This window comes from Phytomonospora endophytica (assembly GCF_014202425.1).
GTDB lineage: Bacteria > Actinomycetota > Actinomycetes > Mycobacteriales > Micromonosporaceae > Phytomonospora > Phytomonospora endophytica.
Genome location: NZ_JACHGT010000026.1, coordinates 1 through 89,349, shown reverse-complemented (window position 1 = coordinate 89,349; position 89,349 = coordinate 1). Strand labels below are relative to the sequence as shown.

Sequence of the window (89,349 nt, the reverse complement as noted above, 5' to 3'; positions counted from 1 at the left end):
AGGTCGCGCGCAGCGCGACACACCCCCCACCACTACTTACCTGTGTCTCCGTCGCTTCGGCCAGGGATTGGTGCAACACGAAGGTTCTGGGGCTGTCAAGGGCGCTCTTTCCCTTGACTGTCCCAGGTTCTTCGTGTCCCCTTGACCGGCCGAAAAAGACGGAGACAGGTTGTGCCAAACAACCTCAGCCCCGCGCCCCGGCCACCCGACCGGAGACCGCTAGGGCACCCCCAGTCTCCCGAGCGAGGCCGGGGGTCAAGGGGGCGAAGCCCCTTGCGGGGTCCGGGGCAGAGCCCCGGCAACGCACCCGATCTCAAGGACGCGGACACCTCGCCGCAGCGGGTGAACCCGCAACCCTGCCCGCGACGCACACCCGCCGGCTCGGACCTGTACCCGACCGGCACACGTGTTGCCTCATGAGGTCTACCGGTGGTACCGAAAGTTGTGAGGCCGGGCCAGACAGGCAGGCGCCGAGCGATCGAGGTACATGACCGGGAGCCCCACCCCCGCGCCCGCGAACCGTGGCCCGCGGCCGCACCCCCCACGAGGCCCAGGCGGCGGACGTAGCTGGCACGCGAGCAAGGCGGCCAGCCGCGCCGAGCCCCCACCCCCACACGAACGAACCCCGCCACGCATGGCGTGGTGGCCCGCAGAGCCCACCACCGCGCCCAGCGGCAAGCGGCAAGCGAGCCGAGGCCGCCCAGCGACTGAGCCACATCGCGAGCGACGCACACCCACGCCCCAGCGCCAACAAGCAAGGGAGCCGCGGCCAGTCGCCGCGGCTCCCCACGAGGACCTTCCGGCCCTCGCGTACCTACCTACTGTTTACCGCCCGGCGATGTCCCCGGTCAGCGCCTTGCCCGGCATGCCGCCGGTCAGGTCGCCCACCAGCGGCAGGCCGCCGAGCAGGTCGGTCGCGACCGGCATGCCGACCTTGCCCTCGGTGGGCACGCCGACCGGCGCGGCACCGGGGAGGCCCGGCAGGCCGCCCTTGGTCAGGCCGCCGACGACGGGGAGTCCACCGGTGGTGCCGGTGACCGTCGAGAGCGGGCCGCCCGCCAGGCCACCCGCGACCGGCAGTCCGCCGACGAGACCCGAGATCGGGTCCGCCTGGGGCTGCGGGAGCGGCATGGGCTGGTCGGCGGGCTTGACCTTCTTCTCGGTCGCCTTGGCGGGCTTCGCGGGCTTGGGGGCCTGCGGAGCCGCGGCGGGCTGACCGCCGGTCAGGCCGCCCACGAGGGGCAGGCCGTTGGTGATGCCCGCGGTCGGCAGTCCGCCGGTGAGGTCCTGTGACGGGATCGCGCCCGTCGCCCCACTGAGGACGTTGCCGGCCGTGGTGTCCAGGCCACCGACCGGAAGGGGGAGCCCTTCGGTCGGCTGCTGGTCGAGAACGGACTGGACCGACATGAGGTCGGCGACGACGCTCTGCGAGTCCAGGCTGTTCAGCCCGTCGGCCGAGGGGATCATGCCGAGCGGCATGTTCCCGACCGAGGGCAGGCCGCCGTTGACGGGCAGCCCCTTGCTGACGCCCTTCTGGACGCCGTGGGTCAGACCACCGGCCATCTTGCCGAACGCGTCGGCCGGACCGGCTTCCTTGACGCCCTTGCCGTGTCCCTTGTCGGCGCCGAGCAGGCCGCCGCCAGGCAGCGAGCCGAGGGCTCCGGTCGGGGACGGCAGCCCGAGCGGGCTGTCGCTGGCGAGGGCGCCGGTGGCCCCTCCGACGAGGTCGGTGGGGTTGAGCATCTGGCCGAGCCCAGCGACACCAGCGGTGGGCGCTCCGGCCTTACCGACGGTGGTTCCGTCGGCGGCCTGCGCGACCCCTGCCGCGAGCAGGACGACCCCGCCGGCGACTCCCATGGTGCCCACAGTGCGTGTAAGCCACTTGTTCATTGCATACCTTTCAACATTCGTCACTGCCGATGGGTCGCCTGCTCATCCCGCAGGCGACTGCTGCGGCCTGTCGCCGCCGTGGCGTCGTTCTCCGCGCGGTTGCGCGGGTCGCGGCGTCGCGGTGCCGTCCGGGCCGGATGCCCGGGCGGACGGTTGGGTGCTGAAAATTCGCGGATCCATGTGGCCGACTCCGGTTTCGCCAACCGGGGACACGCGAGGTCACGGGCGCGCACTGCGGGCCGGCAGTCGCCAGGCCGGCCTTGACACCGGTGCGCGCGCTTGCGTCTCGCGAGGCGCGCGGCGCTGGAAGCGCCGTGCGCGTGTCGGCCGTCGCCGTGGATCTGCGACCAGCGGTCCCAGGCGAACAAGGCCGTCAGACACTGGCTGTGCCTCAGTCGATACAACGAGCGACCTCCTGCTTAGGCACTGCCTGTGCTGGAGGAATTACCGGCGGGTCGATATCTCCGACGCGGACAAGATCGCGTTATGGCGTCGGCTGGTTAGCCTTCAGGGCATGCTGGCCCCCCTCGCCGCGCGGCGGCGCAAGTCTCATCTCGTGGTGTGCGGGGACGACGCCTTGGCTTTCCGGCTGGTCGAGGAACTGTGCGAGCGCGACGAGCAGGTCACGGTCCTGCTGCGGTCGAAGAAGCACGCGCACGGGCCGCAGATCGCGCGGATCTCGAAGGTGATCGTGATCGAGTCGGAGCGTCTCGACGAGGACGCTCTGCGCAGCGCGGGGATCGAGAACGCGAAGGCGATCGCGTTCATGCGCCAGGACGACGTAGACAATGTGCACGCGGCCTTGCGGGCCCGCGCGGCGAACGCGCGCATTCCGGTGGTGCTGCGACTGTTCAACACGTCGATCGGCGCGCGGGTGCGGGAACTGGTCGACAACTGCACGGTCATCTCCGACGCCGACATGGCGGCACCATCCTTTGTGTCCACCGCGCTGGGCGAGATCCCCGACGCGCACGTCGAGCTCGGCGGCGGACAGAACCTCTACCTGTCCCGCGCTTCGAACATTCCCGACGCCAGGACCGTCTGCGGCATCCGCAGCACCGACGACGGCAAGAAGCTCGTCCCGGCGACACATCCGGAGGCCGAGCTGGTCCTGGCGCTCGCGGACGAGCCGCCTTCGCCGGCGAAGTCCCTGGTCCGGCATCGCCTGCGCAGCGCGGCCACGAAGGTCTGGGACGTGCTGCGCGAGACCGTCGACCGCAAGCTGCGGATCGCGACGCTGGGTCTGTTGCTGTTCGTGGTCCTCGGCACCTTCCTGATCGCCGAGAACCACGCGCCGCCGATCAGCTGGCTCCAGTCGGCCTACATCATCATTTTGACGACGGCCGGCGGCATCGACCCGGACCTGAAGGCCGCCGGGATCGAGCAGGTCACGCACATGATGGTCGCCTTCGCCGGCGTGGCACTGGTTCCGGTGCTGACGGCGTCCATTGTGGAGACGGTGGTGGGCAGGAGGCTGGCGGCCGCGACGGGGCAGCTGCGGCGGCCGATCAGCGACCATGTCGTGGTGATCGGCCTGGGGAACATCGGGGTCCGGGTCATCACGCAGTTGTCGAATCTGGGTGTGCCGGTGGTGGCGATCGAGGAGAACGAGCTCTCACCGGGGATGGAGAGTGCGCGCAGGCTCGGGGTTCCGGTCATCCACGGCGACGCCAGCCGTGCCGAGACCCTGCAGGCGGCGCAGGTCCGGACCTGCCGTTCGCTGGTGGCGGTGACGAGCAGCGATGTCGCCAATCTTGAGGCCTCGTGGAACGCGCTGGAGATCCGTTCTTCGCTGCGGGTCGTCCTGCGTGTCGGTGACGGGGATCTGGCGAAGCGGATCGACGAGCGCACCGACGGGACGAAGACGCTGTCGGTGTCCACTGTGGCCGCCCCGGCCTTCGCGGCGGCGATGACCGATCAGGACGTGCTGGGGACCATCACCGTCGACCGGGCGGTGCTGGTGATCGCCGAGGTCGAGGTGGGGCGGGGGTCCGATCTGGACGGTGCTCCGGTCGCCGCGATCCGGGAGGGTGTGGTGCGGACCGGGGTGTGGGTGCTGGCGGTGCGCGACGAGCGCGGGTTGGCGTTCTCACCGCCGGCCGCGCGCGTGTTGAGGGCGGGCGAGGGCTTGCTGGTCGTCGCGGGTCGCGCGGATCTGCGACGGACGATGCGGCGGGTGGCGACGCCGTTGGAGCCGGCCGAGGGCTAGCGGAATGCGCCTGTTCTTAAGCTGCGCCTGTTCTTAAGCTGCGCCTGATCTTCAGCTGCGCCGAGTGAGTGTGCGGTGGTCGGCGCGGATGAGGGCTTGGACTTCGTGGAGGTCCCACATGCGGTGCCGGCCCCGGAGCCGCCGGAAGGCATGGGGGAACACAAGAGAGAGAACGGATCGGGGTGTCGCGGCGGTCCGGCGGGCGAGGGATGCGAGGAGCTGGGGGGTGGTGCAGTGATGGTGACGGGCCCAGCGCCCGAGGAGCGCCAGACCGGTGGTGAGGAAGAGAGTCGAGGACGCGCCGCCGAGTGCGGTGATGTGCGGGGGAAGTTCGGCTAGGTTGTGGAGCGACATTGAGGCTTGTCCTTTCTGTTGGAGAGCCACCCCGGGAGCTGCCAGGCTTTTGTCGGGGTGGCTCGTTTCGCTATGGGGCCTGGGTGTGTTCCGGGTTCAGGTGAGGCCGTATTCGGCGGCTTTGACGCGGAAGATGCAGGCGGCGACGGGGTTGCCGCAGGTGCAGACGCGGGGTGAGGCGGACGCGGGTTGGTGGTGGACGAGGATGAGGCGCCACCAGAGGCGCCACTCGCGGTTGAGGTCAGGTTTCGGGTGCAGGGTTTCAGGCGGCACGGATCCCCCAAAGGCGTGCGGAGTTTTTGGGCAAGGGGGACCGGACGGATGTTGTACACGCGTCGATGCGGTGCCGCCCGGTCCCGGCCCGCCGATAAGGCGGGTGACTGGGGATCACCGCTCATGAAAAGATGAGGGTGATCGGGAAGTGAATGTCGAAAGGCATCTCCCTTCTTCGGTTGTGGGGACCGGGGCGGGACAGGCGACCAACCTTTAGGCCCGCCCCGGTCTGTTTTGAGCGAATCTCGCGATGACGTGACCGCCCTCACTCGATTGCTCTCCGTAGTTGTACCATGATGTAGCTGGCTTTACAACGTTGGCATGATGGTTACTACAGATTTCGGGATGTGAATGATGGCGACGAAGCGCCGCCCGACACTGCGGGCGGTCAGGCTCGGCCAAGAGCTGCGGCGGCTGCGCGAAGAGGCGGACTTCAGCGTCCGCAGCATCGGCGCCGACCTCGGAATCGATCCCGGCAACGTGTCCAAGATGGAATCCGGCAAGCTCCCGGCGACGATCCGGGATGTGGACAACTACCTGCGAGTCTGCAACGTCCACGACCCCAAGCGGCGAGATGACCTCCACAAGATCTGCCGGGATGTTACCCAGAAGGGCTGGTGGGAGGGCTACATCGAAGACATCGCTGGCGTACTCATGGATCGAATCTGGCTGGAGTCCAAGACCGAGGCGATCGACGCGTTTGCTGCGATTCTCATTCCCGGACTTCTACAGGTCCCCGGATACGCCGAAGGCTTGATGCGCCTCGATCGCCCGGAGGCGACCGATGACGAGATCCAGCGATGGATCGAGGTCAGGACCACACGGCAGCACATTCTGACCACACACGATCCCGTGCAGTACAGCGTTGTGATCGACGAAGCCGTTCTCAAACGTCCAGCAGGTGGCGTTGAGGCGATGGACCGCCAGTTGGACTATCTGGTGCAGATGAGCGAGCGGCCGAACATCGAGATCCGCATACTTCCCTTCTCGGTGGGCATGCACGCAAGCTTGACCGGTGGCTTCGAGATCCTTCGCCTGGAGGATCCGTATCCGGAGGCATGTCTCCTTACGGTCCCAGGTGGAGATGTCTGCGTTGAAGGAGACATGGTCGACACTCTTGCCCAGACGTATGATCGCGTCCTGAAAGCAAGCCTCGGGCCTGAGGCTTCCCGTGAACTGATCATCGCCGAGAGGAACAGTCTGTGATCTCCTGGCGCAAGAGCAGCCGTAGCGGCAACGCCGGTGGCTCGAACTGCGTTGAGGTTGGCTGCCGCACGAATGCCGGCATCGCCGTCCGTGACACCAAGCACCGCACCGGCGCCGTCTTTACGCTCACCCCCGACTCCTGGTCGGGCTTCGTGCGCGACCTCAAGTCCGGCGGCTTCGACGTCGCCTGACCTCCGAACAAACACGGCCCGCCACCCTCACGGGTGGCGGGCCGCTTCATTCACTCCCCTACACCGGGATCACGCTGACCACGGCATCGTCAGAACTCCCGTGCACGTAGTACGGGTGGTCGGCAAGAAGCTGGTGCTTCAGATAAACAGAGAACACCGGAAGACATCCGCTCCCCGTCAGCACCGGCACCTTGGGGTTATGCAGGTACACCGGCTGATGGTGCACGTACTGCGGGATCCGCACATCACTCGACACGGTGCTCGTCTTACACACCGACCCGTCCTTCTTGAACTGCGTCGCCACCAGGGTGGTCCGTACGAGGGACCCCTTCTTGTCGTTGGCGGTCACAGGGCACGGAGCCTTGTCCTTGCCATAACAGGTCGTGAGCTGGGCATCCCCGAAAACGCTCAGGCTCGTGGCGCCACCGGGCGCCTGCCACAAGCCCGTCGTCTTGGGCACGGACGCGCTTCCCTTGACAGCGGGAGCCCACACGGGGGCCGACTTGGTCACAAGGGACCGTCCGGTCGTGGCGGCCTGTGTCGTGCCGGCGTACTTCCCGGCGACCTCAACGAATCCGCTCATGAGACCGACCCGGCCGGCATCGCCCAGCGAGCGCGTCCACAGCGACAGGTCGCAACGGAAGCTCGCGGCGGTCGCGGTGGGCAGCAGGAACCTCGTCGTGAGGGCCACTGTGGACAGGGCTCCATTCCCCGCCGCGTAGACGTTCTGGCTCCGCAGCAGCTTACGAACGGACGTCCCCTTGTTGTTGAAGCACTCCACCTGGTTGTCGACGAGAATCCGGGTGGTGGCGTTGCCGAACTTGAGACTGCTGTTGATGTAGGCGGCCTGCCCGGCCGCGACGTTGAAGGTCACCGAGGCGACCTTGACGTTCAGCATCGGCGCGTTGTACGCGGGCGAGCGGTAACTGGCGGGTTTGACGTCGGCCCGCGAGGACAGCGCCGTCGCCTCCTGGGTCAGCAGTAAACCGGCGGCCGCGACCGCTACGGCGAGGACGCCGTACAAGGTGCGGCGGAAGAGTCTTGCTCTGGTCACAGGGTTCCCCGTTCTTGCTGTATCGGCGATACACGAGCATGACGGGAACCGGCTTCAGAACAGCTTCACCCGGTCCCGTACCGCCGACATCCTCTCGCATCGCCACAAGTCGCCCCCGGCACGCCGAAACCGCGCCTCCCCCGCCAGAGGAGACGCGGTCGCGACACCCGTCCTATGTGGTCGACCCACTCGCGAAACGCACCGTCCCGGAGACTCCTGGCCTCCGGGACGGTGTCCGCTTCCCGATCCGCACGGCGCCACAGTCACCGACGCGGAAACCGGGTGCTGGGCACGCGGCCTAGAGGTTCCCCCGCTTGTCCTGCTCACGCTCGATGGCCTCGAACAGGGCCTTGAAGTTGCCCTTCCCGAACCCGAGCGAACCGTGGCGCTCGATCATCTCGAAGAACACCGTCGGACGGTCCTGAAGCGGCTTGGTGAAGATCTGCAGCAGGTAACCGTCCTCGTCGCGGTCGACGAGGATCTTGCGCTTCTTCAGCTCCTCGATCGGCGCACGCACATCACCGATGCGGGCGCGCAGCTCCGGGTCGTCGTAGTACGAGTCGGGCGTGTCGAGGAACTCGACACCGGCGGCGCGCATGGCGTCGACGGAGGCGAGGATGTCGTTGGTGGCTGCCGAGCTCGACATTGCCGACGACGTGGTCGATGGCCTGACCGTGCCCATTTAAAACCACGCGCTTCGGGCCGGTCGTGCGCTCCACGATCGGGTCCTTCGCACCGAAGCCGGGCAGAAACGGCCCGGTGTACTTCGAGCGGTCAACGGTCTCGGGGAGAAAATGCGGTGGTACGCACCGCTGCGCCAGTGGAGATACCCGCCGATCACACCAACTCGATCCCCAGGGCCAGCACCCCCAAAGCCTCCCGCTCCGGCGGATAGATCTGCCGCACGTTCGCGAGCTGCTGCTCCCTGCTCGCCAGCGGGTTCACCGATCCGAGATCCTCATGAGCGAACATCTCCTCGAAGTCCGCGTACCTCGCCACCCGCGTCACCCTCGTCAGTACCTCTTCCTCCCGGCAACGGAACCTGATCAGCGAGCCCACCTTGATCTTCTTGCGGCTCGAATCGTTGACCCGGATCTCGGTCGTCTTCCGGCCCGAGGCGATCAGATCGAAGTACCGCTTGTAGATCCCCATCTCGTGGGCACGAGGGCGCGCGTCGAGATCGTCCGGCCGCACGCTCATGAGTCGCCCGAGCTCCTTCACCGTGAACGAACGGAACAGGTGCTTCGGGTCGGCGAGTAGTTCGCCGACCAGCCAGACCAATGCGTCCACATAGTTATCGGTGCTGCCCTGCCAGGCGGTGGTGTCCAGCATCCACGGCTCGACATCAGCGGGGAGAAGGCTTGATCCGTGCTCTCTCAGCAGAGACTTCGACAGTTTCGCCCCGGTCGGAGCCAGTACCTGCGGGGTGAAGATCCTCATCGGCATCTGCGCGGCCGGGGTCCCGAGGGCACCCAGAGCGCCGTCGACCAGCTGGCACCCGAAGGCCCAGTCTCCTCCCTTCATCATGACGCGCAGGACACTCGTGTCGCGACCAAGCGCCCGTTCCTTCACCAGGTTCCGATAGAGGGTCGCGAGATCCAGGTACGGTCCACCATCCTCGGGATCCACCTGCGCCTCGTAACCCCCGTGATCGAGGCACACGGCCGTGAACACGGCTCCGTCCTCGTCGAGGTGAACGAGCTTTGTCCGGTCTGCGCGCTTCTCCGCCCATCCGCATTCCGGACAGGGCACTCGAACATGCACCACGCCGTGAGACGGCGCGATCCACCAGCGAATACCGTCCAGGTGTTCAAGTGTTCGCAAGAACTCCGCACGGAAGCCCGGCGACGCCTGTTGATCGGTGTAGGTCTCGATCACGTAATCGGTACCGGTCGCCTCGGCGAGCGATTCGAAGAAGTCCCGGTAGTACGTGTCGATCAGCTCGCCGATGCCCTCCTTGCCCAGTGCATGGAAGTAGGTCTGCTGGTAGGCGTGGTGGGTGTCCGGGTCGAGAGTGACCTCGAAGGGCGCGTTGTCGAGTGCTCCGAAATAGACGGTCGTGTCGATGCTGAACTCTCGCCGGGCGACCTTGGCCAGGAGGAACGCCGCCGTCTGGACGAGGTTCGTGCCCAGGTGGGGTGCGCCGTTGATCTGCGTTCCAACGACGAACTCGATGCGCTGCGGCCGCGCAGCCTGCACACGCGGACGGAGGATGTCGATCGTCCTGAGTAGAGCATTCGCCAAGACGCTGTTGGGTGAGAGCAGCAAGGCCTGGTTCTCCGGCACGACTCACGCACCACGGCTCGGTTTGGGCAGGCGGAGGTTGGCGCAGATGAAGTCCAGGCGCTCGACGGCGGAGTTGGGTGGTACGAACACCGGCTCGTATCCTGCGTCGTAGTACCCCTGGACGATCAGCTCGTGGACCCGTCGTATCTCCCGGTCCTGCGCCCACACGACGTCGTCGGCGTCTTCGAAGCGGTCGAGCGGGTCCAGCACGAAGACGACGTCGTACCGGTAGATGCGGTTCGCCTGCTCCAATTGAGGAGTGGGACCAAGACCGAAGAAGGCGTCCCACCCGTATCCGTCCGGGATCCCGCGGTTGAAGAACCGGATCCCGTGCTTGTGACGAGTGAACTCGGAGATGAAGGCGTCGAGAACCTCCAGCGAGTACTCGTGGCGGTCTTCCCTGCGCAGGTGCCGCCCGAGCCTCGCTCTGTGCTTGCGGTAGATCTCGCGCCCCGGTTCGGCTTCCATGCACGGGATCTGGGCGTCGAGGATCGCCTCGATCAAATCGTCCTTGCCCGAACTCGGACCTCCGGTGATGACATACCGGAGCGGGCCCGCGGCGGCCGCCGCTCCCAGAGCCTCCGCCAGTGCGGTGCCGGTCATCGTGACTCCTCATCGATCGCGGTGGAAAGGAACGGCCGGATCCACGCGTTCCCGAGTTCGACGTCGCCACGGACCGAGGCGAGGAATTCACGGCGCGAGTCCGCCGTCGACGCCGCTTCCCTCAGACGTGTCGCCAATGGCGCGGGCAACGGGGGTGTCCACCCCGCGAGTGAGAGCATCACGTCGGGAGTCTGACCGTCATTCCGGCCGTAGGCCTGGCCGTGTGCCACTGCGGCGGCACTCGCGCGTCCCCACATCCAGGCCGCCGTGACCGCGCGCGGCACGATCTGGGCTTCTTCTGATCCGAGGCTGACGAGCCGCTCGATCGCCACGAGCTCGGCACGAAGCCCGTAGATCGCGGCCCAGAGCCGGGACACCGCCTCTTCCTCCTCCGCGACTTCCCACGCGAAGGGATCGGCGGGGACTCGCGGTCGGGCGCCGGCCGGGGTGAGACGGGGGGCGATGGCCTTGGTGCGGGTGAAGCCGTCCGCGTCGGCGAGCAGATCGGCGGCCAGTTGCTCGATGAGCCGCGGCTCGACCCGCTTGCGAAAGTGGTGCACCTCGTGGCCGGCACTGACCGCCGCGGCGGATCTTCGCTGAGTGAGGTTCTGCCCCGGCAGGGCGGGCGGCAGTCCGAAGAGCGCGCGAACCGCTTCGGCGTACCTGGCGTCCTTGAACCGGGCGAGAAGACTCTGCAGGAGTCCGTTCAGAGCGCTCGTGCGACTCGGCGCGTCCGTCGGGTCCACCGCACGCGCGACGACGCCTCGAAGTTCGGTCAAGGAACCGGTCGCGCTCGTGACGGGAAGCCCTCGCCGCAAGACCTGCTGGAGGCCGTAAATCACGTCCTGGCTAGCTGGGCTTTTTTTGGGCATGCATTGAGTGAACCACGATGCCCAGAAAAAGCCCAGAGCCATGCCCAAAAGATGCCCACCAGCGCGCGAGAAGCCGCCCCGGAGACACGGACGATGGTCCCCGAGGCGGTATCCGCCTCCCCTACCGCCGCTGTCGCGAAAGCCAGGATGTGCGTAGGTACGCGGCTTACCACCGGGCCCCGCGCCTCCCCCGCCAGAGGAAACGCGGTCGCGACACCCGTCCCATGTGGTCGACCCACTCGCGAAACGCACCGTCCCGGAGACTCCTGGCCTCCGGGACGGTGTCCGCTTCCCGATCCGCACGGCGCCACAGTCACCGACGCGGAAACCGGGTGCTGGGCACGCGGTCTAGAGGTTCCCCCGCTTGTCCTGCTCACGCTCGATGGCCTCGAACAGGGCCTTGAAGTTGCCCTTCCCGAACCCGAGCGAACCGTGGCGCTCGATCATCTCGAAGAACACCGTCGGACGGTCCTGAAGCGGCTTGGTGAAGATCTGCAGCAGGTAACCGTCCTCGTCGCGGTCGACGAGGATCTTGCGCTTCTTCAGCTCCTCGATCGGCGCGCGCACATCACCGATGCGGGCGCGCAGCTCCGGGTCGTCGTAGTACGAGTCGGGCGTGTCGAGGAACTCGACACCGGCGGCGCGCATGGCGTCGACGGAGGCGAGGATGTCGTTGGTGGCCAGGGCAATGTGCTGTGGCCCGGGACCGTCGTAGAACTCCAGGTACTCGTCGATCTGCGACTTCTTCTTCGAGATCGCCGGCTCGTTCAGCGGGAACTTCACCTTGCGCGTCCCGGAGGCGACGACCTTGCTCATCAGCGCCGAGTACTCGGTGGCGATGTCGTCGCCGACGAACTCGGCCATGTTCGTGAAGCCCATGACGCGCTTATAGAACTCGACCCACTCGTCCATCTTGCCGAGCTCGACATTGCCGACGACGTGGTCGATGGCCTGGAAGAAACGCTTCGGGCCGGTCGTGCGCTCCACGATCGGGTCCTTCGCGACGAAGCCGGGCAGAAACGGCCCGGTGTACTTCGAGCGGTCGACGAGGGTGTGAACCGTCTCGCCGTAGGTCTCGATGGCGGCGATACGGACCTCGCCGTGCTCATCGGACAACGTCACCGGCTCGGTGTGGCCGATCGCGCCCTGCGCGAGGGCGTGAGCGTAGGAGGCGTCGACGTCGGGAACCTCAAGGGCGATGTCGACGACGCCGTCGCCGTGGCGGGCGTGGTGGCCGGCGCCGGGTGCCTTGGCGTGGACGGCACCACTCAGGACGAAGGTCGCCCCGCCGGAGACGAGGACGTACTCGGCGTAGTCGCGATAACCCTGCTCGGGGCCGCGGTAGGCCACGCGCTTCATGCCGAAGGCGGTCTCGTAGTAGTGGGCGGCCTGCTTGGCGTTGCCGACCATGAAACGGACGTGGTCCCAGCCCTTGATCGGGAACGGGTCCTTGGTGATGTCGTGGTCGATGGCGCCGACCAGCACCGACTCGTCGATCTCGGGTTCCACCTGGGTCATGGCCGCCTCCTCGCGTTCACCGTGGGTTACCGGCGAAGCATCCCGTGCCGGCCACGGGTTGGGCAAGAGTGCGAGCGATCCATGGTCATCTTGACCAGATGTGCAGGCGTACCGCCGAGTACGGTGGACAACATGACCAGTGTTTCGCCGATCGACTCACTCGACGCGCGGCTCATCCGGCTGCTCGCCGACGAGCCGCGCATCGGCATCCTGGAATGCGCCCGCCGCCTCCACGTCGCGCGCGGGACCGTCCAGGCACGGCTCGACAAACTGGCGGCCCGGGGAGTGATCCAGGGCTTCGGGCCCGACATCGACGCGGCCGCGCTCGGCTACCGCGTCACCGCGTTCGTGACCCTCGAAATCCGGCAGGCCGGCGGGCACGACCGGGTCGGGCGGCACCTCGCGGGGATCCCGGAGGTCCTGGAAGCACACACCGTGACCGGGGGCGGGGACATCGTGGCGCGGGTCGTCGCGCGCGACAACGCCGACCTGCAACGGGTGCTCGACCAGATCGTGGGATACGAGGGGGTGCTGCGGGCGTCGTCGGTGATCGCGCTGGCCGAGCAGGTGCGGTACCGGACGCTGCCCCTGGTGGAGGCGGCCGGTGGGGCGTGAGCCGCCCCTAGATCACCACCACCAGCTTGCCGAACACCCGGTTGTGCTCCATGTCGTCGTGCGCCCGTGGCACCTCGTCGAGCGCGTAAACCGTCGTCGGCCCGGCCGGAACCGTGCCCGCCGCGAGCTTGTCCAGGTACCCCTGCAACACCTCCGCCGGAAGGTCGGAGGCGTCACCGCCGTAGCCGGTCAGCCGCACCCCCGTCGGGATGTACCCGATCGGATAGAAGTCGCGCACGATCCACTCGTTCGACAACATCCCCGTGAAACACACCGTCCCGTGCACGCGCGTCGCGGCGAGCGTGTCCGGGAGCGTCGGCGTCCCGACGAGCTCGACGGCCGCGTCGACGCCGTCGGGGAAGACCTCGCGCACGGCGTCGGCGATCGTGCCCGAGTCGACGAGTGGGTGGTCGACGCCCTGCGCGGCGAGCGCGTCGAGGCGTCCGGGGCTGCGCGTGGTCGCGAGGACCGTCGCACCCATGTCCTTGGCCAGGGCGGTCAGGGCCATCCCGAGCGCGGAGGTGCCGCCGCGGATCAGCAGGCTCTGCCCGGCCCTGAGATCGAGGCCGGTGGTCAGGCTCCCGTAAGCGGTCTGCAACGTCTCGGGGACCGCGCCCAGGGTCTCCCACGGCAGCTTCGACGCGAACGGGATCAGCTGCGCGCGCGGCACGACCGTGTACTCGGCGTACCCGCCGTCGAAGGTGCGGCCCATCCCGCCCATCATCGCCGCGACCTGCTGTCCGGGCGCGAGGATCCCGTCGGGGTCGAGGTCGACGGTCCCCGCGCACTCGATCCCGGGCACGCGCGGGAAGGTCACGCCCTCGGCGAGCCCGAGTCGCGTGTGCAACTCGGAACGGTTGAGGCCGAACGCGCCGACCTTCACACGCACCCAGCCGGGCTCGGGAACGGGCACGGGCAGGTCGACGAGTTCGAGGTTCCCGGGCGGCCCCGGTTCACGCAGGCGAACGGCGCGCATGGTCGTCATACGCCGATCTTGACACCGCCGTGACGAGCGCGAGCGTCCCCCCTCGATCTCCCCTGACACAATTGCGCGGGTGAGCAGCATCGAGCCCGGCTGGTACCGGGACCCGGCCGAACCCGACACGCAGCGCTACTGGGACGGCGAGCAGTGGCTCGGCAAGCCCCTCGCCGCCGACGCCGAACCCCCCGACGGCCCCCCGGAACCCGAACCCGAGCCGCCCCTGTCGTTCCCCGCGCAGCCCGGCGCCCAAGGCCTCCCCGGCCGCGCCGACCCGACCTGGGCGCCCCCTCCCGCGGGCGTCACCCCCATCGACCGGCGTCCCCCGCAGGACATGCCCGGCAAGTCCGGCCCCGTACTCCCGCCGGGTTTCCCCGAACCGTCCGGCGACATGCAGAAACACACCCTCGCCAGCGCCGGCCAGCGCCTGTCGGCCCGCCTCATCGACACCGTCGCGGTCCTGCTGCTCAACGTCGTCGTCAACGGGTACTTCATCTACCAGTTCTTCCAGGAGGTCACGCCCGCCGTCGAGGCGGCGATGCGCCAGGGCACCCAGCTCAACCCGCTGACCCTGTCCGAGCGCGCCAACAACCTCCAGCTGACCATCATGTTCATCGGCCTCCTCCTCTGGTTCGTCTACGAGGTCCCCATGACCGCCTACACCGGGCAGACACTGGGGAAGAAGATGGTCGGGATCAAGGTCGTGCCCCTCTACGGTCAGCCCCTGCGGCTGGGCTGGATGGGGCTGCGGTGGTCGTTCATGGCCCTGCCCTTCCTGTTCCTGGCCTGCGGGATCTTCCTGCTCCTGGCGGACGCGCTGTGGTGCCTGCGCGACCGCCCGTATCGTCAGTGCCTGCACGACAAGTCCCCCGGCACCACGGTGGTGCTCGCCCCTGCCGCCGCCGACCCCGCACAGAAGGTGAAAGGAGACACCGATGTCTCGTCGACTGACGCGCGCTGACCTCGACGCCCTCCCCAGTTACGTCCCCGGCCGCAACCCCGCCGACCTCGCCCGCGAGCTCGGACTCGCCGAGGCGATCAAGCTCGCCAGCAACGAGGTCCCCTACGGCCCGCTGCCCGGTGTCCCCGAGGCCATCGCCGACGCCGCGACGAACGTCCACCGCTACCCCGACATGGGCGTCCTCGCGCTGCGCGAGGCGCTCGCCGCGCGGTTGTCGGTCGGGATCGAGCGGATCGCGACGGGCTGCGGGTCGGTCGCGCTGTGCGAGCACCTGCTGAAGGCGGCGACGGTTCCCGGCGACGAGGTCGTGTTCTCGTGGCGGAGCTTCGAGGCCTACCCGATCATCGCGGCGACGGCCGGTGTGAAGGCCGTGACGGTGCCCAACGACGCCGGGCACGGGCACGACCTGGAGGCGATGGCGGCGGCGGTGACCGACAAGACCCGCGTCGTGATCGTCTGCAACCCGAACAACCCGACGGGCACGAGCGTCCGCCGTGCCGAGCTGGAGCGTTTCCTCGACCGGGTCGGCACCGACGTGCTGGTCCTGCTCGACGAGGCCTACCGCGAGTTCGTCACCGACGCCGAGGTGCCCGACGGGCTCGTCGAGTTCGGTGACCGGCCCAACGTGGTGGTCGTGCGGACCTTCTCGAAGGCGTGGGGACTGGCCGGGCTGCGCGCGGGTTACCTGGTCGCGCACCCCGACGTGGCCGACGCCGTCCGCAAGGTCGTCACGCCCTTCTCGACGAACGCCGTCGTGCAGGCCGCCGCGCTTGCCGCGCTGAAGGCGCAGGACGAGATGGAGCGGCGGGCCGCGCAGGTCATCGCCGAGCGGACGCGGCTGACCGAGGAGGTGCGCAAGCTGTTCCCCGGCGTGCCCGACAGCCAGTCGAACTTCGTGTGGCTGCCGCTTGGCGAGAGGGCCCTGGCGTTCGGGAAGCACTGCGAGTCGCGCGGAGTGATCGTGCGCCCGTTCCCGGGCGACGGCGTGCGCGTGACCGTGGGGACGCCCGAGGAGAACGACACGTTCTTGAAGGTCGCCGCCGAGGCGGTGTAGGACCGTTCGGGTCAGGACGGTTTTCGGACGGCCCGCCGCCTTCGGGTGGCGGGCCGCTCTCGTGTGCGGGGGCGGCGCTCAGGGCAGCCGGAACCCGCCCGCGGTCTCGACGACGAAGCCGGTCGGCGCGGTCACGCCCGCTCCGGCACGCGACCGAGTGTTTCAGGACCCGGGGGCCCGCCCACCTGTTCCCGGCGCCGGCTCGCGGGTTCCCGGCGCTCAGGGCAGCCGGAACCCGCCCGCGCCTTCCACGACGAGCCCGTCGGCGACCAGCCCGGTCAGCGCGCGTTCCCGCCTGTCCGGCTCGTGCCACACGGTGTCCAGGGCGACGCGCGCGACGGGGTCGTCGGCTTCGCGGAGGACGGCCATGATCAGACCGCGGACGTGGCGGTCGGTGCCGGTGTACTTCTGCGGTTTGCGGCTGGGGCCTTCGGGCAGCGCCTCCCCCTTGGCGTGCCAGGCGCAGTCGTCGGCGAGCGGGCATCGCGCGCAGACCGGCGCGCGGGCGGTGCAGATCAGGGCGCCGAGTTCCATCAGCGCCGCCGAGGCGACGGCGGCGGCCTCGGCGTCGTCGGGCAGGAGGGTTTCGGTGGCGCGGAGGTCGGCGGCGGTCGTCGCCATGCCGGCGTCGGGGTTTCCCGCGACGGCGCGGGCGACGACACGCCGGACGTTGGTGTCGACGACGGGGTGGCGCTGCCGGTGGGCGAAGGCGGCGACCGCGCGGGCGGTGTAGGTGCCGATGCCGGGCAGAGCTTCGAGGGCGGCGATGGTGTCGGGGACGACGTTGTCGTGGTCGCCGGCGACCGCGACGGCGGCGGCGTGGAGGCGCAGCGCGCGGCGGGGGTAGCCGAGGCGGCCCCAGGCGCGGATGGCCTCGCCGGTGGGTTCGGCGGCGAGGTCGGCGGGCGTCGGCCAGCGTTCCATCCACTCGCGCCAGACCGGTTCGACACGGCGGACGGGGGTCTGCTGGGACATGACCTCGCTGACCAGGACACCCCAGGCGGTGGTGCCGGGTTCGCGCCAGGGGAGGTCGCGGGCGTTGGCGGCGAACCAGTCGGAGACCAGGCGCGCGATCGGTGCGGATTGGCTCATCGGGGTCGATGGTCGCACAGCGTGTCGTGATCTTTTTCGGGGCGGATGGGTCTACCGTCGCGCCGATGAGGACGATCGTGGGACGTGAATCTCCGCGGACGTACTGGCGGCGGCGGGCCATCGTGCTCGGTGCCGGGGTGGTGCTGCTCGCGGCGGGGTTGTGGGCTTGCGGCGGGTCGGGGGACGACCCGGCGGAGCCGGTGGCGGCCGAACCGTCGGCGCAGGCACCGGCGAGTGCGGAGCCGTCGAACACCTTTAAGCGGCCGTTCGTGGGGGACGCGCCTCCGTCGGCGTCGTCGGACGTGTCGGCCGCGCCCTCGGGTTCGGCCGCGCCGCCTGCGGGGACCGTGCAGGGCGGGCCGTGCGCGGACGTGGACCTGCGGCTGGAGCCGAAACCGGCGACGGCGGTGATGCCGAAGGGCGGGTACCTGACGATCGAGTTCCGGGCGACGAACGCGGCGGCGGTGTCGTGCGTTCGGGACGTCGGGTCGAAGGCGCAGGAGGTCCAGGTGAAGGCGGGCGGGGAGCGGTTGTGGTCGTCGGACGACTGCGCGGGCTCGGGCGAGTCGTCGAAGCGGACGTTGCAGCCGGGTGAGGTGGTGACGTCGCGGATGACCTGGGACGGGAAGACGTCGACGCCGGGGTGCAAGAAGAGCCCGAGGGTGGTGCCGTCGGGGAAGTACCAGGTGATGGCGCGGCTGGGGAGCGCGTGGAGCAAGCCCGTCGAGTTCACCATTGATTGAGATCTATTCGGGTTTCCCGTGGTAATTTTGGCTACGGAGAGTTAGTTAGAAGTTGCTCGATGTCTAACCGGCTCCCCGACCGGGGTCGTCTCGGCCCCGGCCACCACGGCCATTGGCCGCCATAGAAGGGCCGGCACGGGCCACCGACTCGTCCGCCGACGTGACCGTCGGCGTGGTGACGTGCCGCCGACGCACACCGCAACACGTTCGCCTCGTACCGCGCGAACGCCCCTAGGCGGTGTGGAGACCGACGCCGAGGGGACGCGACTTCCCACGGCGACCGGCGGGCGGGATGAGGCCGGGCGTCGGCGCGACAGCGCCGGACGCGAGCGTTTCGGGCGCGCAGCGCCGGAACGCGGCCGCAGGGGCGGGCGTCGCAGAGGTTGCACGCACGCCGCCGAAAGCGGGGGGTGGGAGGAGCGGACCGGGGGCGCGTACCCGGTCCGTTTCCGTGCTCCGGGCCGGTGTCCCCCGGTCAGCGCTCCTCGGGTTCGAAGACGGTCGCGGGACCGCCTTCGAGAGCGATCGCGGTGAGGCCGGTGTCGGTTCCGGTCGTGTGGACCTCGCCGGGCGCCCAGTACGCGGCCTGACCGGCGGTGACCGGGACGCGCGCGCCGTCGGTGCCCGCGACCCAACCGGAACCCGACACGATGAGCAGCACCTGGTGCGAGGCGGCCGGGTGCGTCCCGATGACGCCGCCGGGCGCCACGGCCAGGCAGGTCGCGCGGGTCGTGTCGGTGAACTGCGCGACGCGGGTCGCGTGCAGGCCGACGCTGTCGTGGCCCGTCACCTCCCGCTCGTCGCGGTCGAACGTGAAGACCCGCACGGATGGCTCCCTTCGCCGGTGGTTCGGGCTCGAACGAGGGTACGCGACCTCCGCACCCGGCACCGGCACACTTGACGCGGGGGTGACGCCGATGCCCGACAACTGGCTCCAGCGCTTCGCCGCGCGCGTCGTCGAGGTCAAGGCCGTGCGCGACGGCGGCAAACGCACCTCGGCGGGCTACCTCGCCGCCGACGGGCTGGTCCTCACCGCCGGTCACGGTTTACCGTTCGGCGACCGCTACTCCGTCCGCCCCGCCGGAGGCGGGTCCTGGTCGCCCGCCGAAGCGGCGTGGCGTGGCGGCGGCGACCTCGACGCCGCCCTCCTCCGCGTCGCCCCCGGCGTCCTCGAACCGCCCATGACGGGCGTGCGCTGGGGCCGCGTCGAAGGCCGCGACCCCGTCGCGGGACGCGCCCTCGGCTTCCCCCGCGCCTCCGCCGACGGCGCCGTCCACGACACCGAACAGGTCGCCGTCGCGATCCACCCCGACGCCTCGGCGCGCTCCGGGTGGATGAAACTCGACGTCCGCGGCCCCTCCCCCGCCCAGGCCGAAGGCTGGCAGGGCCTGTCGGGAGCCGCGATCCTCGACAACCACGACCGGCTCATCGGCCTGGTCGCCCGCGCACCCGCCGCCTGGGGCACCGACCGCCTGCACGCCGTATCGGTCGCCGCGCTGCTCACCGACCCCGAGTTCGCCACGCTCGTCGGCGTCTCCCCCGAGCACGTCGAGACCATCGGCGACGAGTGCGAACTCGTCACGCCGGTCCCGCGCGGCCCCATCGAACCCGACGAGGACGACCCGGTGTCGTGGCCGCTGAAGGCCGCGCACCAGCTCGTCGGCTTCGTCGAGGAAGGCCACGCCGAAGCCCTCACCGACCTGACCGACTGGTGCCTGAGCCCGCGGCCGCACGCCGTACGCCTGGTGACCGGACCCGCCGGGGCGGGGAAGACCAGGCTGGTGCTGGAGCTGTGCCGCCGGCTGCGCTTCGAACACGACGCCTGGTGGCACGCGGGGACCACGACCGACGACGAAACCGGGCCATGGGAACGCTTCGACCCGCGCAGGGACACGCTCCTGGTCTTCGACTACGCCGACGACCCGAAGTGGACGGAGGCGTTCCGCGCGCTGTTCACGCGGGTGCGCGCGCTGAGCCGGGGACGGCGGCTGGCCGCGCGCGTCCGCATCCTGCTGGTCGCCCGGCATCGCGGGGAATGGCTCGACCGCCTCGACCGCGACGTCGAAGGCGCCCTCGAAGCCGCGCTGGACAAGGAGGCCGAGCTCGCGCTCGACCGCATCACCTTCACCGGCGAGGTCCGGCGAGCGCACCTCGCGAAGGCCTTCGACGCCTTCGCGTCCCGGCCCGCCCTCACCGACGGCGCCGACCCCCTGCGGCCCGACGTCGACGACGACCAGTACGACCGGCCGCTGCTCGTCCACATCGCCGCACTGCTCGGCGCCAAGGGCATCGGCGTGCCCGCGCCGGGCAGCGCCCGCATCCGCGAACGGCTGCTGCGCCAGATCCTCGACCGCGAACGCAAACGCTGGTCGGCGCTGCCCGCCGCCCACGACGCCCACCGGCAGCAGGCCGTGTGCGTCACGACACTGACGGCGCCGACGGTCGTCGAGGCACGCGAGCTGCTGCGCTCGGTGCCGGTGTGGCGAGAGCGGGCCGAGGACGCGCGAGACGACGCCGCCAGGCGGCTGCACGAGCTGTATCCGGGCGTGGAACGGCGCCGGATCGCGCCGATCGAACCGGACCTCATCGCGGAATACCTGGTCGCGACGACCGACGAGCTGCCGGATATCCTCACGGGCCTGCAAAGCAGCGACGACCCCGTCCACCACGCACGGACGCTGCGGCTGATGACGCTGGCGGCGGACAACCATCCGGAGATCGGGGATCTCTACCGCGAGCGGCTGGCCACGGGCCTGGGGCGGCTGCTGGAGCTGGAGGGAGAGGCGCCGCGGGAGTTGCCCCAGCTGCTGGCGGAGTGTTTGCCGCAGCTCGTCAACGCGGCGGCCGAGCGCTCCGGCGCCGACGACCACACCGCGACCAACCAGCTCACGGCGGCCCTGAACAGCTGCCCGCCCAGCGACGAACTCGGCGAGACGGCCACGGCGCTGACCGAATGGAACATGGGCCAGTACCTGCCGTTCACGGCCCTCGACACCGCCCTCCACCGGCACAGCCTGAGCTGGCTGGAAGGCGACTCATCGAACCTCCCCCTGATGGCGTGGACGAGCAGCGGCCTCGCCACACTGCTCGGCGTCGCCGGGCGGGACGGCGAGGCGCTCGGCCACATCCAGCGTGCCGTCGAGATCCAGGAGAACCTGGGCCCCGGCGCCGAGCTCGCCCGCTACCTCGGGGAACTCGCCTACGCGCTCAACCGCCTGGGGCGCGACGACGAAGGCGTGCAGGCCTCCACCCGGTCGACGGAGATCCACCGCGGACTCGCGCGGGCCGAACCGGGCGATCACGACGTCAACCTCGCCATGTCGCTGAACGTTCTCGGCATCGGCCTGCACTCGCTCGGCCGGCGCGAAGAGGGCCTGACCGCGATGCGGGAGTCACTGGACATCCTCACCCGGCTGTCCGGTGCGGGGCCGGCGGGTTCCACGGCCGAACTCGCGGCCACACTGACCAACCTGGCGGTGCTGCTCGGCGGGCCGGAGGGCGTCGAGGCCCTCTACCAGGCCCTCGACATCTACGAAGAACTCCTCGAAGAGGCACCGGACGAGATCCTGTCGAAGATCGCCTCGACCGTGATCATCCTCGCCGACTGCCTCGCGGAGACCGACTCCGCGAAGACACTCTGGCTGAACGCGAAAGCCGTCAAGGTCTACGAGCATCTCAGCGAAGCCTCCCCCGAGGTCTTCGCACCCCACCTCGCCACCTCGCTGACCACGCTCGCGGAGCGGCTGCTGGTCGCCGAGCGTTTCGATGAAGGCCAGGCGTCCGCCCGGCGCGGCGCCGAGATCTACAAGCCGCTGTTCGAGGCCGAAGACGGCGAGCGGTTCGCCGGGCCCTACACCCGCGTCCTGACCACCCTCGCCAAGGCGCACTACTTCCTTGCGGAGTGGACCGAGACCGTCGACCCGGTGGTCACCGTGCTGCAAGTCGCCGACGGAGTGGCGTCGGACTTCACCGACGAGTGCTTCGGCGTCCTGTTCAACGCCCACACCGCCGACCCCGCCGCCGTCGAAGCCGAATACACGAACCTCCTCGGCCGGCCCTGGCCGGCCGAATACCCCTCCCCTGACGCATGAAAACGCCGCCGCCCCTCCCGGGACGGCGGCGCCTTGCGTCTGGCTCAGGCGAGGACTACTTCTCCTCGCCGCCGTTCGTCTTCGACTTCGTCGTCGGCTCGGCCGTCAGGTCGGCCGGAGGCGCGTCGGGCACCTCCACGAGGGCCGGCTTGTCGGCTCCGCGGAAGACCAGGCGGGCGTTCTCGACGTCCGTCGGCTCGCCCTCCACGTCCACGACGATGATCTGACCGGGACGGATCTCGTTGAACAGGATCTTCTCCGAGAGCGTGTCCTCGATCTCGCGCTGGATCGTGCGACGCAGCGGCCGCGCGCCCAGCACCGGGTCGTACCCCTTCGTGCCCAGGTACAGGCGGGCGCCGGGGGTCGTCTCCAGGGTCATGTCCTTGTTCTTGAGCTGGTCCTCGATGCGGTGCAGCATCAGGTCCACGATCGAGACGATCTCGCTCTCCGAGAGCTTCGGGAAGACGATGGTGTCGTCGATGCGGTTGAGGAACTCAGGCCGGAAGTGCTGCTTGAGCTCGTCGTTGACCTTCTGCTTCATCCGCTCGTAGCTCGCCTCGCCACCGTCGTCGTCGTTCTGGAAGCCCATCGAGACGGCCTTCGCGACGTCACGCGTACCGAGGTTCGTGGTCAGGATGATGACGGTGTTCTTGAAGTCCACGATGCGGCCCTGACCGTCGGTCAGGCGGCCGTCCTCCAGGATCTGGAGGAGCGTGTTGAACACGTCGGCGTGGGCCTTCTCGATCTCGTCGAACAAGACCACCGAGAACGGCTTGCGGCGGACCTTCTCGGTCAGCTGGCCGCCCTCGTCGTAACCGACGTACCCGGGAGGCGCACCGACGAGACGGGACACCGTGTAACGGTCGTGGAACTCCGACATGTCGAGCTGGATCAGCGCGTCCTCGGAACCGAACAGGAACTCGGCGAGCGCCTTGCTCAGCTCGGACTTACCGACACCGGACGGGCCGGCGAAGATGAACGAGCCCGACGGGCGCTTCGGGTCCTTCAGACCCGCACGCGTCCGGCGGATCGCCTGCGACACGGCCTTGACCGCGTCGACCTGGCCGATGATCCGCTTGTGCAGCTCGTCCTCCATGTGCAGCAGACGCGAGGTCTCTTCCTCGGTCAGCTTGTACACGGGGATGCCGGTCCAGTTCGCCAGTACTTCGGCGATCATCTCGTCGTCGACCTCACTGACGACGTCCAGGTCGCCCGCCTTCCACTCTTTCTCGCGGCGGTCGCGCTGGTCGATGAGCTGCTTCTCCTTGTCGCGCAGCTGCGCGGCCCGCTCGAAGTCCTGCGCGTCGATCGCGCTCTCCTTGTCGCGGCGCGCCTGGGCGATGCGGTCGTCGAAGTCGCGCAAGTCCGGCGGCGCGGTCATGCGGCGGATGCGCATGCGGGCGCCGGCCTCGTCGATCAGGTCGATCGCCTTGTCCGGGAGGTAGCGGTCGGAGATGTAGCGGTCGGCGAGGGTCGCGGCGGCGACGAGGGCGTCATCGGTGATGGACACGCGGTGGTGCGCCTCGTAGCGGTCGCGAAGGCCCTTGAGGATCTCGATGGTGTGAGCCAGGGTCGGTTCGTCGACCTGGATCGGCTGGAAACGGCGCTCAAGAGCGGCGTCCTTCTCCAGGTACTTGCGGTACTCGTCGAGAGTGGTCGCGCCGATCGTCTGGAGTTCGCCGCGGGCGAGCATCGGCTTGAGGATGCTGGCCGCGTCGATCGCGCCTTCGGCGGCACCCGCCCCGACGAGGGTGTGAATCTCGTCGATGAACAGGATGATGTCGCCGCGGGTGCGGATCTCCTTGAGGACCTTCTTGAGCCGCTCCTCGAAGTCACCGCGGTAGCGGGAACCGGCGACGAGCGCGCCCAGGTCGAGGGTGTAGAGGTGCTTGTCCTTGAGGGTTTCGGGCACCTCGCCCTTGACGATGGCCTGCGCCAAGCCCTCGACGGCGGCGGTCTTGCCGACGCCGGGCTCGCCGATGAGCACCGGGTTGTTCTTGGTGCGGCGCGACAGGACCTGCATGACGCGCTCGATCTCACGCTCGCGGCCGATGACCGGGTCGAGCTTGCCGTCCCGGGCGGCCTGCGTGAGGTTGCGGCCGAACTGGTCGAGGACCAAGGACGTCGACGGGGACTGCTCGCCCGTCGCCGTGCCGGTCGCCGCCTGCTCCTTGCCGCCCTGGTAGCCCGACAGCAGCTGAAGGACCTGCTGGCGGACACGGTTCAAGTCGGCGCCGAGTTTGATGAGCACCTGAGCGGCGACACCCTCGCCTTCGCGGATCAAGCCGAGAAGGATGTGCTCGGTGCCGATGTAGTTGTGGCCGAGCTGCAGCGCCTCGCGAAGCGACAGCTCAAGGACTTTCTTGGCGCGCGGGGTGAACGGGATGTGCCCGCTCGGAGCCTGCTGCCCCTGCCCAATGATCTCTTCCACCTGCTGGCGAACGCCCTCGAGCGAGATGCCGAGGCTCTCCAGAGCCTTGGCGGCGACGCCCTCACCCTCGTGGATGAGCCCGAGCAGGATGTGCTCGGTGCCGATGTAGTTGTGATTGAGCATCCGGGCCTCTTCTTGGGCCAGGACGACAACCCGCCGCGCTCGGTCGGTGAACCTCTCAAACATTCTCTCGTGCTCCTCACATACCTGCGACGGGGCTCCCGACGCCGGCCGGACCCTGCTTGCCGATGGCCCGGCGTCTTGCCGGTCCGGGTCAGTTAGTGCCAAGTGCCCGGGTCTTCACTCTATCGTCGGTCACGGACACTCCAAGTGCCCAACCTACGTGGCGACCGGTGTGTTCCGGGGGAGTGCGGTTGTACGCCGACAGCGAAACTGGGAAGGGGTGGGGGGTGGGGTGGGGGGGCTCGGGGTGGCCGACGGGTGAAGGTGTCGGTGGGGCGCGGTTCTGAGGTCGGGGTGCGGGGTGGGGGGGGCTCGCGGGGTGAGGATGGCTCGCTCGGGACGCGAGGTGGTGGTGACCTGCCGAGGGCACAGGGTGGCTGGGCTCGGATCGCCCGGTGGGGCGAGCGGGTGAGCGACACGGGGTGACGTGCGGCGGGTGGGGTGTGGGTGGGGCGCTCGGGACGCGGGGTGAAGCGGGGCTCGCCGGGTGGGGCGGGACTGCCGCACGGGCGGGCGGGTGACGGCTCGCGGGGTGAGGACTCGGGCGCACCGGCCGGGGTGAGCGCGTGGGAGCGGGCTCGCCGGTGGCTCGCTCGCTGCGTAGGGGTAGGGCGAGTTGGGCCCGCGCGAGCGGAGGGCAGCGTGAAGCGGCGGGGGCTCGAACGAATCGCGCACTCCCCCGCACGCCCCAAAGGGGCCCCAAAAATCACGATACGGGTGAGGTATGACAAAACTGACCCGCGTGAAACATGCGCATCTTTCAGCCGAGAGGGCGGGTGGACTCACGCAGAAGGCGGAGCAGCGGGGTGCCCGATCGCCCGGCTCACGGGTGACGGGTCACGGGTCACGGTCACAGTCACGGATGACGGATGACGGGTCACGGTCACGGCTCGGACAGGTGGGCGGCAGGCGAGCGGGCGGGCCGGAGTGTGCGCGTGCGGGCAGACCTGCGGGGTGAAGGCAGAGCCCGCGGTCGGGTGAAGCCTCACAGACGGCGGCCCGCTTGCCAGCGGGATGAACGGCGCGGGCGGGGTTCGGGGCCTCCGGCTCGCCGTGTGGGCCGGCCGGGGTGAGCCGGTGCGGGCAGGCCCGCCGGATGAAGGCCCGCAGTCGGGTGAAGCCTCACAAGCGGCATACCGCTTGCCAGCGAGGTGGAGGCGCAGGCGGGGTTCGGGCCTCCGGCTCGCCGTGGGAAACGGGCTCGCCAGGTGGGTAGGCCGGGGTGAGCGCGCGTGGGCAGACCTGCGGGGTGCGGGCAGACCTGCGGGATGCGGGCAGACCTGCGGGATGCGGGCAGGGCCCGCAAACGGGTAAAGGCTCTCGACCAGCGGCCCGCTTGCCGGCGGGTGACGGACGCGGGCGAGGTTCGGGACCTTGGGCTCACTGGGCGAAGTGGGCCGAGGTCAGCGCGTGAGGACAGACCCGCCGGATGAGGGTTCGCAGGCGGCCTGCGGCCCGCCAACGAAAGGACGGACACAGGCGGGATTCGAGGCTCAGGCTCGCCGGGCGAGTCGGGCGGGGGCGAGCGCGTGTAGACGAACCTGTCGAGCGGGCCGGGCGAAGTGGGGCTCGCGAAACAGTGCGCACCCGGACAGGGACGGCTCGCTGAGTGGGGCTCGCGGTGAGCCAGATGGGGTGATGGCTCGCTAGGAAGGGCGACCGTGCAAGCAGGGCCCTTGGGCAGAGCTCGCCGGGCGACCACTCGACGTGAGGCTCGCGGGAAGGACGGGCCGGGCGAGATGGCGCTCGTGGAGGTTTCGCCGGTGGTCCGACGTAGTGGGACTCACAGGCAGGATTCGCCGCGTGGGACGAGGGCTTGGGGCGGTGCGTGGCTCGCCCGGCCTGCGAAGTGCGGGATCGCCGGGCCGGGTGGTGAGGTGCGGGTGACGGCGGATGGACCGGAGCGACCTGGCGCCTTGCTCGTGTTCTCGGCGCTGACGAGCCGTGCGGACGGCCTCAGCCAGCGGCCCAGACCGGCAGACCGGCAGACCGGCGAACTGGCGGACGGAGGTCCAAGCCGCGGGGTACCGGGCAGCGTGGTCGTGGAAGGCGAGCGGGGTGGCTAATAGGGCGAGCGAAGGCGGGGACAGGTGGCGGAGAGCCGGGACGACGCGGGGCAAAGCGCGAGCGGGCGACGCAGGGCCAGCACGGAAAGCGAAGTGGCAGCGCCCCGGAACGAAAGCGAGTGGGGACAGAGCGGGCGGCGAGCAGGTACGGAGCCGACACCGGCCTGGTAGGCGGACCTCAACGCTCGACCATCAGCACGCACACCCCGCACGACGAGAAAAGGCGGCCTTTCAGCTTCGTCGCGAAACGCACCGCCCCCGCCTCAAACCCGCGTCCAAGCCCCTTTCGGGCCGAAGGCTCGTTTTGCGAGGTGCATTTCGCCCGCCGCGACCCCGTTTCTTTCGTTACCGCCGCCCGGGACTTGAGCCGCGTCACACATCCGCGTCACACATCCGCCCACATCTCCGCCACACATGCCGTGGGGTGTCGCGGGTGCGGCGGTGATCTCGGATGCGGATGTGTGGGGGTAAAGCACGACCCCACCGCGCCGTTCGGCGTGGTGGGGTCGTAATCGCTCCGCGGCCGTTCGGGCCGGTTCGATGTCGGCGAACGGCTGCTGCTTCAGTGCCCGGCCTGGGCGTGGTACTCGTCGATGATCTCCTGCGGAATGCGCCCGCGGTCGGAGACGGGCTTGCCTTTGCTCTTGGCCCAATCGCGAATGGCCTTGTTCTGCTCACGATCGGTAGTCGGGCGCACCGCGCGGCCTGGCACGCCGACCGGAGCCTTACCGCCAACCGAAGGGAACCGTCCAATGGGCCGACCGGCCGCGACGTAGTCGGCCAGCGCCTCCCGCAGGGTCTGCGCCTTGTCGGCCGCCAGGTCGATCTCATAGATCTTCCCGTCGAGACCGAACTTCACCGACTCGTCGGCCTTGCCGCCGTCGAGGTCATCGACGAGGATTACCTGAACTTTCTGCGCCACCTGGGTTCCCTTCGTGAATGCCCCGAAAGTTTATTCGTACGAGCATACGATAGCCCACGCTATACCCAAACAAAACCGCAAGCTCTCTATTAGCGCGTCGACCTGCGGTTCATGAGCCCCACTGACGATCATCGACTCGTCCGTTCGGCCCACTAGGCCGGCGAGAACGCCGCGACAACGCCGCTACTCCGGCCGCAGCATTGGGAACAGGATCGTTTCGCGGATTCCCAGACCGGTGAGCGTCATCAGCAGCCGGTCAATCCCCAAGCCGAACCCACCCAGCGGGGGCATCCCGTACTCCATTGCCCGCAGGAAATCCTCGTCGAGGCGCATCGCCTCGTCGTCGCCGCGCGCGGCCTGTCGTGCCTGCTGAACGAAGCGTTCCCGCTGCACGACGGGGTCGACGAGCTCCGAGTAACCGGTCCCCAGCTCGACGCCGAGGGCGTACAAGTCCCATTTCTCGGTCAGGCCGGGCTCGGTGCGGTGGTCGCGGACCAGAGGAGACGTCTCCACCGGGTAGTCGCGCACAAAGGTCGGCGCCCGAAGATTGTCGACGACGAGTTCCTCGAAAATCTCCTCGGCGAGCTGTCCGGCGCTCCACACGGGGTCGACGGCCAGTTCGATGCGGTCGGCGTACTTCTTGAGGGTTTCGTACGGCGTCCGTACCATGACCTCCTCACCCAGCGCTTCGGAAATGGCACCGAACAGCGTCACTTCGCGCCACTGTCCGCCCAGGTCGTACTCGGTTCCGTCGGCGTGGGTGACCACAGTGGATCCGTACACGTCGCGCGCCGAGCCCTGGACCAGATCACGAACGAGAGCCGCGACGGTGTCGTAGTTCCCGTACGCCTCATAGGCTTCGAGCATTGCGAACTCCGGCGCGTGACTAGAGTCACTGCCCTCGTTGCGAAAATTCCGATTGATCTCGAATACCTTGTCCAGTCCGCCGACCACGCAGCGTTTCAGGTACAACTCCGGTGCGATCCGCAAGAATAGATCCGTATCGAAAGCGTTACTGCGCGTCGCGAAGGGCCGGGCGCTGGCCCCGCCGTGAATCGGCTGGAGCATGGGGGTCTCGACCTCCATGAAACCCCGCTCATGGAACTGTTCGCGAAGAGATCGTACGACCGCCGAACGAGTTCGGACCGTGTTCTGCGCCGCCGGCCTCATGATGAGGTCGACATAGCGCTGACGGACGCGCATTTCCTCGCTCATGTCCTTGTGCGCGACGGGAAGAGGACGCAGTGCCTTCGACGTCATCTCCCACTCGTCGGCGAGCACCGAAAGCTCACCGCGGCGGCTGGAGATGACCTCGCCGGTGATGGCGACCTGATCACCGATGTCGACGAGGTGCTTCCACGCCGCGAGGCGTTCCTCGCCGACATTGGCCAGCGACAACATCGCCTGCAATTCGGTCCCTTCGCCTTCGCGAAGTGTCGCGAAACACAGTTTTCCGGTGTTTCGCATGAACATGACGCGGCCGGTGACGGAGACCTTGTCGCCGGAGGCGGTGTCGGTGGCCAGTTCGGCGTACTTCGCGCGGATCTCGGTGAGGGAGTGCGTGCGCTTGGCGCCCAGCGGGTACGGTTCGGCGCCCGAGGCGAGCAGTTCGGCGCGCTTGTCGCGCCTGATCCGCATCTGCTCGGGCAGATCCTCGATTCCGGGTACGGCTGGGCTGTCGCTCACGGCACGTCCTTTGGTGTGACTCGACCGTCGTCCGCTGCGCGCGGCGTGGTCGTGGGAAAGATGCGACCTCAGGATACGTGCCGCGCTTTCGTGGTCACGACGGCTTTTAGCCGGTGTGCCGCAGTCGGTACGCGACGGTGACGTACGGGAGGTCGAAGGTGTCGCGGCCGGCGAGGTCGGGGTGGGTGCGGACGAGGTGCCGGGCGCGTCGTTCCAGCTCCGCGCGGTGGGCGTCGTCGCCGGTCAGGTAGTAGGAGCGGGACTTCACGAGATCGACGAGGGCGTCTTCGGTGAAGGGGCGCGTGTAGTGGGTCTCGAAGCGTTCGGTGGGCTCGAAGTAGGGCGGGAAGTGGCTGTCGTCGAGTTGCCGGACGGTGGCCTCGGCCTTGGAGGTGCCGATGTACTCGGACATCTCGCGCACCCAGGGGACGGAACCGTCGCGGATGTTCCAGATGGGCACGAACACGCCGCCGGGGCGCAGGACGCGGGCGATCTCGGGGTGGGCGCGGTCGGGGTCGAACCAGTGGTAGGCCTGGCCGGCGGTGACGGCGTCGACGGAGGCGTCGGCCATGGGGATGTGCTCGGCGTCGCCGGTCTTGGCGTCGGCGACGCCGGGGCTTTTGGCGCGCAGGGCGGCGAGCATCTGCTCGTCGGGTTCGACGGCGATGACGTGGTGGCCCTCGTCGGCGAGGAGGCGGCTGAGGATGCCGGTGCCCGCGCCTAGGTCGACGACGGTGCGGGGTTTCCCGACCAGGGCCCAGGTGACGGCTTCGCGGGGATAGGTGGGGCGGATGGCGTCGTAGGCGTCGGCGGCCTGGCCGAAGGAGAGGGCGTACTGCTCGTCGGCGGTCATGGGTTCGATCTTGCCACCGGCGTGCGCATACCGCTCCGCACACGGGATCCGGGCGTGGATTGACCTCGCCGAAGAGCGCGGTGATCATGAGGGCTCCGCTCGGGGCCGCTCCCCCGGCCCCGGGCGGTAAGCGCACACGGGAGCGCATACGGGCCTTTCCGGGGATGAAACGGTTCCGCAGCTCGGCGCCCGGAACCCCACGGGAGTCCGGATCCGGGGTGTTGACCGGGGCCCCACACGCCGTGATCATCGGGGCGGGACCGGCACCGCCGGTCACGACGTGGAGGAGGATCCCTCATGAAGAAGATCGGTAAGCTCGCCGACCGCGTGCTCGGCCGTCTCGTGCCGAAGCAGGACGCCGCGGCCAAGTCCTGCTGGTGGGACAAGTGCCCCAGTGACCCGAACTTCGACGCCTGGTGCTGCGACAACAACGGTGGCGTCATCGAGTGCGCCTGCACGGGCTGACGGACTGACGATACGGCCGCCGCGCACCCCGCGCGGCGGCCGTTTTCGTGCCCGCGTCCACAGTCGACTGTCTAAAAGCGCCGCCTACGCTTCCGTAAGGGCTCGTCAGCGTCCTAGGGTGTGCCACATCGTGACGGGCCGCATCCCCCATCCCCTCTTTCGGCCCGTCGAATGAGGAGGACCCCATATGGAGATCGACGACCATCGCGTCAGGCGAGCCGGTCACCGCATCCGCCAGGTCGGCGACGACGCGCGCGGCTTCCTGGACCGCATGGCCCCCGCCCTCGACGGCGGCCTCGGCAACGTGCGCGGACTGGCGTCCGTGACGACGCTGCGGCAGGTCATCACCCGCTTGGCCGACACCGTCGGCACGTTCGCCGAGGAATCCCGGCATCTCGGCGGCAACGTGTCCACGGCGGCCGACAACCACCGCGACAACGAGAAGCACAGCGCCGGCGCCTTCACCGACCTGGTGGGCGCCACCCGGAAGATCGGGGGGCGGTGACATGGACTTCCCCAGCCTCCGCGACCTCGTCGTGGAACCCCTCGAAGGGGTCGCCCAGGCCGCCCGGAAGATGGCCACCGAGCTGGAACGGTTCTCCAGCGAGACCGACCGGGAGCGCGTCGCGCTGACCGGCGCGTGGAGCGGCGCCGACGCGTCGGCGGCGGGCACGTCGCTGAGCGGGAACGCCACCAGCTACAAGGGAGCGGGGGCGCAGTACAGCGCGATCGACGAGATCATCACCACCCTCGTGAGCCAGCTGACCTGGGCGAAGCGGGCGCTGGAGTCGGCGATCGACGTCGCCCCCCAGATCCCCGGTTCGGTCAACGGAACCGGCACGGTGTCGGTGAACTGGGCCGCGCTCGGCTCGAACCCGTCGGGTGCGGCGATCGCGGCCGCGAAGGCCCGGGCGCAGCAGGTGGCCGGCTACATCATGCAGGCCCTCCAGCACGCGAGCCAGGCCGACCAGCAGGCGCAGGCCCAGCTCGCGCGGATCACCGACGTGCCCGTCCCGACGGCCCGGCCCGACGTGAGCGAGGACGTCCCCGTCCCGGAGGAACGGCCCACGACCGGCCTCAACGAGGGCAAGCCCGCCGACGTCACGACGGAGAAACCCGCCGACGGCGCTTCGTCCGGGGGCGGCTCGGGCGGCCGGCCGAACGGATCAGGTTCGGGCAACGACAGCGGGACCGGCACGGGCTCCGGCTCCGGCGGCGGCCAGTCGCCGGGCGGCGGCGGTCAAGGCGGCGGCGAAGGCGACGGTCAGGGCGACGGCACCACACCGCCCCCGGTCGTCCAGCCCGGCGAGGACGGCAAGATCCCGCCCGTCGCCGGACTCACCGAGCAGCAGATGGAGAACGCCCGCACCATCATCGAGGTCGGCAAGCGCCTCGGCATCAGCGAGCAGGGCCAGGAGATCGCACTGGCCACGGCGATGCAGGAGAGCAACCTGCGCAACCTCGCGAACTCGACGATGCCGGACTCGCTGAACCTGCCCAACGAGGGCACCGGCAAGGACCACGACTCGGTCGGCCTGTTCCAGCAGCGGCCGAGCGCCGGGTGGGGCACGGTCGCCGAGTGCATGAACACCGAATACGCCGCCGAGGCCTTCTACCAGGGCCTGGAACGCGTCGACGGCTGGGAGAACATGGAGCTGACCGAGGCCGCCCAGTCGGTGCAGCGCTCGGCGTTCCCGGACGCGTACGCGAAGTGGGAGGACGAGGCCGAGGCGGTCCTGGACTCCTACCGCGCGAGCCGCTGACGACCAACGGGACGGTGGCGGCCGGCGCCGTCACCGTCCCGTGAGTCCTAGACGTTCTTCTCGTAGATCATGCGCAGGCCGATCAGGGTCAGCATCGGCTCGTAGTGCGTGACCGTCGCGCACTCCCCGATCACGACCGGCGCCAGTCCGCCCGTCGCGACCACGGCCGCGACCGACCCGCCCAGTTCGGCGATCATCCGCGTGACCAGGCCGTCGACCTGCCCGGCGAAGCCGTAGACGATCGCCGACTGAAGGCACTCGGTGGTGTTCTTGCCGATCACCGAGCGCGGCTTGACCGGCTCGACCTTGTGCAGCTGCGCCGCACGCTGTGCGAGGGCGTCGATCGAGATCTCGATCCCGGGCGCGAAGGCCCCGCCGAGGAACTCGCCCTTGCCGCTGATGACGTCGATGTTCGTCGAGGTGCCGAAGTCGACGATGATCGCCGGGCCGCCGAAGAGGGTGTACGCCGCGAGGGTGTTGGTCACCCGGTCGGCGCCGACCTCCTTCGGGTTGTCGATGGCCAGGTGCACGCCCGTCCTCGTGCCCGGGCCGACCACGACGTTCGGGACACCGCCGTAGTGGCGTTCGAGCATCCGGTGCAGTTCGCGCCCGGCCTGCGGGACGGTCGAGCACAGCGCGACGCCGGTGATCTGCACGTTGTCCCCGGCGAGGAGCCCGCGCAGGGTCAGCGCGAGCTCGTCGGCGGTCGCCCGCGGGTCGGTGCGGATCCGCCAGGAGTGCACGAGCTTGTCGCCGTCGAAGGTCGCCAGGACGGTGTTGGTGTTACCGACGTCGATGCACAGCAGCATCAGATGCTCCTAGTTCACTGCCTCAGGTCGAGGGCGATGTCCACGATGGGCGACGAGTGGGTCAGCGCCCCCACCGAAAGGTAGTCAACGCCGGTCTTGGCGTAGGCCACGGCGTTGGGGAGCGTGAGGTTTCCCGTCGCCTCCAGTTCGGCGCGGCCGCCGACGGCGACGACGACCTTCGTCAGCGTCTGCGTGTCCATGTTGTCGCACAGCAGGAAGTCGGCGCCCGCCTTGACGGCCTCCAGGGCCTCCCCGACGGTGGTGATCTCGACCTGGACGCGGATGTCCGGGAAGGCCTTGCGCACGCGCTGGTAGGCGGCGGTGATGCTCCCGGCGGCGAGCTTGTGGTTGTCCTTGATCATGGCCACGTCGTAGAGGCCCATGCGCTTGTTGTCGCCGCCGCCCGCGCGCACGGCGTACTTCTCCAGGATCCGCAGGCCCGGTGTGGTCTTGCGGGTGTCGAGGACGGTCGCCTTGAAGCCGTGCAGGATCTTCGCCCAGGCGCGGGTGTGCGTCGCGACGCCCGACATGCGGCACAGCAGGTTCAGGGCGCTGCGCTCCGCGGTGAGGATGGAGCGGGCGGGGCCGGTGACGGTGCCGAGGATCGTGCCGGGTTGAACCTCGGTGCCTTCGTCGACGGCGTAGACGAACTCCGCCGCGGTGTTGGACGCCGCCTCGAAGACCATCGCGGCGACGGGCAGTCCCGCCACGACGCCCGGTGCGCGGGCGACGATGTCGGCGGTCGCGACGGCCTTCTCGTCGATGGTGGCCACGGACGTGACGTCCGCGCCGTCGGGCCCGCCGAGGTCCTCGGCGAGGGTGTTGCGGACGATGCGGGTGACCTCCAGGAGGTCGAGGCCGACCGCTTCGAGGCGGTCGACGGTGTTCCTGGTATCGGTGGTCGAGCTCATCTGATGGCCTCCCAGGCTGTGGTGAGCTGGTCGTCCGGGCCGATCGACGCGAGCAGGTGGCCGCGCCAGGCGTCGACGGCGTCGGGGTGGTCCTCGCGCCAGTGGCAGCCGCGGGTCTCGGTGCGGCTGTGTGCCGCGGACACTAGCGCGCCGGCGACGGTGAGGAGGTTGGTGACCTCCCACGTCTCGGTCCGCGGTCGGCCACTGCGGGCCTTGCCGAGCGCACCGAGGGTCTCGGCGACCTGCGACAACCCATCGGCGTGGCGCAGTACCCCGGCACCGCGAGTCATCGCGCGCTGGAGTTCGGCGCGCGACGCGGTCGACGCCACCCACTGGGGGCAGTCGCGCGCGACGGGTTTCGGGTCGGACTGAGTCGGCAGGTCGCGGGCGATGTCGGCGGCGATGCGGCGGGCGAAGACGAGGCCCTCCAGCAGCGAGTTCGACGCGAGCCGGTTGGCGCCGTGCACGCCGGTGCAGGCGACCTCGCCGCAGGCGTAGAGGCCCGGGACGGAGGTGCGGCCGTGCAGGTCGGTGCGCACGCCGCCGGAGGCGTAGTGCGCGGCGGGCGCGACGGGGATGAGGTCGCCGACCGGGTCGATCTCGGCCGCGCGGCAGGCCGCCAGGATCGTCGGGAAACGCTCCTCCAGCATCGTCTTGCCGAGGTGGCGGGCGTCGAGCCACACGTTGTCGCTGCCCTCGGCGAGCATGACCCGGGTGATGCCCTTGGCGACGACGTCGCGGGGGGCGAGCTCGGCGAGTTCGTGGGCGCCGACCATGAACCGTGTCCCGTCGGCGTCGACGAGGTGCGCGCCCTCACCGCGCAGGGCCTCGCTGATCAGCGGCTGACGGTCGCGGACCCCGGCGAGATACAACGATGTCGGGTGGAACTGCACGAACTCCAGGTCGGTGACGACCGCGCCCGCGCGGAGCGCGACGGCCACGCCGTCGCCGGTGGACACCGAGGGGTTGGTGGTGGTCGCGAAGATCTGCCCGAGGCCGCCGGTGGCGAGGACGACGGCGCGGGCGAGGATCCCGCCGACACCGTCCTCCTGGCCTTCGCCGAGGACGTGGAGGCTGATGCCGCAGGCGCGCCCGTTGTCGTCGGTGAGGAGGTCGAGGACGAGGGCGTGCTCGATGAGGCGGATCCACGGGTCGCGGTGGACGGCGGCGTGCAGGGCGCGCTGCACCTCCGCGCCGGTGGCGTCGCCGCCGGCGTGGATGATGCGGTTGGCGCGGTGCCCGCCTTCGCGGGTGAGCTGGAGGGAGCCGTCGGGGTTGCGGTCGAACTCGGCGCCCGCGCGGATCAGCTCACGGACCTGCGCGGGACCCTCGGTGACCAGCACTTTCACGGCCTCGGGGTCGCAGAGGCCGACACCGGCGATCTCGGTGTCGACGGCGTGCGCCTCGGGCGTGTCGAGCGGGTCGAGGACGGCGGCGATGCCGCCCTGGGCCCAGCGGGTCGAGCCGTCGTCGATGTCGACCTTGGTGACGACGGTGACGTGCAGGCCCGCCTCACGCAGGTGCAGGGCGGTGGTGAGGCCGGCGATGCCCGAGCCGATGACGCACACGTCGGTGGTCTCGGTCCAGGACGGTTCGGCGGCCTTCAGGCGCCTGGGGACCCTGGGGAGACTCCCCAGTACCTCCGGCGCGAGGAGCGTCACCGCTCGCCTCTGACGAACGCGGCCAGGTCGGCCGACTGCCGCAGCCGCGATTCCTCGTGGACGTACATCATGTGACCGGCCTCGTAGTACTTGTAGTCGACGTTGGCGTACAGCTCGGGGCCGACGGCGAGGCGGTTGAGGGTGTACTCGGCGGCGAAGTGCGGGGTGGCCGCGTCGTGGTAACCGCAGGCGACCTGGACGCGCAGGTCCGGGTTGGTGCGCATGGCCGCGGCGAGTTTGTCGGCGACGGAGATGTTGCGGCCTTCGAACTCCTTGAAGGACCAGGGGTGCACCTGGCGGGAGAGGACCTCGTAGGACAGGTCGCTCTCGTAGTTGAGTTCGGCGCGCAGGTAGTGGTTCAGGGCGGCCGTGTAGGGCCCGATGATCGCCGACATGGACGGGTCGGCGGTCCAGTGCTCGCGGCCGTAGTCGGTGTCCTCGCCGGTGAAGCGGCCATCGAGGCGGCCGACGACCAGGCGCTTGCGGCGCAGCAGCTCCGAGGAGAAGCGGATGTGCTCCACGCGCAAGTCGACGCCGTCGACGTACTCCTCCGACAGGCCCGTCAGGCGGGCCACGGTCGCGACGGCCTCAGCGCGCTCCTCGGCGGTGAGGCGGTGGCCGCGCGCGAGCGCCCACGGGTAGTCCTTGGCGGCGTAGTCCTCGGCCTCGGCGACGACGTCGGCGAGGGGCCGGTCGCCGTGCAGGCCGTGGTAGTGCGCGATGGCCGCGTACGTCGGCAGGTACGTGACGTAGGGGACGTCGTTGTGGTCGGTGAAGTCCAGCGTGCCCAGGTCGATGGTCAACGAGATCATCATCAGGCCGTTGAGGTACATGCCGTGGCGGTTCTGGAGGTGCTCGGCGACCGCGGCGGCGCGCAGGGTCCCGTAGGACTCGCCGCACAGGAACTTCGGCGACAGCCAGCGGTTGTTGCGCGTCACCCACAGGCGGATGACCTCGCTGATGTACTCCACGTCCTTGAGGTAGCCGTGGTAGTCCTTGGCCTTCCCGCCCTCGGCGACCCGCGAGTACCCGGTCGACACCGGGTCGATAAAGACCAGGTCGGAGTCGCGCAGGAGCGTCTCGTGGTTGTCGTCGAGGCCGTAGGGGGGAGGCAGGAGGGCCCCGGCGTCGCCCATGACGACCTTGCGCGGCCCCAGCAGGCCCAGGTGCAACCACACGCTGCTCGACCCCGGACCGCCGTTGAACGCGAAGGTCACCGGGCGGTCGGCGCCGCCGCCGTCGACGACGTACGACGTGATCGACAGCTCGGCCTTCGCCTTGTGCCCGTCGAAGACGTCGTCGGTGTGCTGCTCTTCGCGCAGGACGATCCGCCCGGTGGTGGCGGTGTAGTGAAGGTCATCGTGCCCGGGAGACGTCAGGGTGTGCTGGGACGACACCAGGTCGTCGCTCGGCTCCGGCTTCTCGGCCTTGTCGGCCGCGGGGGTGTCGCCATTGCTTGCCATGGGACCGGAGCCTACGGCCTAACGACCATGAGCGTGCACGGATATCGCGTGCGGCGAACGGCGCGGGTTTCCCGCCGTGCCCGGCACGGCCGCCGAAGGGTCGGCGCCCAGCTCGATGACCTGGTTGTCGGCGTCGACGTGCACGACCTTCGGCGCGTGGGCGCGGGCGGTCGCGTCGTCCATCTGGCCGTAGGAGATGAGGATCACCAGGTCGCCCGGGTGCACCAGGTGGGCGGCGGCCCCGTTGATGCCGATCACGCCCGAGCCGCGCTCACCGGGGATGACGTAGGTCTCCAGGCGGGCGCCGTTGGTGATGTCGACGATCGCGACCTGCTCGCCCGGGATCAGGTCCGCGGCGTCGAGGAGGTCCTCGTCGACGGTCACCGAGCCGATGTAGTGCAGGTCGGCCTGGGTGACGGTCGCCCGGTGGATCTTGGACTTGAGCATGGTACGGAGGAGCATTACTTCGCCTCCACGGTGAGGGGAATGTTGTCGATGAGCCGGGTGGCGCCCAGACGGCCGGCGAACAGTAGCCGGGCCGGTCCGCTTTCGGGCGCGGGCCCCAGGTCGGGTGAGGTGACCTCCACATAGTCGAGGTCGATTCCGCCCGGGAGTTCAGCGATCACATGGGCACGAACGTCGGCGGCGGTCGCGCCCTTACCCGCCAGTGACGCGCCCGACTGCATGGCCGCGTGGATGCCGGGGGCGGCGGCGCGTTCGGCGGCCGAGAGATAGACGTTGCGGCTCGACTTGGCGAGGCCGTCGGCCTCGCGGACCGTCTCGACGCCGACGACCTCGACGGGGAAGGACAGGTCGGCGGCCATCGCGCGGACCATCGCCAGCTGCTGGTAGTCCTTCTCGCCGAAGCAGGTCACGTCGGGACGGGTCACGTTGAGGAGCTTCGCGACGACGGTGAGGACGCCACCGAAGAAGCCGGGACGGAAGGCGCCTTCGAGGATGTCGCCGACCGGGCCGGGGTTGACGGTGACCTTGGCGCCCTTGATAGACGTCTGTCCCGTTGGGTACATGTCCTCGCGGGTCGGCGCGAAGACCGCGTCGACGCCCTCCGCACGGCAGATCGCGAGGTCGGCGTCGAGGGTGCGGGGATAGCGGTCGAAGTCCTCGGTGGGGCCGAACTGGAGCGGGTTGACGAAGACCGTGACGATCAGGTGCTCCGCGCGCTTCCGGGCGTCGCGCATGAGGGCGCGGTGGCCCTCGTGGAGGGCGCCCATCGTCATGACGACCGCGACCCGGCCGGTCATGCCCGCGCGGACCTCGGCCATGGTGGCCCGGTCGGGGACGAGAAGGGTCATGAGGACTTCTCCTGGGGGCGGTCGGCGAGGACGCCGAGGAGGGGCTCGGCCGCTTCGGGGGTGAGGCGGTGGTTGTCGATGGCGCGGTCGGCGGTCCGGCGGGCCAGGGCGACGTAGGCGGCGACGGAGTCGGGGGCCTCGGCGACGAGCGCGTCCAGGTGCGCGGCGACCGTGCCGACGTCGCCGCGGGAAACCGGGCCGGTGAGGGCCGCGTCGCCGAGCCGGAGGGTGTTGTCGAGCGCGGCGGACAGCAGGGGCGCGATCATGCGCTCGGGCATGAGGACACCGGCGGCGCGCAGCACGTCGCAGGCCTCGTTGACCAGCGTGACCAGGTGATTCGCGCCGTGGGTGAGGCCCGCGTGGTAGAGCGCGCGATGCTCCTCGCGGATGAACTCGGGCTCGCCGCCCATCTCGACGACGAGGGCCTCGGCGATGACGCGGGCCGGTTCGGGCGCGGTGACGCCGAAGGAGATGCCGGAGAGGCGTTCGAGGTCCTCACCGCGGCCCGTGAAGGTCATGACCGGGTGGAGGGCCAGGGCGAGGGCGCCGTGCGCGGTCGCCGGTTCGAGGACGCCGATGCCGTGACTGCCCGAGACGTGCGCGACGATGCGGCCCGGCGCGAAGTGGCCGGTGTCGGCGAGGCCCTGGACGAGACCCGGGAGGGTGTCGTCGGGGACGGCGAGGATGAGGAGTTCGGCGAGGTCGGCGACGCGTTCGGCGGGCGCCAGCTCGGCCTGCGGGATGAGGCGTTCGGCGCGGGCGCGGGAGGCGTCGGAGACGGCCGTGGCGGCGATGACGTGGTGGCCCGCGCGGGCCAGGGCGGCGCCGAGGACGGAGCCCACACGTCCGGCGGAGATCACGCCAACGGTGAGGCGGGCGGCGTTCGGCGCGGCGTTCGGCATTGAACTCAGGCTCCTGATCCAGTCCTATGGGGGTACCGGTCAACCTGGTCAAGTATCGCTGAGGGGGTGGGGGCGGGGGGAGAGGTTGGGAGGGTGAGGTTTGGCACTGCGGCATTAGGCTGCGCATGCCCACGCCCCACTGTCTACGCCCGGACGGTGCCCCATATGCCCATATCGCCCCTTCGTCTCGCTGACACGTACGCGCGCGGTCTCCAGCGCCATCCGGACGGGAACGCGCTCACTCCCGAGCAGGCCCGAGCCCTGCCGCCGCTCATCGACGAACTGCGTCGCCGGCTGCGCGCCGTTCCCCGCATGCCACCGCAGCTCATCGGCATGCTCATCGGCGCGGCAGCAACCGCCGCGGGCTCGCTGCTGTCCGAATTCGTCGTGCGCGAATGGCGCCTGCCGCTCATCGCGGCCGTTGCGGCCATCTGCTCCTGGCCGATTCTCCGGGTCGCCCGCCGCCCCACGCTCCGCGGTTCGGGGCCTCCGGCGACGGGCACGCCTGCGGAGCTGGCCGACGAGCTCATGGGCACGCTGCAAGGCGCCGCTCTCCTGGCCGGACGTTCACGCCGCCCTTTCATCGCGCACGCCGAGGCCCGTGCGGCAGCCGTCTGGAGCATTGTGCACGGTGGGCCGGTGTTCGCCGGCGAAGCACCACCGAACCCCGCCTGGCGGCCGAGGTGGGCACGTCGGGAGGTGAATCAGGTCTACGACGTGGCCGCGCGGCTCCACGAGCTGGGACACATGGCCGCCGAGGAAGCCGCGGCCGCCGACGAACCGGACGCCGCCCTGCACCGCCTGGCGCGATACACGGCCGCCCAAGACCGGCTCGTCGCCGCGGCGACGACACTCAGCGGGCGCGCGCTTCGGTGGCAGCGGGTCGCCCTCGTGGCGGCCCAGGTGGGGTACGTCGTGCTCGTGGCCGTGCTGCTGCCGAACATGACGGTGCTGGCGCTCGCGATAGCGGTCATGGTGCTGCTCGGACCGCAGCTGGCGCGCCCGGAGTGCCGCACGATCGGGGTGTCCAACGTCGACTGGTCGCTCCTTTCAGCCGGCGTCGTCGCGGGCATCGACCAGTCCTCCGCCGACCTCGCCGACCTCGCGCAGACCCCGGCCGTCGTCGCGGCCCTGGCCGAACTCACCGCCGCCCGCGAGATCCTCGCGGGCGGCTACAACTCGTCCACGTAGGTCCACTCCGCGTCGACGCGTTCGATCGCCGCGTCGAGAACCTCCCGATCCGAGGCTCGCACGAGCGCATGCGAGTCCCCGTCCAACCGCAAGATCACGCCGTCGGCGCCGTGCCAGGTCGCGTCCACGCCCTCGTAGGCGGGAAACCGCAGGGCGGGGAAGGTCTCGCGGAGGCGGTCGGCGTCGCCGTCGGCCAACTCGCCCATGGCGGTGCACTCGTCGTCGAGGAGCAGCGTCTCGGACAGGACCATGTCGACCACGGCGTGGGACAGGCGCCCGATGAACGGCTCCCATCCGCGTCCGGCCGGGTCGGCGGTGTCGGTGCGCATGAGCACTGCCGGATCGTCGCCGGTCTCCCGCCTGAAGCCCCATTCGCAGACCCACTGGTTCTCCTCTCGGAAGACGACGAACTCACCGTCGGTGCGCAGATCGCCGGGGGCGAGGAGACGGTCCTGATTGGCGGTGAGGTCGTCGCGGCGGCCGAGCAATGCGTAGGCCTCGCGTAGGGCGGCGGGCAGTGCGGGATCGGAGGTGAGGCCGTCGTCGGCGGTGAGGGGGCGGCCGCACCAGTCGGCGTAGTCGCGGAGGAAGGTCCAGGCGGTGGCGCGGTCGCCGTCGGCGACGGACGAAAGGGCTCGGGCGAAGTCCATGGCACGGGAGGCTACCGTTTCCCGGGCACGACCAGCCCGTTCTCGTAGGCCGAGATCGCCAACTGCACGCGGTCGCGAAGACCGAGCTTCGTCAGGATCCGGCTGACGTGCGTCTTCACCGTGGCGTGACTCAGCACGAGGGCGCGGGCGATCTCGGCGTTGCTCAGCCCCCGCGCGATCAGCCGCACTATCTCCCGTTCCCGCACGGTCAGCGGCCCCAGACCGCCCGTGGCGGGTTCGGGGGCACGCAGGAAACGCGCGATGAGGGCGGCGGTCGGCCCCGGCGAGAGCAGCGCCTCCCCGGCAGCGACGACGCCGATGGCGTCCAGCAACTGCGCGGGACGGCAGTCCTTGGCCAGGAAACCGCTCGCACCGGCGCGCAGGGCCGCGGCGACGTTGTCCCCGTCGTCGTAGGTCGTCAGGACCAGGACGCGGATCTCGGGTAGTTCGGCGACGATCCGCGCGGTCGCCTCGATGCCGTCGCCGCAGGGCATGCGCAGGTCCATGACGACGACGTCGGGCCGGGTGCGGCGCGCGGCCGCGAGCGCGTCGGCGCCGGTCGACGCCTCGGCGACCACGTCGAAGTCGGGCGAGGAGTCGATGAGCAGCGCGAAGGCCTCGCGCACGAGCGCCTGGTCGTCGGCGAGCAGGACACGGATCACGCGCGCTCCCAGGGGACGTCGAGGGTGACGGTGTACGTCGCGGTGAGGGTGCCGCCGATGGCTCGGGCGCGCTCGGCCATGCCGGTGAGGCCGTGGCCTGCGCGGACGTCGTTGGCGACGGTCGTGGTGAACCCACCGGGGCGATGGGTGTGGCGGACCGCGACCGGGCCGGCGCCGTGGCGGGCCGCGTTGGTGAGGGACTCCTCGACGATGTGGTCGAGGGCGCGGCGAGCGAGCGCCGGCAGGCCGTGCGCGGGCTGCCCGTCCGTGTCGACGGTGAGGCCGAGCGGGTGAACGGGCGTGCCGGTGCGGGCACCGTCACCGTTGGACACGTCAGGGGCGGGGAGCGGCGGGGTCGCGCCTCCTTCGCCGCGCAGGTCGTCAAGGGTCCACCGCAGTTCCTCACGTGCCCTCGCGCTCGCCGCCACGATCGTCTCCAGAACGCGCAGGAGCCGTGCCTTGTCGATCCGGTCCGCGTCGAGCAGGTGCGCTCCGACGCCGGCCTGGACCTGCGCGACGGTGATCGTGTGCGCCAGGACGTCGTGCACGTCCCGCGCGAGGCGCAGCCGTTCCCGCGCCTCCGCGCCCGCCCTGCCCGCGCGGACGGCGGCGCCGAAGGCGACGGCCGCGAGCATCCACCCGGCGCCGTCGACGACTTCGGCATCGGAGGTCGCCGCGCCGACGGCGAGGACACCGACGGCGAGAATCCCTCCCACGGTCAGCGCTCGGCGGCGGGTCCCCCCGGCGGCCACGGTGTACAGCGCGACCAGTACGGGCGCGAGCAGTGCGTCATGGGGGTAGTCGAAGCCGTGGTAGACGACGCTGGGTGCGGTCACGGCGCCCAGCGTCCACAATGGCCACCGTTCCCGGACCAGCAGTGGAAGGCAGGCCGCGGCGGCGAGCCCGAGCGCGAGTCCGTCGAACTCCCGGCCGCGGCCCGCGAGCGTTCCGACGACCACGGCGGCGAACAGGCAGACGGCGGGAGGCAGGGCTGGCCGCACGGCTTCCTCCTAAGCGGACGGTCGCGAGCGGACCGTCGCCGTGACGAGACTAGCCAGCACGATCAGCGCGTAGCCCGTCAGCAGCGCGATGCGGATCCCGTGCGAGCCGACGTAGGCGGCCTGCGCGGGATGGAGCGAACCGTCGGCGCGCAGGGCACCTTCGGCGCGGACCGTCTCGGCCCAGTCGCCCCACATCCAGATCCGCGAGACCCACACGGCCGCCTGCGCGAGCAGCCCCGCGGCGGGCAGCCACCACGGGACACGCGGGTGCCGGAACACCAGGAGCGCGACGGCCCCGGCGGCCGCGACGGCGTTGAGCGGGACGCCGAGGTTGTCGGTGAGCGCCTCGTAGGAGGCGTCGTAGGCGCGCACGTCGGCGACGTGCGGGAGCAGGAGATGGTGCATGTGCGTCATCCACACGAAACCGGCGCTGAACCCGGCGAGCAGCAGTGCGCCGGCCAGCAGGAGAGTCGCGTACAGGGGTCTGGTCTTCATGCCTCGACCATCGTCGCCGGGACGGGTTCGCCGCGTCGGCCGCGAGAGGGCATCCCGGGCTACATCTCGCGATGTACGGTCCCCGGAGGGGCCGCCTCGTCCATAGACTCACCCCCATGTCAGCGCTGATCGAGAGTCCCTGGGGCCTGTCCGCGTACGGGTCGGCGAACGCGCACGCCGCGCCCGACGTCGCCCGCGTCCAGCTGGGCGCCGAACGCGTCGAACCGAGCGCCGCCGAGGCCTTCGCGGCGACGCGGGCCCTCGTCGAGCGGATCCGGGCGGCGCTGCGCGCGCAGGGCGTCGCCGACGACGCGGTTGAGGAGTCGCGGCTGTCGCTGTCGACGGACTACGACGGCTACGGCGAGGAGCGGCGTTTCCTCGGCTACCGCTGCGAGGCGTCGTTCTCGGTGGAGTTGCGCGACCTCGACGCCCTCGAACCCGCGCTGATCGCGGCCACCGAGGCGGGCGCGAACCGTGTCGACAACGTCGTCTTCACCGTCGCCGACGCCGACGCGCTGGTCGCGCGGGCACGGCGTGACGCCGTCGCGGCCGCGCGAACCCGCGCCGAACTGCTCGCCGACGCGGCGGGGGTGCGGCTCGGTGCGGTCGTGCACGTGGAGGACCTGGACCGGCCCGAGCAGGGGCCGGTGATGTACCGGGCGATGGCCGAAGCCGCCGGCAGCGGCGGCGGTGAACTGGCGCCGGGGCGGGTCGGGGTGTCGGCGAGCGTGGTGGTGGGGTTCGGGATCCTGCCCGGTTAGGGGCGAAGGAGGTCGCGGGCGGCGGCGAGGTCGGCGGCGGCCCGGGCGGCGGGCTCGCCGGGGAGGCGGGCGACGTCGGTGAGGTGGGATTCGACGGACGCGAGGACGGCTCGGCGTTCGGCGGGGAGGCTGTGGATCCTGCGGGCGGAGGCGGCTCCACGGAACACATTCACCCCGCCCGAGGCGCCGACGAGTACGAAGTACGGCACGAACATCAAGAACGTCATCGGGGCCTGTGAGGAGGGACCGAGCGCCACGACGGCGACGACCCACAGCACCGCGGCGAAGACGAAGCCCTCGGGCCGCACCGGCTTGCTCCCGCGCAGTTCCTTCGCGGCCGATCGCAGGCGGTGGCGGGCCACGTCGTAGCGGGCCAGGAGGTGCAGTGCCGCGTCGGACGCCGCCTCTTTCCGGACGGCGGCGACGAGCACGTCCAGTCGGTCGGCCGACGAGGAAACCGTCCCGGCCGACTGCTGTGCTCCGGCGACCGGGCGCGGTTCCGGCGTCGCCTCGCGAAGCCCGACGGCCGGCCCGTCGTGGCCGAGGCTCCAGGCGCGGGCGGCGCACGCGTCGCTGTCGGCGAAGTGCGCCTTCGCGGGCACGTTTCCGATGAGCCCGGCGAGGTGGTCGCGCAGGGACGTCTCGGGGACGGTCGTCGTCGGCGGGATCCGGCGCGGGCCGGGCTTCGGGAGCACCTTCCGCATCAGCAGGACGAACGCGTAAGTGATCATGCCCGCGAGCGGGAGGGCCGCGAGGAGGAGCAGATACCAGGGCCCGGCCATCTGAGCGCGCAGGAGCAGGCCGCCCCCGCCGGAGGCGAGAAGGCCGAGACCGAGCACGAACACGGCTGGGATGTGCCCCCACGGGTTGCCGTGTGCGGCGCCGAGTTTCCCGCGCAGCTCGACGAGGGTCTCCCGCAGGAGCGATGCCCGCACGGGGCCGAGCCCGTGCGTCCCGGCGGCGAGGTGGGCGAGCGCCGCGCGGGCGTGGGCATCGGTCCGGGCGAGGTCGTCGGTGATGGTCACGGGTGGTCCAGGAGGTCGCGGGCGGCGGCGAGGTCGGCGGCGGCCCGGGCGGCGGGCTCGCCGGGCAGGCGGATGACATCGGTGAGGTGCCGCTCGATGGCGGTGCGGAGTTGGGGGACGGTCCAGGCGAGAGTGCGCGGGCGGCGGTCCTGGCCGAGCCAGGCGATGCGCAGGCTGACGGGGGTCATCGCGGCGGCGAGGAGCGGGAGTCGCCACCACGGCCACGAGAGGGTCATGACGGGGATCGGTGCGTAGACGATGGCGAGGACGAGCGCGATCCCGGCCGTCCAGCGCACGCGGTCGGCAGGAACCCCTCCCCGCAGCAATGCCGACGCGGACGCCAGCCGGCGGTGGACGTGGTCGTGGCGCGCGAACCGGTGGAGGGCCACCGGGTCCGCGGCGGTCTCGGCGTGGAGGAGTTCGTGGGCGCCCGTGAGGGTGCGCCGGAGTTGGTGCGCCTCGAAGCGGGACGCCTCCGGCTGCCGGGCGACGAACGGCGGTTCGCCGCTGGTCGTCTCGAGCCCGCCGTGGCCGAGGCTCCAGGCGCGGGCCGCGCACGCCCGAAGGTGGAGATCCCACCCCCAGACCGCGGCGACCAGGCCGTCCAGCAGCTCGGGGAGCGTGCCCTCGGGGACCGGGCCGGTGGCCCGCCGCCCCGGCATCCGCCGGGGCACGAGGAGGGGCAGCGGGATCGCCGCGACCATGACGAGCACGCGGAGCCACACGAGGTCGATGAACGCCGAGGCCGCCGAGGCGACGGCCAGGACGGCGACGATCGCGAGGTGGTTCAGCACCCGTCGCAGCAGCCACTGCGGACCGCTCTCCACGTCGGCGAGTCGCCGCCGCAGCTCGACGAGGGTCTCCCGCAGGGCGGTCACGTCGCCGGCGCGTGCGAGCGCGGCCCGCGCGTACGCGTCGGCGACGACAAGAGGCGAGGACACGGGCACCGTCCTGGGCAAGGCAATGTGCGGCCCGCGCGATCCTACGTCCTTCCCCGCCCCCGCAACAGGTCCCGCGCCCTCCGCAGGTCCTCGGCGACCGGTCCGCCGACGGCCGTCGCGATCTCCTCCAGCTTGCGGGCGGCTTCGGTGGCGACGGCTCCGGCATCGGAGGCGCGGTTCAACGTGCGCAGTTGGGGGCAGGAGTCCGGGCCCGAGCGCATCGTCGACAGCACGACGGCGGCGACCGCGACGGGCACGGCGAGCCAGGGCCACGGCACGGCGGCGGCGTACGCGGCCGCCAAGACGATGAGCCAGATCCAGCCCCGCACGCTTCGCGTGCGCGCAGAGGGCGCGTGGTGCGCGACGAGCCGGTGGGCCGCGTCCATGCGGGCGAGGCGGGCCGGGGAGCCGCCGTGGGCGTCGTGGGCGAGGGCGTGGATCCACGGTGCCACCGGCCGCAGGGCGTCGAGCCCGCCTGCGGGCGCGGCCGGGGGCGCGAGTCCCGCTTCGAGCCGGGCCAGGCAGGCGTCGGCGTGCAGGGCGAGGGGTGCCGGCGGCCGCACGCCGAGGCGCCAGGCACCGACGACGGCGGTGACGCGGGCGGTCGCCGCCGACAGGTCGGCGAGCAGCACCGCCAAGCCGACGGCCTCGGGTGCGGGGACGTCGCGGGGAGCCAGGCGGGCCCGGGGCGGGCGGATCGGCCAGGTGAACACGACGGCGGCGAGCGCGGCGGCGGGAACGGCGAGGTACCAGTCCAGGGCGAGTCGCAGTCCGGCACCGGCGGCGACGGCGAGCGTGAAGGGGGCGAGGAATCCCAGAGGGCGCAGCCAGCGGTAGGGCCGCAGCTCGACGGCTTCGGCGAGGCCGCGCAGGTGCCCGCGCAGTTCGACGAGCACGTCGCGGACCGGCCCGTCCTCGGCGCGCAGGTGGGCGGCGAGGGCGAGGTGGTCCGCGTGGGCGAGGGCGTCGAGGAGTTCGTCGCGAGTGGGCATGGGGCACCGCCCTTCACGGGTTTGGCGCAGCCTAAAGGCGATCCGGCCCGCCCAGCAACAGCAAGGCCCGCCGGAGATCCGCGGCGACGTCGCCGCCAACGCGGTCGGCGACCGCCTCGATGTCGGCGAAGGACCGGTGCACAAGGCCGCCGTCGTTCATCCGGGCGCTCAGGCAGCCTCCCCCCAACGTCGACAGCAGGCACCCGAGCAGGAACACGGCGCCCCCGAGGGCGAATCGCAGCCACGGCGGGCCGAACGCGAGCCCGAGACCGACGACGGCCATCTGCGCCATGCCCGTCACGCTCCCGAGACCGAACAGCGAGGACGGCGCCGTCCCGGTGTCCCCGGCCCGCCGGCTGAGCAGGCGGTAGGCGGTGTCGATCTCGGCGAGGCGATCGGTGACGTAGGGGTCGTGTTCGTGGAGCAGCGCGTGGGCACGGCCGACCGCCTTGCGCAGCGCGCGCTTCTCCGCGAGCGGCAGCGCGTCCTCGCCCGACGTCAGCGGAACGCCGAGCGGCTCGCCCTCGCGCAGCGCGCGCACCCGGGCCAGACAGCTCGCGGTGTGGACGGCGACGCACCGGGGGTTCATGACGCGGACCTTCGCCAGGCGCCAGGTCGCCACGACCTCCAGCACACCTTCGATGTCGTCGACCAGGTCGTTCCACTTACCGGCGGGGCGTGAGGGCGGCTCGGGAAGCTCCGCGGGAACTTTCGCCGCCCGCTTCGCCGTTAACCGGCGAGCGAAGCCGAACACCATCGTCGCCGACACGACCAGGGCCGCAGCCGCGTACCAGGGAAAAAGCCCGCCGAACAGGACCATGAGCGCCACGAAGGCGGCCGCCTCCCCGACCGGCACCGCCGCGACCCATCTCAGGGGACGGTCTCGGACGGTGAGCCCCAACTCGCGCAACCACCAGCGCAGCTCGATCAGGCCGTCGCGCACGTGCGCCGACCCGCGTGAACGCGGCTCATCGCGGGCGAGCCGGTCGGCGCGGGCGAGCGCGGAGAGCAGTTGTCGGCGATCTGGCATGGGCACCGCCTTCACACGTGGTCCACCCAGCCTGCCAGACTCGCCTGCGTGGCGACGACGTGGCGGAAGGCGGTGCAGGAGGCCCTCTACGGCATCGACGGCTTCTACCGGCGCAACCGCCCGGCCGAGCACTTCGCGACCAGCGCCAACCGCTCCGGCGTCTTCGCCGAGGCGGTCGTCCGGCTCCTCCACCGTCTCGACGCCGCGCTCGGGCATCCCGATGAGCTGATGGTCGTCGACGTCGGCGCGGGCTCGGGCGAACTGCTCAGCGCGGTCCTGGAGTTTTCCACAGGCTCTGTGGACAAACCTGTGCACAACCCTGTGGACAAGTCCTTCGCCGACCGGCTGCGGCCCGTCTGCGTCGAGCTGCGGCACCGCCCGGCCGGGCTCGACCCGCGCATCGAGTGGAGCGACCTGCCGCCCTCGCGGGTCACCGGCGCGATCCTGGCCTGCGAGTGGCTCGACAACGTCCCGGTGGACGTGGCGGCCGTCGACGAGGCGGGCCGGGTCCGCCAGGAACTCGTCGACCCGTCGACGGGTGAGACGGCGCTCGGCGAGCCCGTCGACGACGCGTGGCTGTCGACGTGGTGGCCGCTGGCCGAACCGGGTCAGCGCGCCGAGATCGGCCGCCCCCGCGACCTCGCCTGGGCCGGACTGGTGTCCACGGTGGAGCGCGGGGTCGCGCTGGCCGTCGACTATGGACACACGCGCACCCACCGGCCGCCGTTCGGGACGCTCACCGGCTTCGCCGCCGGCCGCGAACTCCCGCCGGTCCCCGACGGGTCCCGCGACATCACCGCCCACGTCGCCATGGACGCCGTCGCCGCCGCCGGAGTCTCCGCCGGGGCGCGCACGACGAGCCTCGCCCGGCAGCGGGAGGCCCTGCGGGAACTGGGTTTCAGCGCCGAACGACCACCCCTGAGCCTCGCCTCGCAGGACCCCGCGGGCTACCTGCGGGCCCTCGCGCGGACCGGCGAAGTCGCCGAACTGACCGATCCCTACGGTTTGGGAGCGCACTGGTGGCTCCTCCAGCGAGTAAGTTGCTGAGATGGCCACAGCGCGGGAGATGACCGTCGGCGTCGGCGCGGGCGCCGAACAACTCGACACCACCGAGATGGTGCTCAACATCGGCCCCCAGCACCCGTCGACGCACGGCGTGCTGCGACTCAAGCTGAAACTCGACGGGGAACGTGTCACCGCGTGCGAGCCCGTCGTCGGCTACATGCACCGGGGCGCCGAGAAGCTCTTCGAGGTCCGCGACTACCGGCAGATCCTCATGCTCGCCAACCGGCACGACTGGCTGTCGGCGTTCTGCAGCGAACTCGGCGTCGCCCTCGCCGTCGAACGCCTCATGGGCATCGAGGTGCCCGAACGCGCGACCTGGCTGCGCACGGCGCTCGCCGAGCTCAACCGGGTCCTCAACCACCTCATGTTCCTCGGCTCCTATCCCCTCGAAATCGGCGCGATCACGCCGGTCTTCTACGCCTTCCGGGAACGCGAGACGCTCCAGGCGGTCTTCGAGGAGGTCGCCGGCGGCCGCATGCACTTCATGTTCAACCGGATCGGCGGCCTCAAGGAGGAGGTCCCGGCGGGCTGGACGACGCGAGCGCGGCAGGCGATCGGCGAGGTCCGGCGGCGGATGCCCGACCTCGACAACCTCATCCGCCGCAACGAGATCTTCCTCGCCCGCACGCGGGGCGTGGGGGTCCTGTCGGCCGAACAGGCCGCCGCCTACGGGGTGAGCGGGCCCGTCGCGCGGGCCTCCGGCCTCGACTTCGACCTCCGCCGCGACGAGCCCTACCTCGCCTACGGCGAACTGGACGTCCCGATCGTGACCCGCACCGCCGGGGACTGCCACGCGCGTTTCGAGTGCCTGCTGGACCAGGTGTACGTGTCCCTCGACCTCGCCGAGAGGTGCCTGTCCCATGTGGACACCCTCACCGGGCCGGTGAACACGCGGCTGCCGAAGGTCGTCAAGGCGCCCGAGGGCCACACCTACGCGTGGACCGAGAATCCCCTGGGCATCAACGGTTACTACCTCGTCTCGCGCGGCGAGAAGACCCCGTGGCGCCTGAAACTGCGGACGGCCTCCTACGCCAACGTGCAGGCCCTGTCGACGTTGCTCGTCGGCTGCCTGGTGCCGGACCTCGTGGCGATCCTCGGCTCGATGTTCTTCGTGGTCGGAGACATCGACAAGTGACCGGTGAGATCCCGCCCGCCGGAGGCCTGCCCCGGCGCCGTCGCAGGCAGTCCGAGGACGAGGTCGCCGAGCGGATGCTCACCACGGCGATGGGCATGGTCACCGCGACCGGCCTGACCGTCAGCCTCGACCACATCGGTTTCGAGGACGTCATCCGCGAAGCCGGTGTCGCCCGCAGCGCCGTCTACCGGCACTGGCCCTACAAGGATCTGTTCTTCAGCGACCTGCTCAAGGAACTCGCCAAAGGCGCCGGACCCGCGATGACGCAGGGCGAACCGTCTGCCTACCGGGCACTCGTCCGCGAACGCCTCGACCGGCTCGCCGACCCCGGCGAGCGCCTCGCCCTGGTCGCCGAACTGGTGCGCGTCGGCGCGGCCGCGGAACTGCTCGCCTTCCGCGACTCCCCCGACTGGCGCACCTACATCGCCTTGCAGGCGACGTTTCTCAGCCTCCCCGAGAGCGAACTGCGCGACGAGGTGCGAGCGGCGCTGACCCGCTCGGAGAGCGAACTGACCGAGCGGCTCGCGGGCGCCTACGAGGCCTTCGCCGGGCTCGTCGGCTGCCGGCTCAAGCCCGCGCTCGGCATCGGTTACGCCGACGTGGCGCGGCTGACCAGCGCGGCGATGCGCGGGATGGTCATCATGGCCCCGACCTCGCCGGCGCTGACGACCGAGACGATCGCGACCGATCCGTTCGGGCTGGGCACGGCGGAGTGGTCGGCGCCCGGGCTCGCCATCGCCGGGATCGTCATGGGTTTCGTGGAGGCCGACCCCGACGTCGTCTTCGACGACGCCCGGACAGCCGCCCTGCGGGCGCTGCTCGATCAGGACGGGTAGGCGCGGCGGCCCTGGTCGTAGGGCTGATCGTCACGGTAGGGCTCACCGACGGTCTCGCGGTGTCCGAAGTGGACCTCGGCGCTGCGCTCCTCGGCGCGCCAGCCGCCCGGAGCCGGTTCGGCGTAACGGGACGGGGAGCGGTAGCCGGTGTCCGGGCCGCGCCAGAACTGGCCGGTGTCGAACTTCGACGGCTCGCGGCGGACCGGTTCACGCGCCCTTTCCCGCTCGTCGGCCCGCAGCGCGGCGATCCAGCTCTCGGCCGCGGGATCGTCGTGCGGGTGCCGCGAGCGCGACTCCAGCCGGGTGTGGCGCGGGTCGGGTGAGGGCACGACCGGCGAGGCCTGGGTGCCGTAGGTGACCGGGTTCCGGTACGGCGTCGGGGAATGCGTCGTCTCGCGGCGGGTCACCGAGACGCGTTCAGTGGTGTGCGAGACGACCTGTTCGAGGTTCGCGGCGAGCTGGATCTCCGGCTCGTCCTCGGCGGCGTGCCGCGGACCAGGGGGCCGGCGCGGCAGGGTCGCCGGGACGGCGCGCATGAGCGGCTGCTGCCCGGTGTGGGTGTCGAGGGCGTCGTGGGCCTGCTGGGCGGTGCCCATCAGCCGCAGACAGAGGTCGTCGACGACGATCTTGAGGTCCCTGGTCTCGGTACGGGCCTTGATGATGGCCAGCCTGGCGGCCTCATCGGCCTCACCGAACTCGTAGCGGACCTGGGCGACCTCCTCGCTGAGCTCCACGTAGACGATCTGCGGATCGCTGCGCAATCCGATGGACAGTCCGATGAGGACGATCGAGGACACGGCGAGCAGGACGGACGTGCGCGACGGGCCCCCACCATCGCCCAGCAGCAGCGTTCCCGCGGCCACCGGGGCCAGCCCCACACCGCACCAGAACAGCACGGTGAACAAACGTCCTCCCCGCTGCCTCTGGCGAGGCGACGAGGGTGGCATAACGCCAGAGGTTACGCCTAAAAAGGTCGTATAGGAACCCCTGAACGGCGCGGCGACCTGCACAGTGTCCATTGTGGTGGTGTTCGTACGCCTTTCGTTGATCTTGGGGGAGTTCGCCGAAGGCGGGTATGTTCCCTCCCATGCCCCAGAAAACACGCCCCGAGACCGCCCGCGACGTCACCATGTTGTCGGGGCTTTCGCTGTTCCTCGGGTTCATCGCGCTGCTCTGGTCGGCGGTGGCGACCTTCGGGAAGGACTACCCGCAGAGTGTGTCGGCCGCGCTGCTGGGTATCGGGCTCATGCTCGCCGGGATCGGCATCCGCCTGAAGCTGCTCGCGCCCCTCCCCGGACCGGAACCGCTGGCGGAACCGGCCGGGAAGGACTCCGGCGAGTGGCCGGCCGGACCCGGTGAGGGTTACGGGGATCCGGACGGCAAGTAGGCCTTCCTAGACCACGACCTCTCCCCCGCGCAGCACCCGCCGCACGAGCGGCACGCCGGGCCGGTAGGCGAGGTGCAGCGCGCTGGGAGCGTCCAGAATGGACAGATCGGCGCGCGAGCCGGGCACCAGGCGCCCGACATCGGTGCGGCGCAGGGCCTTCGCGCCGCCGACGGTCGCGGCGAGGATCGCCTCGGGGACCGTCATGCGCATCTCCCGGACGGCCAGCGCGACCATGAGCGGCATGCTCGACGTGTAGCAGGAACCGGGATTGCAGTCGCTGGCGATCGCCACCGAGACACCGGCGTCGATGAGCCGGCGCGCGTCGGGATAGGGCTGGCGGGTGGAGAACTCCACCCCCGGCAGCAAAGTGGCCACGGTCGACGACGAGGCGAGCGCGTCGACGTCGGCGTCCGACAGGAACGTGCAGTGGTCGGCCGAGGCCGCCCCCAGTTCCACCGCCAGCCGGACGCCCGGGCCCTCCCCGAGCTGGTTGGCGTGCACGCGCAGGCCGAGGCCGTGCTTCGCCGCCGCGGTGAGGATCGCGCGGGCGGCGTCGGCGTCGAAGGCCCCCCGCTCGCAGAACACGTCGGCCCACTTCGCGTAGGGCGCGCAGGCGTCGAGCATCTCCCCGGCGGCGAGCGCGACATAGTCGGCCGGGTCGGCGCCGGCGGGGACGACGTGGGCGCCGAGATAGGTGGTCTCGGCGGTGAACTCGCGCGCGATCCGCAGCGAACGGGACTCGTCCACAGTGGACAGGCCGTAGCCGCTCTTGATCTCCAGCGTCGTCGTGCCCTGGCGCAGGGCCTCGGCGACGTGGCGGGCGGCGTTGGCGCGCAGGGTCTCGTCGGTGGCGGCACGGGTGGCCGCCACGGTCGTGCGGATCCCGCCCGCCTGATAGGACTCCCCCGCCATGCGCGCGGCGAACTCCGCCGACCGGTCCCCGGCGAAGATCAGGTGCGCGTGGCTGTCGACGAAGCCGGGCAGCACGGCCCCGCCCTCGGCCGACAGCCGCTCGTCGGCGGCCGGAGCCGAGTCGGCGGTCCCGACCCAGGCGACCTTGCCGCCGTCGATGACGAGCGCGGCATCGCGCACGACCCCCGTCGGGCCCTCCCCGAGGGACGGGTCGCAGGTGGTGAGCTCGGCGATGCCGTCGAGGAGCAGGCTCATACCGGCACCGAGGCCACGGTCGTCACCAGCATCATCACGCGGTACGCCTCCTCGTAGGAGTCGGTCTCGAAGCGGACGGTGCGGCCGCCGACGCGTGACACACCGGGGATGAGCACGGCGAGGTCGACGATGTAGGGCCGGTGCACGTCCATCTCCAGCTCGATCGGCCCGTCGGCGGCCACCGGCGCGATCGAGGCGCGCCTGGCCACGGCACGGGCCGCGCCCTCCCGCAAGCGCGAGTTGATCACCTTGGGGTGCACCGTCTCGGCGGAGGCCTGCCCGACCGCGCGCTTGACCTCGACGGCGATCCCGCCGGGCACCACGTCGGTGAACTCGGCACAGGCCGCGTCGTCGCCCGAGCAGAAGACCACCGGAGCGCCGATCCGCCCGGCGAGCATCGCGTTGACGCCGATCTCGCCGACCGAGCGGCCGTTGACCCGCACGTCCAGGTTCGCGCCGTTCATGGTGTGCGACAGCACGGCCGGGCCCGCGCCGGACCTGGCGTGGTAGCCGACGAACAGGACCGCGTCGGCACCGTCCTGCACACCGTCCATCATGGACATCGCGCGCGGACGGCCGCGGATCAGCGTCACGCGCGGATCCAGGTCCTCGACCAGGATGTTGCGGAACTGGCCGTGCGCGTCGGCGACCCGCACCGAGGCGCCAGGCTCGGTCTCCAGGACGCCGTTGATGACCGCGTTGACCTCGGCGGTCATCAGGCGCCGGAAGCGCTCGTAGTCGGGCTTGCCGATGGTGACGTCGTCCCAGTGCGCGACCCCGCCGACGCCCTCCATGTCGGCGGAGATGAGGACCCGCATCAGCCCTCCCGCATCGGGACGCGCACGCCGGTCTCGGCGGCGACCTGTTCGGCCCGCTCGTAACCGGCGTCGACGTGGCGGATGACGCCCATGCCCGGGTCGTTGGTGAGGACGCGCTGGATCTTCTGCGCGGCAAGGGCCGTGCCGTCGGCGACGGTCACCTGCCCGGCGTGGATCGACCGGCCCATCCCGACGCCGCCACCGTGGTGGATCGACACCCACGAGGCACCCGAGGCGACGTTGACCATCGCGTTGAGCAGCGGCCAGTCGGCGATCGCGTCCGATCCGTCCAACATGGACTCGGTCTCCCGGTACGGGGAGGCGACCGAGCCGCAGTCGAGGTGGTCGCGGCCGATCACCAGCGGCGCCTTGAGCGTCCCGTCGGCGACCATCTCGTTGAAGCGTTCGCCGGCTTTGTCGCGCTCGCCGTAGCCGAGCCAGCAGATGCGGGCGGGGAGGCCCTGGAAGGCGACGCGCTCGCCGGCGAGTTTGATCCAGCGGGCGAGGGATTCGTTTTCGGGGAAGAGGTCGAGGATCGCCTTGTCGGTCTTGTGGATGTCGGAGGGGTCGCCGGACAGCGCCGCCCAGCGGAACGGGCCCTTGCCCTCACAGAACAGTGGCCGGATGTAGGCGGGAACGAAGCCGGGGAAGTCGAAGGCGCGGTCGTAGCCGCCGAGTTTCGCCTCGCCGCGGATGCTGTTGCCGTAGTCGAAGACCTCGGCACCGGCGTCCATGAACCCGACCATGGCCTCGACGTGCTTGGCCATCGCCTGGCGCGAGCGGTCGGTGAACTCCTCGGGTTTCCTGGCGGCGTAGTCGGGCGCGTCGGGCAGGTCGATGCCGTCGGGCAGGTACGCGAGGGGGTCGTGCGCGGAGGTCTGGTCGGTGACGATGTCGATCGGCACGCCCATCCGCAGCAGTTTCGGGACGAGGACGGCGGCGTTGCCGACGACGCCGACCGACAACGCCTTCTTCGCCGTGCGCGCGTCGACGGCCAGTTTCACGGCCTCGTCGAGGTCGGCGGCGACGACGTCGAGGTAGCGGGTCTCGACGCGGCGGCGCAGGCGCACCGGGTCGACGTCGATGATCAGGCAGGCCCCGCCGTTCATGGTGACCGCGAGGGGCTGCGCGCCGCCCATCCCGCCGCAACCGGCGGTGAGGGTGAGCGTCCCGGCGAGGGTGCCGCCGAAGCGCTTCTCGGCGACGGCCGCGAAGGTCTCGTAGGTGCCCTGGAGGATGCCCTGGGTGCCGATGTAGATCCAGGAACCGGCCGTCATCTGGCCGTACATCATCAGCCCGAGCTGCTCAAGGCGGCGGAACTCCGGCCAGGTCGCCCAGTCGCCGACCAGGTTCGAGTTGGCCAGCAGCACCCTCGGCGCCCACTCGTGGGTCTGCATGACGCCGACCGGCCGTCCACTTTGGACGAGCATGGTCTCGTCGGCCTTGAGCGTGGTCAGCGTACGCAGGAGGGCGTCGAAGCTCGGCCAGTCGCGGGCCGCCTTGCCGGTGCCGCCGTAGACGACGAGCTGGTCGGGGGCCTCGGCGACGTCGGGGTCCAGGTTGTTCTGGAGCATCCGGTATGCGGCCTCGGTCTGCCAGTTGTCGCAGGTCAGGGCCGTGCCGACGGGGGCTCGCACCGGTCGGGGTCCGCTCGTGGGAGCGTCGTTGCTCTCGGTCATGAGGCCGAGCGTACCGATGATCACCGGATGCGGGAGGCTGTGGTGCGCTAGGGCATTCACTTGCCGACGGTCCCGTCGAGGAACCAGTCCTCGACCATCTTGGCGTCGCCCACGGGGTCGATGTCGGCGATGCTCGCGTCGGCCGCCTCCAGTTTGATCTTGGGGCCGTACTCGGGGTGCTGCTTGAGGAAGGCGATGATCTCCTCGTCGGTCTTGTGCACCAGCTCCTTCGAGGCGCTCTTGGCGACGATCTCCTCGGGCAGCGCCAGCAGCATCTCGCGCTGCATCCGGTGCGACTGGAACTCCGCCCGCAGGGTCCCCAGGGACTGCAGGCGGCCCTGGACGCTCTGCGCCCGGTGCGCCAGCTCGTGGGTGAGCGCGCTGGCCATGTCGTCACCGGCGCGCAGGATGATGAAGTCACCGCGCCCGGAGTAGAAGCCGTGATAGTTCTTCCGGCCGAAGTCCCTCATCAAGGCGATGGCGTGGGCGTCGACCTCGGCGGCGGGGACCTGGCCGGACGCGCGGACGATGCGCTTGAACTCGCCGAGGGTGCCGCCGGCGTTGCCGGGCAGGTAGAAGGCGATCTTCTTGCCCGCGACGAGGTTGGTCGCGGCACCGTCGACGGCTTTCGCCAGGGCCTGCCGCGGCCCGTCCTTCTCGGCGGCGGCGGCGATCTGGGCGAGGAGCTGCTCCAGGGCCTCGGCGGCGCTCTTGCCGCCGCCGAGCTTCTCGAAGAGCGCGGCGAACAGGCGACCTCGGGTCGTCGCGGGCAGCGCGGCCCGGCCCATCTCGGCGTTGAGCCCGATCATCGCCTTGACACCGCCCTTCTCGACCAGCGCCATCGCCGTGCGCAGTTTCTTGAAGGCGTCCATCGCCCCGGTGAAGCTCAAACCGAGGTCGATCAGGTCGAGGGCCAGCCACAGCAGCCCCGGCTCGTCGGTGGAGATCGCCTGGGCCTGGTCGAGGCTCATCATGTTCTCGGCCTTGGCGAGGCTGTACTCCTTGTAGTGCTCGTAGAGGTTGTTGAGGCTGAAGGCGGCGCCGACGGCGGCCGAGGCCACCGCGAGCCCGGCGAGGAGGGTGCCGCCGCCGCTGGGGATCGCACCGAGGAGGCCGAGCCCGATGCTGACGACCGCGGCGATCTTGGCGACCATCGACGCGTCGGCGCCTTTCGCCGACGCGGCGGCCTTCTCGTCGACGATCCGGGCCTCCCAGGGCGCCAGGGCCATCTGGGTCTTGGTGAGCCCGACGACGCGCGAGTGCTTCCACGGGTTGTAGTCCTTGGTCCCGATGGCCTCGCGGACCTCTTTGATGCTCTTGAGGCGTTCGTCGATGGTCGAGTACAGGGAGGCCGCGAGGCCCTGCCTGCTCTTGCCGACCAGGTCGAACAGACGGGTGGCGGCGTCGTCCTGCTTGGTGTAGGCCGCCAGGACGGGGTATTCGATCTGCTCCTTGGCGCAGGCGGCGTGGTACTCGTCCTCGGCGGCGACCCAGGTCTTGCGGGCCGCCTCGCGGGCCTGGACGGCGGGTGAGACGCCGGGCAGGAACAGCTCGATCTTGCGGGCGTCGTCGGCGGCGGCCTTGTCGGCGGCGGTGAACGCGGCCGAGACCCGGTCGGTCTCGGTCCGCTTGCCGGCCAGGCGGCGGGCGGCGTCGCGCAGGCCGGTCTGGAGGGGGCCGTCGTCCATCGAGTAGCTCGTGGTGATGCCCAGGAAGGTGTTCTCTTTGAGCCCGTAGTGGGCCATCTCGCCCTTGAGCTGGGTCTCGCTGCGCTTGAGCAGTTCGGTGGTGACCTCGTTGGCCCTGGTGATGAAGCGGCCCGAGGCGAAGACGACGTCGCCGAGGTCGCGCCCGAGCGGGCCGGTGAGGTCCTCGGCCATGTTCCGGCGCCGCTGCATCTCGTTGCGCAGGCGCTGTCGGCAGCGGCCGGTGAGGTCGAGGTCGGTGCCGTACCTGAAGTCCTGTGCCGGCTCGGCGGTGATGAAACGTTCGGCCCAGGCGATCGTCGCCGACCAGCCCAGCTCGGCGATGACGCGGTCGAGGAGCTTCTCGGTGGCGGTGGCATCAGGGGTCAGCTGCCGGTGCTCGTGCACGATCGCGCTGGAAGTGAGCTTCTCGCGCTGGACGTAGGCGACGGCGGCCCGGTTGCCCGCCGTCCGCTGGATACCGAGCAGGGGGTGACGGCCCGATCGATCGGCCCCCGGCCTCTCGCGGGAACGACGTGCCGGACGGTCCTCGGACCGCCCGTGTTCCAGGTTCCCCACCGCCTTCCATTCTCATCGGCGGAGTCTTCGCAGGTCATGCCCCTCGGGGCAGGTTTTCGGGCGACGTCGCTCCGAGCCGCCCGGGCGGGAACGGCCTAGAGTCGACGCGTGACCGAGTCGACGCCGCAGCCGCCCGCGCCCGAAGGCCGACTGGAGGCCGCGCCTCCGTCGCCGCCGCCCACGTCCGTCGGCACGCTCGAACCGCCGCCCCCGCCGGCCGCGCCGCCCGAGCGGCCGTCGACGTGGGGCCCGCTGGCCGCCGTTTACGCCGTGCTCGCCGGGCTGTGGGCGGTGACCTGGACCTTCGTGTTCCAGACCGGCGCGTGGGTGTGGTGGCAGTGGCTCCTCGGCACCGACGAGAAGGTCCCGGCGACGCTGTGGACGATGGTCGGGATCGCCAACGCGATCATGGTCGCCGCGGGCGCCCTGCCGATGCTGTTCATGCGGCGGTGGCGGGCGCTGTGGGTGACCGGCGGAGCGTGGCTGTCGGCGGCGGCGGTCCTGCTGGTGCTGGCCGCGACGAGGCTCGTGCCGGGCGTCGCCAACGAGGTACTGCTCGGGGTGCAAGGGGTCGGGGCGCTACTGCTCGCGGGGATCGCGTGGCTGGTGCGGCGACTGCGACGTGGTGAGGTCCCCGCCGTCGGCGTGCATGGCGAACCCGCCGCTGGGGCACGGCAGTGGTGGGCGGCCGTCGCGGGCGGCGTGGCGTTGCTGCCCTGGCTGTGGGCGGGCGGCCTGGGCAGCGTGTGGGAGACCCTCGCGGCGGCCGTGGCGGCCGTCGGGCTCGCGGCCCTGGCCGGGACGGTCCTCGGACGGCGCTTCTGGGCGCCGTTCACCGGCCTCGGCGGCTGGAAACTCGTGCTCGGCGGGGGCGCCGCGGCCGGAGCCGGACTGTACGTGCTGGGCGCGTCGGTCGGTGGGACGGGCGTGCAGGTCCCGCTGATGGTGATGCTGTCGGCGCTGGGCTTCGCTATCGCCGCGCTCCAGCGCGGATCGGCACGGGCCGGGCAGGTGGTGGCCTTCGCGGTCGCCCCGGCGGCCTTCGGGCCCCTCGCCTTCGTGGACTCCGACGAGTTCCTGCCGCTGATCCTCGGACCCGAGGACTTCGGCCGCTGGGCCGGGATCGCGCTGCTCATCGCGGTCGTCGCGGCCTGGGTCCTCGCCGTCGTGTACTGGGCCGGCGCACGCAGACTGCTGCGGCTGCCCGCCGTCGGCGCGGCGGTGACCGTCCTGGTCGTGGCGACCGCGTGCGCCGTCTACTTCACCGGCAATCCCGGCTTCAACGGCGAGCGGGTCGTCGTCGTCCTCGGCAGCCAGGCCGACCTCACCGGCGTCGACGCGATCCCCGACCGGAACCAGCGGCTCACCGAGACCTACCGGCGGCTCGTCGCGCACGCCGAGGAGACCCAGGCGTCGCTGCGATCCGAGCTGGACGACCGCGGACTGAACTACACGCCCTACTACCTCGTCAACGCGATCGAAGTCGAGACCGGCCTGGAGTCACGGCTGTGGCTCGACGACCGCGACGACGTCGCCGCCGTCCTGCTCAGCCCACAACTGCGGCCCGTACCCGAACCGGCGCCGGTGATGAACGGCCCCACGGTGCCGCTGAACGCGACCCAGCCCAACATCTCGATGATCGGCGCCCCCGACGCCTGGGCGTCCGACGTGGACGGAACCGGGATCACCATCGGCATCTCCGACTCCGGCGTCGACGGCACACATCCGGCGCTCGCCGACGGCTATCGCGGCGGGGACGACTCGTGGTTCGATCCCAACGGCGGCACCACGACCCCGAACGATCCCAACGGTCACGGCACACACGCGCTGGGACTGGCGCTCGGGAACGACGGGATCGGCGTGGCGCCGGGAGCGTCGTGGGTCGGGTGCATGAACCTCGGCCGCAACCTGGGCAACCCGGCGGACTACATCGCGTGCCTGCAGTTCATGCTCGCGCCCTACGCCAAGGGGGAGGACCCGTTCACCCAGGGCGATCCGACGCGTGCCCCGCACGTGCTGACCAACTCCTGGGGCTGCCCGACGATCGAGGGCTGCGACGTCAACGTGCTCGGCCCGGGGATCGACGCGCTCTCGGCGGCGGGGATCTTCGTGGTCGTGGCGGCGGGCAACTCGGGACCGACGTGCGGCAGCGCGTCGACGCCGCCACCGCGGTACGCGGAGTCGTACGCCGTCGGCGCGGTGGACAACGCGGCCAAGGTCGCCGGGTTCTCCAGCCGGGGCCCGGTCTCCGGCACCGGACTGGCCAAGCCGGACATCGCCGCGCCGGGCGTCGAGGTCGTGTCCTCGCTGCCGGGTGGCGGCTTCGGGCCCCTGTCGGGGACGTCGATGGCGACGCCCCACGTGGCCGGTGTCGTGGCGCTGATGTGGCAGGCGAACCCGAAGCTCATCGGCGACATCGCCGGCACGAAGGCGATCCTGGCGTCGACGGCGACCCCGGCGACGGGTGCGCTGGACATCCTCGACGAGGAGATCCCGGGCGGCCTCGACGAGTGCGGCGGGTCGAAGAACGTGGTCGGCGCCGGCGTGGTGAACGCGGGCGCGGCCGTGGCGGCGGCACGGGAGGCCGCCGAGTAGGTCAGCTCCGGGCCTCCCCGAACGCCCGCCGGTAGCCGGCGGGCGTCGTGCCCAGCCGGGCGCGGAAGTGCCGTCGCAGGTTCAGGGCGGAGCCGAGCCCGACCTTCCCGGCGACCGCGTCGACGGTCAGCTCGTCGCGCTCCAGCAGCTCACGGGCCGCGTCGATCCGCCGGGCGAGGACCCACTCGCCGGGCGGGACGCCGAGCTCGGTGGTGAACCGCCGCGCGAAGGTCCGCGACGACATGCGTGCCCGCGCCGCCATCGCCTCGACCGTCAAGGCCGTGCCGAGGCGCCCGGCGGCCCATTCCAGGACCCCGCCGAAGCCTTCCGGCTCGGGCGTGATCCGGCGCGCGTACTGTGACTGACCGCCTTCCCGGTGCGGCGGCAGGACCATGTGGCGCGCGATCTCGGCGGCGTGGGCGGCACCGTGGTCGCCGCGCACGACGTGCAGGCACAGGTCGACGCCCGCCGCGGTTCCCGCGCTCGTGGCGACGTCGCCGTGGTCGATGTACAGGACGTCCTCGTCGACGGCGACCAGCGGGAAACGCTCCGCCAGGGCGGCGGCCACGCGCCAGTGCGTCGTGGCCCGGCGCCCGTCGAGGAGCCCGGCCTCGGCGAGCACGAAGGCCGCCGTGCAGATCGCGAGGATCCGGGCGCCACGGGCGTGCGCGCGGCGGAGGGCGGTGAGGATCGCGTCGGGGACGTCGCGGCCCTGCCAGCCGGGGATGACGACCGTCTCGGCCTCGTCGAGGAGATCGAGGCCGTGCCCGACGGTCATGCCGTAGCCCGCGATCGTCGGCAGGACACCGGGTTCGAGCGCGCAGACCGCGAAGGAGTAGCGCGCGGGCAGGCCCGTCCGCGACAGGCCGAAGACCTCGGCCGCGCAGGCCAGTTCGAAAGGCGACTGCGGCGGATGGGCGAGCGCGACGACACGATGCATGGCAGAAATATATCCAACAATGACTTCTCTGCCACTGCCCGGCGCGGCACCGTGCGGACAAGATCGAGTCCATGACCACCGCACCGGAAGACTTCGTCACCAGCGTCCACCTCGACGACATCACCCCCACCGACATCGCCCCCGGCATCACCCGCCTCGCCCTCCCCGGCAACGCCGTCGCCGCCCGCGCCTTCGACTTCGCCCCCGGGACCCGGTGGCCGGAAGTCGACCAGCACCCCGCCGACGAGCTCGTCTACGTCGCCGACGGCGAGCTCCTCGACAACGGCCGGCGCTACCCCGCCGGGTCGTTCCTGCACTACTGGCCGGGTTCGCGGCACCAGCCGGGCACGGAGACGGGGGCGCGGATCATGGTGTTCACCGCCGCCTGACGACACGAGGAGACGCCCCACGCGTTTCGCGCGGGGCGTCCCTTCCCAGTCAAGACCCCCGGGGCCGTCCACGGCGTCCACCACGACGCCGCCGACGGCGTGACCGCGCGCTAGATCTGCGCGCCCTCCCACCTCTCGGCGAGGAACTTGTAGCCGTTGGCCTCGGCTTCGAGCCAGGCCCCGTATTCGCCGCCGTCGGGCGTCGCGCGCCAGACCTTCTCCCTGCGGACATCGATGACGACGGGTGTGGCACCCGCATAGATCTCGGGCATGGCCTCGCGGGCCAGCCAGAGCATCGCCTCGGCGTCGGTGCCGGGCAGCGGGTCGGCCTTCACGTACAGCCACAGGGCTTCCTTGTGGCCGTCGGGGAAGGCGAGGAGCATGTGCGGGGTCACCCGCACCGTCACGGACTCGTTGTGCCAGCGCCCGGTGTGCACCGGCAGGGGGCGTGTGTCGGCGAAGTCCGGCAGGACCTTGAGCCAGCCTTCCACGACCGACTCGTAATGCGCCTTCTTGTACTGCGGGGCGGCGTCGAGCACCGCCTTGCAGATGGCCGCGTCGTCGTTGGCACGGCGGCCGGAGACCATCGCGTTGATGATCCGGCGGTAGAAGTCCCGGGCCGGGGAGTAAGGCTCGGTGTACTGGGTGAGCTGGCGGGTTACCACGTCCACCCGTGCGGCGCCGCGGGTCCGCAGGAAGTTGACGAATCCATTGAGGGTGATCTCGAACTGGCTGGGCATTTTTGTACCCCTCCCTCCGCGTCTGTACCCCTTACTTTAGGCGTGGGGTACGACAGTTTTCCATGTCACCGAAGCGTTGCTAGCCTTCAAGGCGGAGCCTCCATGGCGGAGGAAAGCTCCGAGCTTGGGGAGATTGATGACGACGGTCAACGACGCGGCCACCTTGGCGGAACTCGGCACCGAGCAGGCCGACGCGAGATACGCCCACATCGACCGCATGTCCGTGGGCGAGTTGGCCGCGACCATGAACGACGCCGACGCCGAGGTGCCCCGCGCGGTCGCCCGGGCGCTCCCCGAGATCACCGCGGCCATCGAGGCGATCGTGCCGCGCCTGAAGGCGGGCGGCCGCATCCGCTACGTGGGCGCGGGCACCGCCGGGCGGGTGGCCGTCGTCGACGCCTCCGAGGCTCCGCCGACCTACGGCACGCCCCCCGAGTTCATCCAGGCGATCCTGGCCGGCGGCCCCGACGCGCTGGTGCTGTCGACCGAAGGCGCCGAGGACGACGAGGCCGCCGCGGTTGCCGCGATCGACGAGAACCGGGTCGGCCCGAACGACGTGGTCATCGGCATCGCGGCCAGCGGCCGCACGCCTTTCGCGATCGCCGCCGTGGCGCGGGCGCGGGAACTGGGGGCGCTGACCGTCGGGATCTCCTGCAACACCGGGACGCGGCTGTCGGCGACCGCCGAGCACGCCATCGAGATCAACGTCGGGCCGGAGGTCGTGGCGGGTTCGACACGGCTGAAGTCGGGCACGGCGCAGAAGCTCGTGCTGAACATGATCTCGACGATCGCGATGGTGCAGCTCGGCAAGACCTACGGCAACCGCATGGTCGACATGCAGATCCTCAACGACAAGCTCGCCGTGCGGGCCGCGCGGATGGTCGCCGAGATCACCGGCGTCGCCTTCGACGCCGCCGAGACCGCGCTGGCCAAGGCCGGCAACAACACCAAGCTCGCGGTCCTGATGATCGAGCGCGGCGTGGACGCCGAGACCGGCCGCGACATGCTCGCCGCCGCCGGCGGACGGCTCGGTGCCGCCCTCGGCGAGTCCTAGGCCACCACTTTCCGGGCGGTGTCGGCGAAGGCCCGCACCGCCCGGTTCTCGTCCCCGGCACGCCAGACCAGGCCGTAGTCGACCGGCTCGGCGGCCAGCGGGACGTAGACGACGTTCGGGCGCGGGTGGTAGTCGGCGGCGTGCGCCGGTGACAGCAGCGCGCCCTTCCCCGCGCCGACGAGGGTCAGCGCCTCCTGGAAGTTGCCGACCGCCGCTCCGCGCGGGATCTCCCGGCCCGACGGCGTTCTGGGCGGAGCGTGGAAGTCGCGCCAGTAGGACGGCGGCTCGCCCTCGAAGTCGAGCAGCGCCACCCCCGCGAGGTCCTCGACGGTCACCTCGCCGCGCCCGGCCAGCGGATGTCCCTTGTGGACGGCGAGCGTGCGCTTCTCCGACAGCAGCACCGGACCGGCGTCCAGGTCGCTCTCCCGGACCGGGAAGGCGGTCAGCTGGACGTCGAACTCGCCCTGCCGCAGCAGCCCGAAGGGGTCGTTGAACGGGACCTCGCAGATCTCGACGGCGACGTCGGGGTGCCGGCCGCGCATGGCCTCGGCGGCCTTGACGACGGCCTCGCCGGTGAGCGGGTTGGTGAAGCCGACGAGCAGGACCTCGTCGATCCCCTTCGCCGAGGCGATCGCGCGGGCCATCGCGGCCTTGATGCCGCGCTGGTGCGGTTCGAGGTCGTCGCGCAGCCGGCGCCCGAGAGTGGTCAAGGCCACGCGCCTGCTGGTGCGCGCGAACAGGGGTGCGCCGACGCGGCGTTCGAGTCGCTGGACGAGCTGGCTGACCCGGGCGCGGGACAGCCGCATGCGCTCGGCGGTGCGCCCGAAGTGCAGTTCCGTCGCCAGGATCAGGAAACAGTCGAGCTCGTCGCAGTCCACCGGTGGGGTCCTCTCGGGCGATCGTTCAGTGTCAGTGAACGAAGCGTTGCGATCTTCGCCGTTGTTCCCCGCCCCCGGCCCGGTGATGTTGGGGGAATGACAAAGCGTGAGTGGGGCGTGCTGTTCGTCCTGTGCGGAGCGATCTTCCTGGAGGGCATCGACATCGCGATGCTCAACATCGCCCTTCCGGCGATCCGGGCCGATCTGGGCATGAGCACCGGTGAGCTCCAGTGGGTGGTGAGCGCCTATGTGCTCGGCTACGGCGGGTTCATGCTCGTCGGCGGGCGGGCGGCCGACCTGTTCGGGCGGCGGCGGATGTTCGTGGCGTGGCTGGCGGTGTTCCTGGCCTTCTCGGGCCTCGGCGGTTTCGCCGAGGAGGGCTGGGTGCTGATCGTGGCGCGGTTCGTGACCGGTGTGGCGGCGGCGTTCATGACCCCGGCGGGCCTGTCGATCATCACGACGAGCTTCGCCGAGGGCGCGGCCCGCAACCGGGCGCTGCTGATCTATTCGGGGACGGCGGCGGGCGGCTTCTCGGTCGGGCTGGTCGTCGGCGGGCTGCTCACCGCGGTGGACTGGCGCTGGGTGTTCGGCGCGCCGGTGGTGCTGTCGGCGGTGGTGCTGATCGCCGCGCTGGTGCTGATCCCGGCTTCGGCGCGGCCGGAGCGGACGGGACGCCGGGTGGACCTGGCCGGCGGGATCGCCGTGACGGCCGGGATCGTGCTTCTCGTACTGGGTGTGGAGCGGGCCACTCATGCCGGCGCGGGCATGACGGCGCTGACGATCGGGGCCGGCCTGGCCGCCTTCGCGGCCTTCGCGGTGATCGAGCGGCGCAGCGAGTTCCCCTTGGTACGGCTGAGGATCCTGCGTTCGGCCGCGCTGATCCGCGCCAACCTGGCGACCCTGCTGATGGCCGCGGCCTTCTTCGGCTTCCAGTTCCTGGCGGTGCTGTACATGCAGGAGCTGCGCGGGTGGTCCACATTGGAGACGAGCTTCGCGCTGCTGGTGATGGGCGTCGACGTGGTCCTGGCACCGACGCTGACACCCTGGCTGGTCAGGCGTTTCGGCACCGGCCGGGTCATCTTCGGCGGGCTGGCCGCCGCGGTGGTCGCGTACGTACTGTTCCTGCCGATCGCCTCGGACTGGACCTACGCGGCGATGTTCCCGAGCCTGCTGCTGATCGGGCTGTCGTTCTCGCTGGCCTACGGACCGCTGACGATCGCGGCCACCGACGGGATCGCCGAGGAGGAGCAGGGCCTGGCGGGCGGACTGCTGTACACGTCGTTCCAGTTCGGGGCCGCGCTCGGCCTGTCGACGGTGACGGCCGTGAACGTGGCCGCCACGCACGGGACCGGCGCCGCCGCGATGCTCGGCGGTTACCGGGCCGCGCTGGTCGTGCCGCTCGCGCTGGCGGTCGTCGCGGCCGTGGTGAGCGCATTCGGCCTGCGGCGGGTGCGGGTGCCGGAGACCGTCGCCGCCTGAGCACGCGCGGGTCCGTCCAGCGTGGACGGACCCGCGCTCGTTCACCGGCTGAGCCGGCGGTACTTGCGCATGCACAGCGGCAGGAACACCACGAAGGCGACCAGTGGCCAGGCGATCGCCAGCACGATGGCGTTGTCGGTCGCCCAGGATCCGTCGACCACGCCGGGGTTGCCGAAGAGCTCCCGGCACGCGGTAACAGTCGCCGACAGGGGATTCCACTCGGCGACGTAACCCAGCCAGGTCGGCATCTGCGCGGGCGAGACGAAGGTGTTGGCCACCATCGTCAGCGGGAACAGCACCATCCAGGCCGCTCCGGCCGCCTCGGGCTTCAGCAGCAGACCGAGGTAGATGCCGACCCAGATCATCGCGAAACGCAGCAGCAGCAACAGTCCCGCCGCCGCGAGCGCGCCGTCCAGTCCGTTGTGCCAGGACCAGCCGATCGCCATGCCGCAGCCGAGCAGGATGATCAGTTCGAGGGCGGCGTTGATGATGTCGCTGAAACTGCGGCCCAGGACGACGCCGGCCTGCGACATCGGCATCGTGCGGAAGCGGTCGGTGACGCCTTCGGAGGCGTCGGAGCTGGTGACGGCCATCGTGCCCATGACGCCGTTGGCCATGGCCTGCGCGAACATGCCCGGCATGAGGAACTCGGCGTAGTCGCCGCCGCCTTCGACGGTCATCGCCGAACCGAGGACGAGACCGAAGAGCGCGACCATGACGATCGGGTATAGCAGCCCGCCGATGGCGACGGCGGGGTTGCGTATCCAGTGGACGAGGCCGCGCGTGGTGATGGTCCAGCCGTCCTTGAAGGCCCACACCAGGTGGTACCCGAGGGTGGGGCGGGTGTCGTCGATGACGGTCATCGCGTCTCCTTGGCGTCGTCGGGGATGTGCTGACCGGTGAGGCGCAGGAAGGCCTCGTCCAATGTGGGGCGCCGCAGTGCGACGTCCTCGACCTCGACGTTCTGCTCCTCCAGGTCGCGCAGAACCGTGGTGAGCACGCCGATCCGGTCGCGGGCCGGGGCCCGCAGGCGCCGCTCGTCGGGTTCGATGTCCACTTCGGACCCGGTGACGCGGGCGAGGGTTTTGGCGGCGGCGTCGATGGCCCCGGCGTCGCGGACGACCAGGTCGATCTGGTCGCCGCCGATCATGGCCTTGAGGCCGTCGGGGGTGTCCTCGGCGACGATGCGCCCGCCCGCCCCCGGAAGCGCGGCGAGCACGGCGATCCGGTCGGCGAGCTGGTCGGCCTCGTCGAGGTACTGGGTGGTCAGCAGGACGGTCGTGCCCTCGTCCACAAGGGAGCGGACGGCCGACCAGACCTCGTTGCGATTGCGCGGATCCATGCCGGTGGTCGGCTCGTCGAGGAACAGCACCCGGGGCGCGAGGATGAGGCTGGTGGCCAGGTCGAGGCGTCGGCGCATGCCGCCGGAGTAGTGCTTGGCGCGACGGTCGGCGGCGTCGGTGAGGCCGAACTGGTCGAGCAGTTCGCCCGCCCGGCGCCGGGCCCGTTTCTTGCCGATGTGGTAGAGCAGGCCCCACATCTCCAGGTTCTCGCGGCCGGTGAGGATCTCGTCGACGGCCGTGGACTGGCCGGTCAGCCCGATGCGCCGGCGGACCTCGCCCGGGCGCCGGGCGACGTCGAAACCGGCGACCCGGGCGCTACCGCCGTCGGCGCGCAGCAGGGTCGCCATGATGCGGATGGCCGTGGTCTTGCCCGAGCCGTTCGGGCCGAGGAGACCGCAGACGGTGCCCTCCTTGACCCGCAGGTCGAAACCGGCGAGCGCCTCGGTCTTGCCGAAGGTCTTGCGAAGTCCGTCGGCGACGAGTGCGTGCACGGGACTCACCTCCTTGTTTTGGGTTGCCGAGACTACCATTTTGGAACATGAATGTTCCATATGGATACCTGAATGTCCCGGAAGAGTGTCCGGACGCCCGCTACGATCGGCCCATGACCAGCACGTCCGCCGACTCGCCGACCAGAAGCCGCACCCGGCGCGCGATCCTCGCCGCCGCCGCCACCACGCTGTCCCGCAACCGGGCGGCGACCCTCGCCGAGATCGCCGAGGCCGCGCAGGTCGGCCGCACCACCGTGCACCGCTACTTCCCCGACCGGGACGAACTGGTCAAGGCGACCGTCGCCGACTCCATCGACGTCATCAACCAGTCGATCTTCGACGCGAAACTCGACGAGGGCCCGACCCGCGAGGCGATGCGCCGACTGATCACGGCGATGGTCGACACCTACGAGCGGATGATGTTCGTCTGGGGCGAACAGGGCATGCTCGAACTCATCGACGAGGCCGACACCGACGACGCCGCCGACCGCGCCGTCCGCGACCTCATCGCGCGCGGCCAGACCGAAGGCGTCCTCGACCCCGAGGTCAGCGTCGACTGGATCCAGCAGACGCTGTGGGCGCTGACCTACACCGGCGGCGAGGCGGGCGCGAAAGGGCAACTGCCGCGACACGGGGTCGCCGCGGTGGTGATCCGGACCTTCGAGCGCGGGATCGTGGTGGGATAAAGGCCGGTCGCGCCCGCCGGGCTCGTCGCACGGCAGTCAGCGCGGCCGGAACGCCCGCCGGTACGCCTGCGGCGTGGTGTGCAGCGACCCGGCGAAGTGCTGCCGCAGATTCACCGCCGTACCGAAACCGCAACTCGCGGCGACCTCCTCGACCGACAGCGCGGTCGTCTCCAGCAACTCCTGCGCACGATGCACGCGCTGCCGCAGCAGCCACCGCAGCGGCGTCGTCCCCGTCTGCGCCCGGAACCACCGGTTCAGCGTCCGGGGACTCACCGCCGCCTCCCGCGCGATCTCGGCCAGCGTCACCGGCTCACCGAGCCGGTCGCGCATCCAGCGCATCGTCGGTTCGAGCGAACCGACGTCGCGCGGCTCGGGGTGGACGATGAACTGCGCCTGGTCGCCCTCGCGCTGCGGCGCGACCACGATGTGCCGCGCGACCTCGGCGGCCACCGCCGCACCGAAGTCGGTGCGCACCATGTGCAGGCACATGTCGAGCCCCGTCGCCACACCCGCCGAGGTGAGCACGTCCCCGTCGTCGATGAACAGGACGTTCGGGTCCACCTCGACCGGCGGGAACGCCCCCGCCATCAGCTCCGCGAAGGCCCAGTGCGTCGTCGCGCGACGGCCGTCGAGGAGCCCGGCGGCGGCCAGCACGAACGCGCCACTGCAGATCGAGGCGATCCGGGCGCCACGAGCGTGCGCGGCCCGCAGAGCGTCGAGCGCCTCCGCCGACGGGGACACCCCGAAGGACCCGCCCGGCACGACGACCGTGTCGGCCGACCGGAGTTCGTCCAATGTGTACGGAGCCGTCAGCCGGTACAGCTCGACGCCACCGCCGTCCATCTCGACGCTGTTGACGGTCAAGCCCCGGCGCTCGCCGCACACGACGACCTCGTAGAGCCGGGCGCCGTCCGCTCGCGCGGTGGTGAACACCTGCGCGGGTATCGCGAGGTCGAGCGCCACGACCCGGTCGACGACGAGGATCGCGACTCGATGCATGGCGCGAATCTATCGAAGGGTGTCAACGCGGGCACTGTTGGTGAAGGGTCGGATTCGCGACGATCGACGGGTCTCGATCACCGACCTGAAGGAGACGGCATGCCCAACGGGTCCATCGGCCCGGCACGCGATCTCGGCTCCACCTGGAACAGGGACGCCTTCGAGCGACGCGAAGGCGTCTGCGCCTGACCGGCGCCGTCGACCGGCGGGTGCGATCGCGACGGGGGAACGCACCCGCCCCTAACCCACCGGCACCGCGCAGAACTCCCACCGGCTCGTGCTCTTCCGTCCGCCGCCCCCCTTGACGACCTCGCCGTTCGGATGACCGTCGCAGGCACCGAGGTCGGTGTCGTACTTCCCGCCGGTCACGTACTCGACGATCTCGTAGGCCGCCGAAGGATCGTCACAGGCCACGATCGAGTAGCCCTCGAACTCCTCGGTGAGACCGCTGAGGCAGTCGCCCTTCTCGGGCCGCCCGTTCCAGATGAACCCGAAGTACACCGCGCCCCAGACCACGGCGCCGGCGACACCGATCAGCACCACGATCCGCAGGAACTTCTGTACCTTCCGCCCTCGCTCCAGGCGCGGATCGACCGGCGGCGGGGACGGCGGCCCGTAGTGGTGGACGGGCGGGGCCTGACCGTAGGCCTGCGGCTGGTAGCCGTAGGGCTGCTGGGGCTGCTGATGCCCGTAGGGCTGCTGGGGCGGGTACGTCACGATCGGCCTCTCTCGCGGTGAGACCCCAGTGTCGGCCGACGCCGTCGCGGAAACCTTGAGCGGAGCTTGACCCGCGATCGGCTCCCCGGCTCCCCAGCCCGCGGTTAGGCTCCCCCAAGGGGTGATGGCCGATGACCGGCGCCGCGACCGCCCCTGCCGACGAGGTCTTCGCGCTCGTCGAGGATCTCGTGCGCACGCTCCTCCACGGCAGCTACGAGGGCACCTACACCTGCGAGAACCTCGTCAAAGGGGTCGCCGCCGCCTACGGCCACGACGTCGAGGTCACCTTCCTCGCCGACTCCGCCGTCGTCACCCTCGGCATGCGCACGGCCTCCTTCTCCGCCACGCCCGACGTGCCGCCGCTCGACCGGATCTCGCGCCTGAAGCGGATCCTCATCGGCGTCCACGACGGCTCGTTGTCCCCCGTCGAGGCCCGAGCGCGCCTGCGCGCCGACGCCGCCCGGCCGCCACGCTGGTCGAAGCCGTGGCAGGTGCTCGGGCTCGTCCTGTTCAGCATCGGCTTCGGCGTCTCGCTCCAGGCGAGCTGGCAGCAGGTCGCGACCTGCACGGTGACGGGGCTGCTCGTCGGGCTGCTGGTCGTCGCGGGACGCGGGAAACTGTGGCTCACCCTGGCCTCGCCGCTGCTCGGGTCGATCGTGGTGTCCTCGGTCGTCCTGTTCGCCCACGAGCGGGACTGGGTCACCGGCGCGCCGATTCCGCTGATCATGCCCGCGCTGTTCTACTTCATCCCCGGCGACGCGCTGTCGGCCGCGTCGCTCGAACTCGTCGTCGGGCGCATGACCGCCGGGACGGCCCGCCTGGTGTACGCGCTGGTCACCCTGCTCGTCCTCGCGTTCGGGGCGACGCTGGCGACCTTCGTCGCGGACGTGCCCCACCAGGACCTCTTCGACAGCGGCGACGGCGGGAACCTCGGCCGGTGGGCGGTGTGGTGCGGCTGGATCCTGTTCACCGTCGGGATCATGCTCGCCTTCTCCATGTCCCCGCGCGATCTGCCGTGGGCGCTGCTCGTCGTGCTGGTGACCGTCGCCGCCGTGCAGCTCGGCACGCGCGCCTTCGGCGACCCGACCGGCACCTTCGTCGGCGCCGTCGTGATGACCGTGATCGCGCTGACCCTCGGCCGTTCCCGTCGGCTGCCGCCCGCCTACGTGCTGCACCTGGGCGCGTTCTACGTCCTCACGCCCGGCGCGCACGGCCTGCGCGGCCTGGAGACCTGGCTCGGCGGCGACCAGGTCGACGGGCTCACCGACATCGCGTCGATGGCCCAGCTGCTCATGGCGATCGGGCTGGGGATGCTCGTCGGCGCGATCCTGGCGGGGCCGAAGGCACTGCGGAACACCTTGTGAACCGCCGGCCGCCGGACCGTCCGGCGGGGACGGCTAGACCATGTCCTCCAGCTCCCGCCCCTTCGTCTCGCGCACGGCGCGCCACACGAAGATGAAGGCCAGGAACGCGAACAGCGTGTACAGCCCGTAGGCCAGGAACAGGCCGATGTCGGCGAGCATCGGGAACGTCGTCGAGATCAGCCAGTTGGCGATCCACTGCGCGGCGGCGGCGACGGCCAGTGCGGTCGCGCGGATCTTGTTGTTGAACATCTCGCCGAGCAGTACCCACACGACGGGACCCCACGAACAGCCGAAGAAGAACACGTAGGCGTTCATGGAGATCAGCGCGGTCGTCGACATCGCGTCGGACAGCTGCGGCGTGTCGTCGACGACGGTGGCGGTCGCGAAGGCCCAGGTCATCATCGCCAGCGTGACGGTCATACCGGCGGCGCCGATGAGCAGCAGCGGTTTACGGCCGATGCGGTCGACGAGGGCGATGGCGACCAGGGTCGTCACGATGTTGGTGATCGAGGTGATCACCGACGTCAGCATCGCGTCGGACTCGCTGAACCCGACCGACTGCCACAGCGTCGAGGAGTAGTAGAAGACCACGTTGATGCCGACGAACTGCTGGAACACCGACAGCAGGATGCCGACCCAGACGATCCCGAGCAGCCCGAGCGTCGGTCCGCGCAGGTCCTTGAGGTGCACGGCCTTCTGCCCGGCGAGGGACCGCACGATCTCCTTGATGCGCTGGTCGACGTCGCCGCCGACGAGCTTCTTGAGCACCTCGCGGGCCGTGCTCACCTTGTTGATCTTGACCAGGTAGCGCGGCGATTCGGGGATCTGCAGGGCGAGCACGCCGTACACGATCGCCGGGAGCACCGCCGAGGCGAACATCCAGCGCCAGGCCGTTCCGCCCCACGGGACGGATCCGGCGGCGCCGCCGGCGCTCTCGGCGAGGACGTAGTCGATGAGCAGGGCGGCGAAGATACCGGTCACGATCGCCAGCTGCTGGAGCGAACCGAGGCGGCCGCGCATGTTCGCCGGGGAGATCTCGGCGATGTAGGCGGGCGCGATGACGCTGGCGGCACCGATGGCGAAACCGCCGACGACGCGCCATCCGGCGAGGCTCAGCGCGTCCCAGGCGAGTGCGGAGCCGACGGCGCTGATCGCGAAGATCGCGGCCGCGGCGAGCATGACGCGCAGGCGGCCGTACTTGTCGGCGATCGGCCCGGCGAACCAGGCGCCGATGGCGCAGCCGAGCAGTGCCGAGGACACCACGAAGCCGATGATGGTCTCGGAGACACCGAACTCGTCGCGGACGGCGTCGACGGTGCCGTTGATGACGGAGGTGTCGAACCCGAAGAGGAAGCCGCCGAGCGCGGCCGCGACGGCCACCATGATCGTGGCGCCGTGGTGCGCGGGCTCCGGTGCCGCCGTCGCGGCCGATTCACGCTGCATGCCACAGCTTTGCACCGTCCGGTGTGGATTCGCGCGGCTTTGGGAGCTTTCGGTCCGATGGGACCGTTAGGGCACGTATCCGATGAGGACCGGGTCGGTCTCCCACATGGGCTCGGTGAGTTCTTCGAGTTCCTCGCCCTTGTCGCTGTAGAGGCGCAGGACGGTCGAGCCGGAGGCGAGGGAGGTCCGGGCCACGAAGCTGTCGCGGAACATGACGGCCTGCTGGACGGCGCTGAGGCCGGACACGCCACCGCCCTCGATCGGGATCTCCGAGACGGCCGTGCCGTCCCGGCTGTCGGTGTCCAGGGCGACGATGGTGGTGCAGAAGTCGCCGCGGGTGTCGGTCATGTCCCCGGGGAAGGTCTGGTCCAGGAGGGTGTCGACGCACATGAGGTCCCCGTCGGGCGACACCGAGTACGGCTGGCGGATCCATGTCCCGGGGAAGACGCCCCAGTCGTACCCGGCCTGCGGCTCGGGCGTGTCGACCTCGCGCAGGTTGGTCATCTGCCGCTGGTCGTCGTAGCTGGTGTAGTTGAGCATGTCGCGCCCGGCGTCGTCCTGCCATACCCGCAGGTGGCAGCCGGGCACGTCGCCGATCTGGGTGAACGTGCCGGTGGTGATGTCGTAGAAGCCAACCGGTCCGCCGTCGCCGGGGTTTCCCCGGTGCACGAGGAGTCGGCGGCCGTCGGGCGCCCACACCGGGGGCGCGCACAGCTGCGCGTCCGGGACGGCCATGATCTGCCATTCCCGGCCGGAGGCGAGGTCGCGCAGGACGAGCTGTCCGGTGCGCACGAAGCTCAGGTAGCGGCCGTCGGGTGAGACGTTGACGGTGCCGGTGATCGGCAGGCCCTCGGCGACGACTTCGAGGGCGCCGTCGCCGTCCCAGCGCAGGAGGCTCTGCGTCTCGGACTGCGGGTCGCCGGAGTCGAGCGAGCTCGGCGCCAGGTAGTAGAAGTCGCCCGACAGGTTCTCGGCGACGCCCGCCACGGTCACCGGAGCGGGCAGGGCCGGGACCTCGACGGGCCGGTCGGCGGCCGGAATGTCCTCGGGCGCGGCCCGGTCGGTCCACACCGCGTTGAACCCGAGGAGGCCGACGAGCAGGACCGCCACGGCGCCGACGACGCCCGTGGTGATCCGCCGCGCGCGCAGCCTCTGCGAGGCCGCGATCGCGCGTTCTCGCATGTCGACCGTCTCGACCGCACCGGCGAGGTCTCGCAGCCCCTCGCCGAGGCTCTTCAAGGTCATGGCCGATCACTCCAGGTCGCCGGTCGCCGGTTCGTCGTCAGCACGTCATCGATGTCAGCACTGCGCGCGTCAACAATCAAGACGCCCCCCACGGTGCGTCCGGTTGCCGTCGCGGAAAGGCCCTTTCGGGTGAAGTCATGGAGCGAACGCGAGCAGGTACGCGTCGGCCAGCGCGGGCGGTTCGGGGAACGTCTGGGCGACGAGCTCGAAGTCGACCACGGTGGCGTCCCCGAATTTCTCGGATGCGCCCTCCTCGACGGTATAAGACGCCTGCGCCACGACGACACCGTCGTCGGACGTGCGGACCCGGAGCATCACGTCCTGCGTGAAGCTCATCGCGATCTCGCCCCCCTCGTCCGGGCCGCTGCTCGACGCCTCACTGCCCGGACCGAACATGCCGTTCAGGAAGGTCGCGCCGGTCAGGGTGCCGTCCACGGGCAGTGCCGCGGTGACCAGGCCCTTTGGCGTGGCGAGGGCCCCGCAGCTCGGCCGCGCCGGGAGGGCCTCGACGTCGACCGTCTCGGACAGGCAGACGAGGTCGCCGTCGCCGCTGGCTCCGGCCAGGCGGCCGGGCAGGAAACCCAGGTCGTCGGCCGGGTAGGTCCTCGCCGCGGTGAGCGGGGTGCCGTCGCCGGCGTCCTCCCAGGAGACGTTGCCGTCGGTGTCCATGTAGGCGAAGGCGAAGGTCGCGATGTCCTTGCCGTAGGTGAAGACCTGGGCGTCGCAGCCGTCGGGCCGGAAGAGCTCCGCCTCGGCGGGTTCCCCGCCCGACAGCTCGACCATCGTGGAGGTGTCGGCGTCGCGCGGGTACATCACGACCGCCGAGGAGTCCTGCGTCCAGGTCGGCGCCAGACAGGAGTCGCCGGGGCCCTCGGCCTGGTAGACGACGTCGTCGGCGTTGGCCGGGTCGAAACCGGACAGGTCGGCGACGGCCATCCGGTCCTCGGTGTAGTAGGCGGCGTACCGGCCGTCGGGCGAGATGGCGACGGACTCCGCGAAAGTGGTCTCACCCGAGAGCTCCGGCCGGGGATCCGAGCCCGGCGCCCACGAATAGACGGTGTAGGAGTCGGGGGAACCACCCTGCGCCACGTAGTAGCCGACGCGCGCGAGCACCTGGAGGGGCTCGGTGCCGTCGTCGTAGGCCGACGCCGAATCGGTGGCGTCCACCACGGCCCGTTCGGCGGCGTCCATGCCGGTGCCCGGACTCGTCCGGTGCCAGGACAGGCTCACGCCGATGACGAGCACCAGCACGAGGGCGAGGCTCCCGGTCATGACCGCCGCCGCGCGCCGGGCCCGCAGCCGCCGCGAGGTGCGGATCGCGCGGTCGTGCAGGTCGACGGGCTGGGCGTCGGCGGCGAGTTCCCGCAGGCCCTCGCTTAGATCTCTGAGTGTCACAGCCGCCCCTCCAGCAGTCCGGCCATGCTCGGCATGAGCTGGCGGAGTTTGCCCAGCGCCTTGGCGGTCTGGCTCTTCACGGTGCCGGTACTGCACCGCAGGACGGCCGCGGTGTCCTCCACCGAGCGGTCCTCGTAGAAGCGCAGGACCACCACTGCCCGCTGCTTGTCGGTGAGCTGCGCCAGAGCCTTCTGCAGGGTGAGGCGGATGTCGGCGGCGGTGGCCACATCGGGTTCGGGGATCGGCTCGGTCGTGGTCGTGCCGAGCCATTCGCGGATGCGCCGGCGCCTCCAGGTCGCGACCTGGAGGTGGTACATCGTGCGGCGGACGTAACCGAAAGGGCTGTCGTCGATGCGGTGCCAGCTGCGGTGGGCACGGGCGAGCGCCGACTGTACGAGGTCCTCCGCGTGGTGCTGGTCGCCGGTGAGGAGATAGGCGGTACGCAGCAGCGTAGGCGTGTAGGCACGGACGAACTCGTCAAAGTCGCCCGCGGGGGCACTCATACTCGCGACTCTCCCCGGGATGATGGTGCGGTGGAATTCCACCTGGATAGACGTCGGCCGCCGGGTGGCGGGTTGCCGTCGGGACCCGAACTATTTTCATTGACCTTTCTTCACATCTCCGCTCTCGGTGATCAAGGTCGCGGTGAAAGACCCTTAAGATCAGCCACATGTTGCTTGAGGTGATCGCTCTCGATGCCGTGGACGCCGCGGCCGCCGCCGACGGTGGAGCCGACCGACTGGAAGTCGTCGCCGACATCGCCGCCGACGGACTGACGCCCGCGCCCGAAACGGTCACGGCCATCAAGGCCGCCTGCGACCTGCCCCTCCGGGTCATGCTGCGGTCCAACGACGGCTTCGGCGCCACCCCCGCCGAACTCGACGCGCTCCGCCGCTCCGCCACCGCACTCGACACCGTCATGGGCGAACACGACGGCTTCGTCTACGGCTTCCTCGACACCGACGGCGCCGTCGACCACGCCGCGGTCACCGCCCTCCGCGACGCCGTCCCCCACCGCGCCTGGACCTTCCACCGCGCCATCGACCACGCCGCCGACTACGCCGCCGCCTGGACCGCCGTCGCCGCCCTCGACGGCGTCGACCAGGTCCTCACCGCCGGCTCCGCCGCCGGCGTCAGCGCCGGACGCGACGCGCTCGCCGCCCACGCCCGCCCCGAACTCGCCATGATCGGCGGCGGACTGCGCCCCGACCACGTCGCCGGCCTCGTCGAACTCGGCGTCCGCGCCTTCCACATCGGCGGCATGTCCCGGCACGGCTGGAACAGCCCCGTCGACGCCGCACTCGTCCGCAACTGGCGCGTCGCCCTCGACGGCGGCGTCCGCGTCTAGAAACCCGCCGCCCGAGACCGTCAACCCGGAAGCGCCCGCCCACGTCTAGGTGGGTGACAGCACGCCACCGCCTCCGGGGGAGACCAGATGACCGACATCGCGGCCGAGTTCACCGAATTCGCTCGCGCCCACACCCCTTCGCTCCTGCGCTCCGCCTACCTCCTCACCGGCGACCAGCAACTCGCCGAAGACCTCGTGCAGACCGCCCTCGCGCGCACGCACCGGTCCTGGCGGCGCATCGAGACCACCGGCAGCGCACCCGCCTACACGCGCAAGATCATGTACCACCTCCAGGTCAGCTGGTGGCGGCGCAAGCGCGTCAGGGAACACCTCGCCGAGCACACCCCCGAAGGACCGGGCACGACCACGACCCGCGACAGCGCGTCGGACATAGCCCTCCAACTCACCGTCCGCACCGCCCTCATGCGCCTCGCCAGGCAGCAACGGGCCGTCATCGTGCTGCGCTTCTTCGAAGACCGCAGCGTCGCCGAGACCGCCGAGATCCTCGGCTGCACCACCGGAACCATCAAGACACAGACCTTCCGCGCACTGGGGCACCTCCGCAAAGCCCTCCCCGAACTCGCCGACCTGGTCGAAGGGAGCCGATGATGTCCGCCGAACGACTGCGCGAGATCTTGAACAACGTCGCCGACGAGACGCGGCCCGTCCCCCTGGAGGTGGCCGCCATGGCCGAGTCCCGCCGTATCGGCGTCCGCCGAACCGTCATCGGAGCCGCGGCCGCGGCCGTGCTCCTCGTCGCCGGGGTCGTCGGGGCGACGGCCGTGTGGAGCGACCGGGGGGCGCCGCCGGTGGATCCGGCGATTTCGGAGAGCCCGACGTCGCCGGTGCCGAACGAGAGCCCGAACATGAAAGGGACCCGGCTCTACTACATCGACGACAACGACGGCCTGCAGGTGCTCATCGACAACCGCGAGCTCCAGTCGGTCCTGACCAATGAACCCGGCCTCGCCGCCAGCGCGAACTTCTCCAACGACGGCCGCTGGCTCAGCTGGGTCACCGCCGACTCCGAAGTCAAACTCCGGGACATGAACACCGGAGAGGTGCGCGTGATCATCGACGACTACGGCGACGACCTCTGCCAGGAGCCGGTCTGGTCGGTCAACTCCTACCAGCTCTTCGTCAAGGTCGGCGGCGAGTGGGGGTTCTACGACGTCGGCGACGACGCCTTCACCCCGCTGTCCTTCGGGTTCGGCGACGACTGCCACGTCCAGTTCAACGAGTGGCCCGGACAGGGCGACCCCGCCATCCAACGCGAGTACTTCGTCGTCGACTGGTACGAGAACACGATCACCGTCTTCGACGACAACGGCCAGGTGACCGCCGAGGCCGACAACAGGCTCGGGGAGAACCCCGCCGGGCTGGGCGCGGACCTGGAGATCCTCGGCATGCGCAGCCACGCCGACGGTGAGTACTACTGCCTGGTCACCAGCACGAAGGACGCACCGCTTGGCGACTTCGGCCGCTCCCCGGACTGTGACACCTACGCCGACTGGGACGGTGAGACCTTCACCCCCCTGTACGTCAAGAACGAAGGCCCCACGGGCGATCCCTCGATCGACGCGACGGTCACCGTCCGCGAGCCGATCAACTTCGGCGAGAGCTGGAGGTTCGTGGAGTACCAGGGCGCGGACCCGGTCTGGTCGGAACCGGAGTATCCCGGCCTCACCGAATGGTCCCTGCTGTACTGGGGCAGCACCGACGAGTGACCACCGTGGCGAACGAGCCCGCGTCCCCTGTGGACGCGGGCTTCTCCCTACCCCACGAGCCGTTCCACGGCCTCGTCGGCGATCCGCCGCAGGTTCTTGTTCCCGCTCCCCGCCACCAGCCCCGCCACGTGCCCCAGCGACAGCTCGTAGGCCACGTCGAAGGCCGCGCCCGCCGGCACCGCGATGTCCGGCACCACCCCCGTCCCCTCCCAGTTCGCGCCCGTCACCGCGTTCACCGGGCGCTCGTCGGGGATGTGGGCGTCGACGTGGTCATCGATCCGGAACACCGCGAAGGAGTGCGCGGCACCCGCCGTGCGCTCGCCCACGACCGTCGCGCGGCCGAGTCCCTGGAGGGTGTAGGCGGCGTCCTCACCGCCGGAGAAGGTCTTCGCACTGGTCAGGACATGCACCGGCCGGTCGAGGTAGCGCGGGCCGGGCAGATGGGCGGGCGTCCAGAACTGCCGCGCCTCCGGTCCCTTGTGGACCGTCGAGAGCCGGACCGGTTCGGCGCCGAGGAAGTACGCGCAGAACTGGACCGCCGACAGCGGCCAGCCGCCGCGATTGGCCCGCAGGTCGACGATCAGCGCGTAGGTCCCGGCCAGCAACCGCATCGCCGCCTCGTAGACCGGCCCGGCGGCGACCGGGTCGGCGAACCCGGCCAGCGCGATCAGCCCGACGTTCCCCGGCAGCCGCTCGACGCGGGTGACGCCTTCGGCTTCGAGCCGGAAGCGCTCGCGCCATACGTCGAGGGCCGCGGCCTCCGCACCCGGCTCGGGCTCGGGTCGCGGCTCGTCGCGCCAGACGACGGTGAGGTGGCGGTCGTCGTAGACCGAGCGGAGGTCGGCGGTGACGGTCGCGCAGAACTCGGGCCCCGGCAGGCCGGTGTAGGCGCCTTCGGCACGGCGGGCGCGGACGAGGGCCGCCATCGCGGCGGCGGTCTCGGGGTGGACGTAGTGGGTGCGGACGGCGTCGAGTACGGCATCGAGGAGGGCTCCATCGGGATGGTCGGCGATGGTGCAGGAGTGTTCTTGAGTCACTCTCGAATGCTAACGATATATCGCCGACATTCGCAAGCCTCGGGGCATGAAAAAGCCGCCCCCGCGAAAGCGGAGGCGGACGAGGTACCCGCGGTTCAGGCACGCACGAGCGTGTAGGTCGAACCCTTCGCGTCGGTCACGTCGAAGGTCTCGGCCATCGCACCCGGCTTGAGCGTCAGCACCCACTCCTCCAGGTCCGCGTCGGTGCTGACCAGCGTCACCGTGAAACCGCCCGCGCCGTCGGGATCGACGGTCCCCGCGAACCCGCGCGTCGCCAGGGCGCCATCGGAGGCCGGGACCTCCGCCGTGCCCTCCTCGGTGACCGTCAGCGGCGTCTTCGTGTGCGGCTCGGTCGGCACCAGCTCCCAGTCGCCGACCAGCGCGTCGAGGTCGGAGGGGCCGTGATCGTCGCCGACGTCCGAAGGCTCCTCGACCGGGTAGGACGTCGAGGAGTCGGGCCCGGCGGGATCGGCCTCGCCACCGCAGGCGGCCAGACCCACGGCGAGCACGGCCGCACCGGCCACCGTGACCAAACGGGATGAGAGGCTCAATTGCTCTCCTTCGTCTCAGGATGAGCGCACAGTCTCCCAGACCGGATCAAGACGAACGAAAAAGCGGCCCGCCCCCTTTCGGGGACGGGCCGCCGGGCCTGGATCGTTGATCCTACAAGGGATCTAGAAACCCATGTCCGGGGCGCCACCGGGCGCGGCGTCGGCCTTGGCCGGCTCCGGCTTGTCGGCGACGACGGCCTCGGTGGTCAGGAACAGGGCCGCGATCGACGCCGCGTTCTGCAGGGCAGAGCGGGTGACCTTGGCCGGGTCCGGGATACCGGCCGCCAGCATGTCGACGTACTCGCCGGTCGCGGCGTTCAGGCCGTGTCCGACGGGCAGGCCGCGCACGTGCTCCGCGACGACGCCGCCCTCAAGGCCGGCGTTGACGGCGATCTGGCGCAGCGGCGCGTCGAGCGCCGACTTCACCAGGGCCACACCGGTGGCCTCGTCGCCCGTCAGCTCCAGCTTCTCGAACGCGCGAACCGCGGCCTGAGCCAGCGCCACGCCGCCACCGGCGACGATGCCCTCTTCGACGGCCGCCTTCGCGTTGCGAACGGCGTCCTCGATGCGGTGCTTGCGCTCCTTCAGCTCGACCTCGGTGGCCGCGCCGACCTTGATGACCGCGACGCCGCCGGCGAGCTTCGCCAGGCGCTCCTGCAGCTTCTCACGGTCGTAGTCGGAGTCGGAGTTGTCGATCTCGTTACGGATCTGCGCGACCCGGCCCGCGATCTGCTCCTCGTCACCGGCACCGTCGACGATGGTGGTCTCGTCCTTGGTGATGACGACCTTGCGGGCACGGCCCAGCAGGTCGATGGTGGCCGACTCCAGCTTGAGGCCGACCTCTTCGCTGATGACCTGACCACCCGTCAGGATCGCGATGTCGGTCAGCATGGCCTTGCGGCGGTCGCCGAAACCGGGCGCCTTGACGGCGACCGACTTGAACGTGCCGCGGATCTTGTTGACGATCAGCGTCGCCAGGGCCTCGGCCTCGACGTCCTCGGCGATGATCACCAGGCTCTTACCGGCCTGCATGATCTTCTCAAGGGTCGGGAGCAGGTCCTTGACCGCGGAGATCTTCTGGTTGGCGATGAGGATGTAGGGGTCCTCAAGCACCGTCTCCATGCGGTCGGGGTCGGTCACGAAGTAACCCGACAGGTAGCCCTTGTCGAAGCGCATGCCCTCGGTGAGCTCAAGCTCAAGACCGAAGGTGTTGCTCTCCTCGACGGTGATGACACCTTCCTTGCCGACCTTGTCCATCGCCTCGGCGATGATGTCGCCGACGGTGGTGTCACCGGCCGAGATCGAGGCCGTGGACGCGATCTGGTCCTTGGTCTCGACGTCCTTGGCGATCTTCGCGAGCTCCTCGGCGACGGCCGCGACGGCCGTCTCGATGCCCCGCTTGAGCGCCATCGGGTTCGCGCCGGCGGCGACATTGCGCAGCCCCTCGCGGACCAGAGCCTGAGCCAGAACCGTCGCCGTCGTGGTGCCGTCACCGGCCACGTCGTCGGTCTTCTTGGCTACCTCTTTGACGAGCTCGGCACCGATCTTCTCGTACGGGTCCTCAAGCTCGATCTCCTTGGCGATGCTCACACCATCGTTGGTGATGGTGGGGGCGCCCCACTTCTTCTCCAGGACGACGTTGCGTCCCTTGGGGCCGAGCGTCACCTTCACGGCGTCGGCAAGGATGTTCATGCCGCGCTCAAGGCCACGGCGTGCTTCCTCGTCGAACGCGATGATCTTGGCCATCTGGCGTTGTCCTCCGGATTACGTATGTCGCACGCCGTACGGCGCGCTTCGCACTGCTTGATCCGGCCGGGCAGATGGCCCGCGACGATAACGACCCGTCCCTGTTGAGGGAGGGTCCCACCACCCCGACCTTGGCACTCACGGGTCGCGAGTGCCAACACCTTGTTTAGCACTCAAGGGAGGAGAGTGCAAGCCGAGAGGGAGGGGAAGGGACGGGGTTCACTGGGCCGGTTCTGGGCGGCGCGAACGAAACCGCCTGGAAGGTGGGGCATCGGGCTCGGCTTTTCCGGGCGGCGCGAACGAGACCGCCTCACGGGTACGGAGTCGGGCCCGGCCCGCCGCCGGTGAGGCCCCTCAACCCCACCCCCTCTTGCCATGACGCCAATTAGACGTCATGATGAGGCCATGAACTCCACCAAAACTGACGCCATAGACGTCAAGACCTTCCGTCCCGATGACATCACCCTCGGCGACGCGATCTACGCGGGCTGGCGGGCGGCCCAGCTCCACGACGTCCCCGACGTCACACCCTTCGGGCGCGACAACATCCAGGCCATGCTCGAAACCCCGCCGCACGGGTGGACCGGCGAGTACTTCGTCGCCACCGTCGGCGACGAGGTCGTCGGCGCCCTCCTCCTCTTCCTGCCCCAACTCGACAACACCCACCTCGCCCACGTCGAAGGCTGGGTCCACGTCGAGCACCGCCGCATGGGCGTCGGCCGACGCCTCTACGCGCACACGCTCGACCGCCTGCGCGAGCTCGGCCGCACGACCCTCGTCGTCCGCGTCCAGGACCCCGCCGACGCCGACCCGCCCGCCGCGGGCCCCCGCTTCGCCGACGCCGTCGGCATGACCTGCGCCCTCACCGAGGTCACCCGACGCCTCCAGCCCGGCGAGGTCGACACCGCCACCACCGACGCGCTGCTCGCCGACTGCCGCGCCCGCGCCACCGACTACGAACTCCTCCAGTGGAGCGACGGCCTCGACGGCGCCACACCGCCCGAGCACGTCGACGACCTCGCCCGCCTCGAAGTCCGCCTCGACACCGACGCCCCCACCGGCGACCTCAACATGCAGGCCCGCGAACCCGACCCGGAGTCCATCCGCGCCCGCTGCGAACGCAACCGCCTCGCCGGTATCCGCAACTTCCACACGGCGGTGCGGCACCGCGAAACCGGCCGTATCGTTGCCTGGACCCTCATCAGCTCCCCGCCCTCGGACCCGGGCCACTGCTGGCAGGGCATCACCGTCGTCGATCCCGATCACCGCGGCAAGCGCCTCGGCACCTACGTCAAGCTCGAAAACCTCCCCTACGCCACGGCGATGGAGCCCTCGCTGCGGGTCGTCGAGACCAACAACGCCGGCGAGAACGCGCACATGATCGCCATCAACGAGGCCCTCGGCTACCGGATCCACGGCCGCACGCACAACTACCAGAAGGAGGTATAGCCCCGATGGAGTTCCAGCCCTTCACCAAGCACGACCTCGACGCCCTCGCCGACTTCCACGCCCTCGCGCTGGTCAACCACGAGCCGTACACCGGCCCGCCACCGACCTGGGAGCGCCTGCGCAGCGGCTTCGGGGAGTCCCGGCCGGGGACCTCTCAGCGCAACTGGCTGGCGCGCGTGGACGGCGAGGCCGTCGGGCACGTGTCACTGATGCTGGGCACGACGGAGAACCTGCACCTGGCGATGCCGTGGATCCAGGTCCACCGCGACCACCGCCGGAAGGGGATCGGCACGAAACTGCACGAGTTCTTCGTGGAACGAGCCGAGGAGGAGGGTCGCGACACCTTCATCGCCAACGCCAACGAGGCGCTGCCGGAATCCACCGAGCCGATCGACGGCGCCCCCTCGGCGTTCCTCCGCAGGATGGGCTACACGCCGGCGATGACCTCGCTCCACTCACGGCTCGACATGGCCGCGGTCCCCGAGGGCGCCCACGATGAGCTGGCCGCCAAGGCGTGGCGGCACGCCGAAGGCTACGAGCTCACGACCTGGGTGGAAGGCGTCGACGGCGGCGACTGCCCCGAGCATCTCCTCGAAGACCTCGCCTACCTGGAGTACCGGCTCACCACCGACATGCCCTTGGGCGACATGGACTACGAGCCGGAGCGGCCCGACGCCGAACGCGTGCGGGAGCGGGCGAGGTCGGCGCTGGCCAGCGGGCAGACCTTCTGCAACGCCGCCGCCGTGCACACCGCGACCGGGAAGGCTGTGGCGTGGACATTCCTCGGCCTGTCGCGCGACTCCGGCGAGCACGCCTTCCAGGCGATCACCGTCGTCGACCCCGACCATCGCGGCCACCGTCTGGGGACGCTCGTGAAACTCGCGAACCTCGCCCCTGCACGGGAACTGCGGCCCGCCCTCCGCTACGTCGACACCGACAACGCCGAGGACAACGCGCCGATGATCGCGGTCAACACCGCCATCGGCTACCGCCCCGCCCACGCGAGCGTGACCTACCAGCGCAAGATCTGACGCCCTCGACGGTGGGCGCCCCGCCGCGTGCGCAGGTCACGCCGGTCGGGCGCCCGCCCGTACCGGGCACGCCGCCGCGACGGCCGGACGCTTTCGTAGCGCCGCCCGAAACGCACCGTCACCAACCGTCGCGTGGGAGCGGTCGCCTGCGGCATCATGTGAGCATGACGCACCCGATGCTCACGAAGCACCGTGACACCCTCGACCGCGCGCTCCAGGCGATCGGCGAGCGCGGCTATTGGTCGGCCTACCCCGAGTCGCCCAGTCCCCGCGTGTACGGCGAGACCGCCGCCGCCGACGGGAAGGCCGCGTTCGAGGCGTACCTCGGCGCGGACTTCCCCATCGACCAGCCCGGTCCGGCCGACCGGGTCGCCACGGAGGTGAGCCCCTACGGGATCCCGCTGGGGGTGCGCTATCCGCGTGCCGATCCGCGCGCGTTGATCGACGCCGCCGCGGCGACGCAGCCGGCGTGGCGGGAGGCGGGTCCGGCGGTTCGGGCCGGGGTGTGCCTGGAGATCCTCGACCGCATCTCGCAGCGGTCGTTCACGCTGGCCAACGCCGTGCAGTACACGACGGGGCAGGCTTTCGTGATGGCGTTCCAGGCCGGTGGCCCGCACGCCCTGGACCGCGGCCTTGAGGCCGTGGCGTACGCGTATTCGGAGATGACGCGCGTCCCGGCGACGGCGTACTGGGAGAAGCCGCAGGGCAAGCACGACCCGCTGCGGATGTCGAAGACCTATCACGTGGTGCCGCGCGGGCTGGCGCTGGTGATCGGGTGCAACACGTTCCCGACCTGGAACTCCTACCCGGGCCTTTTCGCCTCGCTGGTGACGGGTAACCCGGTCATCGTCAAGCCGCACCCGGGTTCGGTGCTGCCGCTGGCGATCACGGTCCAGATCGCGCGGGAGGTCATCGCCGAGGCGGGCTTCGACCCGAACCTGGTGACCCTCGCCGCGGAGGACCCGGCCGACAAGGTCGCGTCGGCGTTCGCGACGGACCCGGCCGTGAAGATCATCGACTTCACCGGCGGGACCGCCTACGGCGACTGGCTGGAGACCAACGCCCGGCAGGCGCAGGTGTACACCGAGAAGGCGGGCGTCAACACCGTCATCATCGACTCCACCGACGACCTGAAGGGCCTGGCCCGCAACCTGGCCTTCACGCTGTGCCTCTACAGCGGACAGATGTGCACGACGACGCAGAACATCCTCATCCCCGAGGGCGGCATCGACACCCCCGAGGGCAAGGTGTCCTTCGACGACGTGGCGACCGCGATCACCGGGGCCGTCGCGAAGCTGACCGCCGACCCGGCGCGGGCCGTCGAGCTGATCGGCGCCATCGTCAACGAGGGCGTCACCGACCGGCTCGCGCGCGCCGAGAAGCTCGGCGAGGTGCTGCTGGCGTCGCAGGCGCTGACGCACCCTGCGCACGCCGACGCGGTGGTCCGCACTCCCCTGATCGCCAAGCTCGGCGCCGGGGACTCCGACGTGTACGGCGAGGAGTGGTTCGGGCCGATCGCGTTCCTCGTGGCGACCGCCGACACCGCCGACTCGATCCGCGTGTTCCGCGAGACCGTCGGGGCCAAGGGCGCGCTGACCGCCGGGGTGTACTCCACCGACGAGGACGTGCTCGCCGAGGTGGAGACCGCGGCGTGCGACGTCGCGGTGCACCTGTCGTGCAACCTGACCGGCGGGGTGTTCGTCAACCAGTCGGCGGCCTTCTCCGACTTCCACGCCTCCGGCGGGAACGCCGCGGCCAACGCCGCCCTCACCGACGGTGCCTATGTCGCCGGGCGCTTCCGCTTCGTGCAGAGCCGCCGGCACGTCGCCGCCGAGACGGAGTGACGGACCGGTCCGGGACCGCCGCGGACAACGTGGGACCGCGTCGGTCTCGGGCCGGACACGAAAGGATTAAAACGCGGATTGGCCTCGCGTTCCACAGGGCCGCTGAGCGGGGATTCTCCCGCGACAAACTCCGTCGTCATACATCACATTCCGACGCCCGGCGACGGGCAGCATGCCTAGCCACGGAAGCGCGGCTCGTGTAGCGTGCGAAGTCGGTCATCTTTCTCGCGAACGCAAGTCCACCATCGGTGTGGGTGCGCCGGCGGTGGACGATGGCCCCGGCGATCCGCGCCGCGGCGCCGGTGAAAAAAGAGTAAGGGAAGTGCACAGTGGCACAAGGCACCGTCAAGTGGTTCAACTCCGAGAAGGGCTACGGCTTCATCGCCGTGGACGGCGGGGCGGACGTTTTCGTCCACTTCTCGGCGATTCAGCTGGACGGATACCGTTCGCTGGATGACGGGCAGCGCGTCGAGTTCGACGTCGCGCAGGGCCAGAAGGGCCCGCAGGCGGAGAACGTCCGGGTCATCGGCTGACCCGGGTCCACCGACCTACCCAGGGCCGAAGACGCTTCGCGCGTCTTCGGCCCTGGCGTTTCCCCAGAACGGGCACAGTAGCGGCAGCATCAGGCGAATGTCCTAAATAGAGGCATTTGAGTTGGTAGCTTGCGAATATGACTACACCGCCACCGCCTCCCGGCGGCACACCTCCCGACGAGCCCTACGACCAGGCCCGCGACCCGCACGCCCAGCCGCCCGCCGACAGCGGCGGCGGCGGCGAATGGCCGGCGGAACCGCCGCGCTCGGAGGGCTACCCGTCGCAACCCGCGGGAGGCGACTACCGGCCTCCCCCACCACCGCAGCAACACGACTACCCGCCCCAGGGCGCCAGCTACCAGCCGCCACCGGCGGCACCGGACCCCTACGCGCAACAGTCGGGCCACGGTGAACCCGGTTCATATGGGGCACCCGACCAGGGCGGATACCAGGCACAGGAGCCGTACACGCCGCCACCGCCGTCGGGCGGCTACGGCGCCCCGCCGCCCGCCGGCGGCGCGGGAGGAGGAGGCGGCTACCCGCCACCCCCGCCCGACGGGCCCTACTGGCCCCCGGAGCCGGGACAAGGAGCGCCCGACCCGTACGACCCGATCGTCGCGACCGACTTCAACACCTGGTTCAACCGCGTCACCGGCGTCTTCAAGCGAAGCTGGAAATCCATCGGGCTGATCATGCTGATCGGCGCCGTCATCCCCAGCCTCGTCGTCGGAACCGTCAACACCGCCGTCGGACCCATCGGCGACGACATGGACAGCATCAACTGGGGCGACTACGCCGGCAGCGGACTGTGGTCCCTGCTCGCGTGGGTGATCACGGGCTTCCTCGCCGCGGCCGCCGTCGTCGCCGCGATCCGCGTCGCCGTCCGCGAAGGAACACCCGGAGTCCAAGTCCCCTTCGGCGAGTCCATGTCCTACGGCTTCGGACGCGCCCTGCCCATGTGGGGATGGACGATCGTGGCGTCGATCGTGATCACGATCGGACTGTGCGCCTGCATCCTGCCCGGCATCTACCTGGCGATCGCGCTCGCCGTGATCGCGCCCGCCTTCGTCTTCGAAGGCGGCAACCCGTTCATGCGCAGCTTCAAACTGACGCACAGCGACTTCGGACGGGCCCTGTCGAGGCTGCTCGCCGCGGCCGTCGCGTTCCTGGTGTACGGCTGCATCATCAGTCTGCCGCTCGGCCTGATCGAAGGGGCCGTCGCCAAGGACGGGCTGGGCTTCGGCGGGTTCATCGTCGTGCTGATCCTGGAGGCGATCCGGGCGGTGCTGCTGGTGCCGGTGGCGATCGCGGGGGTGGCCGTGGTGCTGGTGACGTACGCGGAGCTGCGCGCGAGGCTGGAAGGGCGGCTCAGTACGCAGCAGCTCGTCCAGGAGGCGGACGCGGTGGCGAATCGGTTAGGAGACGGTGAGGGCCCCCGGCGCGGATGCGTCGGGGGTTTTTTGTGTGGGGTCTGTTTCTGGGGGGTCTGTTTCTGGGGGGTCTGTTTCTGGGGGGTCTCGCGCCGAGACCCCTGCGTCCCTGGTTGCGGGTGCGTTGCCGGGGCTCTGCCCCGGACCCCGCAAGGGGCTTCGCCCCCTTGACCCCCGGCCTCGCTCGGGAGACTGGGGGTGCCTTAGCGGTCTCCGGCCGGGTGGCCGGGGCGGCGGGCTGGGGTGGTTTGGCGTTGCGTGTCTCCGTCTTTTTCGGCCCTCTCAAGGGCACATGAAGAACCTGGGGCAGTCAAGGGAAAGAGCGCCCTTGACAGCCCCAGAACCTTCATGTCGTCCAATCAACGGCCGAAGCGACG

The 89,349-nt window shown here is 70.7% G+C and carries 80 protein-coding genes and 1 pseudogene; 31 read left to right on the top strand and 50 right to left on the bottom strand.

Going from position 1 to position 89,349, the window contains the following annotated elements:
• Positions 1 to 825: 825 nt before the first annotated feature.
• Positions 826 to 1,857, bottom strand: a complete 1,032-nt coding sequence (locus HNR73_RS38060) for a hypothetical protein (RefSeq protein ID WP_184792942.1) — start codon at positions 1,855 to 1,857, stop codon at positions 826 to 828.
• A 547-nt stretch (positions 1,858 to 2,404) separates the two neighbouring features.
• Here HNR73_RS38060 and HNR73_RS38055 point away from each other — a divergent pair.
• A complete protein-coding gene (locus HNR73_RS38055) occupies positions 2,405 to 4,099 on the top strand; it encodes a potassium channel family protein (protein WP_184792941.1) in 1,695 nt (564 codons plus the stop codon).
• A gap of 51 nt (positions 4,100 to 4,150) precedes the next feature.
• Here the strand turns inward: HNR73_RS38055 and HNR73_RS38050 are convergent, their stop codons facing one another.
• Together HNR73_RS38050 and HNR73_RS38045 are read right to left on the bottom strand one after the other, a co-directional pair.
• Positions 4,151 to 4,453 (bottom strand): hypothetical protein, encoded by a 303-nt coding sequence (locus tag HNR73_RS38050; protein ID WP_184792940.1) that lies wholly within the window; start codon positions 4,451 to 4,453, stop codon positions 4,151 to 4,153.
• A 96-nt stretch (positions 4,454 to 4,549) separates the two neighbouring features.
• Positions 4,550 to 4,726 (bottom strand): hypothetical protein, encoded by a 177-nt coding sequence (locus HNR73_RS38045; protein WP_184792939.1) that lies wholly within the window; start codon positions 4,724 to 4,726, stop codon positions 4,550 to 4,552.
• Positions 4,727 to 5,080: 354 nt separating this feature from the next.
• Here HNR73_RS38045 and HNR73_RS38040 point away from each other — a divergent pair, with 354 nt between their 5' ends.
• Together HNR73_RS38040 and HNR73_RS38035 are read left to right on the top strand one after the other, a co-directional pair.
• The gene (locus tag HNR73_RS38040) at positions 5,081 to 5,932 is read left to right on the top strand and encodes a helix-turn-helix domain-containing protein (protein ID WP_184792938.1); all 852 of its coding nucleotides are present in this window, start codon (positions 5,081 to 5,083) and stop codon (positions 5,930 to 5,932) included.
• Positions 5,929 to 6,123 carry a DUF397 domain-containing protein gene (locus HNR73_RS38035; protein ID WP_184792937.1) on the top strand — a complete coding sequence of 65 codons (195 nt, stop codon included), beginning with the start codon at positions 5,929 to 5,931 and terminating at the stop codon, positions 6,121 to 6,123. Before HNR73_RS38040 ends, HNR73_RS38035 begins: the two co-directional genes overlap by 4 nt.
• Before the next feature lie 58 nt (positions 6,124 to 6,181).
• Here the strand turns inward: HNR73_RS38035 and HNR73_RS38030 are convergent, their stop codons facing one another.
• From HNR73_RS38030 to hppD, 6 genes and pseudogenes are all read right to left on the bottom strand, one after another.
• Entirely contained in the window at positions 6,182 to 7,177 is a 996-nt protein-coding gene (locus HNR73_RS38030) for a hypothetical protein (RefSeq protein WP_184792936.1), read from the bottom strand.
• A gap of 298 nt (positions 7,178 to 7,475) precedes the next feature.
• Positions 7,476 to 7,811 (bottom strand): annotated as a pseudogene (locus HNR73_RS38025) (4-hydroxyphenylpyruvate dioxygenase); the annotation flags it as partial.
• A gap of 203 nt (positions 7,812 to 8,014) precedes the next feature.
• A complete protein-coding gene (locus tag HNR73_RS41140) occupies positions 8,015 to 9,463 on the bottom strand; it encodes an ASCH domain-containing protein (RefSeq protein ID WP_221331339.1) in 1,449 nt (482 codons plus the stop codon).
• 3 nt (positions 9,464 to 9,466) lie between these two features.
• Positions 9,467 to 10,066, bottom strand: a complete 600-nt coding sequence (locus tag HNR73_RS38010; RefSeq protein ID WP_184792935.1) for an AAA family ATPase — start codon at positions 10,064 to 10,066, stop codon at positions 9,467 to 9,469.
• The gene (locus tag HNR73_RS38005) at positions 10,063 to 10,980 is read right to left on the bottom strand and encodes a hypothetical protein (protein WP_184792934.1); all 918 of its coding nucleotides are present in this window, start codon (positions 10,978 to 10,980) and stop codon (positions 10,063 to 10,065) included. The genes HNR73_RS38010 and HNR73_RS38005 overlap by 4 nt, the downstream gene beginning before the upstream one ends.
• A 306-nt stretch (positions 10,981 to 11,286) precedes the next feature.
• Entirely contained in the window at positions 11,287 to 12,456 is a 1,170-nt protein-coding gene (gene hppD / locus HNR73_RS38000; protein WP_184792933.1) for a 4-hydroxyphenylpyruvate dioxygenase, read from the bottom strand.
• A gap of 132 nt (positions 12,457 to 12,588) precedes the next feature.
• On the opposite strand from hppD, the gene HNR73_RS37995 reads away from it, so the two are divergent.
• Complete coding sequence (locus tag HNR73_RS37995; protein WP_184792932.1) at positions 12,589 to 13,071, top strand: Lrp/AsnC family transcriptional regulator; 483 nt, start codon at positions 12,589 to 12,591, stop codon at positions 13,069 to 13,071.
• A gap of 7 nt (positions 13,072 to 13,078) precedes the next feature.
• Here HNR73_RS37995 and HNR73_RS37990 read toward each other — a convergent pair whose 3' ends face one another.
• Positions 13,079 to 14,056: a zinc-binding dehydrogenase gene (locus HNR73_RS37990; RefSeq protein WP_239122341.1), complete on the bottom strand. Its 978-nt coding sequence runs from the start codon at positions 14,054 to 14,056 to the stop codon at positions 13,079 to 13,081.
• A 70-nt stretch (positions 14,057 to 14,126) separates the two neighbouring features.
• Between HNR73_RS37990 and HNR73_RS41135 the strand changes: the two genes are divergently transcribed.
• Positions 14,127 to 15,011, top strand: coding sequence for an RDD family protein (locus HNR73_RS41135; RefSeq protein ID WP_184792931.1), 885 nt, complete (start codon positions 14,127 to 14,129; stop codon positions 15,009 to 15,011).
• On the top strand, positions 14,986 to 16,065 hold the full coding sequence (hisC, locus tag HNR73_RS37980; RefSeq protein ID WP_184792930.1) for a histidinol-phosphate transaminase: 1,080 nt from the start codon (positions 14,986 to 14,988) through the stop codon (positions 16,063 to 16,065). The genes HNR73_RS41135 and hisC overlap by 26 nt, the downstream gene beginning before the upstream one ends.
• Before the next feature lie 219 nt (positions 16,066 to 16,284).
• On the opposite strand, the gene HNR73_RS37975 is transcribed toward hisC, so the two are convergent.
• Entirely contained in the window at positions 16,285 to 17,157 is an 873-nt protein-coding gene (locus HNR73_RS37975; RefSeq protein WP_184792929.1) for an iron-sulfur binding domain-containing protein, read from the bottom strand.
• A gap of 65 nt (positions 17,158 to 17,222) precedes the next feature.
• Here HNR73_RS37975 and HNR73_RS37970 point away from each other — a divergent pair, with 65 nt between their 5' ends.
• A complete protein-coding gene (locus HNR73_RS37970) occupies positions 17,223 to 17,900 on the top strand; it encodes a flagellar basal body-associated FliL family protein (RefSeq protein ID WP_184792928.1) in 678 nt (225 codons plus the stop codon).
• A 475-nt stretch (positions 17,901 to 18,375) separates the two neighbouring features.
• Here HNR73_RS37970 and HNR73_RS37965 read toward each other — a convergent pair whose 3' ends face one another.
• Positions 18,376 to 18,726 (bottom strand): cupin domain-containing protein, encoded by a 351-nt coding sequence (locus HNR73_RS37965; RefSeq protein ID WP_184792927.1) that lies wholly within the window; start codon positions 18,724 to 18,726, stop codon positions 18,376 to 18,378.
• A gap of 91 nt (positions 18,727 to 18,817) precedes the next feature.
• On the opposite strand from HNR73_RS37965, the gene HNR73_RS37960 reads away from it, so the two are divergent.
• Positions 18,818 to 21,991 carry a tetratricopeptide repeat protein gene (locus tag HNR73_RS37960; RefSeq protein ID WP_184792926.1) on the top strand — a complete coding sequence of 1,058 codons (3,174 nt, stop codon included), beginning with the start codon at positions 18,818 to 18,820 and terminating at the stop codon, positions 21,989 to 21,991.
• Positions 21,992 to 22,046: 55 nt separating this feature from the next.
• Here HNR73_RS37960 and HNR73_RS37955 read toward each other — a convergent pair whose 3' ends face one another.
• The 4 genes from HNR73_RS37955 to HNR73_RS37940 all read right to left on the bottom strand — a co-directional run bounded on the left by HNR73_RS37955 (position 22,047) and on the right by HNR73_RS37940 (position 30,132).
• Complete coding sequence (locus HNR73_RS37955; protein ID WP_184792925.1) at positions 22,047 to 24,608, bottom strand: ATP-dependent Clp protease ATP-binding subunit; 2,562 nt, start codon at positions 24,606 to 24,608, stop codon at positions 22,047 to 22,049.
• A 2,625-nt stretch (positions 24,609 to 27,233) separates the two neighbouring features.
• Positions 27,234 to 27,593, bottom strand: coding sequence for a histone-like nucleoid-structuring protein Lsr2 (locus HNR73_RS37950; protein ID WP_184792924.1), 360 nt, complete (start codon positions 27,591 to 27,593; stop codon positions 27,234 to 27,236).
• Positions 27,594 to 27,776: 183 nt separating this feature from the next.
• Positions 27,777 to 29,231, bottom strand: a complete 1,455-nt coding sequence (lysS, locus tag HNR73_RS37945) for a lysine--tRNA ligase (RefSeq protein ID WP_184792946.1) — start codon at positions 29,229 to 29,231, stop codon at positions 27,777 to 27,779.
• A 154-nt stretch (positions 29,232 to 29,385) separates the two neighbouring features.
• Positions 29,386 to 30,132, bottom strand: a complete 747-nt coding sequence (locus HNR73_RS37940; protein WP_184792923.1) for a class I SAM-dependent methyltransferase — start codon at positions 30,130 to 30,132, stop codon at positions 29,386 to 29,388.
• Positions 30,133 to 30,429: 297 nt separating this feature from the next.
• Between HNR73_RS37940 and HNR73_RS37935 the strand changes: the two genes are divergently transcribed.
• From HNR73_RS37935 to HNR73_RS37925, 3 genes are all read left to right on the top strand, one after another.
• The gene (locus HNR73_RS37935; protein ID WP_184792922.1) at positions 30,430 to 30,597 is read left to right on the top strand and encodes a hypothetical protein; all 168 of its coding nucleotides are present in this window, start codon (positions 30,430 to 30,432) and stop codon (positions 30,595 to 30,597) included.
• 187 nt (positions 30,598 to 30,784) lie between these two features.
• Positions 30,785 to 31,102 carry a hypothetical protein gene (locus HNR73_RS37930; RefSeq protein ID WP_184792921.1) on the top strand — a complete coding sequence of 106 codons (318 nt, stop codon included), beginning with the start codon at positions 30,785 to 30,787 and terminating at the stop codon, positions 31,100 to 31,102.
• A gap of 1 nt (position 31,103) precedes the next feature.
• Positions 31,104 to 32,360 (top strand): hypothetical protein, encoded by a 1,257-nt coding sequence (locus HNR73_RS37925; RefSeq protein WP_184792920.1) that lies wholly within the window; start codon positions 31,104 to 31,106, stop codon positions 32,358 to 32,360.
• 47 nt (positions 32,361 to 32,407) lie between these two features.
• Here the strand turns inward: HNR73_RS37925 and HNR73_RS37920 are convergent, their stop codons facing one another.
• From HNR73_RS37920 to HNR73_RS37890, 7 genes are read right to left on the bottom strand one after another with little or no spacing between them, the layout of a single operon-like run.
• On the bottom strand, positions 32,408 to 33,169 hold the full coding sequence (locus tag HNR73_RS37920; RefSeq protein ID WP_184792919.1) for a type III pantothenate kinase: 762 nt from the start codon (positions 33,167 to 33,169) through the stop codon (positions 32,408 to 32,410).
• A 14-nt stretch (positions 33,170 to 33,183) separates the two neighbouring features.
• On the bottom strand, positions 33,184 to 34,080 hold the full coding sequence (gene nadC / locus HNR73_RS37915; RefSeq protein WP_184792918.1) for a carboxylating nicotinate-nucleotide diphosphorylase: 897 nt from the start codon (positions 34,078 to 34,080) through the stop codon (positions 33,184 to 33,186).
• A complete protein-coding gene (locus HNR73_RS37910; protein ID WP_184792917.1) occupies positions 34,077 to 35,741 on the bottom strand; it encodes an L-aspartate oxidase in 1,665 nt (554 codons plus the stop codon). The genes nadC and HNR73_RS37910 overlap by 4 nt, the downstream gene beginning before the upstream one ends.
• Positions 35,738 to 37,204, bottom strand: a complete 1,467-nt coding sequence (locus tag HNR73_RS37905; protein WP_184792916.1) for a S10 family peptidase — start codon at positions 37,202 to 37,204, stop codon at positions 35,738 to 35,740. The genes HNR73_RS37910 and HNR73_RS37905 overlap by 4 nt, the downstream gene beginning before the upstream one ends.
• Before the next feature lie 18 nt (positions 37,205 to 37,222).
• A complete protein-coding gene (panD, locus tag HNR73_RS37900) occupies positions 37,223 to 37,666 on the bottom strand; it encodes an aspartate 1-decarboxylase (RefSeq protein WP_184792915.1) in 444 nt (147 codons plus the stop codon).
• Positions 37,666 to 38,517, bottom strand: a complete 852-nt coding sequence (gene panC, locus HNR73_RS37895) for a pantoate--beta-alanine ligase (protein ID WP_184792914.1) — start codon at positions 38,515 to 38,517, stop codon at positions 37,666 to 37,668. Before panC ends, panD begins: the two co-directional genes overlap by 1 nt.
• On the bottom strand, positions 38,514 to 39,419 hold the full coding sequence (locus tag HNR73_RS37890) for a Rossmann-like and DUF2520 domain-containing protein (protein ID WP_184792913.1): 906 nt from the start codon (positions 39,417 to 39,419) through the stop codon (positions 38,514 to 38,516). The genes panC and HNR73_RS37890 overlap by 4 nt, the downstream gene beginning before the upstream one ends.
• Before the next feature lie 165 nt (positions 39,420 to 39,584).
• Here HNR73_RS37890 and HNR73_RS37885 point away from each other — a divergent pair, with 165 nt between their 5' ends.
• Positions 39,585 to 40,610 carry a hypothetical protein gene (locus HNR73_RS37885; RefSeq protein ID WP_184792912.1) on the top strand — a complete coding sequence of 342 codons (1,026 nt, stop codon included), beginning with the start codon at positions 39,585 to 39,587 and terminating at the stop codon, positions 40,608 to 40,610.
• On the opposite strand, the gene HNR73_RS37880 is transcribed toward HNR73_RS37885, so the two are convergent.
• From HNR73_RS37880 to HNR73_RS37865, 4 genes are read right to left on the bottom strand one after another with little or no spacing between them, the layout of a single operon-like run.
• Entirely contained in the window at positions 40,592 to 41,260 is a 669-nt protein-coding gene (locus HNR73_RS37880; RefSeq protein ID WP_184792911.1) for an SMI1/KNR4 family protein, read from the bottom strand. The two genes, HNR73_RS37885 and HNR73_RS37880, sit on opposite strands and share 19 nt — an antisense overlap.
• Positions 41,261 to 41,271: 11 nt before the next feature.
• On the bottom strand, positions 41,272 to 41,922 hold the full coding sequence (locus HNR73_RS37875; protein WP_184792910.1) for a response regulator: 651 nt from the start codon (positions 41,920 to 41,922) through the stop codon (positions 41,272 to 41,274).
• Positions 41,919 to 42,923: a sensor histidine kinase gene (locus HNR73_RS41130; RefSeq protein WP_184792909.1), complete on the bottom strand. Its 1,005-nt coding sequence runs from the start codon at positions 42,921 to 42,923 to the stop codon at positions 41,919 to 41,921. The genes HNR73_RS37875 and HNR73_RS41130 overlap by 4 nt, the downstream gene beginning before the upstream one ends.
• A 9-nt stretch (positions 42,924 to 42,932) precedes the next feature.
• Positions 42,933 to 43,418: a hypothetical protein gene (locus HNR73_RS37865; protein WP_184792908.1), complete on the bottom strand. Its 486-nt coding sequence runs from the start codon at positions 43,416 to 43,418 to the stop codon at positions 42,933 to 42,935.
• Between the two features lie 116 nt (positions 43,419 to 43,534).
• Here HNR73_RS37865 and HNR73_RS37860 point away from each other — a divergent pair, with 116 nt between their 5' ends.
• Positions 43,535 to 44,179 (top strand): SIMPL domain-containing protein, encoded by a 645-nt coding sequence (locus HNR73_RS37860; protein WP_184792907.1) that lies wholly within the window; start codon positions 43,535 to 43,537, stop codon positions 44,177 to 44,179.
• Here the strand turns inward: HNR73_RS37860 and HNR73_RS41125 are convergent.
• The 4 genes from HNR73_RS41125 to HNR73_RS37840 are packed head-to-tail and all read right to left on the bottom strand — an operon-like array spanning position 44,176 to position 48,167.
• A complete protein-coding gene (locus HNR73_RS41125) occupies positions 44,176 to 45,204 on the bottom strand; it encodes a hypothetical protein (protein ID WP_184792906.1) in 1,029 nt (342 codons plus the stop codon). The genes HNR73_RS37860 and HNR73_RS41125 overlap by 4 nt on opposite strands.
• On the bottom strand, positions 45,201 to 46,145 hold the full coding sequence (locus HNR73_RS37850) for a hypothetical protein (protein WP_184792905.1): 945 nt from the start codon (positions 46,143 to 46,145) through the stop codon (positions 45,201 to 45,203). The genes HNR73_RS41125 and HNR73_RS37850 overlap by 4 nt, the downstream gene beginning before the upstream one ends.
• A 41-nt stretch (positions 46,146 to 46,186) precedes the next feature.
• Positions 46,187 to 47,137, bottom strand: coding sequence for a hypothetical protein (locus tag HNR73_RS37845; protein ID WP_184792904.1), 951 nt, complete (start codon positions 47,135 to 47,137; stop codon positions 46,187 to 46,189).
• A 31-nt stretch (positions 47,138 to 47,168) separates the two neighbouring features.
• A complete protein-coding gene (locus HNR73_RS37840) occupies positions 47,169 to 48,167 on the bottom strand; it encodes a hypothetical protein (RefSeq protein ID WP_184792903.1) in 999 nt (332 codons plus the stop codon).
• 48 nt (positions 48,168 to 48,215) lie between these two features.
• Between HNR73_RS37840 and HNR73_RS37835 the strand changes: the two genes are divergently transcribed.
• The 3 genes from HNR73_RS37835 to HNR73_RS37825 are packed head-to-tail and all read left to right on the top strand — an operon-like array spanning position 48,216 to position 51,203.
• Complete coding sequence (locus HNR73_RS37835) at positions 48,216 to 49,214, top strand: SAM-dependent methyltransferase (protein WP_184792902.1); 999 nt, start codon at positions 48,216 to 48,218, stop codon at positions 49,212 to 49,214.
• Position 49,215: 1 nt separating this feature from the next.
• On the top strand, positions 49,216 to 50,367 hold the full coding sequence (locus HNR73_RS37830; RefSeq protein WP_184792901.1) for an NADH-quinone oxidoreductase subunit D: 1,152 nt from the start codon (positions 49,216 to 49,218) through the stop codon (positions 50,365 to 50,367).
• Positions 50,364 to 51,203, top strand: a complete 840-nt coding sequence (locus HNR73_RS37825; RefSeq protein WP_203686851.1) for a TetR/AcrR family transcriptional regulator — start codon at positions 50,364 to 50,366, stop codon at positions 51,201 to 51,203. The genes HNR73_RS37830 and HNR73_RS37825 overlap by 4 nt, the downstream gene beginning before the upstream one ends.
• On the opposite strand, the gene HNR73_RS37820 is transcribed toward HNR73_RS37825, so the two are convergent.
• Positions 51,191 to 52,108 (bottom strand): hypothetical protein, encoded by a 918-nt coding sequence (locus HNR73_RS37820; RefSeq protein ID WP_184792900.1) that lies wholly within the window; start codon positions 52,106 to 52,108, stop codon positions 51,191 to 51,193. The two genes, HNR73_RS37825 and HNR73_RS37820, sit on opposite strands and share 13 nt — an antisense overlap.
• Positions 52,109 to 52,290: 182 nt before the next feature.
• On the opposite strand from HNR73_RS37820, the gene HNR73_RS37815 reads away from it, so the two are divergent.
• Entirely contained in the window at positions 52,291 to 52,590 is a 300-nt protein-coding gene (locus HNR73_RS37815; protein ID WP_184792899.1) for a hypothetical protein, read from the top strand.
• Between the two features lie 6 nt (positions 52,591 to 52,596).
• Here HNR73_RS37815 and hutI read toward each other — a convergent pair whose 3' ends face one another.
• Genes hutI through HNR73_RS37795 form a run of 4 tightly spaced genes read right to left on the bottom strand, consistent with a single transcriptional unit; the run spans position 52,597 to position 58,518 of the window.
• Positions 52,597 to 53,757: an imidazolonepropionase gene (hutI, locus tag HNR73_RS37810; RefSeq protein ID WP_184792898.1), complete on the bottom strand. Its 1,161-nt coding sequence runs from the start codon at positions 53,755 to 53,757 to the stop codon at positions 52,597 to 52,599.
• Entirely contained in the window at positions 53,754 to 54,575 is an 822-nt protein-coding gene (locus HNR73_RS37805; protein ID WP_184792897.1) for a M55 family metallopeptidase, read from the bottom strand. Before HNR73_RS37805 ends, hutI begins: the two co-directional genes overlap by 4 nt.
• Positions 54,575 to 56,254, bottom strand: coding sequence for a urocanate hydratase (gene hutU / locus HNR73_RS37800; RefSeq protein ID WP_184792896.1), 1,680 nt, complete (start codon positions 56,252 to 56,254; stop codon positions 54,575 to 54,577). The genes HNR73_RS37805 and hutU overlap by 1 nt, the downstream gene beginning before the upstream one ends.
• A 56-nt stretch (positions 56,255 to 56,310) precedes the next feature.
• On the bottom strand, positions 56,311 to 58,518 hold the full coding sequence (locus HNR73_RS37795; RefSeq protein ID WP_184792895.1) for a hypothetical protein: 2,208 nt from the start codon (positions 58,516 to 58,518) through the stop codon (positions 56,311 to 56,313).
• 108 nt (positions 58,519 to 58,626) lie between these two features.
• On the opposite strand from HNR73_RS37795, the gene HNR73_RS41120 reads away from it, so the two are divergent.
• Positions 58,627 to 61,113 carry a S8 family serine peptidase gene (locus tag HNR73_RS41120; protein WP_275414588.1) on the top strand — a complete coding sequence of 829 codons (2,487 nt, stop codon included), beginning with the start codon at positions 58,627 to 58,629 and terminating at the stop codon, positions 61,111 to 61,113.
• Position 61,114: 1 nt separating this feature from the next.
• Here HNR73_RS41120 and HNR73_RS37785 read toward each other — a convergent pair whose 3' ends face one another.
• On the bottom strand, positions 61,115 to 62,053 hold the full coding sequence (locus HNR73_RS37785) for a helix-turn-helix domain-containing protein (protein WP_184792894.1): 939 nt from the start codon (positions 62,051 to 62,053) through the stop codon (positions 61,115 to 61,117).
• Positions 62,054 to 62,124: 71 nt separating this feature from the next.
• Here HNR73_RS37785 and HNR73_RS41115 point away from each other — a divergent pair, with 71 nt between their 5' ends.
• Entirely contained in the window at positions 62,125 to 62,442 is a 318-nt protein-coding gene (locus tag HNR73_RS41115; protein WP_184792893.1) for a cupin domain-containing protein, read from the top strand.
• Between the two features lie 110 nt (positions 62,443 to 62,552).
• Here HNR73_RS41115 and HNR73_RS37775 read toward each other — a convergent pair whose 3' ends face one another.
• The gene (locus HNR73_RS37775; protein ID WP_184792892.1) at positions 62,553 to 63,182 is read right to left on the bottom strand and encodes a hypothetical protein; all 630 of its coding nucleotides are present in this window, start codon (positions 63,180 to 63,182) and stop codon (positions 62,553 to 62,555) included.
• Between the two features lie 136 nt (positions 63,183 to 63,318).
• Here HNR73_RS37775 and murQ point away from each other — a divergent pair, with 136 nt between their 5' ends.
• Positions 63,319 to 64,236 carry an N-acetylmuramic acid 6-phosphate etherase gene (murQ, locus tag HNR73_RS37770; protein ID WP_184792891.1) on the top strand — a complete coding sequence of 306 codons (918 nt, stop codon included), beginning with the start codon at positions 63,319 to 63,321 and terminating at the stop codon, positions 64,234 to 64,236.
• On the opposite strand, the gene HNR73_RS37765 is transcribed toward murQ, so the two are convergent.
• Positions 64,233 to 65,114, bottom strand: coding sequence for a LysR family transcriptional regulator (locus HNR73_RS37765; RefSeq protein ID WP_184792890.1), 882 nt, complete (start codon positions 65,112 to 65,114; stop codon positions 64,233 to 64,235). The genes murQ and HNR73_RS37765 overlap by 4 nt on opposite strands.
• Before the next feature lie 96 nt (positions 65,115 to 65,210).
• On the opposite strand from HNR73_RS37765, the gene HNR73_RS37760 reads away from it, so the two are divergent.
• Entirely contained in the window at positions 65,211 to 66,593 is a 1,383-nt protein-coding gene (locus tag HNR73_RS37760; protein WP_184792889.1) for an MFS transporter, read from the top strand.
• A 41-nt stretch (positions 66,594 to 66,634) separates the two neighbouring features.
• Here HNR73_RS37760 and HNR73_RS37755 read toward each other — a convergent pair whose 3' ends face one another.
• Together HNR73_RS37755 and HNR73_RS37750 are read right to left on the bottom strand one after the other, a co-directional pair.
• Positions 66,635 to 67,456, bottom strand: coding sequence for an ABC transporter permease (locus tag HNR73_RS37755; RefSeq protein WP_184792888.1), 822 nt, complete (start codon positions 67,454 to 67,456; stop codon positions 66,635 to 66,637).
• Positions 67,453 to 68,427, bottom strand: coding sequence for an ATP-binding cassette domain-containing protein (locus HNR73_RS37750; RefSeq protein ID WP_239122342.1), 975 nt, complete (start codon positions 68,425 to 68,427; stop codon positions 67,453 to 67,455). The genes HNR73_RS37755 and HNR73_RS37750 overlap by 4 nt, the downstream gene beginning before the upstream one ends.
• Before the next feature lie 113 nt (positions 68,428 to 68,540).
• Here HNR73_RS37750 and HNR73_RS37745 point away from each other — a divergent pair, with 113 nt between their 5' ends.
• Positions 68,541 to 69,113: a TetR/AcrR family transcriptional regulator gene (locus HNR73_RS37745; protein WP_184792886.1), complete on the top strand. Its 573-nt coding sequence runs from the start codon at positions 68,541 to 68,543 to the stop codon at positions 69,111 to 69,113.
• Positions 69,114 to 69,149: 36 nt separating this feature from the next.
• Here the strand turns inward: HNR73_RS37745 and HNR73_RS37740 are convergent, their stop codons facing one another.
• Together HNR73_RS37740 and HNR73_RS37735 are read right to left on the bottom strand one after the other, a co-directional pair.
• On the bottom strand, positions 69,150 to 70,112 hold the full coding sequence (locus tag HNR73_RS37740) for a GlxA family transcriptional regulator (RefSeq protein WP_184792885.1): 963 nt from the start codon (positions 70,110 to 70,112) through the stop codon (positions 69,150 to 69,152).
• Between the two features lie 240 nt (positions 70,113 to 70,352).
• The gene (locus tag HNR73_RS37735; RefSeq protein ID WP_184792884.1) at positions 70,353 to 70,829 is read right to left on the bottom strand and encodes an LppU/SCO3897 family protein; all 477 of its coding nucleotides are present in this window, start codon (positions 70,827 to 70,829) and stop codon (positions 70,353 to 70,355) included.
• 131 nt (positions 70,830 to 70,960) lie between these two features.
• On the opposite strand from HNR73_RS37735, the gene HNR73_RS37730 reads away from it, so the two are divergent.
• Positions 70,961 to 72,193: a threonine/serine exporter family protein gene (locus HNR73_RS37730; protein WP_184792883.1), complete on the top strand. Its 1,233-nt coding sequence runs from the start codon at positions 70,961 to 70,963 to the stop codon at positions 72,191 to 72,193.
• A gap of 33 nt (positions 72,194 to 72,226) precedes the next feature.
• Here HNR73_RS37730 and HNR73_RS37725 read toward each other — a convergent pair whose 3' ends face one another.
• The 4 genes from HNR73_RS37725 to HNR73_RS37710 all read right to left on the bottom strand — a co-directional run bounded on the left by HNR73_RS37725 (position 72,227) and on the right by HNR73_RS37710 (position 76,779).
• A complete protein-coding gene (locus tag HNR73_RS37725) occupies positions 72,227 to 73,636 on the bottom strand; it encodes a sugar porter family MFS transporter (protein WP_184792882.1) in 1,410 nt (469 codons plus the stop codon).
• Between the two features lie 66 nt (positions 73,637 to 73,702).
• Entirely contained in the window at positions 73,703 to 74,881 is a 1,179-nt protein-coding gene (locus tag HNR73_RS37720; protein WP_184792881.1) for a TolB family protein, read from the bottom strand.
• Between the two features lie 135 nt (positions 74,882 to 75,016).
• A complete protein-coding gene (locus tag HNR73_RS37715) occupies positions 75,017 to 76,276 on the bottom strand; it encodes a hypothetical protein (RefSeq protein WP_184792880.1) in 1,260 nt (419 codons plus the stop codon).
• Entirely contained in the window at positions 76,273 to 76,779 is a 507-nt protein-coding gene (locus HNR73_RS37710; RefSeq protein ID WP_184792879.1) for a SigE family RNA polymerase sigma factor, read from the bottom strand. The genes HNR73_RS37715 and HNR73_RS37710 overlap by 4 nt, the downstream gene beginning before the upstream one ends.
• 167 nt (positions 76,780 to 76,946) lie before the next feature.
• Here HNR73_RS37710 and HNR73_RS37705 point away from each other — a divergent pair, with 167 nt between their 5' ends.
• From HNR73_RS37705 to HNR73_RS37695, 3 genes are all read left to right on the top strand, one after another.
• A complete protein-coding gene (locus tag HNR73_RS37705) occupies positions 76,947 to 77,624 on the top strand; it encodes a copper homeostasis protein CutC (RefSeq protein ID WP_184792878.1) in 678 nt (225 codons plus the stop codon).
• 87 nt (positions 77,625 to 77,711) lie between these two features.
• The gene (locus tag HNR73_RS37700) at positions 77,712 to 78,233 is read left to right on the top strand and encodes a SigE family RNA polymerase sigma factor (RefSeq protein WP_184792877.1); all 522 of its coding nucleotides are present in this window, start codon (positions 77,712 to 77,714) and stop codon (positions 78,231 to 78,233) included.
• Entirely contained in the window at positions 78,233 to 79,351 is a 1,119-nt protein-coding gene (locus tag HNR73_RS37695) for a hypothetical protein (RefSeq protein WP_184792876.1), read from the top strand. Before HNR73_RS37700 ends, HNR73_RS37695 begins: the two co-directional genes overlap by 1 nt.
• 47 nt (positions 79,352 to 79,398) lie before the next feature.
• Here the strand turns inward: HNR73_RS37695 and HNR73_RS37690 are convergent, their stop codons facing one another.
• The 3 genes from HNR73_RS37690 to groL form a co-directional block, all read right to left on the bottom strand.
• Positions 79,399 to 80,388, bottom strand: a complete 990-nt coding sequence (locus HNR73_RS37690) for a S41 family peptidase (RefSeq protein ID WP_239122343.1) — start codon at positions 80,386 to 80,388, stop codon at positions 79,399 to 79,401.
• A gap of 95 nt (positions 80,389 to 80,483) precedes the next feature.
• Positions 80,484 to 80,939, bottom strand: a complete 456-nt coding sequence (locus HNR73_RS37685) for a hypothetical protein (protein ID WP_184792875.1) — start codon at positions 80,937 to 80,939, stop codon at positions 80,484 to 80,486.
• Positions 80,940 to 81,062: 123 nt separating this feature from the next.
• Positions 81,063 to 82,685: a chaperonin GroEL gene (groL, locus tag HNR73_RS37680; protein ID WP_184792874.1), complete on the bottom strand. Its 1,623-nt coding sequence runs from the start codon at positions 82,683 to 82,685 to the stop codon at positions 81,063 to 81,065.
• Positions 82,686 to 83,090: 405 nt separating this feature from the next.
• Between groL and HNR73_RS37675 the strand changes: the two genes are divergently transcribed.
• The 5 genes from HNR73_RS37675 (at position 83,091) to HNR73_RS37655 (ending at position 89,143) form a co-directional block, all read left to right on the top strand.
• Entirely contained in the window at positions 83,091 to 84,134 is a 1,044-nt protein-coding gene (locus tag HNR73_RS37675) for a GNAT family N-acetyltransferase (protein WP_184792873.1), read from the top strand.
• A gap of 5 nt (positions 84,135 to 84,139) precedes the next feature.
• On the top strand, positions 84,140 to 85,165 hold the full coding sequence (locus tag HNR73_RS37670) for a GNAT family N-acetyltransferase (protein ID WP_184792872.1): 1,026 nt from the start codon (positions 84,140 to 84,142) through the stop codon (positions 85,163 to 85,165).
• A 164-nt stretch (positions 85,166 to 85,329) separates the two neighbouring features.
• Positions 85,330 to 87,009, top strand: a complete 1,680-nt coding sequence (paaN, locus tag HNR73_RS37665; RefSeq protein ID WP_184792871.1) for a phenylacetic acid degradation protein PaaN — start codon at positions 85,330 to 85,332, stop codon at positions 87,007 to 87,009.
• A 329-nt stretch (positions 87,010 to 87,338) separates the two neighbouring features.
• On the top strand, positions 87,339 to 87,542 hold the full coding sequence (locus tag HNR73_RS37660) for a cold-shock protein (RefSeq protein ID WP_184792870.1): 204 nt from the start codon (positions 87,339 to 87,341) through the stop codon (positions 87,540 to 87,542).
• A gap of 137 nt (positions 87,543 to 87,679) precedes the next feature.
• Positions 87,680 to 89,143, top strand: a complete 1,464-nt coding sequence (locus HNR73_RS37655) for a hypothetical protein (protein ID WP_184792869.1) — start codon at positions 87,680 to 87,682, stop codon at positions 89,141 to 89,143.
• The last annotated feature ends 206 nt before the right edge of the window (positions 89,144 to 89,349 follow it).

Bases quoted from the DNA above. Each gene is read 5' to 3' on its own strand.
- HNR73_RS38060 (WP_184792942.1), bottom strand. From the start codon at position 1,857: ATGGGAGTCGCCGGCGGGGTCGTCCTGCTCGCGGCAGGGGTCGCGCAG.
- HNR73_RS38055 (WP_184792941.1), top strand. From the start codon at position 2,405: ATGCTGGCCCCCCTCGCCGCGCGGCGGCGCAAGTCTCATCTCGTGGTG.
- HNR73_RS38050 (WP_184792940.1), bottom strand. From the start codon at position 4,453: ATGTCGCTCCACAACCTAGCCGAACTTCCCCCGCACATCACCGCACTC.
- HNR73_RS38040 (WP_184792938.1), top strand. From the start codon at position 5,081: ATGGCGACGAAGCGCCGCCCGACACTGCGGGCGGTCAGGCTCGGCCAA.
- HNR73_RS38010 (WP_184792935.1), bottom strand. From the start codon at position 10,066: ATGACCGGCACCGCACTGGCGGAGGCTCTGGGAGCGGCGGCCGCCGCG.
- HNR73_RS38005 (WP_184792934.1), bottom strand. From the start codon at position 10,980: ATGGCTCTGGGCTTTTTCTGGGCATCGTGGTTCACTCAATGCATGCCC.
- hppD (WP_184792933.1), bottom strand. From the start codon at position 12,456: ATGACCCAGGTGGAACCCGAGATCGACGAGTCGGTGCTGGTCGGCGCC.
- HNR73_RS37995 (WP_184792932.1), top strand. From the start codon at position 12,589: ATGACCAGTGTTTCGCCGATCGACTCACTCGACGCGCGGCTCATCCGG.
- HNR73_RS37990 (WP_239122341.1), bottom strand. From the start codon at position 14,056: ATGACGACCATGCGCGCCGTTCGCCTGCGTGAACCGGGGCCGCCCGGG.
- hisC (WP_184792930.1), top strand. From the start codon at position 14,986: ATGTCTCGTCGACTGACGCGCGCTGACCTCGACGCCCTCCCCAGTTAC.
- HNR73_RS37975 (WP_184792929.1), bottom strand. From the start codon at position 17,157: ATGAGCCAATCCGCACCGATCGCGCGCCTGGTCTCCGACTGGTTCGCC.
- HNR73_RS37970 (WP_184792928.1), top strand. From the start codon at position 17,223: ATGAGGACGATCGTGGGACGTGAATCTCCGCGGACGTACTGGCGGCGG.
- HNR73_RS37960 (WP_184792926.1), top strand. From the start codon at position 18,818: ATGCCCGACAACTGGCTCCAGCGCTTCGCCGCGCGCGTCGTCGAGGTC.
- HNR73_RS37955 (WP_184792925.1), bottom strand. From the start codon at position 24,608: ATGTTTGAGAGGTTCACCGACCGAGCGCGGCGGGTTGTCGTCCTGGCC.
- lysS (WP_184792946.1), bottom strand. From the start codon at position 29,231: ATGCGGATCAGGCGCGACAAGCGCGCCGAACTGCTCGCCTCGGGCGCC.
- HNR73_RS37940 (WP_184792923.1), bottom strand. From the start codon at position 30,132: ATGACCGCCGACGAGCAGTACGCCCTCTCCTTCGGCCAGGCCGCCGAC.
- HNR73_RS37935 (WP_184792922.1), top strand. From the start codon at position 30,430: ATGAAGAAGATCGGTAAGCTCGCCGACCGCGTGCTCGGCCGTCTCGTG.
- HNR73_RS37930 (WP_184792921.1), top strand. From the start codon at position 30,785: ATGGAGATCGACGACCATCGCGTCAGGCGAGCCGGTCACCGCATCCGC.
- HNR73_RS37925 (WP_184792920.1), top strand. From the start codon at position 31,104: ATGGACTTCCCCAGCCTCCGCGACCTCGTCGTGGAACCCCTCGAAGGG.
- HNR73_RS37920 (WP_184792919.1), bottom strand. From the start codon at position 33,169: ATGCTGCTGTGCATCGACGTCGGTAACACCAACACCGTCCTGGCGACC.
- nadC (WP_184792918.1), bottom strand. From the start codon at position 34,080: ATGAGCTCGACCACCGATACCAGGAACACCGTCGACCGCCTCGAAGCG.
- HNR73_RS37905 (WP_184792916.1), bottom strand. From the start codon at position 37,204: ATGGCAAGCAATGGCGACACCCCCGCGGCCGACAAGGCCGAGAAGCCG.
- panD (WP_184792915.1), bottom strand. From the start codon at position 37,666: ATGCTCCTCCGTACCATGCTCAAGTCCAAGATCCACCGGGCGACCGTC.
- panC (WP_184792914.1), bottom strand. From the start codon at position 38,517: ATGACCCTTCTCGTCCCCGACCGGGCCACCATGGCCGAGGTCCGCGCG.
- HNR73_RS37890 (WP_184792913.1), bottom strand. From the start codon at position 39,419: ATGCCGAACGCCGCGCCGAACGCCGCCCGCCTCACCGTTGGCGTGATC.
- HNR73_RS37885 (WP_184792912.1), top strand. From the start codon at position 39,585: ATGCCCATATCGCCCCTTCGTCTCGCTGACACGTACGCGCGCGGTCTC.
- HNR73_RS37880 (WP_184792911.1), bottom strand. From the start codon at position 41,260: ATGGACTTCGCCCGAGCCCTTTCGTCCGTCGCCGACGGCGACCGCGCC.
- HNR73_RS37865 (WP_184792908.1), bottom strand. From the start codon at position 43,418: ATGAAGACCAGACCCCTGTACGCGACTCTCCTGCTGGCCGGCGCACTG.
- HNR73_RS37860 (WP_184792907.1), top strand. From the start codon at position 43,535: ATGTCAGCGCTGATCGAGAGTCCCTGGGGCCTGTCCGCGTACGGGTCG.
- HNR73_RS37845 (WP_184792904.1), bottom strand. From the start codon at position 47,137: ATGCCCACTCGCGACGAACTCCTCGACGCCCTCGCCCACGCGGACCAC.
- HNR73_RS37840 (WP_184792903.1), bottom strand. From the start codon at position 48,167: ATGCCAGATCGCCGACAACTGCTCTCCGCGCTCGCCCGCGCCGACCGG.
- HNR73_RS37830 (WP_184792901.1), top strand. From the start codon at position 49,216: ATGGCCACAGCGCGGGAGATGACCGTCGGCGTCGGCGCGGGCGCCGAA.
- HNR73_RS37815 (WP_184792899.1), top strand. From the start codon at position 52,291: ATGCCCCAGAAAACACGCCCCGAGACCGCCCGCGACGTCACCATGTTG.
- hutI (WP_184792898.1), bottom strand. From the start codon at position 53,757: ATGAGCCTGCTCCTCGACGGCATCGCCGAGCTCACCACCTGCGACCCG.
- HNR73_RS37805 (WP_184792897.1), bottom strand. From the start codon at position 54,575: ATGCGGGTCCTCATCTCCGCCGACATGGAGGGCGTCGGCGGGGTCGCG.
- hutU (WP_184792896.1), bottom strand. From the start codon at position 56,254: ATGACCGAGAGCAACGACGCTCCCACGAGCGGACCCCGACCGGTGCGA.
- HNR73_RS37785 (WP_184792894.1), bottom strand. From the start codon at position 62,053: ATGCATCGTGTCGTCGCGCTCGCCCATCCGCCGCAGTCGCCTTTCGAA.
- HNR73_RS41115 (WP_184792893.1), top strand. From the start codon at position 62,125: ATGACCACCGCACCGGAAGACTTCGTCACCAGCGTCCACCTCGACGAC.
- HNR73_RS37775 (WP_184792892.1), bottom strand. From the start codon at position 63,182: ATGCCCAGCCAGTTCGAGATCACCCTCAATGGATTCGTCAACTTCCTG.
- murQ (WP_184792891.1), top strand. From the start codon at position 63,319: ATGACGACGGTCAACGACGCGGCCACCTTGGCGGAACTCGGCACCGAG.
- HNR73_RS37760 (WP_184792889.1), top strand. From the start codon at position 65,211: ATGACAAAGCGTGAGTGGGGCGTGCTGTTCGTCCTGTGCGGAGCGATC.
- HNR73_RS37755 (WP_184792888.1), bottom strand. From the start codon at position 67,456: ATGACCGTCATCGACGACACCCGCCCCACCCTCGGGTACCACCTGGTG.
- HNR73_RS37745 (WP_184792886.1), top strand. From the start codon at position 68,541: ATGACCAGCACGTCCGCCGACTCGCCGACCAGAAGCCGCACCCGGCGC.
- HNR73_RS37740 (WP_184792885.1), bottom strand. From the start codon at position 70,112: ATGCATCGAGTCGCGATCCTCGTCGTCGACCGGGTCGTGGCGCTCGAC.
- HNR73_RS37730 (WP_184792883.1), top strand. From the start codon at position 70,961: ATGACCGGCGCCGCGACCGCCCCTGCCGACGAGGTCTTCGCGCTCGTC.
- HNR73_RS37725 (WP_184792882.1), bottom strand. From the start codon at position 73,636: ATGCAGCGTGAATCGGCCGCGACGGCGGCACCGGAGCCCGCGCACCAC.
- HNR73_RS37720 (WP_184792881.1), bottom strand. From the start codon at position 74,881: ATGACCTTGAAGAGCCTCGGCGAGGGGCTGCGAGACCTCGCCGGTGCG.
- HNR73_RS37710 (WP_184792879.1), bottom strand. From the start codon at position 76,779: ATGAGTGCCCCCGCGGGCGACTTTGACGAGTTCGTCCGTGCCTACACG.
- HNR73_RS37705 (WP_184792878.1), top strand. From the start codon at position 76,947: ATGTTGCTTGAGGTGATCGCTCTCGATGCCGTGGACGCCGCGGCCGCC.
- HNR73_RS37700 (WP_184792877.1), top strand. From the start codon at position 77,712: ATGACCGACATCGCGGCCGAGTTCACCGAATTCGCTCGCGCCCACACC.
- HNR73_RS37695 (WP_184792876.1), top strand. From the start codon at position 78,233: ATGTCCGCCGAACGACTGCGCGAGATCTTGAACAACGTCGCCGACGAG.
- groL (WP_184792874.1), bottom strand. From the start codon at position 82,685: ATGGCCAAGATCATCGCGTTCGACGAGGAAGCACGCCGTGGCCTTGAG.
- HNR73_RS37675 (WP_184792873.1), top strand. From the start codon at position 83,091: ATGAACTCCACCAAAACTGACGCCATAGACGTCAAGACCTTCCGTCCC.
- HNR73_RS37670 (WP_184792872.1), top strand. From the start codon at position 84,140: ATGGAGTTCCAGCCCTTCACCAAGCACGACCTCGACGCCCTCGCCGAC.
- paaN (WP_184792871.1), top strand. From the start codon at position 85,330: ATGACGCACCCGATGCTCACGAAGCACCGTGACACCCTCGACCGCGCG.
- HNR73_RS37655 (WP_184792869.1), top strand. From the start codon at position 87,680: ATGACTACACCGCCACCGCCTCCCGGCGGCACACCTCCCGACGAGCCC.